This window comes from Halorubrum rutilum, assembly GCF_042665015.1.
In the GTDB taxonomy this organism is placed as follows: Archaea; Halobacteriota; Halobacteria; order Halobacteriales; family Haloferacaceae; genus Halorubrum; species Halorubrum rutilum.
Genome location: NZ_JBHTBL010000011.1, coordinates 271,609 through 378,264, shown reverse-complemented (window position 1 = coordinate 378,264; position 106,656 = coordinate 271,609). Strand labels below are relative to the sequence as shown.

Genomic DNA, 106,656 nt, shown 5'->3' with positions numbered 1-106,656 from the left:
TGCTTCACGACTTCGGCTACGTACTCGCGCACGGGCTCTTCCTCGGCGCGTCGTCGCCGAAGCGGGTCGTTCGGCGGCTCCGGCTGGCGTACCGGTCGGTGGGCGTCGACATCGACGAGACCGGGAGCGAGGCCGGTGCCGAGCGGACGGAGTTCACCTGTCCGTACCGCGGGGTGGGGGCCCGGATCTACGGCGAGAAGTGGGTGTGTCACGAGAAGCTTGACCGCGTCGACGACGGCTACGTGACGTACCTCGCGGAGCGGGGGATCGACTACCAGCGGCCGCGGGACTGCGACGGGAGCGAGCGGTGTTACTCCACCGTCGCGCGCGACGGCCCGGAGCTGTGGTGGCCGAAGACGCCCCCCGCCGCGGTCCGCGCCCGGTCGTGACCCGGGACCGTCGGCGCCCGCGGTCGCGGTCGGCGGCGTCGAGGTCGGCCGCGGGGACGGGCGAGGCGCGCCCGGGCGGCGATCCTCCCGCGGCGGCCGACGACGAGCGCGTCGCACGCCGGATCCAGCGCGGCTACGGCGCGTGGGCGCGGGTCTACGACTGGTTCGCGCGGGCGACCGCCTCGGTCGGGGGCGTGCGGGCGGGCTGCGTCCGCGCGCTCGACCTCGACCCGGGCGACACGGTCGTCGAGTTCGGCTGCGGGCCCGGCGTCAACGCCCCCGCCCTTCGAGAGGCCGTGGGCCCGACCGGGCGCGTCGTCGGCGTCGACATCACCGGCGCGATGCTCGACCGGGCGCGGGGGCTGGCGGAGCGTCGCGGGTGGGAGAACGTCGCGTTCGTGCGGGGCGACGCGACCGACCCGCCGGTCCGGTCGGCCGACGCGGTGCTCGCGACGTTCGTCACGTCGCTGTTCCCGGACCCGTACGCGGTCGTGAGCGACTGGTGCGACCTGGCCGACGGCGTCGTCGTCGCGGCGTTCGCGCCCCGAGGGAGCCGCCCCGCGAACGCCGCCCTCGCCGCGTTCGCCCGACTGAACGGGCGGCTGTTCGACCTGGACTCGGACGACCCGCTCGAACGGTTGGACGCGCGGACGGCGGCGGCGGGGCGGGCGCTCGCGGACCGGACGGGGACCGTGAGCGAGGAGCGGTACCTGTTCGGGACGATCACGGTGCGCGCCGGGCACGGGAGTTCGGGCGACCGCCGCGAGTGACTGAGCGCCGCCGACCGGGGCGGACGAGACGCGGGCGGAACGCAACGTTTAGCGCGCCCCCGAACGCAGTGGGCGGCATGCGCTTCTTCGAGACCCTCGCGGCCCGGATCGAGTCGACGGACAGCGTCGTCTCGGTCGGGCTCGACCCGGACCCGAGCCGGCTTCCCGAGTTCGTCGCCGACGCGGACCTGCCGCGCTGGGCGTTCAACCGCCGAATCATTGACGCGACCCACGAGCACGCGGCCTGCTACAAGCCGAACGCCGCCTTCTACGAGGACGCCGACGGCTGGCGCGCGCTCCGAGAGACGATCGCCTACGCCCACGGCAAGGACGTCCCGGTCCTCCTCGACGCGAAGCGCGCCGACATCGGCAACACGACGCGGCGCTACGCCGCGGCGCTCGACGACGCCGACGCGATCACCGTGAACCCCTACCTCGGCCGCGACTCCCTCCAGCCGTTCCTCGACCGCGCGGAGAAGGGCGTCTTCGTCCTCTGTCGCACCTCGAACCCGGGCGGCAGCGACCTCCAGGACCTCGAGCTCGCCTCCGGCGAACCCCTCTACGAGCGCGTCGCGGCGCTCGCGGACGTGTGGAACGGGAACGACAACGTCGGGCTCGTGGTCGGCGCGACCGCGCCCGAGGAGCTGGCCGAGGTCCGCGAGGTCGTCCCCGAAATTCCCTTCCTCGTCCCCGGCGTCGGCGCGCAGGGCGGCGACTCGGAGGCCGCGGTCGAGCACGGGCTCGCCGACCGCCCGGACGCCGCCGTCGACGTGGGGCTCGTCAACTCCTCGCGCGGGATCATCTTCGCCGGCGAGGAGTCGAGCCGCCCGGGCGACGAGGCGACCTACTTCGGCGCCGCCGGCGACGCGGCGAAGCGGCTCAAGAAGCGACTGAACCGGCACCGGTAGGGGCCCGCGGCGGTCGCGTCGGTCCCGGCGCTCACTGCTGCCGCCCCCGCGTACACGCCGCGCAGGCGCTCACGGTCCCGTTCCAGTGGTCGTCGCAGACGCCGCGCCCGCACCGCGGGCAGGCGTGGCGGGCCTGCGCCGCCTCGCACACCTGACAGAGTCCGGCGACGCTCATGAGTCGATCTCCGGTCGCGTGCCTTATGAGGGTCCGGGTCGACCCGACCGTATGCGCCAGTTCGTCGTCGTCGGCCACGAGGCGCCGACCGACCCGGACGCGATCTCGCTGTCGGACCTGCCGGGCGCGGGCCGGCTCGACCTGCTCTGTCGGTGCGTCGCGACCGGCGTCTTCCTCTCGCACGGGATCCGCGAGGCGGTGCGGGTCCACCTCGTCGTCGGCGACGCGCTCACGGTCACCTTCGACGCGGACAGCCTCCGGCACCTCCACCCGGACGAGCGCAACGTCGCCGCCCGGATCCGCGACGCGCTCGCCGCGAAGCCCGACGCGATCGGGCACATGCCCGCCGACGTCTCGCCCGGCGTCGAGCTCCGCCGGATGGGGCTGACGGCGACCCTCGACCGACTGCTCGACGCGGGCGGCACCGCCGGCACCGGCGGTGCGTCGACCGACCCGACGCTCGTCCAGCTCCACGAGGACGGCGACCCCCTCGTCGACGCCGCGCCGCCCGAGGACCCCGTGTTCGTCCTCTCGGACCACCGCGATTTCACCGACCGAGAGGAGACCGCGCTCGCCGAGCGCGCGGAGCGCCGGGTGCGCGTCGGGCCCAAACTGCTCCACGCCGACCACGCCGTTTCGGTCGTCCACAACTGGCTCGACACCGATGGGTACGAGTCCTACTGACCGGCGGACCACGACCGCGCCCGCGACCGACGACCGGTTCGCGGTCCCCCTGCGCGGGGTCGCCGTCGACCCCGAGACGCGCTGCGCTCACTGGGACGACCCCGTCGACGTGATCGCGCTCCGGTTCGGCTGCTGTGAGGCGTACTACCCCTGCGACGCCTGCCACGACGCGGCCGCCAACCACGAGGCCGAGCCGTGGCCCCGCGACCGCTTCGACGAGCCCGCCGTGCTCTGCGGGGTCTGCGGCGCGACACTCACCGTCCGCGAGTACCTCGACGGCGACGAAGAGGGGCAACGCGCCCCTGACAGCGAGAGGGGCGGTCCCTCGGGCGACGACGCCTGTCCGCGCTGTGACGCCGCGTTCAACCCCGGCTGCCGGAGGCACCGCGACCGGTACTTCGAGACGTCGACATCCGGCGGTGAAAGCGAGAACGACAGCTTATAAATGACAACGTAGCGCGGCGGCGCGTGCCGGTGAGCGCCCGGAGGGCGCGAACCGCACGCGCGAGGGACGCGGCGACCGGAGCGAAGCGGAGGGAGCCGCGAGGCTGGGGAGGCGTGAGGCTGCGGTGCCGTCGAGGGTGGGAGGACTCAAAAGGGCAGCCTCCCGGCTGGGGCTTTGGGGTAGTGGTAGTTCGCCGTCGGTCCGCGATCAGACGATTATGAGCGAGCGACTGGGACCTCAAGAGCCCGCAATGCCTACGAATTCACGGACGATCTGACCGACTGCCGCGCGGCCGAGTCCCCTCGGTCGTCCCCCGTTTCGGAAAGGTTAAAAGAGCGAACGGCCTTCTATCAAGTGCGGGCCGGTGGGGTAGCTTGGTATCCTTCGGCCTTCGGGTGGCCGTAACCACGATTCAAATTCGTGCCGGCCCACTTCTCCCGCATCCGTTTTTAAGACCGCACAGAGACATCCGACCGCATACCTGCGTGTCGCCCCCGATCGCTCTCTGTATCGATACGTATGAGACGGGTCCGCACGCCCCCGGATCCCATCCCTCCTTTAACAAGCTTCAAGTCCGCCGCTGGCCGGGTGTAACACGAATGAAGCTCTTCGCCTCTGCGTCGGACAGACGGCGGGGGATCCTCGCCGCCGTCGCCGTCGCGGTCGGCTTCGTCGCCCTCTACCTCTTCGTCCGCGAGTACGCCGCGTTCCTGATGGACGCCGAGGCGCTCCGCCTCTGGCTCCGGCAGTTCGGCGTGCTCGCCCCGCTCGTGTTCGTCGCCATCCAGGCGATCCAGGTGATCGTCGCGCCGGTCCCGGGACAGGTCGTCGCCCTCGTCGCGGGGTACCTCTTCGGGCCGCTCGCCGGCACCGTCTACAGCGTCACCGGGGTGCTCATCGGGAGCGCGATCGCGTTCTCGCTGTCGAAGCGCTACGGCCGGTCGTTCGTCGAGGACGTGCTCCACGAGGACGTCGTCGAGCGCTTCGACGGCTTCGTCGAGACGGTCGGGCTCCCGGGCCTGTTCGCGTTCGTGATCATCCCCGGGCTCCCGGACGACGCGATCTGCTTCCTGAGCGGCCTCACGAAGTGGCGGCTCCCCGCGTTCATGGGCGTCATCGCCGTCGGCCGGCTCCCCGCGTACGTGCTCACGGTGTACGCCGGCGGCGAGCTCGCGAGCGGGCGCTTCCTCTCCGGGATCGCGCTCATCCTCGTCGTCGTGCTCGCGTCGGTGATCGGCTACTACAAGCAGGAGGCGATCCGCGACGTCATCGCCCGGGTCGAGCCGCGGCTCCCGTTCTGACCGGGGGCTTGGCGTGCCCGTACCACCACCGTACCACCACCGTACCGCGGTCACCCCCACGTCCACTGCGAGTCGAGCGCGAAGCGGTAGAGCCCGCTGACGAAGATGGCCATCACGTTGGCGACGAGGTACATGATCCCGCCCCACTCCACGAGCCCGTAGAGGATCCCGAGCTGGATCGGGATCGCGGTCCCGCGCACGAGGTTCGTCTTGAGCATGCCGCGGAGGTACTGGCCGACGCCCGTGTGCTGGGTCGCCTCGAACGTCCATGCGTTGTTGAACACGTACGACAGGAGGATCGTGATCTCGATGGCGATCGTCGCGCCGATCAGGTAGTTGAGCCCGGCGGCGTCGACGAACGCCCACAGCAGGCCCTGCTGTATCCCGGCGGTGAACGCGCCCACAATGACGAACCGGCGCATCTGGACGGCGATCGGGCCGCTGCGGAGGTTGCGGAGGAACGCCCGGACCATCACCGGTAGCCGAGCGCCTCGAGCCGGGCTTCGAGGTCCTCGTCGACCTCGTCGTCCCCGGCGGCGTCGGCCTCCCGGTCGCGGAGCTCGGCGACGTGGTCGGCGGCGATTGGCGCGAACCGCTCGACGACGGCCAGCTCCTCGTCGGTCGGGTCCGCGGAGCGATCCATCTGCTGGGTCGGGTCGGAGGGGCAGTGGTACAGCTCCGTCTCGCCCGTGTCCGCGTTCTCGATGTAGGTCCACTCCGCGTCCCGGACGCTCACGAGGAGGTCGCCGTCGGCCATCGACCGCGGGATCGGCTGCTCGGTCACCTCCTCGCCGCGGACGGTGACGGAGACGACGGGGTCCTGGTCGGGCTCGGCGTCGCCACGGACCGCGGGCGCGACCGACTCCCCGCGCCACTCCGGCGGCGACTCGACGCCGAAGAGGTCGGCCACGGTCGGCGGGACCGCGTCGAGCCCGACGTGTTCTGACACGCGCCCGCCGTCCTCGCCGGGGACGTTCACGACGAGCGGGACGCGGACCAGCTCGTCGTACAGCTTCGGGTAGTGCGCGAGGTGGCCGTGCTCCTGGAACTCCTCGCCGTGGTCGCCAGCGACCACGATCGCCGTCTCGTCGGCGACGCCGGCCGCCTCCAGCGCGTCGAGCACGCGCCCAACGCTGTCGTCGACCTGCTTGACGGTCGCCTGATACAGCGTCCGGAGCTCGCGGAGGGTCCGCTCGCCGACCTCCAGCCCGAGGCTCGTCCGGGTGTGCGCGTGGAGCATCCGGTGGGTCCCGACGAGCCCGTCCGACACCTCGCGGATGTACCGCGGCGCCGGGACGTACGGCGTGTGGGTGTCCATGTAGTGGGTCCACAGGAAGAACGGGCCGTCCGTCTCGTCGATGAACTCGGTGGCGGCGTCCTCGACGTCGAACATCCGCGAGGCGTCGAGGAAGGGGCGCTCGTCGCTCTCCCCGCGGAGCTTGGAGCCGAGCCGGCGGAACGGCGAGGCGAACAGCTGGATCCACGCCTCGACCGTCGGGTGCGCGGCGAGGTACCGGCTGTACCGGCTCGACCCGACGCTGGTGACGAACGGCTCGAACTCGTCGAACCCCTCGGGATACCCCCAGTGAGACGTGAGGAAGCCGTTGGCGGCGTTGAACCCCCCGGTCGCGATACCCGCCTCGGAGAGCACGGAGGCGAGGGTCCGCGCGCCTTTCACGCCGATGTCGCCGTTCCGGGCGAACACCGGCTCCGACGCGAGGATGGAGGGAAACGAGAAGGGGGTCCAGTTCCCGGTCGCGAACGCTCGGTCGAAGACGGTCCCGTCGTCGGCGAGGTCGGCGAGCACCGGCGAGATCCGGTCCGCGTCGTACGGCGCGATCGCGTCGGCCCGCAGCGAGTCGATCGTGACGAGGACGACGTTCGAGACCGCTCGCTCCGCGTCGGCCGGGGGCGATCGGTTCGGGCCGGACGAGTCCGAAACGGTCTCGTCCGAGGGTGACGTGTCCGGTGCCATGGTATGCGACGGGTGTCCCCGGCGTCGCGGCGCCGCGGGACGGTCCGACCGGTCGCGCCGCGAGCACCCGGCGGTCCGATCGGGGCGGGGGTCGACATCGGGGCGCGAGCCGGCGGCCGGCCCGCGCCTCGTCGACCGCGCGTCGGCGACGCGAGTATATCCCAGAGAGCGCCTGCCAGCGGCTTGAGGATTTCGATCTCGGAGACGGCGGGAGCGTACCGGAGGCGGAGTGACCGTCCCGGAGACGACGGGGGCGTACCGGAGGCGGCGGGAGCGTAGCTATTTGCCGCGGGCGCGCGAAGCGGAACGCATGAGCGACGCGACGACCGAGGCGGTCCGCGGGGTCGACGCCCTCGACGCCGACGTCCCGGACGACGAGGTCCCCGAGTCGGTGCCGGGCGAGTCGCGGGCGGTCGAGACGAACGGCGTCCGGCTCCACGTCGTCGAGGCGGGCCCCGAGGACGGGAAGCTGCTCGTCCTGCTCCACGGGTTCCCCGAGTTCTGGTACGGCTGGCACGAGGCGATCGCGGCGCTCGCCGACGCGGGCTACCGCGTCGTGGTCCCCGACCAGCGCGGGTACAACTGCTCCGAGAGGCCGCCGCGCGTGAGCGACTACCGGATCGGCGAGCTCGCCCGCGATGTCGTCGGCGTGATCGACGCGTACGGCCGCGACATCGCCGCCGTCGCCGGTCACGACTGGGGCGCGGCGGTCGGGTGGTGGCTCGCGCTCCATCACGCCGACCGGATCTCCGAGTTCGTCGCGGTCAACGTCCCGCATCCGACCGTCTTCAGGGAGACGCTGCGGACCTCGTGGGACCAGCGGCTCAAGAGCTGGTATATGCTCGCGTTCCAGCTCCCGAAGCTCCCCGAGGCCGTCGCCGGCGCGGGGAACTGGCGGCTGGCCGTCCGCGGACTCCGCGACTCCAGCAATCCGGGGACGTTCAGCGACGAGGACATTCGACGCTACCGCCGCGCGTGGAACCGCGAAGGCGCCTTCGAGGCGATGGTGAACTGGTACCGAGCGATCGTCCGGGACCGCCCCGAGCCCGAACGCACCCGCGTCGAGGTCCCGACGCTGGTGATCTGGGGCGCGAAGGATCGGTTCCTCACCAAGCGGATGGCCGGCCGGAGCGTGGAGCGCTGCGCCGAGGGCCGACTGCTGACCCTCGACGCCGCGACGCACTGGGTCGTCCACGAGGAGCCGCACCGGGTCGCGGAGGCGATCGCCGACCACGCCGACCCCCTCCCGCCCGGCGCTCGCGAGTAGCGCCCGCCACGACGCTTTTGTATCGACGGGACCACGGTCGGCCATGACGCTCGACAGATACGCCGACGCCGTCGACGACCTCGACCCCGCGCCGGGCGAGGTGGAGACCGCCGAGCTCGTCGTCACCGACGACGTGCTCGTCAAGGCGTTCGCGCTCGGCCCGGACGCCGCCGTCGACCCGCACGAGCACGCCGACGCGACCAACGTCTTCCACGTGATCGAGGGGGAGCCGACCGTCGTCAGGGAGGGGACCGAGGCGGCGCTCGCGGCGCCCGCGGTGGTCCCGAACGAGCGCGGCGCGGTCCACGGCGCACGCAACGACACGGACGAGCGGGCCGTGCTCACGGCGAGCCTCTGTCCGCTCTCCTGATGGACGGCGAGATCGACCCCGAGGAGCTGGCGGCGCTCCTCGACGGCGAGGGCGAAGATCCCCCGGCCGACCTCCGGATCGTCGACATCCGCGACCGGCGGGCGTTCGATCGCGGCCACCTCCCCGGAAGTGAGCCCGTCCCGTTCCCGGAGCTGACGACCCGGATCGAGGAGCTGGCGGGCGCCTCCCGGATCGTGACCGTCTGCCCGCACGGAGTCGCCAGCCGACAGGCGGCCCAGCTGATCGGGAGCTACGCCGGCGTCGAGGACGCGCGCGTCGAGAGCCTCCGGGACGGGATCGAGGGGTGGGAGCGCGCCGGGGAGGAGCTGATCGCGACGCCGGACGGGGAATCCGATCGGGGAGGCGACGCCGACGATCCGACCGACGAGGGGCCCGAGGCGCCGTTCTGATCAGGGGTCGCGTCGGCCGAGCAGCCCGGCGGCGGCGACCACCGCGACGGCTGCGACGACAATGCCGAATCCGGGCGCGCCGTCGTCGGTCGCGCCGCCGCCGAGGCCCTCGCGCTCGACCGTGACGGTCGTCGACGCCTCGTCCTCGGGGCCGGCGACGCTCACGGTCACCTCGCGGTCGCCGCCGTCGGTTCCACCGGTTTCCCCCGGCTCTCCGAGCGTGACGTTCCGGGCGATCGTCGTCTCGTCGTTCGAATCGAGTCGTACGGGGACCGCGGCGACCGTCTCGCCGTCGACGCGGAACTCGACGTCGCCGCCGGCGGGGAGCCCCGCGTCGTTGGCGACGGTCGCGGTCACGCGAACCGAGTCGCCGGCGCTCGCGCGGTCCGGGTCGGCCGAGACGTCGCGGACCGACGGCGGCGCGGGCTCGGAGACGACGACGGACAGCCGCTCGCCGGCGATCCGGACGGCGTACTCGCCGGGCTCCGGGAAGGCGTGCTCGAAGCGCTCGGTCGTCTCCGCGCCGGCGTCGACCGAGCCCGTCCGGGTCGCGACCGCGTCGCCGTCGACCGTCAGCGCGAGGTCGTACTCGCCCGCGGCCCCGCCCGTGTTGGCGACGTCGACGTCGACCGCGAGCGCCTCTCCCGCGACGAGCTCGACCGGGTCGCGGACCACGGGCCGGTCGCGGTACTCGCCGGTCGCGCGGACGCCGTCGGCGGCGACCGCGTAGCCGACGCGCGCCGGCGTCTCGCCGAACGCCTCGGCGTGGGCCGCGCGGTCCCACGTCTCGGGGGCCTCCCGCGCGGTCGTCAGGCGCTCGGCCTCCGCGCGGACCGCGGCGGCGGTCTCGGCGTCGGCGCCGTCGGCCGCGGCCGCCTCGATCGCGTCAAGGACGTCGCCGTTGCCGACCGGCTCCCCCGCGGCGTTCAGCTCGCGGACGACCGTCGCGAGCGAGGCGCTCCCGTCTGTCGCGACGCGGAGCCGGCGGTCGATCTCGCCGACGACGAGCGCGCCCTTGGTGTAGTCCGGGTTCCGCTCCCACGTCCCGGGGTCGGCGAGCACCGCCGAGGCGTCGGGGTCGCGCTCGCCGCGGGCCAGGGTCGCCTCGAACTCGTCGAAGTCGGCGGCGCCGCGCTCCAAGGCGAACAGCGCGGCGTAGTACGTCGCGCTCGCCTCGGTGATCCAGCGGCCGCTCGCCTCGGTCCGGAACGCCTGCCGCGTGTGGACGTACTCGTGGGTCCAGACGTCGTCGGCCGTGCCCGCCGGCTCCGCGTCGCGGACCCACAGGTCGGCGTCGCCGAGCTGGAGCCCGCGGACGCCCCACGAGACGCCGTCCGTGGGGGCGGCGACCGCGAACACCGTCTCGTCCCTCGCGCCGACCTGCAGCGCGGTCGACGCCGACTCGAAGGCGTCGAAGACCTCGTCGGGGGTCGCCTCGGCGTCGGCCGCGGCGGGGACGATCAGCCGGTAGCGCTGTCCCCCGGCCTCGCGGACGCGCTCCTCGTGGGGGCCGAGGAACGCCATCGCCCCCGAGGCGGCCCCCTCGCCGTCGACGACGTTCTCGCGCGTCAGCCGGACCTGGCCCTCGTACCGTCCGGTGTACGACCAGACCGAGCTCGTCCGCGGCGTCCTGACCAGCGCCCACTCCCCGGTGTCGACGAATCGATAGGTGCCGCGGGCGCCGAGCGGTCCCGTCTCCTCGACGGTGTCGTTGGCGTCGATCGCGTAGCTGAGCGACGGGGTCGCCGTCTCGCCGTCCCACTCCCAGACGGACTCGCCGGGGGCGACGTCGCCGGCCCGCTCGAACCCGTCCGGCTCGACCGCGGCGCCGTTCGCGCTGAGCAGGGTCACCCGGAACTCCGTCACTCGGTCGGGGAGCGCCGCCCGCGTCGTCACCCCGATCGTCCCGGGCTCGGCGGTCAGGGACAGCTCGTTCCGCAGGCGGATCGCGTCGGCGTCGGCGACCTGACTCGCGGCGGCGTCGGCGACCCGCGTCGCGTCTTCGTCCCGGTCCCCGGCCGCGACCGAGACGCTCGTCTCCCCGTCGAGCGACTGGGGGCCGACCGACCCGTGAAAGGTGCGCTCCCCCGCGGCCTCCGCGCCCCCGACCGCGACGCCCCCGGTGAGGGGGAGCGCCGCGACGAGCAGGACGGCGGCGAGCGAGGCGACGACGACCGACCGAACCGCGGGGTCCGAACCCGACCGTGTCATGAATTCACTACCGCGCGTCGCGGTGATAGGCCTGTCCCCCGCGGCAGCGAGGTCGGGGCGGAGCGGAGCGTCGGATCGGGGGGCGTCGACCGGGGGCGTCAGACCGGTGCGAGCCGTCAGATCGCGTGGACCCGAGCGGTCCAGAAGTCGCGGAAGGCGTCTTCGAGGGCGGCCTTCGGCTTCCCCGTCGCGTCCGAGACGTCGGTGACGTCGGCGCGCTCGCGGACCTCGCCGAGGGCGCTCCGCTCGCCGACGGCGATCACGCGGTCGACGTCGTCCGCGTCGGCGACGGCCGCCAGCTCCCGGTTCGCCTTCTTCAGGTGGTCGTCGATCTGGCCCTCGCGGCGGCGCTCGAAGCGCCCCTGCGAGAACCCCCCCTTCGAGTGGGCCTCCTTCACGTCGGAGGTGAACCCCTCGAAGGCGACGCGCTCACGCCCCTCGTAGGTGCCGAGCGCGAACGTGTCCGAGCGGACCACCGCGAAGGCGAACCGGCCGGTCGGCCGGAACCACGCCGCCTCCAGGCGGAACGCGTCGGCCCACCGGTCGAAGGGCTCGGGCTCGATCGGGGGCGCGATCGCCGCGCTCACGGCGCCCGAGTCGTCGGCGAGGACGACCGCGGGCGCGGCCCGCCGAACCAACCGGGTGCGGTCGCCGAACCACTCGGAGACGCTCGTCGGCACCGCGTCGTCGCTCGGGACGAACGCCGTGAGCAGCCCCTCCGGGTCGTCGCTCTCCACGGCCCGAAACCGGTCGAGGATGTCCGACAGGCGCGGGCCGCGGGCGTCGCTCACGCGCCGGAACTCGACGGACGCCTCCTCGCCCTCCGCGCGGCTCAGGCGCTCCTCCAGCGACTCGATCCGGTGTTCGAGCTCGTTGACGCGCTCCTCGGCGCGCTGGCGGTCGGCGACCGCGTCCGAGCGGCGCTCCTCCTCGGCCTCCGCGCGGCGTTCGAGGTGGCGCTTCTCCTCCTCTAACTCCGCGATCCGCTCCTTCAGCTCGGCGCGCCCGAGCAGCCTGTCGATCATACCCGAACGGCGACCCCCGGCGACCTAAAAGGTGCGTCTGTGGCGGGAAGAATCTCGAAACAAGTTATAAACCGTCGCGGTGGCGCGCCCCGGTGAGCGGCCCGAAGGGCCGCGAGCCGACGGTGCGAGGGAGTCGGTCGCCCGGAGCAACGCGAAGGGCGACCGACGAGGCTGGGGAGGCGTGAGGTGCCGTGCGGTGCCGTGCGGGGCGGGTCTCAAAGGGGCAGCCACGAGGAGCGCGCAGGCGACGTAAGTACCGCAAGGAGCGAACGGAGTGAGCGACCGAGGAACGCAGCGAGCGTGCGCGCTCCTCGTGGCTGGGGCTTTGGAGGTGTCACCCGCCGATCCGCGGTCAACCGTTTATAAACAGACGGCTGGAGCTTTGGAGGGGTTTCCCACCGATCCGTGAACGACTAATTATAACCCACCAACCGGAGCGCAGATGCCACCGAAAACGAACTCAACGGAACCGGTCTCGTATCACGCGTTCACGTGCGGCTCCCAGCCCTCCCAGCGCAGCAGCGTCTCCGCCCGGTCCGCGTCCGCCAGCAGGACGTTCCGCCGGTCCGGAAGGCTCTCGTCCGCGATCTCGTGGGGGACCGCGAGCGTTCCGCTCGGCACGTCGTCGTCGCCGCCGACGGGGATGTGCCCGCCGCCGACCTTCATCACGAGGGGCGCGTCGAGCCGCTCGACCCCCTCGCCGTCCGCGTAGAGCTGCTCGTTGACGTGCTCGTGGTCGGCCCGCCGGATGACGGCGCGTTCGCCGTCGTGGGGCTCGACGTACAGTTCCCCCAGGTAGTACCCGCTCGAAAATCGCTCGAACATGCTGTGCGTGTCATCCTCTGCCACGATACTATATAAGCGTTGCCCGGAGGCCGATCGAAGTCGATAATCGGAAGAAAGCGGGGGTCGATCGAACGCGGAGCCCGCGACCCGCTACTCCCCGTCGGACCGCCGCGCGACCTCGTGACGGCCGAAGCCATATCGCAGTCGGTTCGCGAGCCGCCGGGAGAAGCGGCCCTCGTTCCGGGAGTCGAACCGCTCCGCGAGCGCCTGATAGATGAGCGGCACCGGGACCTCCTGTTCGAGCGCCTCCTCGACCGTCCACGTCCCGGTGGAGCCGCCGGCGACGTGATCGGCCACGTCGCCGAGGTCGTTGCCTTCCTCGCGGAACGCCTCCTCGCAGAGCTCCAGCAGCCACGACCGGATCACGGCGCCGTTGTTCCACGTGCGCGCCACCGACTCCGTGTCGAGGTCGTACCGGCCCTCGGCGAGCAGCTCGAACCCCTCGCCGTACGCCTGCATCAGCGCGTACTCCACGCCGTTGTGGACCATCTTCACGTAGTGGCCCGCCCCCGACTCGCCCATCCGGTCGTGGCCGGCCGGCCCGGTCGCGACCGCGTCGAAGACGGGGACCATCGCCTCGTACGCCCACGCCGGGCCGCCGACCATCAGCGAGAAGCCCGCCTCGGCGCTCGCCGGGCCGCCCGACGTGCCGCAGTCGAGGTAGGCCGCGTCCGTCCCCTGGGCGCGCCGGACCGACTCCTCGAAGTGGGAGTTCCCGCCGTCGACGACCACGTCGTCGGCGTCGAGGTGTGGCTCCAGGTCCGCGAGCGTGGCGTCGACCGCGTCGCCGGCGGGCACCATGAGCCAGATGCGCTTGCCGCCCTCGTCGCCGTCCGAGCCGTCCGAGCCGTCCAGCCGCTCGCAGAGGTCCGCGATCGAGTCGGCCGCCTCCGCGCCCGCCTCGGCCGCCGCGGCGGTCGCCTCCGCCGAGAGGTCGAACGCGACCACGTCGTGGCCCGCCGCCAGCGACCGGTCCGCGACGATCCGCCCCATCCGCCCGAGTCCGATGACGCCGAGTTCCATGCGCGAGGGGTGGCGACCGCCCGCCGTAGTGGTTCCGGTTCGGCGGCCGGCCGCGCCCCGGACCGCCGGTCGGTCCGCCGGCGGTCCGCGGCGACGCGGCTCGCGACCCCCGAACCGTTTTGCCCGCGGCCCGAGTGCCACGGCCATGCCACGCGTTAACGAGGACGAGCTCGACTGGGCGGAGACCGACCGCGGCGAGACGCGGTTCCGTCGGAAGCGGCTCGCGGAGGCGGCCGGCGGCGAGGGGATCGGCTGTAGCCTCTACGAGCTTCCGGCCGGCGCGAAGTCGTGGCCGTACCACTACCACACCGCCAACGAGGAGGCGCTCTACGTCCTCGCGGGCGAGGCGACCATCCGCCACGACGGCGAGACGCACGCGGTCGAGGCGGGCGACTACGTCGCGTTCGCGGCCGACGCGTCCGGCGCGCACCGCGTGGTCAACGAGGGCGACGAGCCGGTCCGCTACCTCGCGCTATCGACGATGACCGAGCCCGACGTGACCGTCTACCCCGACTCGGAGACGTTCGGCGTCTACGTCGGGTCGCCGCCGGGCGGCAGCGAGGAGCGCTCGCTGGAGGGGTATTACGAGGTCGACGGCGACGTCGACTACTGGGAGATGTGAGCGTCGGCTCGCGATCTCACAAGTCGATCTCGCCCTCGGCCGCGGCCTCCCGCTCCCCGAGGTGCGCCCGGAGCGCGTCGACGTCCTTGTTGCCCGCGCCGGTGTTCAGCAGGACGACGGTGTCGTCGGGACCGAACTCGCCCGACTCCGCGAGCGCGAACGCCCCCGAGACGGCGGCCGCGCAGGTCGCGCCGACCTCCAGCCCCTCCGACCGGGCGACCTCGATCGCGGCGTCGAGGATCGCGCGGTCGGTCGTCGCCACCGCCCCGCCGTCGGACTCCCGGACCGCGTCGAGGATCAGGTGGCTCGCGCCCGGGTCCGGGATCGCGATCCCGTTACAGGCCGTGTCGACTTCGTCGTTCGGAACCGGCTCGTGGCGGTCGGCGCCCGCCTCGTAGGCGTCGACGACCGGCGCACAGCCCGCCGCCTGCGCGGCGTACATCGGGACGAGCCCGTCGGTCCACCCCAGGTCGCGGACCTCGCGGGCCGCCTTGTGCATCCCGACGAGCCCGACGCCCCCGCCGGTCGGGTAGACGACCCCGTCGGGCGCCTCCCAGTCGAGCTGTTCGAGCAGCTCCAGCGCCATCGTCTTCTTCCCCTCGTGCCGGTACGGCGTGACGAACGTCTTCGCCGAGTACCAGTCGGGGTGGTCCTCCATCGCGTCGGCGTACGCCGCCCCGGCGTCGCCGATCTGCGAGCTCCCGTCCATCGGATCGGCCACCGTGAGGTCGGCGCCGTGGACCTCCGTCATCGCCTTCTGCGTGAACCCCGCCCGCGACGGGAGGAACACGTGCGCGTCGAGGTCGGCCCGCGCGGCGTACGCGGCCGCCGCCTGCCCCGCGTTGCCGGCGCTGTTCAGCGCGACCTCCTCGGCGCCGTGCTGGCGCGCGGCGGTCATCGCGAGGGACTGCCCGCGGTCCTTGAACGTCCCCGTCGGGTTCGCGCCCTCGTCCTTCAACAGGACCCGGCCGACGCCCATCGCGTCGGCGAGCGCGGGGCAGTCGACCAGCGGCGTCGCGCCCTCCCCGAGCGTCACCGCCGTCCCCGGCGCGAACGGGAGCAGCTCCGCGTACCGCCACATCGACTCGAACGGTCGCTCCGCGAGCGCCGCGGGCGTCAGGTCGACCCGGTCGTAGTCGTAGTCGGGGTCCAAGATCCCGCCGCAGTCGGGACAGCGGTGGGTCGCCGTCGCCGCGTCGAACGCCCCGGCGCAGTCGACGCACGAGAGCCCGGTGAACGCCTCCGTCGTCTCCATGGGGCCGGGGTCGAACGCGGCCCACTTCGGTCCACCGATCGCGGCGGGGGGTCGCCGACCGACCGGCGAGCGCCTTAATTCCGAAACGAATGAAGGGACAGCGGGAGGGAGGGGGACGCCGTAGCGTCGTGTGAATGCGCCGAGATCACCGCGGGACGGCGGTCGCGAGGTGGAACCGATGAGTCGGACGCGACTGCGTCTCGACCTCCCGGCCGACTCCTGGCTCGGGGCGGTCTCGCGGTCGTTCCCGGACGCGACGCTCCGGGTGACTGGAACCGCGGCCGCGGACGACGCGGACGTCACCGCGCTGGCGGTGACGGGCGTCGACCGCGCCGGCGTCGTCGAGGGGATCCGCGATCTCGACCGCGTCGACGACGTGGACGTCGTCGAGCGACGCGCGGCGGAGACCGTCGTCCGCGTCGCCGGACCGCCCCCGTCGTACGTCGCGGCCGCGCGGCGGGCCGGCGCTCCGGTCGAACCCCCCGTCGAGGTCGCGGACGGGCGGGCGACGCTCGCGGCGGTCGGCGACCGCGAGCGGCTCTCCGCGTTCGGCCGGCGGCTCGCGGCCGCGGGCGCCACGGTCGAGTCGGCGGGCGGCGACGGGCCGGAGCCGGTCCTCACCGAGGCCCAGCGCGACCTCGTCCGCGCCGCGATCGAGGCGGGGTACTACGACACGCCGCGGCGGTGCACGCTGACGGAGCTGGCCGCCGAGCGCGACATCGCCAAGTCGACCTGCAGCGAGACGCTCCACCGCGCCGAGGGACGCGTGTTACGGTGGTTCGTCGAGGAGGAGTTCGGCGCCGACGCGTCCGCCGCCGACCGCGGGGCCTCGGGCGCGCCGATCGACGGCCTCGACGACGGCTGCGAGGGCGACGCCGCCCGCGGCTCGGAGGCGACCGAGGTCCCGGCGACGGAACCGTAGCCGGCGACGGAAGCGCGACTCCGAGATCGGGTCTCGCCCGTGCTACTCCCCGTCCAGCGCCCGCCACGAGAGCCGCGGGTTCCGCGCGGCGGAGACCTGGTCGATCCGGCTCGCGGCGGTCCGGTTCGGCGCGGCGTCGAGCGCCTCGTCGGTGTCGGCGTACGCGAGGTCGAACGCCTCCGCGAGGTCGTCGAGCGACGACTTCCCCTCGATCTCGGTCGGCTCCGTCAGCATCGCCTCCGGCACCATCTCGGGCCACTTCGTCGTCGGCGGGTGGACGCCGAAGTCGAGCATGCGCTTGGCGACGTCGGCGGCGTCTCGCTCGCCCGCCGTCGCCGCGAACTCGTGGTGGAAGGGGCCGTGGGGCACGTCCAGGTCGATCCGCTCGGCGAGGTAGTTCGCGTTCAACACGGCCTTCGCGGCCGCGTCCGCGAGCCCCGCGTCCCCGAGCCGAGCGATGTACGCGTACGCCTTGATCAGCACGAGCCAGTTCCCGGCGAACCCGTGGACCTTCCCGATGGTGCGCTCCGGCTCGAAGCGCTCGTACCCGTTCGCGCCCTCGTTCTCGCGGACCTGCGGGGCCGGGAGGAACTCGGCCAGCTCGTCGACGACGCCGACCGGGCCCGCCCCGGGGCCGCCGCCGCCGTGGGGGGTCGCGAACGTCTTGTGGACGTTGTAGTGCATCACGTCGAACCCCATGTCCCCGGGGCGACCGCGGCCGAGCAGGGCGTTGAGGTTCGCACCGTCGTAGTAGAGCAGGCCGCCGGCGTCGTGGACGATCTCGGCGATCTCCGTGATGTCGCGCTCGAAGAGCCCGACCGTGTTCGGGTTCGTGAGCATGAGGGCGGCCGTGTCGTCGCCGACGGCCGCCTCCAGCGCCTCGACATCGACGCGGCCGTCGTCGCCGGAGGGGAGCTCGACCACGTCGTAGCCGGCGGTCGCGGCGGTCGCGAAGTTCGTCCCGTGCGCGGAGGCGGGGATCACGACCTCGGAGCGGTCGTCGCCGCGGTGCTCGTGGTACGCCTTCGCGACGAGGATCCCGGTGAGCTCGCCGGCCGCCCCCGCCGGCGGCTGGAGCGTCACGGCGTCCATCCCGCCGATCTCCGCGAGGAACTCCTGGAGCCGGTACCGGAGCTCCAAGTTCCCCTGCGTCGACCGCTCCGAGCGGTCCGGGTGGACCGCCGCGTTCGGGTCGGCGGCGACGTCCTCGGTGAACTTCGGGTTGTACTTCATCGTGCAGCTCCCGAGCGGGTACGGCCCGGCGTCGATCGCCCAGTTCATCTGCGAGAGCCGGGTGTAGTGGCGGGCGATCTCCGGCTCGGAGGGCGCGGGGAGCGTGAGCTCGTCCCGCGTCAGGTCGTCCGGGAGCGGGGAGTCCGCCCCGACGTCGACGGTCGCCTCGCCCTTCTCCGAGAGCAGCGGCTCCCGGACCGCCTCGGTCTCGCGCTCGTAGTTGGCCTGGTCGTGGATCACTCAGATCACCTCCTCGAACGCCGCGACGAGGTCGTCCGCCCGCCCGGCGTTCAGGTCGGTCACGCACACCTGGAGGAGGTGCTCGCCGACGACGTGGACCGCGAACCCCTCGGTCTCCAGGTCGGCGGCGATCGCCGCGGCCGGCTGGTCGACGCGCACGGCGAACTCCCGGACGTGGTGGCGGTCGTGGACCGGCGCCACCGCGCCCTTCAGCCCGTCGAGCCGGTCGGCGAGCGCGGCCGCCTCGCGGACGCAGTCGTTCGCGAGGTCGACGAGGCCGCCCGGGCCGAGCGCCGCCGCGTGGATCGCCGCGCGCAGCGCCACCCACGCCTGGTTCGTGCAGATGTTGGAGGTCGCCCGCTCCTTCCGGATGTGCTGCTCGCGGGTCTGGAGCGTGAGCGTGAACGCCCGGTCGCCGTCGGCGTCCTCGCTCGCGCCGACGAGCCGCCCCGGCACCTGCCGGAGGAACTCGTCGCTGCAGGCGAAGATCCCGAGCCCCATCCCGTCGGCGGTCGGGAGCCCGAGGGCGCTCGCCTCGCCGACGACGACGTCGGCGCCGACGCTCGCCGGCTCCTCCAGGACGGCGAGCGACACCGCGTCCGACCCGAGGACGAACAGCGCGTCGCCGTCGGCCGCGAGGTCGCCGATCGCCCCGAGGCGCTCCTCGACGCAGCCGCGGACCGTCGGGCTCTCGGCGTACACCATGACGACGTCGTCGCCGACGCGGTCGGCGAGGGCGTCGACGTCGGCGTTGCCGTCGGCCATCGGGTACGGCTCCACGGCGAGGTCGGCGCCGTCGCAGTAGTTCGCGAGCACCTCCCGTTTCCCCTCGCGGAGCTGCTCGGGCACGAGGACGGTGTCGCCCGCGGTCGACCGGACCCGGTCCGCGAGCGTCGCCGCCTCGCCGAGCGCGGTCGCGGCGTCGTACATCGAGCAGTTCGCGACCGGGAGCCCCGTCAGCTCCACGAGCATCGACTGGTACTCGAACAGCGCCTGGAGGAACCCCTGCGAGATCTCCGGCTGGTACTGCGTGTAGCTCGTGAGGAACTCCGCGCGGTCCGAGAGGTGGTCGACGACGCTCGGCACGTAGTGGCCGTAGTGGCCCCGGCCGAGGAACTCGGTCAGGTCGTCGTTCCGCGCGAAGATCCGCGAGCACTCCGCGCGGATCTCCCGCTCCGTGCGCGGCTCGATACCGAACTCGCCGTCGAAGGCGACGTCGTCCGGGATGTCGAACAGCGCCTCCTCGTCGTCGACGCCGATCGCTTCGAGCATCGCCGCGGTCTCCGCGTCGGTGTGTGGGGCGTACGGGGTCCCGCTCGTTCCGCTCATCGGTCCGCCCCCGCGTATCGGGGCGCTCGCGCGCGCCCGCCGTCGCTCAGTCGTCCGGTTCCGGGTCGTCCGTCGAAGGGTGGCGTGGTCATGGTCGTGTGTCCGGTGGTGGGTCCCGATCCGGCCCCCGGGTCGGAACCCGGTCCGCGGTCGCTACGCGATCTGCGCGTCGTACTCGTCGGCGTCGAGGAGGCCGTCGGCGTCCCCGCCGTCGACCGGCGCGACTTCGAGCATCCAGCCGTCGCCGTACGGGTCCTCGTTGACGAGCTCCGGGCGGTCGAACAGCTCCTCGTTGACGGCGACGACCTCGCCCGAGACGGGCGCGTAGAGGTCCGAGACCGCCTTGATCGACTCGACGACGCCGAACGGCTCGCCGGCGGTCACCTCGTCGCCGACCTCGGGGAGCTCGACGAAGACGACGTCGCCGAGCTCGTCCTGCGCGAAGTCGGAGACGCCGACCCGGACGGTGTCGCCGCCGGTCGTGGTCCACTCGTGCGATTCCAGGTACCGTAGCTCGTCGGGAACTTCGAAGCTCATTGGTGAAAGGGGTCGTCGTGGGGAGCTCGGACCGGCTGGCGCGGTCCGCCCGGCGCGCCCAGCCGGGTCGAACGGGTCCGTCGGGGGCGTCCGCGCGCGCCGACCGGCGGAATCCGCGGTCGAGAGGTGGTCCACGACACGTGTACTGCACCCTTTCCGCGACGGGAAATAAAAGGTATGTTCGCGGCCACCGCGTCGTTACCGCGCCGACCGCCTCCGCCCTCCGCCGCCGGTCACGACCACCGGTCGAGCCCGGTCTGGACCTGCGACTCCTCGATCCGCTCGAACCCGCGCTCGACCTCGTCGGCCGCGACGCCCCACTCGTCGACGACGTACGCGCGGGCGGCCGCGACGTCGGGGTTCACGTCGACGTCGACGTCGACGTCGGTCGCCGGCGGGTCCATGAACAGCTCGCGGATCTCGGCGGCGTTCGGGATCTCGGCGCCGCGCGCGTCGAGGACGCCCCAGAGGTCGCCGTGCTCTCTCACCGCCGTCACCGCGGTCTTGGGGCCGACGCCGTGAACGCCCTCGTTGAAGTCGGTGCCGCACAGCATGGCGACGTCGATCAGCCCCTGGCGGTCCAGGCCGAGCCCGTCGAGCGTCGCCGCGAGCTCCATCAGCTCCGGGTCGCCCTTGCTCGTGAGCTGGCGGAGGGTGGTCGGGGCGCCGAACAGCAGCGTGTCGTAGTCCTCGCTGCCGGCGTGGTCGACGGTCCCCGTCGCGGCCATGTGCGCGCACTGCGCCTCCCCCTCGGCGGGCGCCTCGACTATCGGTACGTCCAACAGCGAGAGCAGCTCGCGGGTCGTCTCCTGGATCGCGTCGGTGAGCCGCTGGGTGCGGGCCTCCAGCCGGGCGGCCTCGACCGCGTCCCCGCGCTCTTCGGCCGCGGCCCGTCGCTCCTCCGCCCGTTCGCGCTTCTCGCGGCGGTCCGCGACCTCGTCGGCCTTCAGGTCGGTGACGGCGCCGTCGAACACCATGACCGGGATCAGGTCGTGTTCGAAGAACTTCGGGAGCCCCTGTACGACGCCGATCAGGTTCGCGACCTCGACGCCGTCGGCGGTGGTGTACTTCCCCTCGGACGTCCACTTCACCGTCGTCGTGAGGTACCGGTACAGCCAGTTGTGCGCGTCGACGGCGACGACGCTCCCCTCGATCTCCTCGAAGGCGACGTCGCGGATGGCCGCGAGGTCGCGCAGGTCCGCGTTTCCCATTACGCATTCGCTGGGCGCCGCGGCTCTTAAACTATCGACTCGGGCGGCCGACCGGGCCCGGCGGCGACCCGCGCGACCGCCCCGATCCGGCTCCCGACCCTGCCGCATTGTGGGGCGTTTATGTGCGTCAGCCGACTACGATTCGGTAGCGAATGGTCTCGCCGTTCGAGGTGTTGGACGTCGACGAGGACGCCGACGAGGCCGCGATCGAGCGCGCCTACCGCGACCGGGTGAAGGAGGCCCACCCAGATCAGGGGGGGACCGTCGAGGAGTTCCAGCTCGTCAGGCGCGCCTACCGCGAGATCGACGAGCGGAGCCGAAACGGTGACGGCGCCGACGCCGCCGCGGTCGCCGACGTCGACCTGATCGACGACGAGGGCGACGCCGCCGAGGTGGACCCCGTGCGCGTCGAGTTCCTCGACTACGACGCGCTCGCCGACTACGGCTGGTCGCTCGACGACGACGACCTATTCCGGAAGGCGTCGCACGCCGACCTCGGCGCGGCCGAGCACGGGCGCCTGCTCGTCGAGCCCGACGAGAGCTTACTGGAGGCCGCGGAGAACCGCGGGTTCAGCTGGCCGTTCTCCTGTCGCGGCGGGGCCTGCGCGAACTGCGCGGTGTACCTCGTCGAGGGCGAGCTCTCGCAGCCGGCGAACCACATCATGCCGGAGGAGCTCGCGGAGCGGGGGTTCCGGCTCTCCTGTAACGGGTACCCGCTGAGCGACGAGCTGAAGGTCGTCTTCAACGTGAAACACCTCGCGGAACTCGACGACCTCATCCTCCCCCCCGGACCGTTCACGCGCCGGTGAGCGCCGTCGGCGGGCGCGGACGGGGCGGCGCGCCGCTCAGAACGCCTCGGCGACGGCGGCGACGACGGCGTCCTCGACCGCGTCGCGCTCGCCGGAGAGGAACTCGATCTTCCCCTCGCGGAGCCCGGCCGTCGCGACGTCGGCGGCGGGCGCGAGCTCGGCCGCGCGCTCGGCCACGTCGCGCACGGAGACCGCCTCGCTCGTCCGGATGTACAGCTCGTCGGTGCCGATGCCGACGGTCGCGTGCGCCTCGCCGTTCGCGCGCCGGCGGTGGAGGTCGTCGAGCAGGAGCGGCGTCGGCGGGAAGTCGTAGCGGTGGGTGTAGCCGTCCGTGTCGAGCACGTCGAACTCGACGCCGTCGACCGCCTCGGTGACGACGTTGGCGGTCGCGGTCTCGACCTCGGTCTCCAGCTTCTCGCGGAACTGCTCTGAGACGTGCGCGGCGAGGTTGCCGCCGTCCTCGAAGAGGAGGTCGGCGACGAGCTCCCGCTTGTCTTGGTACGACTGGTAGTACGCCTCCAGCGCGACCGCCTCGCGGAGCTCCGCGACGCGCTCGACGTCGTAGCCCGCCTCGCGGGCGAGGTCGACGTAGCGGTCGGGCGCCTCGTCCCAGTAGCTCACGGCCGGGAGGTGGCGCAGGTCGGCGCGGACCTCGTCGTTGACCGCGGAGGCCAGCGAGGCGACCAGCGCGCCCGTCGAGAGGTCGGCGTCGACCCCGTCGATCTCCGGGGAGACGAGCGTGTCGACCGCCTCGCGGGTCTCGGGGTCGGCGACCTCGGCGTCGACGACGACCGCGTCCACGCCGTAGACGGAGAGCAGGTCGATGCCGTCGGCCGACTCGACCGTCGAGCCGGTGCCGACGAGGAGGAACAGCGGGAGCTTCTCGTCGTGGCGGTCGCGGTCCTGCAGCATGCGGGTCGCGTCGTTCGTCGCCGCGTCCATCCCGTACACCGGGTCGTCGAGCGGGCGGCGGGTGAAGTAGTGGTACTCGGCGTCGCTCTTGGCGTGCTCGTCGCGGATCAGCGGGAGCACGGCGCGCTCGACCGCCGCGCCGGCGACGTAGCCGTCGGCGGTGGCGGGGTGGCGCACGACGATCGGGCGCGATTCGAGGACCGCGCGCCGGACCGCCTCCGCGGCGTCGAGCAGCCCGTCGGCGAGCTGCGCGACCGCCTCGTCGCCCGCGAGCGGCTGGAGCCCCTCGGGGCGCGCCTCGTCGGTCAGCGCCTCGGCGAGCCGGCGGCGGACCGCCTCGGCGGCCTCGCCGTCGAGGAGGACGAGCGCCTCGGACTCGACCTGCACGTCGCCACGGTGGCTCTCGACCTCGCCGTCGATCCGCACCGCGTCGCCGACCTCGACGTCCGGGTACGCGCGGACGCCCGGCTCGACGAACGCCGCCACGTCGACGACGCCGGTCTCGTCGCGCACCTCGAAGACGGTGGGGCCGCCGGTCTGCCGGACGCCGACGACCTCGCCGTCGATCCGCACCGCGTCGCCGACGGCCTCGGAGAGGGTGCCGATCTCGACGCGCTCGCGGTCGTCGTCGAGGTCGTCGGGCTCGTCGGTCCCCGTCTCGTCGTCTACGGTTTCGTCGTCCCCGGCCTCGTCGTCTACGGTTTCGTCGTCCCCGGCCTCGTCACCCGCGACCTCGGGCTCCGCTTCAGCCGCGTCGGCCGCGTCGGACTCGTCGACCTCGTCGGCCTCGTCGGCGAGTCCGTCCGGCGCTTCGCCGACGACCTCGGTCTCGTCCGCGTCGGCCTCGGCGGTCGGCCCGTCGCCTTCGGTCGCGTCAGCGCGGTCCGGTCCCTCGTCGGTCGCCTCCTCGTCGCCCTCGTCCGCCTCCGGCAGATGCTCGGTGTCGCCGTCCTGGACGAGCACGCCGCGGAACTCGCGGTCGGCCTGTCGGATCGACCACGCGAGGTCGATGTTCCCGTTGTCGCGGACGCCCTTCACCTGGACGAACACCTCGTCGCCCGGCTCCCAGTCGAGGCTGTCGAGCCGCCGGTCGAGCTCGGAGCGGTGGAGCAGCCCGGTCACGCCGGGGGCGAGGTCGACGAACACGCCGAACTCGGCGTAGCCGTCGACGACGCCGCGGTAGAACCGATCGGGCACGAGCTGATCGGGTGAGTCGCCGCGGAAGTCGAAGACGACGTCCTCCTGGTGCGGGTCGCAGATGCGCCCGCCGCCGTCGACGTCGACGCCACAGATGATACAGGATCCCATTTGAGTACACCGAGAGCCTCGGGCCTAAAACGGTTGTCGAAAGCCTCGCGGGAGCTACGCTTCGAAAACGGCCGGCGCGGGGTCACGCGAAGAGCGTCCGGGCCGACGCGATCACGCGGTAGCCGACGCCGTAGCCGAGCAGCGCCGGCGGGACCCCGGCGACGAGCGTGCGCGGCCACGAGGTCCCGTGAACGGTCCGGAAGCCGAGCAGCAGCAGGACGGCCGCGTACGCGCCGCAGGCGATCCGCAGCGCCGGGACCGGCGGCCCGGCGAGCGCCATCGGCGAGCTGGCGTACGCGACGACCTGCACGGTCTCGCTGACCCCGCCGCGGTCGCGCAGTCCGAGCCCGCCCCGCACCTCGACGCTGGCGACGACGACGCTCACCGTCGCGACCGCCGCGGTCAGGTGGAGCCCCACCGGGGCCGCGAGCGCGACCACGACGAGGAAGGCGACGAGCGCCGAGACGGGTACCGACGCGACGATCCCGGGGACTACGGAGGGGTCAGCGACCATCCAGCCGAGCGCGAACGCGGCGGCGACGGCGACGGCGAACGTCAGCGCGGGCGCCTGGTCGCCGCGCGCCACGCCGTTCGCGAAGAGGCGACGCGGTCGGACGAGGGCCTCGACCCAGGCGCGAGCGAGCCCGCGCGGCCCCCGGGCTCGTCCCCCCGCCGGGTCCTCGATCCACGATGTCACGTGCGCCCTTCGGGCGGACGGGATAACGGGGTTCCGGTTCGGGAGCGCGACCGCGCGTCGACCCGGTCCGAGCGACCGCGGGCGGCTCGTTCTCCCGTCTGATAAGCGGCGGGTAAACCCTTATACCGGGGCGCGCGGAGCGGTAGTCGAATGCGCGCCTTCCGGAGCGACGAGCGGGGGTTCACCCCGATAGCCGGCACGGGGATGCTCGTCGGCGTCGTCGTCCTCCTGCTGGCGGTCGTCGGGGCCGCGATGTTCGGGCTGATCGACGGGGTCGCGCCGCCGGACGCCGAGTTTCAGGTCGAGGCCGACGGCGGCGAGATCGTCGTCGTCGCCGCCGGCCCCGAGCCCGTCCCCGCCGAGGAGCTGTACGTCCGCGGCGAGGACCCCGACGGCGAGGTCGAGTTCGGCGCCTGGCCCGGCGACGGCGTCGTCGAGCCCGGCGACCGCGTGGTCGTCCCGAACGCGACCGGGAACGAGCAGTTCGACGTGGTCTGGGAGCCGGTGGCGTTCGACACGCGCGAGACCCTCGGCACCTACGACGGCGAGGAGTCGGCGGTCGACGAGTGGGCCGAGGAGGACGGACCGAGCGCGGACCCGCTCGCGGGCGGCGGGGGCGGGTTCTGAGAGCGGGACGAACCGGGCCGGGCCGCGCCGCTACTCGACGCTCACCCACTCGCCGCGCTCGTCGGAGCGCTCGATTGCGTCGAGGATCCCCTGGACCCGGTACCCCTCCGCGAACGACGGCGAGAACTCGCGGCCCTCGGCGACCGCGGTGAGGAACTCGTAGTTCTCGTGGACGAAGGTGTGCTCCCAGCCGATGACGTGACCGGGGGGCCACCACCGGTCGACGTACGGGTCCGTCTCGTCGGTGACGAGCACCGTCTGGAAGCCGCGGTCGCCCTCGCGGAGCACCTCCAGCTCGTTGAGCCGCTCCAAGGAGAACTTCAGGCTCCCCTTCGAGCCGTGGACCTCGACCGTGTGGTCGTTCTTGTGGCCGGTCGCGAACCGGGTCGCCTCGAAGGTCCCCGTCGCGCCCGACTCGTAGGCGACCTGCGCGGAGTAGGCGTCGTCGACGGTCACGTCGCGGTACTCCTCGACTTCGGCATCGTCGCCGTCGCCCTCCTCGTACACCGGGCGCTCGTCGACGAACGTCTGCAGGTGACCGGAGAGCCGGTCGATCCCGCCGACCTCGTCGCCGACGAGGAAGTCCACGAGGTCGATCGTGTGCGCGCCGAGGTCGCCGAGCGCGCCCGAGCCCGCCATGTCGGCGTCCATGCGCCACGCCCACGGCGCGTCGGGATCGGCCAGCCAGTCCTGAAGGTAGCGCCCGCGGACCTGGCTGATCTCGCCGAGCTCGCCGTCCGCGATCAGCCCCTTCGCGTAGCGGATCGCCGGGACGAACCGGTAGTTGAAGGCGGTGCCGGCGGGCACGTCGGCGTCGGCCGCGGCGTCGCGCATGGCCGCCGCCTCGTCGAGGGTCGGCGCGAGCGGCTTCTCGCAGAGGACCGGGACGCCCGCGTCGAGGGCCGCGATCGACGGCTCCGCGTGGACGTGGTTCGGCCCGAGGTTGTAGAAGACGTCCACCTCGTCGATCGCCTCCGCCCAGTCGGTCGCCGTGTGCGCGAAGCCGAACCGGTCCGCGGCGTCCGCGAGGGCTTCCTCGTCGCGCCCGACGAGCGTGTGCCGCTCGACCGCGGGCGCGTCCGGGAAGAACATCGGCAGCCGCGCCAGCGCGTTCGCGTGCGCCTTCCCCATGAATCGATACCCCAGCACGCCGATCTTGAGTGGCTCTCGTGTCATCGTGGTCTCGTCCTCCCGCTTACTCCGCCCAGTAGGCGTCGCCCGGTTCGGTCTCGAAGACGGCGCGGTCGAGCACGTCGACCGCCTTCTCCAACCCCTCGCGCGAGGAGGTGAGCGAGTCCTCGTGTTCGATCGAGAGCGCGCCCTCGTAGCCGACCATCCGGAGCGTCGAGACGACGTCCTTCCAGTGGGCCTCGTCGTGGCCGTAGCCGATCGAGCGGAACAGCCACGAGCGGTCGGCCTCCTCGGTGTAGTCGGCCGTGTCGAGCACGCCCTTCACGCGGGCGTTCGCGTCGTACACCTTCGTGTCCTTGGCGTGGACGTGGTGGATCGCGTCGCGTTCGCCGAGGAAGCGGATCGCCTCCGTCACGTCGATCCCCTGCCAGTAGAGGTGCGAGGGGTCGAAGTTGGCGCCGATCCGCTCGTTCGTCGCCTCGCGCAGCGCGAGCATCCCGGTCGGCTCGTAGACGAGCATGTTCGGGTGCATCTCGATGGCGACGTCGACGCCGTGACGGTCCGCGTGTTTCGCGAGGTCCTCCCAGTACGGGACCGCGACCTCGTCCCACTGGTAGTCGAGGGCGTCGGCGTGCTCGCTCGGCCACGGCGCCGTGACCCAGTTGGGCGTCGAGTCGCCGGGCGCCCCGGCGGGAAGCCCGGAGAAGCAGGTCACCGCGTCGACGCCGAGCCGGTCGGCCAGTTCGATCGCCTCCCGGAGCTCGCGGTCGGCCTCGGCCGCGCGCCCCTCGTCGGGGTGGAGCGGGTTGTTGTGGGTCGCCAGCGCGGAGATCCGCAGGCCGCGCTCGTCGAGCAGCCCGAGCAGGTCCTCGCGCGCGCCCTCGTCGGCGAGGAGGGCCTCGCGGTCGACGTGGTCCTCGCCCGGCCATCCGCCGACGCCGAGCTCGACTGCGTCGACGCCGATCGCGTCGAGATACGCGGTCGCGTCCTCGATCGATTCGCCGCCGAGCGGAACGGTCAGTACGCCGATGTCCATGCGTGCGGATTGCGCAACACTCCGAATAAATCTTCAGGATGAGCGATACCCGCCGGCGCGGGCTCTCGCGCGCGACCCCTCAAAACTGCGGTCGACCCCTCGAAACCGATGTTCGCGGGCGCGCCGACCCGTTTCGAGGAGCGCGAACCACATGAGGTTTTAACGGGTGGAACGCGTATGACGGGACATGGGAATCCTCTCGCGCGCCTCCTACGTCATCCGCTCGAAGGTGAACGCCCTCCTGAACCGGGCGGAGGATCCGACGGAGTCGCTCGACTACTCGTACGAACAGATGCGCGACGAGCTCCAGGACGTCAAGCAGGGGATCGCCGACCTGACGACCCAGAAGAAGCGCCTGGAGATCCAGAAGCGGAAGCTCGAAGAGAACGTCGAGAAGCACAACCGACAGGCCCGGGAGGCGGTCCAGCAGGACCGCGACGATCTCGCGCGGAAGGCCCTCGAAAAGAAGAAGTCGAAGATGAGCCAGATCGAGGAGCTGGAGGGCCAGATCGCGGAGCTGAACAACACTCAAGAGCAGCTCGTCGAGAAGAAGAACAAGCTCCAGAACCGCATCGAGGAGTTCCGGACGAAGAAGGAGACGATGAAGGCGCGATACGAGGCCGCAGAAGCGTCCTCGCGCGTCTCAGAGGCGATGACGGGCGTCGGCGACGAGATGGAGGACGTCTCCCGGTCCATCGAGCGCGCCGAGGAGCGCACGGAAGAGATGGAGGCGCGCGCGGAGGCGATGGACGAGCTGGAGGACTCCGGCGCGTTCGAGGACGCGCTCTCCGACAAGGACAGCATCGACCGCGAGCTGGAGAGCCTCTCGACGGACAGCGAGGTTGACGCCGAGCTGGAGACGCTCAAGGGCGAACTCGGCAAGGGCGGGTCGTCGAACGGCGGCGCCGACGCCGTCAGCGACGAGGACGTCGACGCCGAGCTCTCCGACATCGAGTCGGAGATCGACGCGGACGACCTCGAATCGGACCTCGATGGTGATTCGAGCGCCGACCTCGACGAGGAGCTCGACGTAGAGTTAGAGGAGTCGGAGTCCGAGGCCGACGAGCCGCGGAACTGATATCGTTCGCTAGCCCCCGTAGTCCCCCGCTCGCCCTCGCCCCCGAGCCGGCTCACTCCGACGCGAGGCGCGCGCCGGTCCCGGCGCGGTCCCGGTCGTCGAGTCGGATCTCGCCGCCCGTGAGGTCGATGCCCTCGTACGGGTCCTCGGCGAGCAGCAGCGAGCCGTCGAGGTCGGCGTAGTCCAGCAGCGGCGCGAGCCCCGCGGCCGCCGCGATCGACGCGTTCGACTCGATCATGCAGCCGCACATCACCTCCAGGCCGTGCGCCCGCGCCGCGGCGATCATCCGCCGCGCCTCCGACACCCCGCCGGTCTTCATCAGCTTCAGGTTCGCGATGTCGCAGCGGTCGGCGATCGCCGGGACGTCGGAGAGCGTCACGCACGACTCGTCGGCGGCGATCGGGAGCGCCGAGCGCTCGTAGACGAACCGGAGGCCCTCGGGGTCCCCGGCGGGGACCGGCTGCTCGACGAACTCCACGTCGCGGTCGGCGAGCCACGCGCTCTTCTCGACGGCCTCGCGGGGGGTCCACGCCTCGTTCGCGTCGACGCGGAGCCGGGCGTCGGGCGCGGCCTCCCGCACCGCGTCGATCAGCTCGCGGTCCCGGTCGGTCCCGAGCTTGACCTTGAGGATCGGGTAGCCCGCCTCGACCGCGGCCGCGGCCTTCTCCCGGACGCGCTCCGTCTCGTCGAGGCCGACGGTGTAGGAGGTCGCCGGCGCGGTCGACGGGTCGAGGCCCCAGAGGCGGTAGAGGGGGACGCCGAGCCGCTTCGCGGCGAGGTCGTGAACGGCGATCGAGACGGCGGCGCGGGCGGCCGGGTTGTCGCCGATCGCGCTCGCCATGCGGGACTCGACCTCGCGGATCGCGTGCGGGTCGTCGACCGCTTCGACGATCGAGAGGAGCTCCGGGAGCACCGCCTCGACCGTGGCCGCGGTCTCGCCGTAGTGGGCCGAGGGCGCGGCGCCGCCGACGCCGGTCATCCCGGCCTCGTCCGCGATCCGGACGATCACGTTCTCCGCCTCGGTCTGCGTGCCGCGAGCGATCGTGAACGGGTCCTGCAAGGGGAGCGAGACCCGCTCGAACTCGGTGTCGAGGGTCATCGCTCACCGAGCCCCGCGTCGACGATCCCGTCGACGATCGCGTCGGCGCCGTCCCTGACGGGGTCGGCGGCGGGCACGCCCGTCTCCGCCGCGAACTCGGCGACCGCGTCGGCGGCCGCGCCGTCGTCGGCGACGTCCTTCGTGTTGAGCGCGCCGGCGACGACGCTCGCCTCGCGGACGGGCGCGGCCAGGTCCTCGTAGAGGTCGACGTAGTCGGCGAGCGGCGGGAGGTCGAACGACTCGTAGCCGTGGACGGCCTCGCGGCCCGCGGCGTGACAGAGGACGAGGCCGTCCGCCATCGACCCGTGGAGGATGCCGCAGGTGACCGCCGAGTACGCCGGGTGGACGATGCTCCCCTGTCCCTCGACGACGAGGAGCTCGCGGTCGTCGCCGACCTCGACGAGCATGTCCTCGACCGCGCCGGCCGCGAAGTCGGAGACGACGCGGTCGATCGGATTCCCCCACCCGGCGATCATGATCCCGGTCTGGCCGGTCGGGACGAACGCCGCGTCGATCCCCCGCTCGCGGGCGGCGGCGACGATCTCCAGCGACGCCGTCATCTTCCCGACGGAGCAGTCGGTGCCGACCGTACACACCACGTCGGCGTCGACGTCGCCGGAGGCGCCCGTCGCCACCGTCAGGTCGTCGTCGGGCTCGCGCACGTCGACGAGGTCGACGCCGTGCTCGGCGGCCAGTCCGGCGAGTTCCTCGTCCTCGTTCAGGAAGTAGTGGAGGCCGCTCACCACGTCGCAGCCGGCCTCGATCGCGGCCTCGACGTCCTCCCGCCACGACTCGTCGAAGCCGCCGCCGATCGGCGCGATTCCGATATAGAGGGCGTCGAGGTCGCCGTCGGCGGCCGCGTGCGCGTCCGCGAACGACGCGACTATCGGCGCGTCCGAGACGTCCGGGACGTGGTCGCGCACCCGGTCGCCGGCGCGGTCGCGGTCGAGGACGGCCAAGACGTCCTGGTCGCCGTAGCGTAGCACGCCGAGCGCGGTCTTCGCGCGGTCGGGGAACTTCTCGTGGGCGAGGACGGCGATCCGCTCGTGATCCATGGTGGCTCGGTCGCCCCGCGAGTTCTTAAAAGAGTCGAGCGGCGGTCGGGAGAGACGAAAAGACCGCGGTGGCGCGCGCCTGCGAGCGGCCGTCCTCGGCGGCCGCGAGGAGCACGCGCGAGGGACGCGGTGAGTGAGGGCGACCGCAGGGAGGCCCGAACGAACCGCGAGGCTGGGGAGGCGTGAGGTGCTGTGCGGTCGGGTGGGACTTAAAGGGGCAGTCGCGAGGCCGCCGTAGGCGACGCAAGCACCGCGACGAGAGAGCGAACGGAGTGAGCGACCGAGTGAGGAGCGCAGCGAGCGTACGGCGGCCTCGCGACTGGGGCTTTGGAAGCGTTCGTCGCCGGGTCACAGTCACCGGCTTATAGATGAGCAGGAACCCCGTTTAAAAGAGCAACACCGGAATCAAAAGATCCGTAGTCAGGCGCTGCCGTCGACGAACTGCTCGGCGCCCTCGTAGAACCAGTAGCCGTTCTCGCGCATCGCGCGGCCGAGCTCCTGGTGGAACTCGACGAAGTCGGCGAACTCCTCCTTCTCGACGCCCTCGAAGATCTCCTCGACCGAGACGACCGTCTCGTAGTCGATCCGGATCGGGTGGTCGCCGTACTGCTCGACGTACTCCGCGGCCGTCAGCGGGAAGTCCTCCGCCTCGTCGATCTTCTTCGCGAGCACGGCGTGGCCGTACTGCCGCATGCCCTCGCTCCCCTGCTCGCCGTCGGGGTCGTGTGGCCAGTCCATACCGTGGAATTCGCCGGATCGGGGATAGTGGTTTCGGATGCGACGGCGGCGAAGGCGGCCGCGCTTCCGCCCGCGCGAGACGGTTCGCGCCGCTCAGTCGTCGGCGGACGCCGGCGCGTCGCCGCTCGCGGGCTCGATGTCGACCTCGATCTCGGCGGACGCGGCCTTGTACTCGGGGATCTTCGAGCGCTCGTCGAGCACGTCGTTGGTGAGGCGGTTCGCGGAGGCGGCCGCGAAGTGCGGCGTGGTCCAGACGACGCCCTCCTTGATGTCCTCGGTGACGTCGGCGCGGACGGTGATCTCGCCGCGGCGCGACTTCAGGACGACGTGGTCGCCGTCCTCGATCCCGTACCGCTCGGCGTCGTTCGGGTGGACGTCGACGAAGTTCTCCGGGTGCTGGTTCGAGAGCGTGGGCGACCGGCGGCTCATCGTCCCGGTGTTGTAGTGCTCTTCGAGCCGCGCGGTGGTCAACACGAGCGGGTACTCCTCGTCGGGGACCTCCTTCGGCTCCTGGTGGACGACCCCCTCGATGCGGCCGAGGCCGTCCTCGGTCTCGAACTCGTCCTCGTAGAGGAACGAGTCGCCCTCGTCGCCCTCCTCGTAGCAGGGCCAGTGGATCCCCGTCTCGCCGAGCGCGTCGTAGGTCATCCCGTGCATGATCGGGCACACCTCGCGCAGCTCCTCGAACACGTCCTCGGGCCCGTCGAAGTCGAACTCGTCGCCGTCGAACAGCCGCGTCCCGACCTCACAGAGGATGTCGAGGTCGTGACGCGTGTTCTCGTGGACCTTGTGGACCCCGCGCATGCGCTGGACGCGGCGGTCGGTGTTGGTGACGGTGCCGTCGCGCTCGGCCCACGTCGTCGCCGGGAGGACCACGTCCGCGAGCTCGGCGGTCTCGGTCATGAAGATGTCCTGGACCACCATGAAGTCGAGCTCCTCGCGGAACCGGCGCTCCGTCTCGTTGCCGTCGGGCTCGCTCATGATCGGGTTCTCGCCCATGACGTAGAGCCCGTGGACGGTGTCGCCGATCGCGTGGGAGATCTCGACGTTCGTCAGCCCGGGCTCGTCGGGGATCTCGAAGCCCCACACGTCCTCGACGGACTCGCGCGCCTCGTCGTCGTCGACGAGCTGGTACCCCGGGAGGACGTTCGGCATCGCGCCCACGTCGCAGGTGCCCTGGACGTTGTTCTGCCCGCGCAGGGGGTTGACGCCGGTCCCGGGTCGGCCGAGGTTCCCCGTGATCAGCGCGAGGTTGATCTCGTTCTGGACGTTGTCGACGCCGCAGGTGTGCTGGCTCATCCCCATCCCGGTGAAGATGGCGGCGTCGTTCGCCATCGCGTACTTCTCGGCGGCGAGCTCGATGTCTTCGAGCGGGACGCCGCACTCCTCGGCGGCGGCCTCCTTGTCGAAGTCCGCGAGCGTCTCCGTCAGGTGGTCGAACCCCTTGGTGCGCTCCTCGACGAACGACTCGTCGATCCAGCCCGCGTCGGGCTCTTCCTCGTGGCGCTCCAGGATCGTCTTCAGGACGACGTTCAACAGGGGGATGTCGGTGCCGGGCTTCAGCTGGAGGTGCATGTGCCGGTCGGTGTCGTCGATCTCGAACGACCGGGTGGTCTTGTTCGCGTGCGGGTCGACCTGGATGACGGTCGCGCCCTCCAGCACGGCCTGCCGGAAGTACTGGCTGTTGGCGATCGGGTGCTGCTCGCCCGGGTTCGCGCCCTGGATCCACAGCACGTCCGCCGAGTCCTCCAAGTCGGCCATGCTGTTCGTCATCGCGCCCATTCCGAGGCTGGTGCGCAGCGCCCAGACGGTGGAGGCGTGACACATCCGCGTGCAGTTGTCGACCTGGTTCGTCCCGTACCGCCGCGCGAGCTTCTGGATGAGGTAGTTCTCCTCGTTGAACGTCTTCGAGGAGCCGAAGAATCCCATCCCGTCCGGGCCGTGGTCCTCGCGGATGCCCTCCATCTCGTCGACGACGCGGCCGAGCGCCTCGTCCCACGTCGCCTCGCGGAACTCGCCGTCCTCCTTGATCAGCGGCTCGGTCAGCCGGTCCTCGTGGTCGACGACCTGCGTCGCCGCGCCGCCCTTGATGCAGACGCTCCCCTCGTTCACCGGCGCGTCGGCCCACGGCGTGAACCGCATCTCCCCGGGCTCGTCGCCTTCGAGCACGCGGATCCCGCAGCCCACGCCGCAGTACGGACAGATCGTCTTCGTCGCGTCGTCCGGCTCACTGGACATCGGTCTCACCCTCCCCGTGCGAACACATACCACACGATCGATCGTCCGGGTCTATGAGTGTGTCGGTGGACCCGGCCGGGAAGCGACGAGGCTCCACGGAAGGCGAGGCGACTGCCAACGCCTTGCGTTCCAGATCTGTTAAGCATAATTATAATGGAAAAACATTTAGTATGTATTGTTAACACGTTACAATTGGAACCATCATGAGAGCAGTTGTCTATCAAGGCCCGTACGAAGTGGCCGTCGAGGACGTGGACGAACCGGAGATCGAACACCCGAACGACGTCGTCGTCGACATCACGACGTCCTGTATCTGCGGCTCCGACCTCCACATGTACGAGGGACGGACCGCGGCCGAGGAGGGGATCGTCTTCGGCCACGAGAACATGGGGATCGTCAGCGAGGTCGGCGAGGCGGTATCGACGCTGGAGGAGGGGGACCGCGTCGTCATGCCGTTCAACGTCTCCTGCGGTTTCTGTCAGAACTGCGAGGAGGGGTACACCGGCTTCTGTACCAACGTCAACCCCGGCTTCGCGGGCGGCGCGTACGGCTACGTCGCCATGGGGCCGTACCCGGGCGGACAGGCCGAGAAGCTGCGCGTCCCGTACGCCGATCACAACGCGCTGAAGCTGCCGGAGGGGCGCGAACACGAGGACGCGTTCTCGCTGCTCGCGGACATCTTCCCGACGGGGTGGCACGGCACCGAGCTGGCGAACCTCCAGCCCGGCGAGTCGGTCGCCATCTTCGGCGCCGGTCCGGTCGGCCTGATGGCCGCCTACAGCGCGAAGATCAAGGGCGCGGCCGAGATCTACGTCGTCGACCAGGTCCCGAGCCGACTGGAGCTCGCGGAGGACCACTGCGACGCCCACGCGATCGACTTCTCCGAGGGCGACCCGGTCGACCAGATCATCGAGGAGCACGGGGGGATGGTCGACAAGGGCGTCGACGCGGTCGGCTACCAGGCGACCGACCCGGACGACGTCGACACCGACACCGAGGACTACTCCTACGACCCGGCCAAGGAGAACCCGGCGGTCGTGATCAACAACCTGATCCGCGTGGTCCGACCGACCGGCGAGCTCGGCATTCCGGGCCTCTACGTCCCCGAGGATCCCGGCGCGCCCGACGACATGGCCGCGCAGGGGCGGCTCGGCATCGACTTCGGGAAGTTCTTCGAGAAGGGGCTCAAGTGCGGCACCGGCCAGTGTAACGTCAAGGAGTACAACCGGTACCTCCGCGACATGATCATCGAGGGCCGGGCGGACCCGAGCTGGGTCGTCTCGCACCGGGTCGACCTCGAAGAGGCCCCCGAGATGTACGAGGCGTTCGACGCCCGCGAGGAGGGCGTCACGAAGGTCCTGTTAGAGCCCTGAGACCGCGTCGCGCCCGATCGACACCGCTTTTTTCGCCGCCCGCGCTCACGCCCGGAGCCACGCCTTCGGGTGGTCGCTCCGGAGGTGCGCCTGGTACTCGCGGACGAGCGCCGGGTACGAGTCGGCCACGCAGTACCAGTCGCACAGGTCGCACTCCCGCTCCACGCCCTCGTCGTCGCCGCGAACGTGTCCGCCGCGTCTGTAGGTTGGCATTGGTCGCTCCGTCGACGCGGGTCGCCCCGTGTCTGTCCCCTGTAACCGCCCGGCACGGTTGAGGGTGTCGACGGGACGAACCCCCTGAGGCGGCCTCCGGGGCCGCCGCGCCGAAACGGGTATGCCACTCCGGCGCGTGGTCCCGGTCATGTGTCAGTACTGTAACTGGGCCTTCCACGACGGGTGGGGGGAGCTGCTGAAGTACGACGAGACGTACCAGTCGGCGGTCGGCGCGGAGACGGAGTCGACCCACGGCTTCCACGAGGAGTGGGACGACCTCCGGAGCGAACTGGGGATCTAGATCGGGAACACCGCGTCCGGGTCCGCCGTCGGCTCGCCGCCCTCCGCGGCGAGTCCGGCCAGCTCCTCGCGAATCCGTGTCTCGTCGAGGTCCTCGCCGATGAACACGAGCCGCGTCCGGCGGTCGTCGTCCGGCCCCCACTCGCCGATCGGCCCGGCCTGGACCGACGGGCCGGCCTGGCTCACGCCGATCACGTCGTCGGTGCCCGCCACCCGGACCACGCCCTTCGCCCGGACGATCGACCCGTCCCAGTCGTCGAGCCACTCGCCGAACGCGCCCGGATCGAGGGGGTCGCTCGACCGGTAGACGAACGAGCCGACCCCGTGCGCGGCAGCCGCGCCCTCGGGGTGCGCGTGGTCGTGGCCTCCCTCTCCGCCGTCGTGGTCGTGGCCCTCGCCCTCCTCGTCGGCGATGGCGCGCTTCCACCCCGCCGACCCCTTCGCCGCCTCGAAGTCGAACCGCCCGGTGTCGAGCACCTCGCCGGGGTCGACCGCGGAGTAGGTGGTCCGGATCCGCTTCGCCCTCGGTCCCAGTCGCTCGGCGACCGCCTCGATCCGGTCGAGCACGTCGTCGGGCACCATGTCGGTCTTGTTCACGAGGAGCACGTCGCAGAACTCGATCCCCTCGACGAGCACGTCCGCGAGCGGGCGGTCCGTCTCCGGCTCCGCCCCGCCGGGGAGGCTCTCGCCCGCGTCGAACTCCTTCCAGAAGCCGTAGGCGTCGAGGACGGTGACCATCGTGTCCAACCGGAACCGCTCCCGCGGGTCGACGTCGCTGTCCTCGGTCCCTTCCGTGAACGCCCGGGCGATCGGCACCGGCTCCGAGATGCCCGACGACTCGACGAGGAGGTAGTCGAACTCCCGCGAGTCGGCGAGCGCGGCGGCCTCGGAGAGCAGGTCGTCCTGAAGCCGACAGCAGATACAGCCGTTCGAGAGGTCGACGACCCCCTCCTCGTCGTTCTCGCGGGCGATCTTCTCGGCGTCGACGTTCACCTCGCCCATGTCGTTCAGGATGACGGCGATCCGCCGGTCGCCGGGGTTCGAGAGCAGGTGGTTGACGAGCGTCGTCTTCCCGGCGCCGAGGTAGCCGCTGAGGACGGTGACCGGAACCCGGTCGTCTGTCATGTGCGGTACCAGTGACCACGCCGGTATGAAACGATCGATCGGAACGATCGGGACCAACGTTCATCCGTTCGACCCCCCTACCGCGAGGCGATGGACCTGAGCGAGTCGACCGTCCGGGACCGCGCCCGGGCGTACGCGGAGGCGGAACCGCTGTACGACGTGGAGCTGCAACACGTCGAGACGGTCCCGGAGACGTTCGCCGGCGACGAGTACGGTCGGCGGGACGCCCAGTGGGTCGTCCGGTGGTACTTCCGGCGGTACCTCGGCGACTACCCGGACCGAGAGCGGCGCGAGCGCGAGGAGGCGTTCCGCGACAACGACTTCGGCGACGTGGCGGACGCCGTCGAAACGGCCGCGGAAGCGGTCGGGACGCGGGGCGAAGGCGGGAGCGACGACGATGTCTCAGCCGACCGCGACGTCGACGCCGCCCTCGACGCGCTCGCCGCGCTCGACGGGGTCGACGTCGCGGTCGCGTCGGGGTTCTGCCAGTTCCTCGCCCCCGAGCGGTTCGTCGCGATCGACCGCCGGACGTGGGCGGTGTTGGCCGCGGCCGGCGAGTTCGACGACCCCTACCCGGACCCGCCGTCGATCGCCGACTACCGGCGGTTCGACGACGCCTGTCGGGCCGTGATGGAGCGGACCGGCGTCGACGCGTGGACGCTGTACCGGGCGCTCTGGCGGTCGTTCGAGGAGCTCTCTGACGCGCGATCGTAGACGGACCGGCCGGCCCGCTCGCCGGGTCCCTACTCGACGACCTCGACGACCGGATCGTCCGCGATCAGGCGCGTGAGGAGGACGCGCGGCACGTCGGCGCGATAGAGGGTCTCTCGGGCGACCGCCCGGGCCGCGGCCGCGTCCGACTCGTCGTCGACCTTGTTCACGACCGGGATCGCGGTCGCGCCGCCGGGGACGCCCTTCAGCCCGCCGGCCGGGCTCGCGAGGACGGTCGCGACGTCGGCGGGGCGGATCTCGTCGCCGATCTCGCGGCCCGTGATCGCGGCGACCGCGTCCGGCCGGTGGACGAGCTCCTCGGTGAGGGGCTCGCCGACGACGTGCGCGCTCGCGATCGGGACGACGACATCCGCGTTCGACGGGATCTGCGGCTCGCGGTCGCCCGGCGCCTTGAACTCCCGGAGCCGCGCGCCGTCCGCCTTCACGAGCGTCGCGCCCGGCGCGGCGTCGGCGATCCCGCCGACCGTGTCGGTGTCGTACCCGAGGTACCGGTCCGACCGGTCGCGCTCGGGGACCAGCCCGAGCGGCCAGTCGCCGGATTCCGCCGCCTCGATCGCGGCGATCGGGTCCTCGGTCACGCGCACCGCGGCGACGCGGTCGTCGAAGATCGGGATCCGGACGCTGGCGGTCACTACCGCCCGGTCGAGTCGGTCGGCGAGCGCGAACAGCGTCGACTTCTTGCCGCCCGCGCCGACGACGCAGACGGTCGCGTCGCGGGCGTCGAGCGCGGTCGTCAGGTCCATGGCCGGCCGTTCGGTCGCCGCGGGCCTCACTCTGGCGGTCCGGTCGGCGCGGCGGTCGGGACCGGCGGCCGGACGGTCCGGGCCGGGCGCCGAACGCGGTCCGAGCCGGCCGGCGAACAGATTGATACGTCTCCGCCGCGCAGGGCGTCTGAATGAGTCGGAGCCGAACCCGCGTCCTCCGCGTCGACCTCTCGGCCGGCGAGACCGCCCGCGAGCGCGTCCCGCGCGGCTGGCGGCGCGACTTCCTCGGGGGGAAGGGGCTCGGCGCGCGCTACCTCTACGAGGCGCTGTCGCCGGGGACGGACCCGACGGGGCCGGCGAACCTCCTCTGTTTCCTCGTCGGACCGCTCGCGGGCTACCTCCCCGGGGAGACGCGTTACGCCGCGGTGACGAAGTCCCCGCTCACCGGCGGCTTCCTCGACTCGTACGCCGGCGGCGACTTCGCCGACCGGCTCGCGGGCTCGCTCGACGACTGCCTCGGGCTGCTCGTGACCGGCGCCGCCGACCGCCCGGTCCGGATCGAGGTCGAGGAGGGGCGCGCCCGGATCGAGCCGAGCGACGCGTGGGGCGCCGACGCCGCCGAGACCGCGGAGCGCTTCCCGGACGCCGGGGTCGCCTGCGTCGGTCCCGCCGGCGAGCGCGAGGCGGCCTACGCGACGGTCGCGAGCGACGGCGGCGCCCACCACGCGGGCCGCGGCGGGGCCGGCGCGGTGATGGGATCGAAGCGCCTGAAGGCCGTCGTCGCCCGCGGTCCCCCGCCGGCCGTCCCGGACGACCTCGCGGCCCTCCGCGACCGCGACGCGGCGGCGTACGGCCGGGATCCGACCGGCGAGTGGCAGGCGGCCGGCGAGACGGTCGAGACGGTCGACTACGCGAACGAGGTCGGGATCCTCGCCGCCGAGGGGTGGACCGAGACCGGGTTCGAGGGGACCGACGACATCGGGGTCGAGGCCGCGCTGGAGCGCGCGACGGGGCGTGAGCGGGTCGGCGACCGGGGAGCCGGCGACGAGCCGGGACGCCCCGAGGGCGACGGGCCGGTCGTCCCCGGCGGCTTCCGGATCGACACGCCCGACGGCGAGGTGGTCCCGCGCGGCGCGGCGCCGATCACGCTCGGCGCGGGGCTGGGGATCGACGACTTCGACCGCGTCGTCGAGCTCTGCGGCGTCTGCGACCGGCTCGGCCTCGACGTGATCGGCGCGGGCAACGCGGTCGCGTGGGCGGTCCGCGCCGGGGAGGCGGGCGTCGTCGACTGTCCGGTCGGGTTCGGCGACGCCGACGGGGCCGAGCGACTGCTGGAGGCGATCGCGGCCCGCGAGGCGCCTCCCGACCTCGACATCGACCCCGACCTCCCGGACGCGCTCGCCGACGGGATCGACGTCGCCGCGGCGCGGTTCGGCGGCGAGGGGTTGGTGCCCACGGTGAAGTCGATGGCGCTGCCCGGCTTCGACCCCCGCGCCGCGGTCGGCGTCGCCCTCGCGTACGCGACGAGCGACCGCGGCGCGTGTCACCGCCGGGCGCGACCGCAGGACAGCGAGCCGTTCGCCGCCGGCGAGCGCTCGCCCGGCGACCTGGTGCGCGGCGTGGTCGGCGAACAGAACGCCCGGTCCGTGCTCTGGAGCCTCGTCGTCGACGACTTCGTCGGCGAGGCGGTCTGGACCGACCTCGGCGCGGAGTGGCTCGCGGCGGTCGACCACCCGGCCGCCGGCTCTGACGTCGCGCTCGCGACGACCGGCGAGCGGATCTGGACCCTCACGCGGCTGTTCAACGCCCGCGAGGGGTTCGACCGCACGGACGACGCGCTCCCCGCCCCGCTCGGCTCGGCCGCGGCCGACGGGACCCCTGGCGTCGACGGCGACGCGTTCGACCGCCTGCTGGACCGGTACTACGCCGCCCGCGGCTGGGGTCCGCGCGGCCTGCCGACGCCGGAGACCCTCGATCGGCTCGGCCTGGCTGACGTCGTCGACGAGGCGACGCCGCTGGACGAGCGGCCGATCGACTCCGCGTCGAGGGACGGTTCGGACGACTGAGCGGCGGCGGTCGAGGAAGCCGGCGACGCGTTCCGATCGCTCGGACGTCCGCCCGTCCCGCGCGCCTCAGCGACGGAGTCCGCCTTCCGCCTTGATCCGCATGATGTGCCGGACGTTCAGATAGATCTCCTCCGGCGAGGTCTGCTCGTCGGGGTCGTACAGGTCAGACACCCGGTAGAGGACCGCCGAGAGCTGCTTGCTCTCGGAGCTGTCGCCGCGCACGTCGGCCGCGACCTCACGGAGGAACGCGCGGATCTCGTCGTCGTCGGGGAACTCCTCGTCGGCCGCGTCGGCGACGGCGTCCGGGACGACCGGGTCCACGCCGGCGGCGTCGAGGGGGTCGGCGGGGTCGTCGCCCTTCGCCCCGCCTGCGGGTCGGTCGCCCGCGTCCCCGTCGCCCGCGGGCTCGCCGTCGTCGCGCTCCCCGCTCATCGCTCCTCGCTCACCCCGCGGCGGCGGACGACGCCGGCGTTGTTCGCGACGTTCTCCACGATCACCCGGAACGCGTCGGCGGTCTCCCCCTCGTCGAGCACGACCGGCTCGCCGTCGTCGCCGCCGGTCCGGACCGCCGGGTCGAGCGGGACGCCGCCCAGGAAGGGGAGGTCGTGCTCCCCCGCCAGCGCCTTCCCGCCGCCGGAGCCGAAGATCTCGTGGAAGCCGCCGCAGTCCGGGCACCGGAAGCCGGCCATGTTCTCCGCGATCCCGAGCACGTTCGTGTCGTGTTTGCCGAACATCCGGAGCCCCTTCACCGCGTCGTCGAGCGCGACCTCCTGCGGGGTCGTGACGATCACGGCGCCCGTCAGCGGGAGTGTCTGGAGGATGGTGAGCTGGGTGTCGCCGGTCCCCGGCGGGAGGTCCATGATCAGGTAGTCGAGCTCGCCCCACTCCACGTCCTCGACGAGCTGGGTGATGATCTTGTGGACCATCGGCCCGCGCCAGATGACCGGATCGTCCTCGCCGGTGAGGAAGTCCATGCTCATCAGCTTCACCCCGAACCGCTCGGGGGGGACGATCGTCTCGCCGTCGGTCTGCGGGCGCTCCTCGGCCGAGACCATCCGGGGGACGTTCGGCCCGTACACGTCGGCGTCGAACAGGCCGACGCGCGCGCCGAGCTCCGAGAGCCCCGCGGCGACGTTCACGGCCATCGTCGACTTGCCGACGCCGCCCTTCCCGGAGGCGACCGCGATCACGTTCTTCACGCCCGGCAGCACCTGCTCGTCCGCGTCCAGCTCGTCGGGGACCGACGCCGACAGCTCCACGTCGAGCCCGGTGTCGGCGAGCGCCGCCCGGACGTCCTCGGCGATCTCGGACTCGTGGGGCGAGAAGGGGGCGCCGAGCGCGAGCGACACGCGGACCGTCCCGCCGGCCCCGCTCTCGTCCCCCTCGACGGCGACGTCGTTCACCAGCCCGAGCGAGACGATGTCGTCCCCCAGATCGGGGTCCCGCACGTCCGCGAGCCGCTCTCGCACGTCCGCTTCGTTCATGCCCGGAGGGAGGGCGGTGGGCCGAATAAGGGTTCTGTACGGGGTCGGGGAGCCGCCGACGCCGGTCAGTCGATCCGGGTCCCCGCGTCCTCGCCGCGCAGGAACGGCGCCAGCCCCTCGGCGCCGAACACGTGGGCCGGGGCGTCGAGCGCCAGGAGCTCCCGCACCTTCGCGGCCATCCCGCCGGAGACGTCGGTCGCGTCGCTCGCGCCGAGCGCGTCCGCGACCGCCTCGAAGTCGTCGATCGCGGGGATCACGTCGCCGTCGCCGTCGAGGACGCCCGGGACGGTCGAGCAGACGCCGACGCGGCGCGCGCCGAGGCCGGCCGCGAGCTCGACGACCAGCTCGTCGCCCGAGACCACCGTCACCCCGGCGCCCGCGGTCGCGACGCCGTCGCCGTGGAGCACCGGGACGAACCCCTCGCCGAGCAGCGTCGCCGTCGACGAGAGCGGCAGGTCAAGGGCGCCGTCGACCCCCTCCGGGCGGGCCGCGAGCGACAGGGGATGGACGGGCGCCGCGGGCACGTCGCGGTCGTGGAGCCGGTCGAGCACCGCCCGGTTCAGCGCCGTCATCGCGCCGTGGACGTCCGTCACCGCCGCCGGGTCGCGGGTCCCCGCGCTCGTCGACACGCCGTGCTCGCTGGCGTGGTGGTGGCCGAAGCTCCCGCCGCCGTGGACGACGACGAGGCGCTCGACCGTCCCGTCGGCGAGGGCGTCGGCGACCGCGTCGCAGGCGGCCGCGAGGGCCGCCTCGTCGAGCGTCTCCGGCCGGTCCTTCTCCGTGATCAGGCTCCCGCCGAGCTTGAGCACGACGGGGGGGTCGCCGTCCGCCTCGCCCGCTCCGGCGTCCGCGCTCACGGCTCCACCACCCGGACGCCCTCCGTCGCCAGCTCGGCGCGGAACGCCTCCTCGCAGCCCTGCGTGAAGGAGAGCGCGGTCTCCGTCGCGTCGCTCGCGTCGAGGGCGACGATGCAGCCGCCGCCGCCCGCGCCGGTGAGCTTCGCGCCGTGCGCGCCCGCGTCGCGAGCGGCCCACACCATCGCGTCGAGCGAGCGCGCCGAGACGCCGAGCGCCGAGAGCAGGCCGTGGTTGAAGTCCATCAGCTCGCCGAGCTCCGCGAGCAGCGCCGCCGGGGGCTCCTCCCCGGGCGCGGCGTCCGCCAGCAGCGCCTCCCCGGTCCGGACGAGGTCGCCGATCGACTCGACGGCGTCGGCCGCGAACCCGTACTCCTCGCGGAGCGCGCCGACGCCGGCCACGAGCTCGCCGGTGTCGCCGGCGCCGCCGTCGAAGCCGACGACGAGCGGGAGGTTCGGCGCCTCGATCGGCTCGCAGTCGTCGCCCTCGACGCGGACCGCGCCGCCCGTCGCCGAGCAGAACGTGTCGGCGCGCGAGGCCTGCCCGTCCTGCACCTCGTACTCGGCGCGGTACGCGCGCTCGGCGAGTTCGCGTCGGTCCAGCGGCTCCCCGAGCGCCCGCGTCGCGGCGTCGATGCCGGCGACGACGACGGCCGCCGACGAGCCGAGGCCGGCCCCGAGCGGGATGTCGCTCTCGACGGCGATGTCGAAGCCGGCGTCGGGGGCGTCGGCCGCGTCGCGCGCCTGCTCGACCGCGGCGTCGACGTAGCCCATCGCGGCCTCGACCAGCGGCGTCGGCACGTCGACGTCGGGGCGGTCGCCGGTGCCGCCGGAGTACTCCACGGTGAAGCCGTCGAGCGAGAGGTCCTCGGCCTCGACGCGCACGTGGTCGTCGTCGCGCGGCTCGACGCTCACGGTCGCGCGTCGCTCGATCGCGGCCGGCACGGCGGGCTCGCCGTAGACGACGGCGTGTTCGCCGAAGAGGTACACCTTCCCCGGCGCCTCACAGACGGTCATACGAACTCCCTCTCTCCGGGGGCTTACAGGCGTTGCGCTTGGCGGGGCGTCCCCGCCGGCTCCGGAGCGGGACGGCGAGGCCGGCCGACCCCGCCACCTTTTCACCGCCGGCCGTCGTCGTGCGCGCCATGACGACGCTCCCGTCGCTGCTGACGCGGTCGGTCGCGAACTTCGTCGAGGGGTTGGCGGTCGCGATCCCGCGACTGCTCTCGGGGCTGATCTTCCTCGCGCTGGCGTACCTGACGGTGCGGGTCGTCCTCTCGCTGGTCCGGACCTCGATCGACCGGATCTACGTCGGCGACCGCGAGCTCGTGGGCGACCTCATCGCCACGCTCGTGGCAATCTTCCTGTGGTTCGGCGTCGCGCTGACGTTCCTGAAGGTCGTGGGTATGGGCGACATCGCGGCGAGCCTGGGCACCGCCGTCGGCTTCATCGCGCTCGGCGTCTCGTACGCGCTCTCCGAGATGATCGAAGACACGGTCGCGGGCGTCTACCTCCTCCGCGACCCCGACTTCAACGTCGGCTACCGCGTCGAGGCGAAGGGCGTGACCGGGACGGTCGCCGCGATCGAGCTCCGGAAGACCCGGATCGACACCGACGCCGGCGACCGGATCGTGATGGCGAACCGCGAGATCGAGCCCCGCTGGACCCACGACGTGCCGGCGGCCGAGGCCGAGGTCGGCGGGGACGACACCGGCGGGGACGAGCCGGCGGCGGCCGACTGAGCGGTGTGGGACCGCTCACCGCCGCCGATGTCTCCCAAAGCTTATGAATTAGCTCCGAAACCGACCGTTCGCTATGTCAACACCGGCCGCCGAGACCGACGACGAGACCGTCGAGGGCGACACGACGCTGGCGGCGCTGTCGCACGCGTCGGCGCTTTTCGCCTCGTTCCTCGGTCCGATCCTGTTCCTGGTCCTCGCGGACGACGGGGACGAACTCGTCGAGCGGAACGCGAAGAACTCGCTGAACTTCCAGATCGTCGTCTTCGTCGCGCTGCTGATCGCCGGCGTCCTGAGCTTCGTCTTCATCGGGCTCCTGCTCTTCCCGATCGTCGCGATCGCCGACGTGGTCCTGGTGCTCATCGCCACGGTGAGGGCCAACGACGGGAAGGTGTACTCGTACCCGTTCACTCCGGAGATCGTCTGAGCGCGTCGCTCCGCCGGTCGGTTCACCGGCGGCTCGCGGGCGGTGCGGGCGAACGGAAATCGAACTCGAAAAGCGACCGCGTTACAGCTCGTCCTCGAAGTCGTCGAGGGCGAACACGGTGTCGGCGCCGCGGCGGTCGAGCGTCTCGTTGGCGAGCAGCCAGTAGACGACCGACAGCGCGCGTCGACCCTTGTTGTTCGTCGGGATGACGAGGTCGACGTTCGACAGCTGGTTGTTGGAGTCGCACATCGCGATCACCGGGATGCCGACGGTGATGGCCTCCTTGACGGCCTGCGCGTCGCCGATCGGGTCGGTCACCACGACGACGTCCGGCTCGATGTAGCCGGCGTAGTCGGGGTTCGTCAGCGTGCCGGGGATGAAGCGCCCCGTGCGGGCGCGGGCGCCGATGGCGTCCGCGAACTTCTCGGCCGGGAACCGGCCGTACTGCCGCGAGGACGTGACGAGGATCTGCTCGGGGTCGTAGTTGGAGAGGAAGTCCGCCGCGGTGCGGATCCGCCGGTCCGTCGTGCTCACGTCGAGCACGTACAGGCCGTCGTCGCGGACGCGGTGGATGAACCGCTCCATGTCCTTCGTCTTCTGCTGCGTCCCGATGTGGACACCGGCGGAGAGGTAGTCCTCGACGGGGATCAGCAGGTCGACGTCGTCGTCGGGCATGACGTCGTCGTCGAACGGGGAGGCCTCCTCCTCGTCCGGGTCGTCGTCGCCTGCGGTCGCCTCGGCGTCGTCGTCGGTCTCGGCGTCGGCGGCCGCGTCCTCCGCGGCCGCGTCGGCGGTCGGTTCCTCGGTCGTGTCGGCCTCCTCCTCGACCGCCGCGTCGACCGCCTCGGTCTCCGCGTCGTCGTCGAGTTCGACCGCGTCGTTGTCTTCGCTCATGCGTGGTGTGGACCCGTCATACCGCGTCGTCCGCGATGCGGATCAGTTCGTTCAGCTTGGCGGTGCGCTCGCCGCCGACCGTGCCGGTCTTGATGAAGCCGGCGTCGGTCGCCACGGCGAGGTGTGCGATGGTCGTGTCCTCCGTCTCGCCCGAGCGGTGCGAGATGACCGTCTCGTACCCGTTTCGGGCGGCGAGCTCCACCGCGTCGAACGCGTCCGACAGCGTCCCGATCTGGTTCGGCTTGATCAGGATGCTGTTGGCCGCGCCCGCGTCGATCCCCTCCCGCAGGCGCTCGACGTTGGTGACGAACAGGTCGTCGCCGCAGATCAGCGTCCGATCGCCGACCCGGTCGGTCAGCGCCGCGAACGCCTCGTAGTCGTTCTCGTCGAGCGGGTCCTCGACGTACGCGAGGTCGTACTCGTCGACGAGGCCGGCGACGTACTCGATCTGCTCGTCGGTCGACTTCGCCTCGTCGCCGTAGACGTACGCCTCTCGGTCGTCGTCGTACAGCTCGGCGGCCGCCATGTCGAGGCCGAAGCGGATCTCGAAGCCCACTTCGTCCTCGACGCGGTCGACAGCCTCGTCGACGACCTCGAACGCGTCGGCGTCCGAGATCGGGGGCGCCCACGCGCCCTCGTCGCCCTTCGCCGCGGGCACGCCGCGCTCGTCGAGCACGTCCGCGACCGCCGCGTGGACCGCGGCGTTCGCGAAGACGGCCTCCGAGACGCTGGGCGCGCCGACGGGCGCCGCGAGGAACTCCTGGATGTGCGTCGCCTCCTTGGCGTGCTCCCCGCCGCCGACGACGTTGCCGAGCGGGACCGGGAAGTTCTCGCCGCGGAACGCGCCGCCGAGGTGCTGGTACAGCGGCGCGCCGAGCACGTCGGCGGCGGCCTTCGCGGCCGCCATCGAGATCGCGACCGCGCTGTTGGCGCCGATGTTCGAGAAGTCGTCCGTGCCGTCGGCCGCGCGGAGCGCGGCGTCGACGGCGCGCTGGTCGCCCGCGTACAGCCCTTCGAGACGGGGGACCGCGTGTTCGCGGGCCTTCGCGATCGACTCGCCCGCGGGCAGTTCGATCGCCTCGTACTCGCCGGTGGACGCCCCGCTGGGCGCCGCCCCGCGGCCGAAGCCGCCGGACTCGGTGAGCACGTCGGCCTCGACGGTCGGGTTCCCCCGCGAGTCGAGCACGCGACGCAGCGAGACGCCGGTGATGCGGGTCATCAGCTCTCCCTCCGGACCGTGAACGGGAGCGCGCCCGCGTCGTACTCCTCCGCGGCGACGAGGATGGGCTCCGTCTGGTCCGTGTCGATCAGCACGGGCGCCCCGTACGACACCTGCAGCGCTCGCGCGCCGAGGATGCGTGCCTTCTCGTATCGATTGTATCGCTGTGTTGACATTGTTACTGGTACGGCGAGACGACGTCGACGAGGTCGCGGTGGCTGACCATCATCCGGCGGCAGCAGTGCCGGTCGACCCCGAGGTCGTCGAGCACGTCGCCCGGGTCCTCGTCGCCCTCGCGGGCGCGCTCCTTGAACTCCTCCCAGTGTTCGCCGATGACGTTACCGCACGTGAAACACCGGACGGGGATCATCATGACTGGATCACCTCAGCGGTAGGACTTCTGGTAGCGGGCACGCGCGCCGGGTCCGCCCCACTTCTTGGGTTCGGACTGGCGCACGTCGTTGACCAGCAGCGTGCGGTCGAAGTTCATGTACGCGTCGCGCAGCTCGGCGTCGCCGAGGTGCTGGACGAGGCCGCGCGCGATGGCGGTCCGCGTCGCGTCGGCCTGGCCGCTGAAGCCGCCGCCCTCGACGTTGATGTCGATGTCGACGCCGTCGCGGAGCTCCTCGCCCGCGATGCGGAACGGCTCCAGCATCTTGAGCCGCGCCTGTTCCGGTTCGACCAGCTCGACTGGCTGGGAGTTGATGCGAACGCGGCCCTCGCCGTCGCGCACGGTGGCGCGGGCGACGGCCGTCTTCTTCTTGCCTGAGGTGTTAGTTACCATGTGACGTTGGCTCCCAGAGACTCGGAGATCTCCCCGAGCGTCGTGAACTTGATGTTCGAGAGGCGGTCGAGCGAGGTGCCGTCGAGGACGACGCTCTCGACGTCGTCGCGCTCGTAGGGATTGCCCACGTAGACGCGGACGTTCGAGAACGCCTCGCGGCCGTCCTCCGTCTTGTACGGCAGCATGCCGCGGATGGCGCGCTTGAAGATCCGGTCGGGGCGCTTGGGGTAGTACGGCCCGCTGTCGGAGCCGAGCTCCGCGCGGGTGTGGTACGTCTCCATCGTCGCCTCCTCGTTGCCGGTGATGACCGCGCGCTCGGCGTTGACGACGGCGACCGTCTCGCCGTCGAGGACGCGCTGCGCGACCTTCGACGAGACGCGACCGAGGATGCAGTCCCGCGCGTCGACGACGACGTCCGCGTCGATCTTCGCGAGACTCATCGGATCACCCGGACGTCGCTCCCTTCGGGGTTCTGTTCGATGAACTGTTCGAGCGACACCGCTTCGCCGGCCCGGTCGATCTTCGTGCGGGCGGTGCCCGAGAAGTCGACGGCGGCGACGGTGACGTTCTTTTCGAGCACACCGCTGCCCAGCACCTTGCCGGGGACGACGACCGTCTCGTCTTCCTGGGCGTACCGTTCGATACGGCCCAGGTTGACCTCAGCGTGCGTGCGCCGTGGCTTCTCCAGTCGGTCGGCGATATCCTGCCACACGTTGGCACCGGAATCTCGCGAGACCGACTTCAGATCGGCGATGAGGTTCTGTAGTTTCGGATTCGTCTTGCTACTCATAGCTGTCCCTCCTGAGTCGGAGAGTTCGTGAAAACGGAGTGCAGGGAGCAGGATTTGAACCTGCGGACCTCTACAGGACAGCGCCCTGAACGCTGCGCCGTTGGCCTGACTTGGCTATCCCTGCGTGCACTCCTGCGTAACCCGGCTCCCTTCAAACCACTTTCGGTCCCGGCGTCGGGGCGACCCGACGCGGGCTCGACGCGACCCGACGCGGCGTCGGATCGGGCGGCGCCGCGGCTCCGTGCAGGGGCGAGCGCCGGCCGCGTGGTTCGAAGGTCCGTCATTACGTTAGACCGCGACTTTCGTCTGTAGTTCGTCCGCGCGCTCCTCGATGGAGTCGATCGCGCGGAGCAGCAGTTCCTCGACGCTGAACGACCCGTCCGTCTCGATGTGGAAGACGAACGCGCCGGGGACGTCCTCGACCGCGACCTCCTTGCCGGGGAACCGCTCCGAGAGGTCGTTGTCGAACTCGTCGGTGAGCTCTATCGACCCGTCGGGCGCCTCGATGACGCCGCGGAGGATGTTCGGCTCGTCGTCGTCGAACTCGCCGCGGTCGCCCTCGACCGAGACGCGCTGGAGGTGGCGGTAGCCGACCGAGACGCCGCCCTGGTGTTTGGCGTGCTCCTTGCCGGTGTTCAGCACCGCGTCCGCCTCGAACTCCAGCCGCTGTCCCTCCTTCAGCTCGATGATCGGGACGTTCTCGTCGGCGACCTCGACGAGCGGGTCGGCGCTCTCGATGTCGCCGGAGTACGCCGTCGCCGGGCCCTCGACGTCGAGCGCGAGGGTGACCTCGTCGCCGACCTCGAAGTCGTCGAGCGGCGTCGTCAGGGGCACCAGCCCCAGCCGGAGGCCGATCATCTCGTCGAACATGACGGAGGAGTTCTCGACGAACCGGACGGTGTCGATCGAGAACGTCGGGACGTCGGCGATCATCGCGCGGCGGATGCCGTTCGCGAACGCCGGCGTGAGCCCGCGGATCAGCACCCGCGCGCTGCGATCGTCCCGTTCGACGTACTGGACGTCGAAGTCGTCTTCCGTCATGTCAGACTCGCTTGTTCTTCGGCGCCTTCGTCCCGTCGTGCGGGATCGGCGTGACGTCCTCGATCCGGCCGATCTCGACGCCCGCACGCGAGAGCGCGCGGATCGTCGCCTGCGCACCGGGACCGGTGGACTTGTTGAGGTTGCCGCCCGGGCCGCGCACGCGAACGTGCACGCCCTCTAGGCCGGCGTCCTTGACGCGCTCGGCGACGACCTCCGCCATCTGCATGGCGGCGTACGGCGACGCCTCGTCGCGGTTCTGCTTCACCACGGTGCCGCCGGACGACTTGGCGATCGTCTCGGCGCCCGTCTCGTCGGTGACCGTGATGAGCGTGTTGTTGAACGACGCGTACACGTGGGCGATGCCCCACTTTCCGTCCTCGGATTCACTCATGGTAGATTACTCCTGTGACTCCGCGCGCTCGGGGTGGAGATCGTCCGCGAGCGGGCTCGTCTCGTCGAAGGCGATGGCGCCCTCGTCGTCCACGTCGACCTTCACCGATGGGCGCGTGACGCGCGCGCCGTCGACGGTGATGTGGCCGTGGACGATGAACTGGCGGGCCTGCTGGGTCGAGGACGCGAACCCCTGCCGGTAGGCGACCGTCTGGAGGCGGCGTTCGAGCAGGTCGGTCACGTCCAGCGAGAGGACCGCGGAGATGTCGTCGTTGTCGCCGAGGATGCCGATGCGGCGGAGCCGCGCGACGAACTCCGAGCCGGCCTCCTGGGCGGCGTCGACGTCGCCCTGGGCCTCGCCGAGCAGGCGACGCGCCTCGCGTCGCATGCTGCGCAGCTCGGACTGGGCGCGCCAGAACTCCTCTTTGTTCTTCAGACCGTACCGCGAGAGGAGGTCTGACTCCTCGGCGATCCGCTCGCCCTGGTACGGGTGGTTCGGCGTCTCGTATCCCTTCGTGTTCTTGCCGGTGCTCATTCGTCGTCACCCGCCTCGTCTTCCGCCATCTCCTCGCGGATCTCCTCGACGTTGACCCCGATGGTCCCCTCCGAGCGACCCGTGGACTTCGTGCGCTGGCCGCGTACCTTCTGGCCGCGCTTGTGGCGAACGCCCTTGTACGATTCGATGACCTTCATCCGGTTGATGTCGTGGCGACGCTTCTCGCTGACGTCGGTGCCGACGAGGTGCGTCGTCTCCCCGGAGTAGAAGTCGTTCTGTCTGTTCGTCATCCACGACGGGACGTGGTCTTCGAGGTTCTCGGCGATGTCGACCACCGCGTCGATGTCCCCCTCGTCGAGGAGGCCGAACGTGGCGTTCTTGTCCACGTCGGCCTTCTCGGCGACCAGCCGCGCCGTGCGCGTGCCGATGCCGTCGAGTTCGGACAGGCTTCGCTCGACCGTCTTCGTCCCGTCGAGGTCCGCGCCCCCGATCCGGACGAAGTACTGGAGGTCTTCCTCCTCCTCCGGCGAGTCGTCCTGTGGTTCTTCCGTGCTCATGTGTTGGTTGTGGTGAGCCCTACCGGCGCGAATCCGGCGGTGCTCGGTCCGTTCGAGCGTTGCGGCGGGGATTCGAACCCCGGAGGCAGTGACGCCACAGAGTTAGCAACCCTGCGCCTTGGGCCAGGCTTGGCTACCGCAACTCGCGTCGTATCGTCGCCCTCGCGGACTCGGGACCCGGCGCCCCTGCAGTTCGTGCATCCGTACGGTCCCGCTTTCGCTACTTAAACATCACGGAAGGGCGGGGCGAGTGCGTCCGGTTCCCACGGGTGTGAGGCGTTGGCACGGGGGGACGGGGACCGCCGTCGGAGAGACGCGGACCGCGCAGGGAGGTTCCGTTTGGCGTACTGTTTAGTGGATGCCCCGGGTGGTCCGATCCATGAAGGCCGTCCAGTTCGGTTCCCACGGCGACCGCGACGTGATCGAGTACGGCGAGTTCCCCGACCCCGAGCCCGACCGCGGCGAGGTCCTCGTCGACGTCAAGGCGGGCGCGCTGAACCACCTCGACGTCTGGACGCGTCGCGGGATGCCCGGGATCGACCTGGAGATGCCGCATATCCCCGGCAGCGACGCGGCCGGCGTCGTCGAGACGGTCGGCGAAGGGGTGACGCGGTTCGAGCCCGGCGACCGCGTCGCCGTGAGCGCCGGCGTCTCCTGCGGCGAGTGCGAGTTCTGTCGCCACGGCGAGGAGTCGCTGTGTCCCTCGTTCCACATCATCGGCGAGCACGTCCGGGGCGTCCACGCCGAGCGGGCGGCCGTCCCCGCGGAGAACCTCGTCCCCGTCCCCGCGGGCGTCGACTGGGAGGTCGCCGGCTCCGCCTCGCTCGTCTTCCAGACCGCGTGGCGGATGCTCCAGACTCGCGCCGACATCGAGGCGGGCGAGACAGTCCTCGTGCTCGGCGCCTCCGGCGGCGTCGGCCACGCGGCGGTCCAGATCGCCGACCACGCGGGCTGTGAGGTGTTCGCGACCGCCTCCTCCGAGGCGAAGCTCTCGCACGCCGAGGAGTGCGGCGCCGACCACGTCATCGACTACGAGGCGAACGACTTCGCCGAGGAGATCGCCGAGCGGACCGGGCGCCGCGGCGTCGACGTCGTCGTCGACCACGTCGGCGAGGCGACCTACCCGAACTCGCTGAAGTCGCTGGCGAAGGGCGGCCGGCTCGTCACCTGCGGCGCGACCACCGGCCCGAACCCCGACGCGGGGCTCAACCGGATCTTCTGGAACCAGCTGTCGGTCATCGGCTCGACGATGGCGACGCCCGGCGAGGTCGACGATGTCCTCGAACTCGTCTGGGACGGCACCTTCGAGCCGCGCGTCCGCGACACCCTCCCGATGAGCGAGGCCGCGCGCGCCCACGAGATGATCGAGAACCGTGAGGGCTTTGGCAAGGTAGTGGTAAGGCCCGACAGTGAGCTCTGAGACCGACGCCGACGGGAGCGCGGACGGCGGCTACGTCCACGTCCCGGACGGCGAGAGCGGGGAGCGCCCGGCCGGCGAGGAGCCGGTCGCGTCGGGGTCGGACGCCGGCTCCGTCACCGCCGAGGGGCCGACCGCCGACGGCTTCGGCCGGAAGGGGTGGGCGCTGACGGCCGTCCTGTTCACTTGCGTCCTCGTCATCCCGGGGATCATCTACCTCTACCCGTACGCGGCGGGCTGGTTCGGGCTGCCGTTCTTCGCGACGTACCTCGCGCTCCCGCTCGTCCCCGCCGTCCTGCTCGGCCTCGTCGCCGTCTGGTCGATGACCGCGGCGACGCGGAACCGGTAGCGAGGGACGCCGCGACAGGAGCGACGTCGAATCCCGGTCGCCAGCGAGCACCGGGCGAACGTCGCCCACGGGAACTGAACGAACGTCGCCCGCGAGCGCCGAACGACAACCGTTTTGAACGACACCCGCGCAGTAGCGGTATGTTGATCACCGTCTCCGGCCCGCCGGGCAGCGGGAAGAGCACGAACGCCGCGGGGCTGGCCGACCGCCTCGGCGTGGAGCACGTCTCCGGCGGCGACATCTTCCGCGAGATGGCGGCCGAACGCGACATGACGCCGGTCGAGTTCAACGAGTTCGCGGAGGAGGACCCTCGGTTCGACCGCAAGCTCGACCGACGCCTCCGCGAGACCGCGGAGACCGGCGACGAGCTCGTCCTGGAGTCGCGGCTCGCCGGGTGGCTCGCGGCCGAGCACGCCGACTTCCGGTTCTGGTTCGACGCCCCCCTCTCGGTCCGCGCCGAGCGGATCGCGGAGCGGGAGGAGAAGCCCGTCGACCGGGCGCGCGCCGAGACGGAGCGCCGCGAGGCGTCCGAGCGCAAGCGGTACCGCGAGCTCTACGGTATCGACGTCGACGACCTGTCGATCTACGACGCCGCGTACAACACCGCCCGCTGGCCCCCCGACCGCTTCCTCGACGTGCTCGTCGCCACCGTCGAGGCGTACGACCCCGCGGCCGACGAGGGGAAGGCGCCCATCGAGGGCGTTCGCTACGACTTCTGAGTCCGCGACGAGACGGAGTCTACCAATGACCGACACAGCCGGCGACGACCCCGCATCCGCGAACGATCCGGGCGGGTCCGCCGACGACCCGCTCCGAGCCCCGCCCGGGGAGCGCTCGGTCCCCGAGCTGCTCCGCTTCGGCGTCGTCAACGTCGACAAGCCGGCCGGCCCCTCCTCCCACCAGCTCTCCGCGTGGGTGCGCGACGCGGTCAACGACGCCCTCGCCGCGCTCGATCCGGGAGGCGACCCGATCGACGGCGTCGCCCACGCCGGCACCCTCGATCCGAAGGTCACCGGCTGCCTGCCGACCCTCACCGGCGACGCGACCCGAGCGGCTCAGGTCTTCCTGGAGGGGAGCAAGGAGTACGTCTCGGTCCTCGAACTCCACGGGTCGCCACCGGACGACTTCCGCGAGATCGCCGCCGAGTTCGAGGCGGAGATCTACCAGAAGCCGCCGCGGAAGAGCGCCGTGACCCGACGGCTCCGGACGCGGACGATCCGCGCGCTCGACGTGCTGGAGGTCGAGGACTGGCGAGCGCTCCTCCGGATCCGATGCGAGTCGGGGACGTATATTCGGAAGCTGTGTCACGACATCGGTCTCGCGACGGGGGTCGGCGCGCACATGGGCCACCTCCGTCGGACCGCCACCGACCCGTTCGACGACCGCGATCTGCACCCCTTACAGGACCTCGTCGACGGCCTCGCGTGGGCGCGCGACGGCGACGAGTCGCTGCTGCGCGAGGTCGTCCGTCCCGCCGAGGAGGCGCTGGTGCACCTCCCGTCGGTCACGGTCGCGCCCTCGGCGGCGCGCAGCGTCGCCACCGGCGCGCCGGTGTACGCGCCCGGCGTCATCGGCGCGGACGCGGGGGCGGCGGCCGATCCGGACGCGAAGTCCGGAGACGGCGACCCGCCGCTCGTCGCCTGCCACACGCCCGACGGCGCCGCGGTCTGTCTCGGGCGGCTCGTCGGCGATCCGGACGCCGACTCCGGCGTCGTCGTCTCGCTGGAACGCGTCCTCCTGTGATCGCGTCGCCGCGGGTCCGGATGCGGACGGGAGCGGGGGCGACGGCGAGTGAAGCGAAGTCCTTAATTACCGTACCGCCGTTTTTCCGCGTGTAGCCAGGGACCGTGGGGTAGTGGTATCCTATGCGGATGGGGTCCGTATGACCTGAGTTCAACTCTCAGCGGTCCCACTTCGACTTTTCAAAACGGGAGCGGCGGCGGTGCCGTCGGCGAACGCTCTCAGACCCCCTCCACGAGCCGCTCTGCCTCGTCGAGTCCGACGGCGACGCCGTCGTCTCCGGCGACGGGACGTACGAGGGGGTCGCTCCCCTGCACGATCCGAGGAGGCCGTCCGGCGAGCGACCCTCCGGAACCACTAAACGCCGCAGCGACCTACCGCCGGTAATGGCCGATTGGACGGAGAAGTACCGCCCGAGCACGCTCTCGGAGGTCCGCGGCAACGACAAGGCCCGCGACGCGTTCGCGGAGTGGGCGCGCTCGTGGGACGACCACCGCGAGGCCGTGGTCCTCCACGGGAGCCCGGGCGTCGGGAAGACGAGCGCGGCCCACGCGCTCGCGAACGACATGGGGTGGGAGACGGTGGAGCTGAACGCCTCCGACCAGCGCACCGCCGACGTCATCGAGCGCTCGGCGGGCCGTGCGGCGCGCAACGCCACCCTCGGCGGGAGCGCGGCCGGCGGCGGCGCGAGCGGCGGCGACACCGCCTCCCGCCAACTGGTCATCGTCGACGAGGCCGACAATATCCACGGCAACTACGACCGGGGCGGCGCCTCGGCGATCACGGAGCTGGTCAAGGAGTCGGGGCAGCCGATCGTGCTCATCGCCAACGACTACTACGACATGTCGCGTGGGCTCCGGGACGCCACCCAAGAGATCGAGTTCCGCGACGTCTCCGCGCGCTCCATCGTCCCCGTCCTCCGGGACGTCTGCCGGAAGGAGGGGATCGAGTTCGAGTCCGACGCGCTCGAACGGATCGCGGAGCGCAACCGCGGGGACCTCCGCGGCGCGATCAACGACCTGCAGGCCGCCACGGAGGGCCGCGAGTCGATCGCGATCGGGGACGTGGTCACCGGCGACCGCGACAAGGCGCTCGGGCTGTTCCCGTTCCTCGACGCGGTCCTGAAAGAGGAGTCGGCGGAGGAGGCGCTGCAGTCGGCGTACGCCGTCGACGAGACGCCCGACGACCTCACGAAGTGGATCGAGAACAACGTCCTCGACGTGTACGACCCGGCGGAGTCGGTCCGGGCGTACGACTGCCTCGCGAACGCCGACGTGTGGCTGGGCCGCGTGCGCGCCACCCAGAACTACACCTACTGGCGCTACGCGACCGACAACGCGGCCGCCGGGGTCGCCGCCGCCCGCGACGGGGAGAAGGGGGGATGGACGCGCTACGGTCGCCCGCAGTTCTGGAGCTCCTCGGACGCGACCGCCGACGAGGTGGTCGGACGGATCGCGGCCAGAAGCGGCTGCAGCGTCGCGACCGCGCGCCGCGAGGTGCTCCCCTTCCTGGAGGCGGTCACGCACCACTGCAAGCCCCGCGAATTGACGGTCGCGATGGCGGCCGCCTACGACCTCGACGAGTCCGGCGTCGCCTTCGTCACCGGCTCCGGCGAGTCCACCAACAAGGTCGCGTCGATCGTCGAGGACGCGCAGGCGCTCCGCGAGGAGCGCGTGGAGGACCACGCCGAGGGCGCGTTCGCCGGCGGGGCGCGGGGGGCCGAGGGCGTCGACGCCGACGCGGAGGGGGCCGGCGCCGCGGGCGCGGACGGGGGTTCGAATCCCGACGGCGACGACGCGCCCGCGACGGACGACGCGGTCGGCGCGAACGGTACGGACGGCGAGGAGAGCGAGGACGACGGACAGGCGGGGCTCGGGGACTTCGTCTGAACGGCCGTCGCCGCGACCGCGGCGCTACTCCGTCGACGAGCCGCCGAAGCCGGTCGCGACGTCGCCCCCGTCCGCCTCCGTCGGGTCGGCGCTCCCGTCGACGACGTCGACCCCGTCGAACTCGAACCGAGCACCGCTCCGCCGGCTCTCGGTGGCGGACACCGACCAGCCGTGGGCCTCGGCGATGCGCTCGACGATCGCGAGCCCGAAGCCGGTGCCGTCGTCCGCGCTCGTCCGTCCGGGCTCGAACACCGACTCCCGCTCCGAGGGGTCGATCCCGGAGCCGTCGTCCGCGACGTAGAACCCGTCCGCGGTGACGCCGACCGAGACGCGGAGCGACGCGTCCGCCGACCCGTCGTCGCCGACGTCTCCCCCGACCGCACCGGACACCTCGCCCGGCGAGCAGTCGTCGGGCGCCCCGTGTTCGATCGCGTTTCGGAAGAGGTTCTCCAGCGCCTGTCGGAGCCGGCTGCGGTCGCACTCGACCCACGGGAGCGAGTCCTCGACGACGAGCGTCGCGTCCGATCCCGACCCCGCCGTCTGCCACGCCGCGTCGACGACGGAACGCAGGTCGACCGTTGCGGTCTCCTCGACGGAGCGGCCCTCGCGCGCGAGCGCCAGAAGATCGGAGATGAGGTCGTCCATCCAGTCGAGCGCGTCGTGGGCGCGGTCGAGCCGCTCGTCGGCCGCCTCGCCCCCGAACTCCTTCGCCAGCTCGACGTTGCCGACGGCGACCGAGAGCGGGTTGCGGAGGTCGTGCGAGACGACGCTGGCGAACTCCTCTAACCGCTCGCGCTGTCGCTCCAGCTGACGGCGGCGCTCGTCGCCCTCGCTCGCCGGGAGGAGGTAGCCGACGACGTCGCCGCTCCCGTCGGAGCGCCCGCGCTCGCGGACCCACGTGGGGTCGTCGTCGCCGAGCGCGAGGCGATAGGTGACGTCGACCGTCTCGCCGTCGAGCGCCGACCGGAGGCGCTCGCGGTCGGCCTCGGCCGTGGCCTCCAGCCAGCCGGTCCGAGGGAGGGCGTCGACGTCCAGTCGAGGCTCGCCGGCGGCCTCGACGACGAACCGGGTCGGGTCGCCGTCCGGCCGCCGGTAGGCGACGCCGGGCCGACGCTCCATCGATGGGCGCACGCATGAACGGCTATCTTGTAGAATAATAAACCTTACCTAAATATCAGTTTTCTGACGTTCAGTATCAACGGATATCTCTTCGGAATCAAGTCGAATAAGGACGAAAAGAGAGGTTTTCGGCCCGTTACGCGAAACCGTGACGTGTAGTGTCAGTACCTGTATGCGTGTCCGACGCGGGCCGACTCGGATTCGACCGGAATTCGGGAGGGTTTTACGCCGCTTCGCTCCCTCCCTCGGCCCATGCGCGCGGCGATCCTTCGCGAGTACGGCGAACCGCTTGCGGTCCGCGACGTCCCCGCTCCCCAGCCCGGACCGGACGAGGCCGTGGTCCGCGTGGCGGCGTGCGGCGTCTGCCGGAGCGACTGGCACGCCTGGATGGGCCACGGCGAGTGGGCCGACGACCGCGTCCCGCGGGGGCAGGTGCTCGGTCACGAACCCGCCGGCGAGGTGGTCGCCGTCGGCGGCGAGGTCGACCGGTTCGGGCCGGGCGACCGCGTCGTCGTCCCCTTCTCGCTCGGCGACGGCACCTGTCCGTACTGCCGCCGGGGCGCGGGCAACGTCTGCGCCGACGGGCGCGCGCTCGGCTTCGAGGCCGCCGCGCCCGGCGCCTTCGCGGAGCGGGTCGCCGTCCCGGCCGCCGACTACAACCTCGTCGAGCGCCCGCCGTGGCTCGACGCGACCGCCGCGGCCGCGCTCGGCTGCCGGTACATGACCGCCTACCACGCGCTCGCCGAGCGGGCGGGCCTGAGCGGGGGCGACCGGCTCGCCGTCCACGGCTGCGGCGGCGTCGGCCTCTCGGCGGTCCAGCTCGGCGACGCGCTCGGTGCGCGCGTCGTCGCCGTCGACGTCGACGACGACGCGCTGTCGCTCGCGGGCGACCTCGGCGCCGACCGCCTCGTGAACCCGGAGTCGCCGTCGGCGGAGCCCGTCCCCGAGCGGATCCGCGAGCACACCGACGGCGGCGCCGACGTCTCGATGGACGCGCTGGGGATCGCAGAGACGTGTCGAAACTCGGTCCGGTCGGTCCGCCCGCGCGGAACCCACGTGCAGGTCGGGCTCACCACCGACGCCGAGCGCGGCGAGGTGTCGCTGCCGACCGACTGGATGACGCGCTGGGAGGTCTCCTTCCTCGGCGCGCGCGGGATGCCGCCGACGAGCTACGGCGACCTCTTCGACCTGATCGAGGCGACCGATATCGACCCCGGCGCGCTCGTCGCCCGGGAACTGTCGCTGTCGGACGTCTCCGACCGGCTCGCGGCGATGGACGAGTACGGGGTGAAGGGCGTGGAGGTCGTCACCGACTTCGAGGGGTGACCGGTCACCGGTCCCGGTCCGCGCCCAATCCCGGGATCGCGACGCGGGCGTCGACGCGCTCCATGACCTTCGAGGCCGTGAGCACTAAGGCGAGGTACATGACGCCGAGCACGAGGAAGATGGCGGTGTACCGGAACGTGTCGGTGGCGACCTGGTCCGCCCGGTAGTAGAGCTCCGGGACGGTGATGAAGCCCGCGAGCGACGAGTACTTGATCAGGTAGACGAACTCGTTCGTCCACGAGGGGATCGCGTACCGGAGCGCCTGCGGGAGCACCACGTAGTAGATCGACTCCACCTTCGAGAGCCCGATCGCCCGCCCGGCGGTGATCTGGCCCTCGTCGACGCTCTCGACCGCGCCGCGGATGTACTCCGCCTGGTAGGCGGCCCCGTTGAGCGTGAACCCTAAGATCGCGACCCAGACCACGTCGCGCGCGAAGACGCCGGAGAGCGCGCCGGGCACGTACGCCGCGAGGTTCAGCCCGTAGTAGAGCACGAACAGCTGCGCGAGGAGCGGCGTGCCGCGCAACAGCTCGGTGTAGCCGAGCGAGAGCCACGCCGAGAACCGGCCGTACACCCGCGCGACCGCGAGCGGCACGGCGATGACGAAGCCGCAGACGAGGCTCACGCCGGTGATGACGACCGTGAGCCACGTCCCCTGCGCGAGGACGGGGGTGAGCCCGATCACGAACGCGGCGTCGGCCGCAACCGCGGCGAGGCCGGGGACCGCGCCGAGGGCGGCCTCGACGGCGGCCGGCGAGACGAGCGGGTCGCCGACGGGGACGAGCGGTCCGCCGAGCCACCGGTTGACCCAACTGACGGCGAGCCAGCCCCAGAACAGCGCGCCGGCCGCGACGAGGAGGACCCGGCCGGCGGACGCCTCCGCGTCGGCCGCGCGCTCGGCCACCGTCTGCGGCCTCGTCGCCCCCGCCATCAGTCGTGGCTCGCGATGCGTTCGAGGAAGCGGCCGGTCCGCTCCCGCTCGGGCCGTTCGAACAGCTGTTCCGGCGGGCCGCGCTCGACGACGCGGCCGTCGTCCAAGAAGACCACCTCGTCGGCGACCGCCCGCGCGAAGCTCATCTCGTGGGTGACGACGAGCATCGTCATCCCCTCCTCGACGAGCCCGCGCATCACCTCTAACACCTCGCCGATGAGCTCCGGGTCGAGCGCGCTCGTCGGCTCGTCGAACAGCATCAGCTTCGGCTCCATCGCCAGCGCGCGGGCGATCCCCACGCGCTGCTGTTGCCCGCCGGACAGCTCCGCCGGGTACGAGTCGAGCTGGTCGCCGAGGCCGACGCGCTCCAGCTGGGCCGCCGCGCGGTCGCGGGCCTCGTCCTCGGAGAGGCCGAGCACGCGCCGCGGACCGAGCGCGACGTTCCCGGTCGCGGTCAGGTGCGCGAACAGGTTGAAGCTCTGGAACACCATCCCGACCTCGCGGCGGAGCTCGTCGACGTCGGTGTCGGGCGCGAGCACCTCCTCGCCGTCGAGCGCGATCGACCCCTCCTGGGCCTCCGCGAGCCGGTTGACGCAGCGCAGCATCGTCGACTTCCCGGAGCCGGACGGGCCGATCAGCACGGTGACGTCGCCGCGGTCCATCTCGAAGGAGACCTCGTCGAGCACCTGCTCGTCGCCGTACCACTTCGAGACGTCGGTCACCCGGAGGAACGCGTCGCCGTCACTCATGTGGACTCGCCCTCCGGGATCGCGTAGTGGCTGCCGAGGCGGTCGAGCGCGCGGTTCGTCGTGAACGTGAGGACGAAGTAGATCGCACTGATGAACAGGATGACCTCCAACACCGCGGTCGTCCGCTGCGTGAAGAGGTCCGCCCCGCGGGTCAACAGCTCGGCGAGCCCGATCGCGAAGACGATGCTCGTGTCCTTCAACACGATCGTGAACTCGTTCTGGAACCCCGGGATCGACCGCCGGAGCGCCTGCGGGACGACGACGTAGCGGATCGCCTCGAACCGCGAGAGCCCGATCGACCGCCCGGCCTCCAGCTGGCCGTCGTCGACGCTCGCGAGCGACGCCCGGAAGATCTGCGACTGGTACGCCGCGCTGCGGAGTCCGAGCCCCAAGATCCCGGCCGAGACCGCCGGCGAGATCGACGCGACGCCGAGGTTCACCTGCGGGACGCCGATCACGAAGTACATCACGAGGAGGATGACGACGATGGGCGTCCCGCGGAGGACGACGCCGGCGCCGCTCACGAGCCGCTTCGGGAGCCCGCCGCCGTACACCTCGACCGCGCCCGCCGGGAAGCCGACGAGGAAGCCGAGGAGGATCGACGCCGCCGTGAGCCCGACCGTCAGCAGGGCGCCCCCGGCCAGGTAGTCGGCGTTCCGGAAGACGAACGCCCAGTCGGCCGCCTCGCCGACGAGCCAGACGGCGCTCGCGGCCGACGGCGCGCCGGGGGGAACGACGCCGAGGGCGCCGAGGCTACCGGACGCGGCGAGCGCGAGCGACCCCGCGGCCGACATCCTACTCCTGCCCGAACCAGGTGTTGGTTATCTCCTGGTACGTCCCGTCGTCGCGGACGGTCGCGAGCCCGTCGTTGAGCGCCGACTGCAGCTCCGACTCGCCCTGCCGGAGGCCGAAGCCGAACCGCTCGCCAGTCTCCTCGATGAACGCGATCGTCACAGCGCGCTCCGCCGCGAACGTCTCGGCGACCGGGTTGTCGACGACGACGGCGTCGATGTTCTCGTTCGCGAGGTCCTCGACCGCGAGGACGTAGCTGTCGTACGTGGAGAAGTCGTCCGCCGAGATGATCTCCTCGTCGACGAGGTTCGACTCCACCTGGTCGGCGCCGGTCGTCCCGGACTGCGCGCCGACGCGGACGCCCTCGAAGTCCGCCCAGCCCGACGGCTGGAAGTCGCCCCCCTCGCGTACGAGGATCGCCTGATCGGACTCCCAGTAGGGGTCCGAGAAGGCGATCGTCTCCTGGCGGTCCTCGGTGATCGTCATCGCGGCCGCGATCACGTCGATCTCCTCGTTCTGCGTGAGCGCGGGGATGAGCCCGTCGAAGTCGAAGGTCGCCCACTCGTCGATCTCGTACTCGGTCTCCTCGACGACGGCCTCCAGCAGGTCGATGTCGAAGCCGACCAGCTCGCCCTCCTGCTGCATCTCGAACGGCGGGAACCCCGGCGCGGTGCCGGGGGTGATCGTGGTATCGCCGCCGCCGCTCTCGCCGAGGCACCCGGCGACGCCGGAGAGCCCGACGGCGCCCGCGCCACCGGTCAGCTTCAGGTAAGTCCGACGACTCACGTCTGTTTCCGTACGGTATGACATATCGGTGGGAGAACGTGGACCGATTTCAACCTTTCCTCCGCGAACGGCCGACCGTCCGGTCAGTCGCCGCCGATCGGGGCCGAGCCGTCGCGCACCTCGTCGGCGTCGCGCGCGACCCACGCCGCGCCGGCCGCGAGCGCGACGGCGACGCCCAGCGCGACGAGGTTGATCCGCTCCCAGACCGCGGTGTACAACACCAGGTCGCGGCCGAGGAGCAGCGTCGCGACGAGCGCGGCCATCGCGCCCGCGGCGAGCAGGCGGACGGTGCCGGCCGCGTCGCGGCTCACGCCCGCGTAGCCCGACCGGACCGCCTCGGTGGCGAACGCGACCGTCGCGACGAGGCCGAGGTGGCCCGCGAGCCCGGCGGCGTAGAAGCCCGCCTGCGCGCCCGGCGAGTACGTGACGAACGGGACCGCCCGCGAGAAGACCGCGCTGGCGGCGATCCCGGCGACGCCGACGGTCGCCGCGATCCGGAGGAGGCGCGCCGACCCGCGGCCGCCGCCCCAGATGGTCGCCAGTCCGAGCAGCGTGAAGATCGTCAGCGCGACGATCAGGTGGGCCGCGTGCGTCGAGACGGTGTAGCCGCCGGGGACGAGGCCGCCGACCGTGACGGTGATCGCGCCGACGGTGATCTGCAGCGGGAGGATCGCGACCGCGAGCGTCGCGGCGAGCCGCGTCCGGCGGTCGAAGCTCCCGAGCCACGTCCAGCCCGCGGTCCCGATAATGAGGAAGCCGGTGACCATCGCCCACGCCCGGTGGAACCACTCGATGAAGTCCGGGTTGATCGTCAGCGCGGGGATGAGCCGGTCCGAGCAGAGCGGCCACTGCGCCTCGCACGCCAGTCCGGAGCCGGTCGCCGCGGTGTAGACGCCGAGCGCGAACAGCGTCAGCGTCATCGCCGTCGTCGCCGCCGCGTATCGCCTGAAGGTCAGCCACGCGGGCCGAAGACTCATTACCCGAGTTCGGGCGCGAGCGCACTTAGACCGTTCGGACGCTCCACGCGGACGGGAAGACGAATCGGCCGTGACCGACGTCATTGTTTATAAATGGAACCGCGGTGGCGCGTGCCGGTGAGCGGCCGCCGAGGGCGGCCGCGAGTCGCACGCGCGAGGGACGCCGCGAACGCCCGAAGGGCGTGAGCGGCGAGGTTGGGGAGGTGTGAGGTGCGGTTGTGGTGCCGTGCGGGAGGGACTCAAAGGGGCAGCCGGGAGGCGGGGGCTTTGGAGGTGTTCTCCGCCGATCCACAATCAGTCATTTATAAGCGAGGGGCTGGGGCTCTGTGGGCGTCCGTCGCGCAGTCGCTGGCGACGGGTTATAAATAATCGACGAGACCAGCAGAACCGCGGCAGCAATAAACGGCTTATCCCGATAGTTCGCGCTTCGCGCGTCGCGCTCGGTCGGACATCTCCTCGTTGCCCTCGACGTCGGCGAGGGTCTCGACGGCCTCCAGGTTCCGCACCGCGTCGTCGAGGAACGAGAGCACGTCGCCGGTGTACGCGTACACCATGTAGTCGTCCGTCATCACGTCCACGATCGCCTGCGGGCCGAGCCCCTCGGCCCGGAGCTCCAGCACGTACCGCATGAACTTCTCCTCCGGGCAGCCGCAGTAGGGGTTCGCCTGGCAGTCGCAGTCGAGGAAGTCCTCGGCGAAGTCGAGGATCCGGTCGCGGGTCGTGGAGTCGAGCTTCGAGAGGCCGTCGCCGGTGAACAGCATGTCGAGGGTCGCGCCGGCGAACGCCCCCTTCGGAATGTTCGTCTCCAGCTGAGAGGCGAGCTGCCGGTGGTTCTTCACGTAGATCTTGTCGGTGAACGCCACGGGTGCGCCGACGTACGCCGGCGGGCAGTAAAAACGGCGCGGTGCGTCGACCTCGTTCGCTCGGGGGACGAACCGAGACGACCCGAAGCGACTCTGCACGATCACCGGACGCCACCGCGTCACACGCCCGTCCGGGAGTCGTAACCGTTATTTATCGAAGCGAGGTAGGTATCGACGCGTGTCCGGGTTAGGGTAGTGGACTATCCTTCAGCCTTGTGGAGGCTGAGACGCGGGTTCGATTCTCGCACCCGGACCTACACGGCGGAGCCGTGTGGCGTTTTCACCGGTTCTCAACACAACGAGAACCATATGTCTCAAGTCAAAAAGGCGGGTATCCGGGTGGTCCCAAAACCGTCCGAAGCATACCTGTCACAACGTCAGTTGACCGACTACCGAGAACACCGAGAACGCCTCATCGGCTGGATGGTAAACATCGGAAAGGATCCCGACCACGGAGACGGATATGCCTACGACACCGCGAACGGACGAGCATACCGACTCGACGCCTTCTACCGGTTCGTGTGGGACGAAGAAGACCGCTATACTACCGAGATCACACACGATCACGCAGACGCCTACATGAGGAAGCTTGCCTACGGAGATACCTCTCAGGAGAACAAGGCAAGCCACCTGAAAGCGGTTAAAATGCTGTTCCGCTGGCGCGCGCACACGCTTGACGGAGAAGAGTGGGAACCAGAAATCACGTTCACCACGAACACCGGGAACACCAATCCCAAGGACTTCCTCACCCGCGAAGAGCGGAGTGCCGTCAGAGAGGCCGTACTGGAACACGGGAGCGTTCCGAGCTACAACAACCTCACACCTGAACAGCGCGACCGATGGAAGATACACCTCGCACAGCGCTTTGAGAAGCCCAAGAGAGACGTAGGTCCCGACGAGTTCAAACAGGCCAACTCGTGGAAGATCCCGAGCTTGTTCTGGACCGCGCTCGATACTGGCTTGCGTCCGGTAGAGGTCAAGCGGGCGAAAGTCGATTGGGTAGACGTTAGGAACTCTCTCTTGCGGATTCCCAAAGAGGACTCTTCCAAGAACACCGACAATTGGACCGTCTCCCTCACGGATCGTACTGCGAACGCACTCGATAGATGGCTCACCGAGAGACAACAGTACGACAAGTATCTGGATTCGGATTCCCTGTGGCTCAATCGGTCGGGGAATCCGTACCAGTACTACTCTCTGAACCGTCTGTTTCGACAAGTCTGCGAGACTGCGTGTATTCCCTCAGAGGGACGCACGTTCTATTCGATCCGCCACTCGACGGCGACCTACATGGCCCGGGAGGAAGACTTGGGAGCGGCACAGGCTCAACTAAGGCACAAGAGCGCTCAGACGACTATGCGATACGATCAGGCACCGGTAGAAGACCGACGCGACGCGCTGAACCGGATGGGATAACGATGACAGAGATCAATATTGACACCGAAGAGATCGAGGCACTCACCGAAGAATACGTTAGCTGTGGAACTCCCAAACGGCGTCGGGAGATAGAGATAGAGCTTCTTGAAGTGACCCTTTGGAAGGCACTTGAACGGGAGAACGGCCGCGCATTTGCGGAGTTCTCTGAGGAAGAAATGGAACTCATCTCTGACGCTATAGAGGGAGATGATCCTGACGTGAGTAGACTGGTTCGGAGACCATTCTTAGATAACCTGTAAATAACTAAGGGTAATATCTTAATCGGCCCAATTTTAATGGGAGAACGACGGCGGTTCGGCTCAGTCCAGCGAGGATAGCTCAGGAGAGGCTTCGGGGAGTACCGAGAGTGATGGGGTCGTCCAGCACCTCCGGCTCTTCTGACGGCCCTGTGGCGGAGTTCTACGAGACGTGTAAGGAGCTGTCCATCGACACGGAGTCAGTCGTGGCTGAACAGCTCAAGGACACAAGCGACAAAAATATTATGAGGGAACCGACAACAAATTGATATTGTATGGATCCGGATTTCCCCGCTTCGGTGCCAGTTTGTAATGACATGGATGAAAAGAATGAGCAATACCAGAGAGCGAAAAATGAACAGAGACCCTTCCTCGCCGTGGTTGATGACGATGATCTTCCCGGTTGGCAAGCAATCTACGTAATGGGTACTACTGGTGAAGATAGACGAAACTGGTACTATCTTACCGAAGAGGGTGTGGAAATTGCTGAAGAGCGGCGGAGTACTGCTGAGACACATCGCCAACACGATTCTTGGGTATCTACTTGTTCTAAAACTCGTGGAGAATTACACGGACTTTCAAAAGATGACGCCGAATACCTCGCAGATCGTTTCGCAGAGATTGTTTGGAATACAGAGTATTGGAAAGAGGTAACCCCACGTGAAATATTCCAAGGTGAATATTAAAACAGTCCTTATTTGAAATACTTCGATTTGGCGAATATCTACAATTGTGTCTCAATCAATTTGACAAAGCAAGATTAGTTCTTGTGCCAAGTCAGATCGGGAGGGAGCTTGTCAGCCATTCTACCCATGACCTCAGCTATCTTCTCTTCATCAAGGCCGATCTTTTCGACTAACTCGACGAACCGCTCGTCATTATTTTTCGCCGACCGAGTAGGGTGGTAGACCTTTCGAGAGCCGTCAGAGATACAATCAGGTCCCTCCGGATCCCATTTTGAATTTTCAGGTGTTCTACGCGCGTATGTGCCGTATCGACCGATGAAAACACAGAGACAGAACGCGGTGTACTCATCTTTACAACCCATATTTCTCAGAGGCTGAATGTTTCTTAGATTTCTACCAGTAGATTTCTGATAGTGTGTGAAGCCTAATTGAGACGCAATGGCGTCGAACCGGTTTTTTCGATCCATCATCTGCTTTAGTGATTCATCATCACCTCGCTTTCGACGATCTCCACGGCCCGCGTCAAGCCATTTGAGATCAGCATACTCATCTTGTCTCTTGTGGTAGTTTCTATTGGTGAGAAGGCCCTCTTTAGCCCATGATGTACTCGGTTCTGTACATTCGTTTGGGTGAAACATAGTTTCGTTCGATGTATCAAGCGAGGTGATCGGCTCGGGTTTGTTTTCGTCGAATGGCATATTGAGACGGGGAGATAGACTGAGTCGAGACTGTTCGCTCTCATGGCTGTAATTTGGAGCAGTACTCGATTAAGCTCCGATCTGACCGTAGGGTTGGCCTTTAAGTACATGTGTTCGCGAGAAGGCCCCCGTTCCAACCTATTCTGACTGATCGCGGGGATCCTAATAACGAGAATCCAGCTACCGCAAATTTGATCGGAAGCCCGTTCTCACGATTAGGTGTCCCGCAACGCATTCTGGTAAGTAGCTACGCCTAATCGGAAACAGCTGATCAGAGACAACCAATTAGAATGAACGCGTCACTCAACTCGTTCCCTCTTTTACAGACGCGGTCTGTAGGTTTAACCATAGCGGTTTGCCTTTTAAATAGAAATTATGCTGATTCGCGTTTTTGACTGAACCTTCCACCCTAAGTAATACACAACGGTATATATAGGGGGGAGGGCGGAGCGTGTCTCAAAGGCAAAACGATCGTCAAAATCATGAAAATTTCTGAGCTGGTACCTTCTTAAAATAAGATCAACGTACAATTGGTGTGACAACCCGCTTGGATTGACTGTATATCAGAATTCAAGTTCCACAAGTAGTTGAAGAACGGTCTCCAGTAGGGCCTTAGTGCCATTTGGCCCAACATCATAGATTCCCGGATGTGCCGCTTTGTTCCGTATGTCTTTTTATCTAACTAACATGTCTTTTAAACTCTTATCTATGATACCGATATATTCGGCAAGGATGAGTACATTTTCATCTTTTAATTTTTGAAAATCCCAAAAATCATCTATTGATGTGTCTGGTTTTGTATGGAACTTTTTCTCATAGGCTACATGTATCGGCTCACTATGTTCCTCAAGTTTACAATAGAGTCCATACATTGCCGCTTGCCATCCAAGAACTACCGCTCCACGATTTGCGCCAACTTGGATACATTGAATTGCTTCTTCAATGTATGTATGATACTTATCGTCCTCAATTTGATCTAATTCCGAAACAAGGCTATTGACAAATCCCGCTTCAATTTCGCGCATAGATATTTCGGGATATATCTCCTCAATATAGATGTTTTCAATAGATTCTAAATAATTAGCAGACTGACTAACTCTCGGGCTTGATCGGCGTGATTCACCTAAAAGGTCTGTGAATAGTGTATCTATTTCCTCGATCACCCTCTCGGATGTGTGAGGCTTCAGACTAACTTTTACAGCTTGCCAGTCTGCGTATAATTCGCGAACGGTATCTTCATATTCTTGAGTATGAATTGTCTTTGTATCCCTAATTTCCAAGTCATCATGGAAATCCTCAATATCTATGAAGAAATCCTCAATTGTTCTCATTCATTATCATTCAGCCAGTCAAGGAACGACTCACGACCATCACGGGTAAGCCGGAATGGTTTATTTCGAGACTGATCTGTATTTGGGTCGTCTCGAATATCACCACGCCTTCTGGCATTGTATATGAAATCTCCCCAACCATCGATCTCCACCCCTTCTCCGTTTATCAACTTTTCTTTCATCTCTGTGTTATCGAAAGTTGTGGTGTTCTTCCGCTCGTTCTCTATTGTACAGTAACCAAGTAACGCAAAGCGCGGGGGTATATTTAGTGGGTTCTCAACATGAATATTCCCATCCTCTATAAAAAAGTGCCTTCTTAATCGGCTCAATTCGACACCAAGTGATTCAGCAATTTCTGATAACTCGGACTTATTCGTGTCCGCTTCGTTTGTTGAATCTACTTCAGAGTTATCGTCAAAATCTTGTAATTCAGTTGACTCTGTCCCTCTTGAGGAGGGGTTCTGCTCCCCTTTTCGTAGATCAATAGTATCCAGAATTGTCTCCATCTCGTCGGAGACGAATGATTCTGAACCTTCAATCCGAATCTGATTTCGTCCGATAGCCAAATCAATAACTGCTTTTTCAGATTCTTCTTCTGTCATATGTTTGTATCAGCCATGGAGTAAGGCTATGAATAAATAACTACTCACCGTCAATAGATAAGAATGAGAGAAAAATATGGCACCTAAAGCTCGTCAAAATCAGGAAAATTTCTGAGTGGGTTACCTCCTCTTAGTGGAGTATTTGAATATCTTCAAGTCACAACTACCCCTTCAGTAGTATTGATAAACATATACAAGACTATTATCTATATTTAGGTTCGAATAATACCTTAGTATTTGATATATTTGAGAATATCTGCTGTAATATCGGTCCCATTTTGCGATGAATAGTATGCTATCATGTACCGTGGTAGTCTCATGACAATCCCTTACTGTATATATTACATAACTACAGATATGGATACCAGTACTGTACAAGTTAGTTGATCGAGAGAACCCCCGCAACCAACAACAGCAACGAACAGCGTCAGCAACAACAGCAACGAACAGCGTCAGCAACAACAGCAACGAACAGCGTCAGCAACAGCCGCCTTCTCTCGTTAAAATCTCTTGGACAAACAGGGTCTAAGAGCCGAATGAATGGCTTTATGACCGAATAGCACATCTCTATCTACCACCCACCACCGACGCTATCTGTACCCTATATCTGTATTGAGAAGAGTGATTTACAGTAGAAATAGATTTTAAAAGGGTTGGTAGGCCCGTCAGTAGATTTCTTATGCTTCTGAATGGTTTTGTACACCTTCGAACAAAAGACGCTTAGAAGCCATCCTCGCTAATCTAAGAAGTTTGAAAATATCAGAATAATTTGTAGAGTCTGAGAGCATATTCATCAGGCACCGTCCCATTCCTCCGCCTATTTAGTATTTATTCTGATATAACTGGGTCCACAGAGGTTCTTTACTCGATAGTAGTTCAACATACACACACTACAGATCTTGATGAGAGAAGGTCAACTGTGTTCCGTTTTCTTCTAACCAATAAGCGTGTTTTCGGTACTCTGGATCATATTCAGCAACCAAAGACCAAAACTCGTCTGTGTGACTTTGCCATTGGAGATGAGCCAGTTCGTGAACTACAATATAGTCAATTACCTCTGATGGAGCCATCATCAACCGCCAGTTCAAACCGAGAGTACCTGTGGTGGAACACGATCCCCATTTTGTCCGTTGATTTCTGACCTCGATCTTGTCGTACTCGACTCCCATCTCATCCGCGAAGTGGTTGGCCCGGTTCTCAAAGAGTTCGCGAGCTTTCCGGCGATAAAGGGTTTCCAAAGCCCGCTTGAGAGAGGTTTGTTCAACGTGGTGCTTTGCCAGCCGAAATTCGTTCTCGATTACCTGTGAAGCTGGCCTTTGTTCCACGACGATCTCGTACTGTTCCCCGAGATACGGAAATCGTTCTCCTTCTTCGAATTCCCGATCAGGGATTTGCTCACGATAGTTCTCGTACTTTCGTTTCTTTTCCAGAACCCACACGGCGTTCTCCTTGAGAAGCTCCTCGGGGTCCGTGGTGGAGTTTTCTGGAAGAACCACCCGAACCCCATGTATGTCCACGTCTATCCGTGGCTCGCTTGCCTCGTCGCTATATCGGACCTCATAGGCGACGTTCTCCCGTTGAAGTGTAACCTTTCGAGGTGCCGTTTCAGGCATTGTAATTGTTCACGAGGTAATTCCGGATCGCGTCTACGAGTGGGTCGTCAATAAGGTCGGGCCGGTTGTACTCAAGCGCAATCACATCGAGGATCAGCTCCTCTACATCTTGTTCGGTGGCCTTGTTCGTCTCCCACCCTGAATACGCACGATCCACGCGGTCCTCAAACTGATCAACGATGGAATCTGCTATGTCGGCGGCCTTCCCCCGTTCAAATTCCTCGTCAAGCTCCTCTGTTAGGTGATTCTCAATAGCGTATTTGGCACGTTCGTCGGCGTCATCACCAGCTTCCTCTTCAACCTCAATCACCTCCTCTTCAACGGACTTGAGAGCCTCTACAGCCTCCGGATCAGACACGTCTCCGCCTTGCCAGCGTTCAACGATTTCAGTCACGCGCTCACTCAAACGCTGATAGCGCGGGTTCTGACCCGTTTTGGGATGGAGGTGATCTTGTGTTGCGTGGGCGATTTGCGAGGCTTTCACGCCAGGATTGTCCAGCCCCTCTACGTCTTCGAGGAATTCCTCACCGAGTTTGTACGTAGGGAAATCGTCGCGGATCTCACCAACGTCCACGTTCTCGTTGATTATCTGGCGTGTCTTCTCCCGCATATCGTCTTCGGGGGCTTCCTTCCCCGAGGTCGTCCGTTCAAATGCTACCTGAATACGACTCAACCACTTGTACTGATCTTGAATCCCTTCCTTGATCAGCCGCCCATCGGGAGCAACGGATTCGTAGAGATTCTGGAGCCGACGGAAGCCCTGTTTGAATTCGCGGCGTTCCGGGTGCTTACTGATCCGTGAGACGGCGGCGTTAGTAGCCTCTTGGGAGTCGTCTTTCGGGATTCCGTCGAAAATGTCCATAACCGTCTCCAACTGGTCAACGAGATCGTCGAATAGCTCTTCCTCGTCACGGGCCGCGTATGCCTTCGTCTCGGCGTCGTAGTCGAGGGCCTCGTCAATATTCTCGAAAACACCTTGAAAGTCCACGATCTCCCCGTTCTGTTTCCCATCGGCTGGCCGATTTGTCCGGGCAATCGCTTGGAGGAGGTTGTGGTCTTTCAGGTTCCGATCGAGATACATCGTCTTCAGGATCGGGGCGTCGAAGCCCGTTAGGAGCATATTGTGAACGACGAGAAGGCTCGGATCCTCGTCGGGTTCTTTGAAGCTTTCAACAATACTGTCGCGTTCCTCGGGGTCCGTGTGGAACTTCCGAATGAGTTCGGGATCGTCGTTGGTGGATGTATAGAGGACTTCGACGGCGTCCTCTCCCCGACGCTCTCTCAATCGTTCCCCGTACATCGCCGCTGATCGCCGGCTCGGTGTAACAACCATTCCTTTCCAGCCGTTGGGGGCGACCTTCTCCTGATAATGGGCGTCTATTTCTTCGACGGCCCGATCAACCCGAGGTTCGAGTTCGGCCATAGTCCGGCTGGTGACGTTTTTACTGATGAACTCTCGCTTCTCTTCGGTCGTCATCCCACGGAACTCGTGTTCGAACTTCTCGTCAAGGGCGTCTTCGGATACCTTCCACTCCATCTCGTGGCGGAGGGTGAAGTAGACAGGGAGAATGAGACCGTCTTCGATCCCTTGTTTGACCGAGTACCGATGGAGATAGTCTTCGCCTTCGGGACTGAACTCGGTGAACGTGTTGCGGTCCTTCTCGCGTTCCCCTTCTCGTACAGGTGTCCCGGTGAAGCCGAAGTGCGAACTGTTGGGGAGTGCGGCGTCGAGACGGCTTCCGAGGTCGGCCTCCATGAATCGGTGGGCCTCGTCGGACATGACGATCACCTCGTCGTTCCCTTGGGTGTCCGGCTCGACGTCTTGAAATTTTTGGATGGTCGTAAGAACGAGTTGGCTACTCCCTTCCTCGATCAGTTCTTGGAGGTGGTCGATAGATTTGGCTTCCGTCCATTGGGCCAGCGAGAGGTTCGAAAGCTGGTCCCGCATTTGGCTGTTGAGCTTGTCCGTATCGACGATGATGAAGACTTGCGGGTTGCGGGCCACCTCGCTTCGAGAGAGAAGGTTCTCAGCCGCATAGAGCATAGTGAAGGACTTCCCCGAGCCTTGGGTGTGCCAGATGAGTCCCCGATCGTGGACCCCCTCACGGACTCTGTCGAGGATTCTGTTGACGGCGTAGTATTGGGTGTATCTCGGGATGATCTTGGCGTCGCCACCGGGCCGTTTCTCGAAGAAAACGAAGTTCTTGAGGACGTCTACAAGGGTCGCCGGATTACACAGAGCTTGGACAGCCTGTTTCATCGGATTGTCCTCGTCGGCGTATTGTTCGGGGGCCTCGTTCCACAGCTCGTAGAATTCGTCAGGGGCACCTACAGAGCCATACCGGAACTCCATGGTGTCGGCGGCGACGTTGAACAGTCCGGGAATGAACATCCGGGGAACGTCCTCCTCATACTGCTGAAGGTCGCTGATGGCGTCGTAGTAGTCGTTGTCCTGAGTAAGGCTCTTCAATTCCATCGTAATAAGGGGAATCCCGTTGACAAACAGAGTCACGTCCGGGCGAATGGTTGCTCCTCGGGGGACAGAAAACTGATTGACAGCGTGGAATCGGTTTGATTCTAAGAAGTCGTCCGGATCGAAGTCGATCAGGTCAACGTAGATCGTGTCGTTGCCGCCGCGGGCGTTCTCCACTCCAAAGCTCTTGCCTTTACTCAGTAGTTTGTGGAAGTTCTGATTGCCTTCCAGTAGGTTCTCGTAGTCAAGTTCACGACGGAGTGAGTTGAGGAATCGATCGGCGTTGTCCTCGTTGATTTCGTCGTTTATTTCGATTATTTGCTCTTTCAGGAGGTTCCAGTAGATGACCTCGTTACTCCGGCGGTCATACTTTGCGTCGAGAACGTTCGCACCCCGGCTTCCGTCTTGACCGTGTACTTCCCAACCGACGGCGTCGAGCCACGCGAGGAGGGAACGTTCGACGCCGCCCTCGTTGGGGACACTAACCATGTTGGGCGATTTCGTCGGGCACCTCTATGTTAGTGTCGGTTGTTCTGACTGTTCCAGAGAGAAGATCTTGTTGAAGTCCTTGTTTGAGACGTTGGAGCTTTGATTTGTATTCCTGTTCATATTGAATCCGGTCCTCAATTGTACTGAAAACCTCTACAATCTCTTCTTGTTCCTCTTTAGTTGGTATGGGGAATCTCATATTGAGAAGGTCTGAACCAGCGAGATTCTTTTGGACACCTCCCTTAGCACGGCGGTTAACCCTTTTCCGACCAATGGAACTATTCACATAGTATTTCAGAAAGTTTGGGTCTAATGTATCGTTGAGCCGGAAGCGTATGAGGAAAGCTCCCGGTATTGTGGGTTTATCGTACCCCTCCCAAACGGTACCTATGCCGGTCGTGCCACTTCGTGTTATAATAAAATCTCCCGGCTCCAGAAGGTGTTCTTCAATTTCGTTCTCCTCAAGATCAGCCACTGGCATTGTGTCAAAAGATATGTGGCCTTGATCATCAAGATCCGTAGTCCGAAGTGTTGCTATATTCCCGTTCTCATTATATTTTTCTGAACCAAATCTTGGGCCGAAAGCACTATCCATAGTATGTTCTGATAGTTGATCGAATTCCCATTCATCTGGCAATTTTACCAGACGCTTTTCTTTAATATCAGAATGGTTGAAGAGTCCTTTTTGGAAGAGATGTTGTTCCAATCCCTTTTGAACCCTTCTTGTTTGCTGAATAGTATCCTCTGTCTTCTCAATCGCCTGATCAACCGTGTAGAGTACGGTGGCGATCTTGCGCTGTTCAGGGAGTGGTGGGGTAGGTACCTGAACCTCCTTCAATTGATTCAGATTGATACGTTTTCGACCTGTCCCACGGGCGCGAGAATATGCTTGTTTCCATACTGGATATGAATTTAATGAATACATTATAAACATATTCGAAAAACCATTTCCAGTATCTAATTTTACTACGTCAGCGGCCGCTAATATATATTGGTTCTCAAAATCCGGGAGGATACAGGCCCGAGCAACTGGTTTAGCCATTTTGGCTATCGCAATCTCAGTTGGATATGCTGAATGTCGTTCCAATTCCTCGAATTTTTCTTCAGTTATATATTTTTTATTAGTATTAATGAAACGGCCGCTTCTGATGTTCTGTAGTTTGATTGTTCGCGCGAATCCCTCGTCATAATATTCTTCTGATAATAAATTCGCGCCAAAGGGTCCATCTACAAAACTATTCTCTCGATCATCGGCCACTTCAGCAAGAGGTGTTTTTTTCCATCCATCGAACACTCCTGTTAGAACCTTCGGATCAAGTTCACTGTTGTTGCTCTCCGCACTGGATTCTGACTCTTCGAGGAAACGATCAAGAGTCGAATCCTTATTCATAATTCAATGCCTCCATATGCTGATCCATTTGAGATTCGATCTCATCACGCTCTGATTGTAACTCCCGTAACTTCGCCAGTTCTTCCTTAACATCTATATTCTCTTCAGGCTCGGTCGTATCGACGTACAGAGCGATATTGAGGTTGTGTTCATTCTCTCGAATCTCATTCAACGACACCGTCCGACTTACCCGCTCCTCGGTTGTCCACCCACGGAAGTTCTCAACAATGTGGTCAAGCCCTCCCTCGGTCAATTCGTTCTGATTCGAGAGTTCCTTGTAGAAGCGCTCATCAGCGGCGTGAATAAACTGGACCTCGTTCTCCCGTTCATTTGGCTTATCCGTATTCAACACAAGAACGGCTGATGGGATCGAATTGTTCTGGAATAGATTCTCTGGAAGGCCGACGATCGCCTCCACCATATCGTTCTCCAACATTGCCTTCCGATACTTGCTCTCGTGTTTCCTGAATAGAACCCCATGAGGGATGACGATAGCCGCCTTCCCGCCGTTCCCATCCTTTTCAGGAATATTGAGTTGTTTCGCTATGTGCTGGATGAAAGCATAGTCGCCACGATCCGCTCGGGGAAGCTTCTCGTGCCAGTCGAACCGATTGTAGGGGTCGTCCTGTAGCTCGTCTTTCGCCCAATCAGCCGAGAAGGGGAAGTTAGCGAGAACCCGATCGAACCGAGTGAGTTCATTTTCGTCCTCATTGGTGAACGCTGGCTTCGAGAGGGAGTCTTCGCGTTCGATGGTCCCATTCAGTCCGTGAATGGAGAGGTTCATCTTCGCGATCGCGGCAATGTCCGGGTTGATCTCTTGCCCGGAGAACCGGAGCTTCTCGGGGTCGCCACCTTGCTCCTCACGGTAGTAGCGGGCCGCCTCGATGAGCATACCCCCGGATCCGACCGTTGGATCGTGGAAGGTTTGACCATCCTCAAAGTCGTCTACGAGCCGTACACAGAGGTTGACAATATGCGGCGGCGTGAAGAACTGGCCGCCCGATTTCCCTTCTTCTTCGGCAAACTGACGAACGAGGTCCATGTACGCCTCTCCGAGCATATCCGGAGGAATACTGTCCCGGTCAAGGTCATGTGTGGAGAGATGTTCGACCAGCTTCCCGAGGCGATCGTCGTCAAGGGCGTCGGCGTCGATGTAGTCGGCCCGGAAGACGCCTTGTAGCTCGGGATTCGCGTCGGTGACGGCGTCGAAAGCCTCGTTCAGCGCTTGGTCAACGTTGTCGCTAACGCTTCGGAGGTCTTCCCACAGGTAGCCTTCGGGAACAACGGGAACGTCGTAGAGCTTCGGTCGTCGGGCGAGATCTTCGTCACCGTACTTCTCAACGTTCTTTTTGTATTGCTTCTCGTACTCGTCGGAGATTGCCTTGTAGTAGACGAGCGGGAGAATGAACTCTTTGTAGTCCGTCGGATCGACGGCGTCTCTGATTATGTCGGCACATTTGAAGAGGTGAGAATCGAGGTCGGGGAGTGACAGCGACATAGAGGAGTAGTATATTCAGGGGGTCATATCTCCTGTGGTGTGAGTAATGGTCGGAGGAGATAGGGGTACAAAAGTAGACCTAAGAACTAATTGATGTACCTCAATCGACTAATTGTCTTCAGATATTTCCTCAAGTAAGGAGGACAAGCCCCCATCTTTATTCTGCTCATCAGATTCAGACGACAATTCTTGGTTATAGCTCTCCCCATCCTGTCCGTGATGAACCCTATAGTGACAGTTTGGACAAAGTGCTACTACATTCTCTGGTGCGTCAGAACCTCCGTCACTTAGTTCGTGGATATGGTGAACTTGGAGATATGGATCGCCGCTTTTGTCGGTGAATGGCGCTGGTTCATTACAACCCTCGCAGATACCATCAGCACGAGCTTTTACGTAATCCTTGATTTCTTGTGACCGTGAATAGCGAATTGTCGTAGAACTCGATTTACTTACCGTTACTGAAACGTTATCAGTAGCCGCTTCTTCAGCTTCTTTTCTTAGTTCATCAAGAGATTTCTGTGTCGTGGAATCTTCCGAGAACAAACTTGTATTTTCATCAGATGAATCGACCACTTTGGCCACTACGTAACCAGCCCGCCGAGATTGTATCTCCACATCAACTTCCGAACCAATATTTTGATCTCCTACAATCTTTATGCGCCTCTCCCTCTTCGCACAGAAATTATTCTCGGAGTCATATCCAACTGTCACTCCGTTAACTACCTCACCCGGATCCGGGACTTCAGCTATACTGAGGTCTATAGTTACCCCACTATCACCAGCGTCGTCAGATGGAAACGTACTACCACAAGTGCCACACTCCCATTTCTTCCCTGATTTTAGTGCGACTGAGCCACACTCCTCGCAGAACATCGCCGAGTCAATAGTATCTTTTCCAAATTTGTGGAACTGATGGCGATTTGCCCTCCAAAAGTTCGAAGTATAGTTCTCGGCTCGAACGCTTTCCGTTATACAGATTCCAGAAGCACCAGAATACATTTCCACCGCTACTTTTGTCCCGTCAGCATTCGATTTTACAGGACCAATATTGATATGTGATTCATTTGTATTGACAATTCCATTTCCAGAGTTGCTGATTCTATCTATTGTGGATACGAATCGATCTCCCTCCTGTAGCTGGTTTTTGTATAGATCAATACTCTCATCGTTCTCTTCTTCGCCTTCTGGTAATGAAGAGATTTCACCAGTTAGTGTGGAACTCTGCTTTTGATAATTGTCATGTGTAGCAATATATCGTCTAAGATCTTCTCGTTGGGACTCTGAAAGATCTTGAGCAAAGTCTTCATTTATTTCTCCAATATCATCCGTCTCTACTTCTCCCGTACTATTTGATTTGAAATGTAGATCACCTAATACGCGGAGTGGACGGCAAATGTCCCACGGAACATCTACCTCATCCCCTTGATTGGGAACACTAAATCCAAGTTCCGCAAGGAATGATACAGCACAACTTTTGACCTGATATGTACTTGGGCGATTGTGATCTGGATATGGCTTCCATCTAACAATCACACCCTTACTGGTAGTCTTATTGCGAAGCGTTGCCACGGCAAATCATTATAACAGGGACATATCCAGTTTTCGATCACTTACGAATTGGCTGTAAAGCTACAGATAGTGTGGCTGAACTTACTACCAACCACCGCCGAACTGAACAGAGCAGTCACACATTTCTACTAAACGACCAATTTCCCTCCGCTTCTGTCCAGAGCTTAGGTTGACTTCAAGATAATATCCTTCAGCAAGTTCCCGAGGTTGCTTCATCTGCTTTCCCTCAAAGCTGTTCTCGTTATGGATGATAGGGCGTGTCCGTCCCGGTATATATGGAAGTGGCTCAAGTTCCGAGATGAGGTTATGATTTCTAAGGAGGTAATCTACAGCCTCAATAAACACGTCGGCCTGTTGTGGCGCGCTGAAGTCGGCAAGCTCGTTCTCCCCATCAAAGAACGTAATCTGATAAGCTCCGTTAGAGTTCGTCTGATCTTTCTCAACTACAACTTGAGGAGATCCTTCTAAATCGTCTCGGTCAGGTAGATCTCCGTCACTATTGATTTCGTTCTCAATATCACCGATTAGACGGTCAATCATTTCCTTTGCTTGAGACTCCGTCTGAGGGGTGATTGTTCCCGAAACCCGTTCAGAGAATAGCTCCGCGACTTCCGTCGCTAAATCATCCTTCTCGCTCTCAAGTGTCGTCCGTGCTTCTCGGAGTTCCTTGATTCGGTTGAGTATCTTCTCCCACTCGTTGTTCTGGATCGCGTCTTTAGTGAATGCTCTCAGAGTGGTAACTCTCTCAGGAAGCCTTTGGAGATCCGTTCTCCCGAGTGTATTCACGTTGACTTTGGTGTCAATCACTTCCCGCCGATAGAACTCGTATTTCTGTCCATTCGTGAGGATACCCAAATTCACGTCTTCGTTCTTGAGATAGGCTTCTAACTGCTCTCTGTGCTTGTCCGTAAGCGACGTGTCTACGCCTTTGGCTTCGAGGAAGGCAACGGGAGTGCCGTCCAGTATCAGGGCGTAATCAACCTTGTAGGTCTTTCCGAAGGCTTTGACAGAGTATTCCAGTTGGGTGTTGTCGGGGATCGTCCAGTCGAGAAGGTCGAGAAAGTCACGTAGAACGGCGGCTTTCGTGTTGGCCTCATCCATTTGTGGGGCCGCCCCGATAGTCGCTTGAGCGTGATCGACGTAGTCTTTCACCGCGTCCTCATCCATAGATGGTTGAGGGTTCAGACGGTTATCATATCAAAGTATTCGATAGGAGGTGGAGAACTCTTTGAACCTTCGTTGACCCTTGCGGCACAAAGGCGCTGTTTTATATTGTGGGGTATCCTGTGTATTAGGTGAGAACCGGTATAGGTCCCATCCTTCAGTTCGCGCCCGAAGATCGCAATTGGGTCTGAGGGCGCTTGTGGAGGCTGAGACGCGGGTTCAATTCTCGCACCCGGACCTTCTGAGGAACGTAGTGATGAAGAAGGACGGAAGGCGGGATTGAATCACGCGAGACGAGCGGAGCGAGTCTCGCTTCGGGTTCGATTCTCGCACCCGGACCGTCTGCGGAACGCCGCTCCCAGACGGCCGTGCGACTAGAACTCGATCCGTTCGCCGTCCTCCGGAACGATCACGCCCTCCGTCTCCGACCGGAGCTCCTCGCGCGAGAGCAGGCAGTGATTGATCGCCTCCATGTGGACCGCGGCGACCGCGGCGTCGGTGGCCTCGCGGACCGCGGCGACGTCGTCGACGCCCATCGTGATCGGCTCCCCGTGGTTGAACCGCGCCGCGCCGGCGTTGAGCACGACCGCGTCGGGGTCGAACCGGTCCAGCGTCTCCGCGACCGGCTCGTACCAGACCGTGTCGCCGGCGACGTACAGCGTCTCGTCGCCCTCGAAGACGAAGCCGGAGACGGGGCCCATCTGCTCGGCCAACTCGCCGTATCCGTGGCGGCCCGGGGTCCGGTGGAGCGTGACGCCCGCGAACGACGCCGCGTCCTCGACGGGGCGCACGTCGGTGAACCCCTCGTCGCGGAACGCCGCCGCCTCCGCGGGCTGACAGAACAGCGGGACGTCCGAGTCCAGCGCCTCCCGCGCCGCGTCGTCGAAGTGGTCGGGGTGGCGGTGGGTGACGATCACCGCGTCGTGCGACGTGTCGACGTCGGGCATCGGGACGAGGGGGTTGCCCCGGTCGTTCGGCGTGTCGTCGATCGGCGGCAGCGTACCTTCCGACGCGAACAGCGGATCGACGAGGAACGTCGTCTCGCCCGCGGTTACGAGGAGCGTGGCGTTGCGGACGAGGGTGACGTCGACGCCTGCGTTCGTGGACATGGCCCCCCTTCGTCGGGCGGGGAGTTGGCGCTTGCGCTCCCGCTCGACGGACGCGCTACCTACCGCTCGAACCGGTCGAAGAGGGCGTTCATCACCGTCGACTCCGCCCGCGAGAGGTGCTCCCACACCGTCGTCGACCCGAGGCCGAGCTCGTCGGCGACGTCCTCGACGCCCACGCCGCCCTCGTGGTCGTAGTAGCCGACCGCGATCGCCGTCGCGAGGACCTCCCGCTGCCTCGGCGTGAGCCCGTCGAGGATGCCCGACGCGGGGAGTCCGGGGGGCCGCTCGATCGACGCCAGCTCGACGTTGCGCGCGAGCTCGACGTCGTTGCCGCCGCGCTCCAGCTCGCGGATCACCGCGGAGAGGTCGTCGTCGGCCTCGATGTACACCGTCCAGCGCTCGATCCCGCCGACGATGGTCGTCCCGGTCCGGTAGTGGATCCCCATCTCGGCGAGCCGCTCGCGGATCCCCTCCCACCCCTCGGTGTCGACGACCACCGCCACGTACGCGTGGTTGCCGGTGACCGGCGAGAGCGGCTCCGCCTCGACGACGTCGTCGGCCGCGCGGAACTCCCGGATGAACGACTCGATCTCCGCGGTCGGGCCGCGGAGCTCCACGATCCGCTTCCGCTCGCTCCCCCGACCGGTCATCGACGAGACGGACCGCATGGTCACCTCCGGGTGGCGGGCGCTCACCTCCGACTCCGGCCCGCCGCGGTGGCGGATCCGAAGGGTCACTTCGCGCATACCGGAGAGGTGACCGTCGAGGTTCAAACGGTTTCCGGGACGCGGACCGGCGAGCGACTCCGAGGCGCGCCGCGGCGCCCGCCCCGACGCTGCCACGGGCTTATCAGCGCGCGCCGCCAATCGCCGATCGAATGCCCGACGACCCCTCCGACGACGGGCACGAGACCGAGCCGCCGCCGGACGACGACGGCGAGCTGACGGCGTCGCTCGGCGACGAGCGCGAGCGGACGGATCCGATCGACCGGACCGCAGACGAGACGGGCGCCGTCGACGACGAGGTGCAGCGTCGCCTCCGGGAGGCGTACCTCAACGACGAGGAGAGCGTCCTCGTCGTGACCGGCGTGCGGTCGACGGAGCGTCACGTCGTCGTGGAGTTCCGGCCGCCGCACGGGGGATCGACCCACGTCGAGCGGTTCCGGGCCCCGCGGGACGGGTCGCTCGCGGAGTCCGAGGCGTTCCTCGCGTTCCTCGACGCCGCGGGCGTGTCGCCGCTCGACGTCGACGAGCTGGCCGGGACGCGGGTCCCCGCGACGTACGACCCCGACGAGGGGTGGCGGCTCGACGAGGCGTACGTCGGGGGACGCGGCGACGGAGACGAGGACGACGCCGCGGGGGCAGGGCTCTCGGCGCGGTGGAACCGGACCGCCGAGTGGCTCTGGACCTACCGCTACTGGCTGGTCGCGGTCCTGCTCGTCGGCGGCGAGCTGCTGTTCGTGGCCGTGATCATCCTGCTGTTCGCCTGAGACGCGGGCCGCGTCGCGGCCGCGAGCGGCGAGGACGATCGGGAGAGATGTGGGCACGCCCGCGGCAGACGTCCAGAAGGGCCGTGAGAAGCGTCGTGACCGCTCGAACGCGACTACTGAATGTGGCCTTCGCGCCGCAGCTGGTCGGCCTCGTCGTCCTCGTACCGCCACTCGACGTTCGCCTTCTCGTCCTGCCAGTCCCACGGCTCCGCGAGCACGACGTCGCCCTCGCTGATCCACGTGCGGTACTTCATGCGGCCGGGGATCCGGCCCAGTCGCGTCTCGCCGTCGACGCAGCGCAGGCGGACGTGATTCCCGCCGAGGTGCTCTGTCACCACGGCGAACACTTCGTCGTCCGAGGGCATTCGGAGGTTCCGACGCCCGGATTCTTCGCTCATACACTCCGTAGTGCGTTCGGCGGTATAAGTGGTAGGAGATACGTGTGCGCGTTTGTCGTGCGGATCGATGGCACGCACCGAAGCCGGCGACCGCGGCTCACGCGTCGCCGTCGATGTCGACTCCATCGTCGTCGCCGTCGGCACCATCGCTATCGCCGTCGACCCCACGGCCGAACGCGGCGTCGACCTGCGCGAACGTCGCCGCCTCGGTGCCCGAGTTGTCGACGACCACGTGCTCGGTCTCGATCCGGTCGAAGGCGTCCTTGAAGTGGAGGTAGACCTCGAAGTCGGCGTCGCTGATCCCGTCGCGGCGCCCGATCCGGCGCTCGACGACCGACTCGTCGCACTCGACCGCCACGAGGTCGAACGAGCCGGCCGCCCGCTCGCCCATCTCGCGGGCGTCCGCGCGGAAGCCCGCGTCGGCGAAGGTGGCGTCGAGGACGACGGCGTCCCCGTCGGCGACGCGCTCGCGGGCCCGGTCGATCAGCGCCGCGTACACCGCCTCCGTCTCGGCGTCGGTGTAGGCCGGATCGTCGAACAGCTCCTTGCGGATCACGTCCGTGCGGAGGACCTCGGCGTCGAGGTGGGCGGCCACGCGCTCGGCCACCGTCGTCTTGCCGACTCCGGGGAGCCCGCAGACGACCGCCAGTCGGCCGCGCGACGCGTCGCCGTCGGCGGTCGCGGCCGACGGCGTCCGCTCGCCCCCGCCCGCCGCCTCGCGGTTCCCGGTCGACGGTTCGGCTCGGTCCGGCGCTCGACCGCCTCGGTCGCTCATCTGTCGCTACGCACCGGTGTGAGCCAAAAGAAGCTTCCGCATCCGCGGGTCCGAGTCAGTCGTCCTCGGCCACCGGCGTGGTCAGCGTCGCCTCCCGAGCCCCGACCCGGTCGAACGACGGCGTCCATTCGAGGCCCTCGTCGTAGCGGAACGCGCGGTGGTCCCGCGTGGGGTCCACGACCGTGAGCGAGAGCCAGTCGTTGTCGAGCAGTCGGACGAGTTCCTCGTGGTCGGCCAGCACCTCGGCGACGCGGTCGACCGGGGCGTGGACGACCGTCGAGAGGCGGAGCGGCTGGTGGTACGGTTCGCCGTCGGCCGCCGCGAGCGACTGGAGCGGGAGCCCCGTCATCAGATCCCCGCCGTTGCCCTGGTAGACGCCGACGTTTCCGACCGGGTTGTGGGTCACCTTCGACCCGCTGCCGTACACGGCGTTATCGACCGTCGAGAAGTAGTACTGCGCGTTGATCCACTGCGTGACGACCATCGGTCCGGCGAGGATCGCTTCGAGCGCGTCGCCCTCGGGGTCGGTCGACCAGTCGTACGAGTGGAGGAACGCGCGCCCGTCGAGGTCGAGATCGCTCGTCAGGTCCCGGGGGCCGACGACGAACCCGGCGTTGCCGGCCAACCCCCACTCGGGGCGCGTCTCGGCCCAGTCGCCCGCGCGGCGCTCCGCCTCGCGCGCGCCGGCGGAACCGCCCGCGGCCGCCGAACCCGCTCCGCTCGTCGACCCGATCCGCTCGGCGGCGGCGTTCTCGCGGGCGGTGTCGAGGCCCGCGCGCAGCCGGTCGAGGTCGTCCGCGTGCGAGTCGGGCACCCCGCCGTCGTACAGCTCGATCTCGTCGGTCGTCGTGTTGTGCTCGGCGGCGAGGAAGACGGTGTCTTCGGGCACGTCAATTCCGCGGTCGCGCAGGCCCGCCCGGACTTCGTCGTCGTTGCAGACAGCCGCGAGCACGCGGGCGCTCGGGCCGCCGGGGTTGCCGGCGCAGGCGCCGCAGTCCAGGCTGGAGTCGTACGGGTTGTTCGCCGTTTCGGCGGCGTGACCGGTAAACACGACGAGGCGAGCGAACTCCTCCCACCCCATCAGCTCGAAGGCGGTCGCGGCGTACTCGACACGCTCCTCAAGAGTCAGCCCCGCCGGGAGTTCGCCCGCGGACGCGTCCCGACCGCGGATCCCCGGCGCGCAGAACTCGTGGTCGTCGGGCACCGCGTCGTCGGCGGCGTCGAGCAGGTCGGCGACCCGGTCGGGAACGAGCGTGCGGGCCGCGAGCGCCAGCCCGTAGCCGCCGCCGGCGCCCTCGACGAAGCTGAACGCGGTGGCCGGGTTCGATTTCAACGCCTCGATGACCTCGCCGGCCGCCTCGCGGAGGCCCGCCCGCCGGTCGCGTTCGGCCCGCGTCTCGCCGTCGGTCGGGACCTCGGAGATCCGGTGTTTCGCCTCGACGATCGGGGGACAGGTTTCGACCGTCACCTCGCTGTCGTAGCCCCGGTACTCCATCGGAACGCCGAAGAACCCGGCGTAGCCGTGGGTCTCGTACGCCCCGGCGGCCTCGACGTGACGGCGTATGACCTCGGAGCGCGTGTCGATACAGAACACCAGCTGCGCGTCCGGACGCCCGGGCTCGTCGCCGTCAATCTGGGCCTCGGCCTCGCTCTCCGCGGCCACTCGGTCGACGAGTTCGGCGCGGTAGCTCGCCTCCCACGCGCTCAGGAACGCGTCGGCGATCTCGTCGGTCGCGTCCGGTTCCGACCCGTCCGCGTCGGCGGGCGGCGAGAGGTCGACGTCGAAGGCGTCCGCCAGCGCGAGACGGGCCGCGAGGTAGCCTTCGAGGGTGATCGGGTAGGCGGACTGCCACGCGTCCCCGTCGGCGGCGCGGCGCTTGATCAGCCCGGTCCACCCGGGCAGGGCGGCGAACTCCCGCTCGAAGATCGCCCGCCACCGCTCCTCCGGGTACGGCCTCATCACGGACTCGACGGCCTCCACCGGCGACGCCGGGAGGTCGGCGACGACTCCCGTCTCCGGGATCCGGTCGTCGTGCGCCGCCACCGAGCGGAAGGCGTCGTAGAACCCCGCCTCGCGGTTCGGCATCGACCACCCCGCCCGTCCCTCGTCGAGGAAGGCGGACAGCCACTTCGTCAGCACCCGGTCGACGCGTTCGACGCCGCGGGGATTGCTCGCCGCGTCGGCGGCGCTCCCGCGCTCCGCCGCGTCGGCGGCCGCTTCCAACCGGTCCAGCAGGGCCTCCGGATCGCCGTCGAGCCCCCGGGCCGCCAGTTCCGCGTCGAGCGACTCCCGGTCGATCCGCCCGTCGGCGACGGCCGCCCGGAACGTCTCCGCCCGCGGGTAGCCGCGGCCGCCGAAGCGGTCCGCCGCCCGGGAGACGGCCTCGACGAACGGGACGTCCTCGAAGCCGGAGAGCGGGTTGGCGGTCACGAACGAGTGGATCGGCCAGACCGACCCGACGGTGCTCGCCGCGTCGTCGACGCGATCGCGGACGGCGCGTTCAGTACTCATCGTACTCCTCCCTGGCGGTTAACACGGTGTTCGGCGCGGGCTGTCCGGCGTTCAACAGCGCGACGTAGAGGCGCTCGCTCCGGCGGTAGACGCCGGTCTCGATCGCGACGTACGCGGCGAGGAACGCGACGGCGACCAGCGCGTGGAGGGCGCTTAGTTCGGTCGCGGCGGAGACCACCGGGAGCCCGGCGAGCGCGACGGAGACGGCCTCGTAGACGAGCGCGTAGCCGGCGATGGCGGGGAAGAACAACAGCGGGACCGCGGCGTACCGGGCCGCGGCCGACAGCCCGGTCTGCCGGGCTGCGCTCCGGGCCCCGTGCAGCGTGGTGAGCGTGACGACGGCGGCGAGGAGGAGCCCGCTGTCGAGGGCGGTCCCCTTCCCGGTGAGGACCGCGAACAGCGCGCCGCCGGCGAGGCCGGTCGCCAGCACGACGACCGCTCCCGCGGCGCTCGTCCCGGGCGTGCGGTCCGCCTCCGTCGGAACGGTGTGCTCGACCTCCTCGCCCGCGCTGAGGAAGTGGTACGCCTTGTAGAAGCCGTGGAGGATCAGGTGCGCGATCGCGGCGCCGAAGAAGCCGAGACCGGCCTGCATGATCATGAACCCCATCTGTCCGACCGTTGAGCAGCCCAGTTCGCCCTTGACGTCCGACTGGACCGTCTTGAGGAGCTTCCCGAACAGGGCGCTCGTCGCGCCGACGACCACGACGCCGAGCATGAGCGCGGCGTCGGCGGTCACGACGGGAGCGAAGCGGATCAGGAGGACGCCGCCGGCGTTGACGAACCCGGCGTGCATCAGCGCCGACGCCGGCGTCGGGGCGGTCATCGACGAGAGCAGCCAGCCGTGGAACGGGACGAGCGCGGACTGGATCATCGCCGCGAGCACGAGCGCGGCCGCGGCGACGAGCCACGCGACGCCGCCGACGCCGTCCGCGGTCGCGGCGACGCCCGACACCGTCGTCGCCCCCGTCGTCCGCCACAGGGTCGTCGCCGCGACGGCGAGGAGCGCGCCGCTCGCGAGGAAGTGTCTGCGGGCGACCGTCGCGGCCGCACGCGCCTGCCGCCACCCGTCGTCGAGACCGATCAGCTCGGCCATCGCGAGCCCCATCGCCAGCCACAGGGCGGTGAACAGAGCGAGGTGATCGGCGGCCACGAGCCCCATCACGACGACGGTGAAGCCGAACACCCCGACGAAGAAGCGCGTCTCGCGGGCGTTCCCCGCCATGTAGCGGCGCGAGTAGCTGTGAACGACGCCGCTGAAAAACGTCACCACCACCCACAGCAGGACGGTCAGGCCGTCCACGGCGACCAGACCGGGGACCTCCCACGCCCCGTCGAGTCGGAGGCGGGCGACGAGGGCGACGACGCTCGCGGCGAACAGCGACCACGCGAGCCGCGTCAGCGCGGCGGGTACGGGCGAAGAGGCGGTCGTCGCCTCCGGAAGCGGTCCGACCGTCGGCTTCTGGGTGCGTCCTGACATCGTTGAGTCGTCCGACGACCCGTCTCGGTGACCGAGGCGCGCTCGGGTCCGTTTCTGGTCGTTCTTCACCCGTATTGAGAACAGAACGTCTATTAAATCTATCTAACTTCACAAATCGTTCGAAAATTATGCATGATAGAACGTTATATTTTCGTCCGGTGGCGGGACGCTCGACCGCCGGGATCGGCCGAGAGCCGGTCGACGGCGCCCGTCGACGCGGTCGGCGCCGCTCGTCGATCGGTGACGGGAGGGGAGTCGCTCCGTCTCGGGACGGAGCCGGACGACCGGACCGCTCGACGCCCGGCCGTAGGAAAACATATCGTTCTCGGCCCCGCGGTCCCGGTATGGACGAACTCTCCGGAACCGTTCTCGCGGGGCGGTCGTTCGAGCCGATCCGCGGCCGCGTCGTCGTCGCGGACGGTCGGATCGAGGCCGTCGAGGAGGCGGACACGGCGTCGACGGACATCGTGCTGCCGGCGTTCGTCAACGCCCACACGCACATCGGCGACTCCGTGGCGAAGGAGGCGGCCGTGGGGCTGTCGCTCGACGACGCCGTCGCCCCGCCGGACAGCGTGAAACACCGGCGGCTGGCGGCCGCGGACCGGGCCGACCTCGTGTCGGCGATGCGCCGCACGCTGCGGTTCATGGAGCGGACCGGCACGCTCTCGTGTCTGGACTTTCGGGAGTTCGGGGTGGACGGGGCGCGCGCGCTCCGCGACGCGGCGGCGCCCGTGGACGTGGACGCGTTCGTCTTCGGCAGCGGTGGCCGGTCCGTCCTCGACGTCGCCGACGGCTACGGCGCCTCCGGAGCGAACGACGGCGACTTCACCGACCAGCGCGCCGCGTGCGAGGAGCGCGGCCTCCCGTTCGCCATCCACGCCGGCGAACCGGACGCGACCGACATCCACCCGGCGCTCGACCTCGACCCGGACCTCCTGATACACATGGTTCACGCGGAGCGAGACCACCTCGAACGGGTCGCCGAGCGGTCCGTTCCGGTCGCGGTCTGTCCGCGGGCGAACGCCGTCCTCGACGTCGGCGACCCGCCGATACGGGAACTGCTCGATCACACGACGGTCGCGCTCGGGACCGACAACGCGATGCTGAACCCCCCGTCGATGTTCCGGGAGATGTCGTTCGCGGCGAAGCGGTTCGACGCGACCGCGCGCGAGGTGTTGCGGATGGCGACCGCGGCCGGCGCCGAGGCCGTCGGGCTCGACCGCGGCGTCATCGCCCCCGGTCGGCCGGCCGCGCTGCTCGTGCTCGACGGGGACTCGGACAATCTGACGGGGACGGCCGACCCGGTGCGCGCGGTGGTTCGACGCGCGACCGCGCTGGACGTCAAACGAGTCATCGCTTAGGAAACGAGTCTTCGCTCAGGAGGCGAGTCATCGCTCGGGAAACGAGTCTTCGCTCAGGAAGCGAGTCCTCGCTCAGGAGTCGTCCGGCGCGCGGGTCCCCGAGTCGAACTTGCCGAACGGCGTCGTCTCGTGGGTCCGCACGAGCACCTCGTCGGCGACGGTGAGCCCCATGTCGAGGAGGGCCTGCGCGACCGGGGTGATGTCGCCGTCCGTCTTCCCGACCGCGGTCACGAGCAGGTTCTGCTCGCCGGTGACCAGCTCCTGAACCGAGACGACGCCGTCTATCTCCAAGATGTCGGCGACGATGTCCCCGCGCTCGGGGATCGAGGCGGTACAGTACAGCAGCATTCGGAGCGGGTACCCCGAGCGCTGGTAATCGACGCTGGCGCTGTACCCCTTGATCACGCCGTCGGACTCGAGTCGCCGGATGCGTTTGCGGACGGTGCTGTCCGAGGTCCCGGTCCGCTCCGCGATGTCCCCGGACGACGCGTTCCGGGCGTCCTCCTGAAGCGCGTACAGGATCGCCTCGTCGACGTCGTCGATCTCGGCGTCGGTCATGTCGGTCCATCCGTGGCACCGCCACTTTACTTTTTAACGTCTCTCGGGCGTTCGCCGCGAGTCATCGGAGGTCCGGGCGCCTCTCCCGGCGCGCTCGCGAGCGAAGCGTTCAAATCCCGTCGCGCCGACGCCGATCCCATGCGAAACATCGAACAGATGACGCTGGACGAGGACGAGGAGGTGCTCGCGCCCGCGGTGGTCGTGGCCACGATGGCGCTGCTCGCGGTCTTCGCCCTCGGGTTCGTCGTCTCGGCGATCGGACTCGTGCTCTGACCGGCGTCGGCGACGCGGGATCGGCCCGCATCCGACAGTCGTATGCCCGCGTCGACCGAACGGGTCGCCAATGGACCGACGCGTCCTCTTCGCGAGCCTGATCCTCCTCGCCGGCGGCGCGACCGGCGTCGGGGTCGCCCTCTTCGCGTTCGTCGGGGTCGACGGCGGCGCGGTCGACGCCGAGATCGTCTGGGAGACGGAGCCCGTCCCCGGCGACGACGGGAGCGGCGCGGTCGTCGCCGAGACGGCCGGCGACTCGGTCGTCGTCCAGTCGACGACCGCCGGCGGCGAGCGGGTCGTCCGGGCGACCGCGGTCGGCGGCGACGTCGCGTGGCGGACCCCCGTATCGGCGATCGCCGCCGGCGACCTCGCCGGCGAGGGCGGCGGTGCCGGAGCCGACGACGGCGGGTCCGAAACCGCTGACGGCGACCCGGCCGGGATCAGCGGCCTCGTCTCCGCGACCGTCGGCGGCGATCCGGTCGTCGCGTTCACGACGGACGCGGGCGAGCTCGTCGCGCTCGACGCGAGAGACGGCTCGGCTCGGTTCGCCGTCGACCTCAGGGGGCCGAGCGGGCTCCGCCCGTCGGTCGGCGACCTCGACGGCGACGGCGACGCGGAGGTCGCCGCGGCCGCGACCGACGGCACCGTCCTCGCCGTCGACGCGGCCGGCGACCCCGTCTTCGAGACGGACCTCGGCGTGACGGTCGACCGACGCCCGCTGATCGCCGACTTCGAGGCCAACGGGGGAACGGGAACCGGGGATCCCCGCGGCGTCGCGGTCGCGACCGTCGGCGAGAGCGAGACGACGGTCCGGCTGCTCGACGCGGACGGCGACGCGCGGTGGACCGAGACGCCCGCGGTCACGCCGCTGACGTGGACCGCGGTCGACACGCCGGACGGCCCGGCGCTCGCGCTCGGCGGGACGAACGGGAACCTCCAGACGATCGACCTCGCCGACGGCTCCGGGCGGTTCGAGGTCGGGCTCCAGGACCTCCCCGTGACGGTCGGCGACGCGAGTCCCGGTCGGATCTACGTCGGCGGGGCGGGCAGCGTCTGGGCGGTCGACCTCCGCGACGGTGAGGTGGCCTGGAAACAGCAGTACGGCGGTGAGACCCGCGTGAACGCCCCGCGCGTCGCGGCCGTCACCGAGACCGACGAACGCGGCCCCGTCGCGGTGAACCGCGCCGGCGACGTGCTCGCGCTGAACGCCAACGGCGAGGCGGTCGCGCAGGGCGACGCCGGCGACGCCGTGGTGTACGCGGGGCCGCTGTTCGCGGACGCGACGGGCGACGGGAGCGACGAGGTGCTCGTCGTCACCGCCGACGGCCGCGTGCTCGCGCTCGACGACTGAGCGGCGGTTTATCAACCGTGCTGACGGGAAACCGCCGGACGTCGTCGTATCGGCGACGGTCTTTCACCGGAAGCGCGGTGTGTCGGCGGCGCTGGCGCTCTCGGCGTCGAGAGCGGCGAAACGGCGGTCCGCGGCCTCAGTGCCGTTCGTCCTCGTACACCCACGCGGCGGTGTCGAGGTCGTAGTCGACGAGCTCGTCCTCGTCGAAGAAGAGGTCGATCTCGCGCTCGTTGGCGCCCTCGTCCTCGTGGTCCGACGCGTGGATCACGTTGTGGCCGAGGTCGAGGCCGTAGTCGCCGCGGATCGTGCCCGGGGCGGACTCGGCGGGATCGGTCTCGCCGACCATCGCGCGGACCTGTCGGGTCGCGTCCGCGCCCTCCCACACCATCGCGAAGACGGGGCCGGAGGTGATGAAGTCGACGAGGCCGTCGAAGAACGGCTTCCCCTCGTGTTCACCGTAGTGCTCGTGGGCGAGCTCCTCGTCGATCCGCACGAACTTGCCGCCGACGAGCTTCAGGCCGCGCTCCTCGAAGCGGGAGACGATCTCGCCGATGAGACCGCGCTGGACGCCGTCCGGCTTCACCATCACGAAGGTGCGCTCGTCGTGGTGGCTCATCTACTCGCCACCGTGGTCGCGGCCCTCCTCGGTCCATTCGAGGTCGCGCGCCTCGCGGCCGAGGAAGTAGTTCTTCTCCGCCTTCGAGTCGACGAAGTGGAGGATCTGTCCGTCCTTCTTGACGTACATCGTGCCCGTGCCGGGCTCGATCTCCTCGCCGGTGTAGTCGCAGGTGCGTGTCTCGACCATTGGTTATCGCCCTCCGATGGAGTCCGCGTCGCGCTGGGTCTCCCGGAGCTGGAGCACGTCGCCCATGCGGACGGGGCCCAGGACGTTCCGGGTGATGATCCGGCCCTGGTTCGATCCCTCCTGGATGCGGCATTTGACCTGCATGGCCTCGCCGTGCATCCCGGTCTTGCCGACGACCTCGATCACCTCGGCGGTGGTCGAGTCGCCGGTGCCCTCTTCTGCGCTCATGGGTGGTTATCGGAGCTCCGCGACCTTCTCGCCGATGTCCTCGACGTCGTCCTCGGCGTCGCCGGCGTCGACGACGGCGGCGGCGGCCGAGCCGACCTCGAGGCCGGCGGCGTGGCCGACGTCGTCCTGCGTGTCGACGAAGACGACCGGGATCCCCTTCTCGTCGGCGAGTTCGGGGAGGTGCATGACGATCTCCTCGGGGGAGACGTCCTCCGCGACGATGACGAGGTCGGCGTTGCCGCGCTCGACGGCCTTGGTGGTCTCGTTGGTTCCTTTCTTCACGGTGCCTGTGTCTCGGGCGACCTCGAGCGCTTCGAGCGATCGCTCGGCGAGGTCGGCCGGGGTTTCGTAGTCTACGTAAACGGGCATATGTTGTTCACCTATCCTCCGTGCAGGCTCGCGTGTCCGTCCCGTGGTCGGTCCCTAACGGAACGGCACATCATCGACCCCACAGAGGCTGTGACCCGAGGTAGTCCGGACATCCATAAAAGCGCTTTCAATGTCCCCCGGGTGTGCGATCGGGAGCCACGGGGGTCGGCGCCCCCCTCAGCCACGTCCTCCCCGACGGATCCCCCGTATTGACGCGCCAGGGCTCGCCGGACGGAACTCGCCCGAACTCCGCGCTTTTTAAGCGTCGCTCGCCCCTCGACTCGCGTATCGAATGGTCCGTCTCGTTCACTACTCAGACATCGAGAACGTCTTCGACGCCCCCGAGCGGGCGGCCCGCCTCGCCGGCCGGATCCGGGCGCTCTCCGGCCCCGACGCCGCGGTCGTCGCCACCGGCGACACGACCGCGCCGGGCGTCCTCTCGCTGGTCGCGAGCGGGCGTCAGGTCGTCGACTTCTACGAGGCCACCGACACCGCCCTCGACACGTTCGGGAACCACGAGTTCGACTACGGGCCGGACGCGCTCCGCGGGCTCGTCGCCGAGGCGCCCGCGACGTTCGTCTCCGCGAACGTCCGCGACGAGGCCGGCGACCCCTTCGGCCGCGACGAGGGCGTCGTCCCGTGGGCGACCCGCGAGGTCGACGGGGCCACGGTCGGGTTCGTCGGCGTCACCGACCCCGCCACCGACTCGCTGAATCCGATGGCCGCCGACCTCTCCTTCGACGACCCCCTCGACGCGGCGCGCGACGCGCTCGCCGCGATGCGGACCGCGGTCGCCGAGGAGGGTGAGAGCCTCGATCACGCCGTGGTCCTCTCGCACCTCGGCGCGGGCGACGACGACCTCGCACGGGGGCTCGACGTCGACGCGATCCTCGGCGGCCACGTCCACAGCCGGCGCAACGAGGTCGTCGCCGGGACGCGGCTCGTCCGCCCCGGCGTCAACGGCGAGGCGGTCGCCGAGGTCGACCTGGGTCCCGCGGTCCCCGAGGCGACCCTCCACGAGCCGGACGGCGCGACGCCCGCCCCCGGGCTGGCCGACGCGCTCGCGGAGCGCATGGCCGCGGCCGACCTCGACGAGACCGTCGACGTCGTCGACCGGCCGATCGAGCGCACGGGCGACGTGGTCCACGGCGGCGAGTGCCGGGTCGGGAACTTCGTCGCGGACGCGTTCCGCTGGGCCCACGACGCCGACGTGGGGCTGTCGAACGCCGGCGGGCTCCGACAGGGCGACCCGTGGACCGGCGAGGTGACGAAGGCCGACCTGATCAGCCTGATCCCGTTCGAGGAGCCCGTGGCGCTCGCGTCGGTCACCGGCGCGGAGCTCTTCGAGATATTCCGCGAGATGGCCGCGCCCGACGTCGACTTCGGCGAGGAGGACTGGTGGCACGGCCACGTCTCCAACGCCCGCGTCGTCTGGGACGCCGACGCCGAGCTGATCCTGGAGGCGACCGTCGGCGGCGAGCCGATCGACCCCGAGGCGCGCTACACCGTCGCGGTCTCCGAGTACCTGCTCCACTCCGAACACGAGTACCCGACGCTCGGACAGCGGCACCGGATCGACGAGGCCGACATCCAGTACGAGGTGCTCGCCGCCTACGCCCGCGAGCACGGGATCGACCCCGAGATCGAGGGTCGCATCGAGATCCGGAACCGCGCCGTCGCGAGCGACGACGACTGACGAGACCGCGAAGAGGACCGCCTGTTTACAAACGGACGCGGTGGCGCGTGCCTGCGAGGCCGCCTCGCGGCCGAGCAGCACGCGCGAGGGAGTCGGGCGGCCGGAGCGAAGCGGAGGCCGGCAGACGAGGCTGGGGAGGCGTGAGGTGCAGTCGCTGTGCGGTAGGGGTGGGACTCAAAGGGGCTGTCGCGAGGCGGGGGCAGGCGACACAAGCACCGAAACGAGGGAGCGTAAGCGACTGAGTGAGGAGCGCAGCGAGCGTGCGCCCGCCTCGCGACAGGGGCTTTGAAGATGTTCTCCGCCGACACACGACCAGCTATTAATCGACCAACAGGGACCTTGGAGGAGTTCTTAGCCAGTTCGTTATCGATCGTTCCAGGCCAGCCGTTCAAGCGATCGGGAGTACCGAACACAACGGAACCGACCGAGTCCGCAACGTTCCGAACTCAGTCCAGGTTCACGTCGACGTCGTACTGGAGTCCGGCCGCCTTCACCGTGTTGTACAACAGCATGGCGCGGGTCATCGGCCCCACCCCACCGGGAACCGGGGTGATGGCTCCCGCGACCCCCCTCGCGGACTCGTACTCGACGTCCCCCACGAGCTCGTACCCCTTCTCGGTGTCCGCGTCGACCCGATTTATGCCCACGTCGATGACCGTCGCGCCGTCCTTCAGCATCGAGCCGTCGACGAACTCCGGGATCCCCGCCGCGGCGACCACGACGTCCGCCTCCGCGAGCTTCCCCGCCAGGTCCTCGGTCCGGGAGTGGCAGACGGTCGTGGTGGCGTTGCCCGTCGGCGACTTCTGGATCAGGAGGTTCGCCATCGGCTTCCCGACGATGTCGGAGCGCCCGACGACGACCGCGTCCGCGCCCTCGGTCTCCACGTCGTACGCCGCGAGGAGCTTCTGGACGCCGTGGGGGGTGCAGGGCTTGAACCGGGCGTCGCCCGCGACGAGCCGACCGACGTTCTCCGGGTGGAAGCCGTCCACGTCCTTCTCCGGGTCGATCCGCCGGAGGACGCTCCGCTTGTCGACGTGGTCCGGAACGGGAAGCTGGACTAAGATGCCGTGGACATCGTCACGGTCGTTGAGGTCGTCGATGGCGTCGTACAGCTCGTCTGCGGGCGCGTCGGCGTCGATCTCGACGTGGACGCTCTCGATGCCGACCTCCTCGCAGTCGCGCTGTTTCATCGAGACGTACGTCTCGCTGGCCGGGTCGTCGCTCATCAGCACGGTGGCGAGTCCCGGAGTCACGCCGGCGTCCTCCAGCGTCTCGACGTGCGTGGTCACGTCGGCGCGCACGTCGGCCGCGACGGCCTCGCCGTCGATGACCGTCGTCGCGTCCGCGTCGTCCGCGCCACCCGGGTCTGCCGCGTCGCCCGCGTCGCCGGGGTCGTCGTCCGGCCCGTCGGTTGTCTCCGTCATACCGGGACCGAGAGCGAGCCGATACAAAAGCGGCGCGGGATCGTGTCGATCTCGGCGGACGGACGACCGTATCTATACACGAATTTGTGTGTTCCCGGAGTCGGCCGTTCACCTCGACGATTTAAGATGTTTGAGGGAGAACCGCCGACATCCCTCCATGTCGCTCCGCTCCGTCCCCCGCGAGCGCCGTCGAACCGCGATCACCCCGCGAACGCCGCCCGCGATGCCGCGTCGGTCGGAGGCCGCGGCCGGCTCGCTCGACCGATGAGCCGGTCGGGAACCTGGTCGTTCGCCACGGCCCGCGGGACCGTCCGCGTCGCGCCCGGCGAGCTCCGGATCCGGCGCAGCATCGCGCAAACCGTCACCGAGTCGGGCAGGGCCCTCGCCGACGGGCGCCTCCCCTCGGCGCTCCGGGACGTCGGCTGGGCCGGCATCGGCGCCGTCACGATGCTCGTGCCCCCGGCGGTCGAGTGGCTCCTGCGGGGCGGCGGCGCACGGACGACGGTCGGGCTGATCGGTCTGTTCACGGCGGTCGGCGGCGTCGCGACATCGGTGGCCAGCGAGCGGACGGCGACGATTCCCCTCCGCGACGTCGAGCACGTCGACTTCGACGAGGGCGAGATCGAGATCGTCCACCGAAGCGGGGACGACGACGAGCGCGAGACGGAGACGGTCCGTCCCCTGAACGACGAGGAGCGGTCTGACGCGGCGGTCGCGCTCCGCCTCCGAGGGGTCGACCTCCGGGGTGTAAAGGAGGACGAGGCGGTCTCCCGCACCGTCGTCGACGCGCCGAAGACCGAGCTGCTCGCGTGACGCCCCGGCCGTCGGTCGAACCGCTCGCGCGACGCGCCGGGTCGAGGGGCGACGCTAGACCCCGAACGAGACGTCGCGGTCGACGACCGCGTACCCCTGCGCCGCGAACGCGTCGACGTAGTACGCGTCCGCGACCAGCGCCTGCGGAACGCTGCGGAGTCCGAACCGTCGCCGGGGGAGCAGCTCGACGTCGACGACCGTCCCGCCCGGCTCCCCGTCGCCCGCTCCCCGAACCGCGACCGAGTACGCGGCCCACGGCTCACCGTCGAGCGTTCCCTCGATATGGACCCGTGCGAGCGGGCCGCCGGTGTCGCCCTCGCCGCCGTCACTGACGACGTCGGCGCCGCCGTCGCCGTCGCCGTCGTCGTCCGCGCCGGCGACCGCGTCGACTTCCCTCGTCCCCTCTGCTTCCGTCTCGACCGCCAGCGAGTAGGTCCGGAGCCCGAGGAGCGCCGAGTGCTCGTACGTCGCGTCCCCCCCGCCCGACGCCGGCCGGATCTCGTCTGCGGTGCCCCACTGGAACGCGAGCACCGGGGGGGTCGCCGAGGCGAACGCCTCGACCACGGCTTCCGGCGCCGCGTCGGTCCGGAGCCTCGTCGTCCCGCTCCGTCGCAGGATCGGAGCGCGGAACGCGACGACGAGGGCCGCGGCCACCGCCAGCGCCGGGACGAGGTCGGCGAGCGCGAAGGCGACGAGGAAGGTCACGGCGGCGGCCAGCGCGACGAGCCAGACGACGGCGCGTTCGACTCGGCGATACCGCTTCGCGATCGACCGCACGTCCGAGCGCCGGGCGTCGGCGTCCGGACTCGTGGAGGGCGAGTGCACGGGCGGTGGCTCGGCCACGAGTTCAATAGCGGTTACGGTTCGCGAGACCGGCGGTCCCGACGAATCGGCCGGCTCGGGGCGCCCCGACGCCGTCGACTCAACTCCCGCCGTCCGCGTCCGGGTCCACCGGCGCTCGCCCGCAGATGCTCACGAGGTCGTGGAGGTCGTCGATCTCGTACGTCGGCTGGCAGGAGAGCTCCGCGGAGCGGCGGTGCGGGCGCCGGACGAACGCGGAGTCGACGCCGGCGTTGTCGGCGGCGCGCACGTCGGACTCGTTGTCGCCGACGAACAGCGCCGTCTCGGCGCCGAGGTCCTCCAGGGCGCGTTCGAGGTAGTACGGCGAGGGCTTCTTGCGCGAGAGGCTGGCGATCGACGGCTCGCGCCCGTACGCGACCTCGAACCGCCCGGCGAGTCCGAAGTGGTCGAGGACGGCGTCGACGGTCGCCTGCTGGTTCGACGAGACCACGGCGAGCGGGGCGTCGAGGTACCGGAGCGCGTCCACGTCCTCGTACGGCGTCTTCCGGCCCTTCCTGGCGGCGTCGATCTGCGCGGTCGCGGCCATCTCGTCGCGGACGCGCCAGAACTCCGCCGGCTCCATCCCGTAGCGCTCGCAGATGTCGGTCAGCGTCGCGGGGTCGACGCCGACGGCGACGTCGTCGACGTGGGCGAGGTCGGGATCCTCGACGCCGAGGCTCACGAACGCGTCCCAGGCGGCCTCTCGGAGCGTGTCGAACGGCGTCCGCCCGACGAGCACCCCGTCCTTGTCGAGGACGACGGCGTCGTACACGGGGTTCCCTCGGTGGGTAACCGGCAAAAATGTTTCACCGACGCGGCGCGGCGGTCGGCGTCGCGGCTCCCCGGAGGCGATCCGCGCGGTCTCGCGGTCGCGGGGGCGGCCCGAACGACCTCACTCGCCGAGCAGTCTGAGCGCGACGCCGACGAGCAGGAGGATCCCCCCGACGAACAGCCCGACGAACGGGATTGGGAGGGGGAGGGGGATCACGACGAGCAGGAGGCCGATCGCGATGAGCGCCGTGGAGGTTCTCATACCTCCCTCTCGTCGTCCGGAGGGAAATGCGTTCAGGTGGCCGCCGGTTCGGAGGGCGCGATCTCACCCGCGAGCACGCCTCCCGCACTTTCAATACCCGGCGCGACGAACCCGCAGGTTGGACCATGAATATCGTTGATATCGCGGTGCCGGAGTACGTCGAGGTCGACGTCGATGAGCGACTGGCAAAGGTTCGGTCCATCTTCGAGCGCGAGAACCCGAAGGGGATCGTCGTCACCGACGACGGCGAGTACGTCGGCGTGGTCGGCGAGAAGCAGCTCATGCGCTCGCGCATGGAGGACGACACGAAGGTGTCCGCCGTCATGAAGCCCGCGCCCTCCGTCGACCGCCACGAGGACGTGCGGGAGACGGCCCGCCTCCTCGTCGAGGGCGACGTGAAGATCGCCCCGGTGTACGAGGGCGAGAAGCTCTACGGGATCGTCACGGTCGACCAGATCCTCGAAGCCGTCCTCGACAGCCTCGACGCGATCACCGTCGGGCAGATCGCGACCGAGGACGTCATCGGGGTCAGCGAGAAGGACAGCGTCGGCCGCGCGATCAACCGCCTCCGCGAGAACGGGATCTCCCGGCTCCCGGCCCTCGACGAGGACGGCCAGCTGGTCGGCGTCGTCACCACCAACGACATCGTCGAGTTCGTCGTCCGCGACCAGGAGCGGCAGGGCAGCGGCGACCGCGCCGGCGACATCGACCGGATGCTCGACATCCCCGTCTACGACATCATGTCGAGCCCCGTCGTCACCGCGACCGCCGACGAGACCGCGCAGGCCGTCGTGCAGCGCATGTTCGACAACGCGGTCTCCGGGCTCGTCGTCACGCCCGAGGGCGCCGACACCGTCGCCGGGATGGTGACGAAGACCGACGTGTTGCGCGCGCTCACGTTCACCGAGGAGGACTCGATGGACGTCCAGATCACCAACGTCGACCTGCTGGACACGACCTCCCGCGAGCACATCGTCGAGTCGATCGAGCAGGTCGCCGACAAGTACGCCGCGATGCACGTCATCCACGCGCACGTCCGGCTCCACGCGCACAAGGAGAAGCTCCGCGGCACGCCCCTCATCCAGTGTCAGATCCGCCTCCGGACGAACGAGGGCCAGGTCGGCGGCTCCGGCGAGGGGTACGGCGCCGAACACGCCTTCCACGTCGCGCTCGACAAGCTTGAGCGGAACGTCCTGGAGATCAAGGGCGTCAACGCCGACGAGGAGTACCGCGGTCAGCTCCTCCGCAAGCTCGGCGAGCTCTGAGCCGCGAGGAGAGGCGGACGGTCCTCGACGGTTCCGGCCGCTTTTTTTCCAGTTCGCCGCGCTACGTCTCCGCGCCCTCGGCGAGCCCGTCGGCGACGATCCGGAAGGTGGCGGAGTCGCCCGCGGGCTTCGAGCGGTGCTTCTCCAGCGTGGCCCGGCGGTTCCCGCCGCGGAAGCGGTCGACGCGAACGATCGCGCCGGTCCAGTGGTTGAGGGTGTTACCGCCGAGCGCGCGGTCGCGGTCGGAGTCGGGGTCGGTGAACACCTGATTGGTGATCACGACGGCGATGTCGTGGCGCCGGGCCAGAGAGAGGAGGTGCGTCACCTGCTTGGCGACCTTCCGGAGCGACTCGCCGCCCTCGGTGTCGCCGGCGCGCTCCAGCCGGTAGAAGCCGGTCGCGGAGTCCAACACGATCAGTTCGACCTCCTCGGCGAGCTCCTCGGCGTCGCGGACCGCCTCGCGCTGGTCGTCGAAGTCGTACGCCTCCGAGATCACCAGCCGCGACGCGATCTCCTCGACGGTGTCGCCGACGTCGGCGTCGTCGGCCCGCCCCTCGGCCAGCTGCTCGAACCGGTCGATCGAGAGCCCCTCGGTGTCGATGTAGAGGGCGCGGTCGCCGCCGGCGGCGACCTCGACCGCCGCGGCCAGCGCGAGGTTCGTCTTCCCGGCCGCGGGGGGGCCGTACAGCTGCGTGACGACCCCGCGCTCGAAGCCGCCGCCCAACAGGTCGTCGACCGGCCGACAGCCGGTCGGGATCGGATCGCTCACTGTGAGACGCGTTGCCCGCGCTCGTATTTAAACGGTCGATCGCTGTGACGACGGGCGTATCCGACCGACCGAGCGCGTCGTCGGCGCTGGCTCGTTGTCGACCGAGCGCGTCGCTCGTCGAGGCGGAATAAGCGTGAGAAGAACGGAACGGTCGCCGGTCGGGGTGACCGGCGACGGGGTCCGGTAGTGCGTGCGGACGCGGCGTCCGCGGTGGAGTCGTTAGTTGCGCGTCAGGTTCGTCGCGCGGGGTCCCTTGGGGGACGACTCGATGTCGAACTCGACCTCCTGGCCCTCCTCGAGGTCCGGGCCGCCGACGTCTTCCATGTGGAAGAACACGTCCTCGTCGTCGTCGAGATCGCCGTCGTCAGTCGAAATGAAACCGTAGCCGCCAGTGTCGTTGAAGAAGTCAACCTTACCGTTTGCCATTGCAATCAAACGTACGGGCGTTCAGGGGATAACGCTTGCGAGGGTCGTGGTACCACGACCGTCGCGGGGCCGTCGATCGGGTTCGCGCCGGGAGAGCGCCCCGAGAACGGGGGTTCCGGCGCGAACTCGACCGTCACCGCGCGGTGCGACCAGCCGCGGGGTTCATTTACGCGCGAGGACGTAGGTATCGACAACAGATGGACCGTCGCACCTACATGCGCTCGCTCGCGGCCGGAACCGGCGTCGGCGCGACCGTCGGCACCGCGGGCTGTCTCGGCGTCCTCGGTGCCGGGGGCGCCGAGGGGACCGTCCTCGGGCCGCCGGAGCGGGACCTGAGCGAGGCGTCTCACCCGAGCTACGGAGAGGCGATGCCCGACTTCACCGTCCCCGATCCGATCGCGGGCGAGGAGATCGCCGTCTCCGAGTTCGAGGGCGAGCGCGCGGTGCTGTGGACCTCGTTTTACACCAACTGCCCGGACGGGGTCTGTCCCGCGCTCATCCTCCGGCTGCGACGCGCGCAGGCCGTCGCCGCCGACCCGACCGGAACGAATCCGAAATACCCGTTCGTTCCGCCGGGGATCCGGGACGTCGTCGGCCCGGAGGCGTACGGCGACGAGGTCGCGTTCCTTCCCATCACGTTCGACCCCGAGCGCGACACCGCCGAGGCGCTCCGCGAGTACGCCGCGCGGCAGGGCGTCGACCTCGACGCGGGCAACTGGCACTTCCTCCGTCCGGAGAGCTACGTGCGGGCCCAGGAGATACACGAGGAGAAGTTCGGGCTCGTCATCGAGAAGCAGCCGGCCGACGACATCGAGAACCTGGAGTACCGATTCCCGCACTACGGGCTCATCATCCTCGCGAACAAGCGCGGGATCGTCGAGCGGGCGTACCCGCGGGGCCCGCGGACCGACGTCGAACGGCTCGTCGACGACGTCCAGCGGGTGGTCACGGCGTGAGGCGACGACACCTGCTGGCCGGGGTCGCGAGCGTCGGCGTCCTCGGCGGGGCGGGCGCCGTCGCGACGGGGAGCGTGCCGGACGGGCTGGGATTCGGCGACGGCTCGGAACCGGTCGAGCCGACGACGCTGCCGACGGTCGAGGCCCCCGGGAGCCGCGACGGGGAGGTGAGGATACCCGCCGACGGCCGGGCCACGTTCGTCGACTTCTTCGGGACGTGGTGCCCGCCCTGCGCCGAGCAGATGCCGGCGCTCGCCGAGGCGCACGACCGGCTCGGCGACGAGGTGCGGTTCGTCTCGGTGACGACCGAGGACGTCGGCGGCGCGGTCAGGGAGGAAGCGGTCGCGGACTGGTGGCGCGAGCACGACGGCGACTGGCTCGTCGCGGCCGACGTCACCGCCGAACTCTTCACGCGGCTGAGTATCAACGGATTCCCGAGCGCCCGCGCCATCGACGCGACCGGCCGCGTCCGCTGGGCGACCTCCGGGACCCACACCGCGGAGGAGTTCGTCGGGGGGATCCGGAGGGCGCTCGACGGATGAGGCGGCGAGCCGACCGGCCCGTGAACCGACGAGTCGACCGATCCGCGAAGCGGCGGGTCGACCGATGACCGGCGCCTCGCTCGCGACCAACGTCCCGTTCGCGGTGACCGCGGGGGTCGCGACGTTCTTCTCGCCGTGCGCGTACCCCCTGTTGCCGGGGTACGTCGGCTTCTACGTGAACTCCGTCGACGCCGACGAGGCCTCCGTGACCGGGGCGGGCGCCAGGGGACTCGCGGCCGCGATCGGGGTGCTGGCGACGTTCGCGCTGCTCGCGGGCGCGACGGTCCGGGTCGGTCAGGCGACGCTCTCGAACATCGCCGTCTTCGAGACGCTGGTCGGCGGGCTGCTCGTCGTCTTCGGGCTGCTCGTCGTCGCCGGGCGGGCGCCGTCGCTCTCGCTCTCGCTGCCGAAGCGGCGGTCGAGCGTCCTCGGGTTCGGGCTGTTCGGCGCGGGGTACGCGCTCGCCGGCGCGGGCTGCGTCGCGCCGGTCTTCCTCGCCGTGATCGCCCGCGCCATCGCGCTCCCCGGCGACGCCGCCCTCGTCGTCCTCTCGGTGTACGCCGGGGTCGTCGCCGTCCTGATGGCGGCGACGACCGTCGCCACGGGCGTCGGGCTGATCGGCAACGCCAACCGGGTGACGGCCCACGCCGGGACCCTCAAGCGGGTCGCCGGCGCGGTGATGGTCGTCGCCGGGATCGGTCAGCTGTACCTCTCGCTGGTCGTCTACTGACCCGCCCATCGACCGGGAGCGGGCGCTATCCGTCCCCGCGAGTCCGTCTCCGTCTGGACCGAGCCCGACAGACACGGCTATCTCCCTCCGGATCCTGAACGGACGCATGTCAGGAACGCGACGACGGTACCTCGGCGGCGTCGGCGGCGCCTCGGCCCTCCTGCTCGGCGCGGGCTGTATCGGCCGAGACGGCCCCGGAATCCCCGACGGCAACGGGGACGGCGGCGACGGCGACGGGAACGACGGCGGCGACGGCGGGCAGACCGGAACGCGCCCCGGGGGAACGGGCGGCCCCGGGGTCACGGTCGTCTCCGTCGACGGCCCGGACGACATCCCGGTCGCCGCCTCCGTCGAGGTCGTCCGCGAGGCGGCGACGGAGGAGTCGCCGCCGCGGCTCCGGACGAGCTTGGAGAACACGGGCGACGAATCGATCACGGTCGGCGAGGGGCGGGGGGTCCACCTCGAATACGTGTCCGACGACTCGGAGGCGCTCGTGTTCCTCCCGAGCGACGGGGAGTACCCGGCCGAACCCGGCTGCTGGCGGCTCACCGACGGTATCGCCGTCACCGAGGAGTACCGCACGTTCCAGATCGACGCCGGCGCGTCCAGCGGCCGGGAGATCGACCTCTACGCGACGCCCGGCGAGGACGCCTGTCTGCCGGTGGGCGAGTACCGGTTCGAGACGGCCGTCTCCGTCGGCGAGCCCGGGACCGATCCGGAGCGGTCCGGACGGTGGAGCCTCACGGTTCTGCTGGAGTGAGTCGTCCGCCGGGGCGCGGGCGGACCGCCGCGGTTTCCCGGCGGCGACCGCTAACGTTCATAAGCGATAGCGAGGTAGCCACAGGCACCGGACCCGAGCGGTTCGGTCCCCGCATCATGAACCTCGATCAGTTCGCGGCCGAGAACGCACCGACCGAGAGCGCGGAACCGTTCCAGCGCGAGAACAGCTACGCCCTCGACGTCGACGCGGTGCCGGAGGTGATATGACCGATCGCACCGACCGGACCGACTCCGCCCCGATCCTGATCGCGCACCGCGGATTCGCCGGGGAGAACCCCGAGAACACCGTCCCGGCCGTCGAGCGGGCCGCGGGGGTCGCGAGGGGAGAGGACCCGACGGCCGGGACGGAGCGCCGCGTTCCCGCCGCCGGGCGTCGAGCCGACTAGGTCGAGGTCGACGCGATGCCCACCGCCGACGGTGACCCGGTCGCGATCCACGACGCGGAGCTCTCGGGCCGCGGCGGACGCGGGCTCACCGACGCGAGCGGCGTCGTCTGGGAGACCGACACCGCGACCGTCACCGACGCCGAGGTGCTCGACAGCGGGGCGACCGTCCCGCTCCTCGCCGACGTCCTCGACGCGGTCCCCTCGGACGTCGGCGTGAACGTCGAACTCAAGAACCCGGGTCGGTGGGACCTCCGGCCCGACGAGAGGCTCGCGGGCGACGCGCTCGCGGAGCGGACGGCCGCCTGGCGGCCGTTCGTCGAGCGCGTCCTCGACGTCGCCGAGGGGTGCGAGAACGACCTCCTGTTCTCGTCGTTCTGCGAGGGGGCGCTCGCGGCGGTCCGCGCGCTGTCGTCGTCGAAGGTCGCCCCGCTGGTGTCAGAGTCGGTCGCGGACGGGATCGCGATCGCCCGCGAGCACGGCGCGGTCGCGGTTCACCCCCCGATCGACGCGGTTCGGGGCACGCTGTTCTTCGACGCCGAGCGCTTCGGCGGACCCGACGGCGACGCCGCGGGGACCGGCGGGGTCGACGTCCTCGCCGCGGCGCGCGACGCGGGGCTCGCGGTGAACGTCTGGACCGTCGAGACGTGGTACGAGGCCGACCGGCTCGCGGCGGCCGGCGTCGACGGGGTCATCGCGGACTACGCCGCGGTCCTCCGCGGCTGAGGGGTCGTCCGGTCCGGGACCGTGAATTTAATAGCCGGAGGGTGACCTCACGGGGTATGGAACGCGTAGACGTCGCTATCGTGGGAGGCGGCCCGGCCGGCGCCTCCGCAGCGCACGCGGCCGCGGTCGGCGGCGCCGACGCCCTCGTCCTGGAGAAGGGGGTGCCGCGGGCCGACCGCGACCGGCTCGGCCCCGACTCGACGGACGCCGCGGGGATCTTGGACTACTGGGTCGATATCATGGGGATCCACCCCGACGAGTTCGACGACGGCGTCGTCCAGCGGGAGCTGACCCGCGCGGAGTTCCGCGGCCCGGACGAGGCCGCGACGCTCACCTCCACCGGCATCGACTCCTCGTACGACAAGTTCGGCTACACCTTCCACCGCGCCCGCTTCGACGACTGGCTCCGCGACCGCGCCGAAGACGCCGGGGCGGAGTACCGCGCGGGCGAGTCGGTCCGCGGCGTCGACACCGCCTCGCCCGGCGGCGACGACCCCCGCCACGTCGTCGAGCTGGCCTCGGGCGAGTCGGTCGGGGCCGACTTCCTCGTGCTCGCCGACGGTCCCCAGCGCACGGTGACGAACAAGGTGCTCGACAAGTACCTCCCCGCTGACGCGGCCGCCTCCGAGCGGCTCGCGTCGCGCACGGCGAACCACATCGCGTACCAGGAGTACCGCCGGGTGCCCGAGCCGGTGTACGAGGCGGTCGAGGACGCGCTCGTCTTCTGGTGGGGCGTGATGCCCGGCGAGACGGCGTACCCGTGGATCTTCCCGAACGACGACCGCGTCTGCCGCGTCGGGCTGACGATGCCGATCGGCCTCGACGTCGACGAGTTCGACCGGGAGGCGTACGCGCTGTTAGAGCCCGGCGACGAGTCGATCCCGCAGGGCGGCGAGTATATCCGGCGCCTCCTGGAGTGGCAGTACGGCGACGAGTACGACGTCGAGGCGGACTTCCCGATCGTCGAGGACGCGGGCAAGCGCGGCGGGACGGAGACGTACCCGATCTCCTCGACGCGGCCGATCGACTCGCCGACCGGGGCCGGGATCGCGGTCGTCGGCGGCGCGATGGGGACGACGTCCGCCTTCCACGAGGGCGGCGACCACGTCGCGGTCCGCACCGGCGCCATCGCCGGCGAGCTGGCCGCCGCGGGCGACATGGCCCCCTACAACCGGCGCTGGAAGGAGGCGATCGGCGACGAGGTCGTCCGCAACGTGACGATGGCCGACATGGTCGCGGACTACGACCCGGCCGACTGGAACCGGATCATCGGCGCCGCCGACGCCATGCTCGCGGCCGAGGCCGGCGACGGCCTGCTCGCGCAGCCGTACCGCTCGGGGTGGGAGTCGGTGAAGCTCATGCTCGGCTACAAGTGGAACAAGCGCCGCGTCAAGAAGGACTACGTCGGCATCGACGAGAGCGAGTACGGCTACTGACGGCGGCCCCTCGGAGCGGGGCGCCTCAGCGGATGACGGGCGCCGACAGCTCCCGCGGCTCCGTCGATATCCCGCCGACGTCGACCGGCTCCACCTGGTGGGTCGGCCACCGGCCCGTCTTCGTCAGCCGCTCGGTGAAGTCGGGCGCGACGAGGTGCGTGTCCTCGCTCTTCGCCCCCTGCACCGTCGGATTCCACGCGTAGCCCATCGGCTGCCGGACCGGCTCGTCGCTCCCGGGCGCGGCGACCCACTCGCGGCCCGCGAACCCCGCGGCGCCGCCCTGGTGGTGTTCCCGCCACTCGTCGGCGAAGCCGACGGCGTCGTACGCCTCGCGGATCGCGTCGAAGACGTCGCCGGCGGCGTCGGGGGCGTTGGCGTCCGCGTCGTCGCCGCCGTCGGTCAGCTCTCCCGCGGCCGCGGCCTCCGTCGCCGCGAGCGCGGTCGCCTCGACCCGGGCCGCGGCGCGGTGGCGCTCCTCCAGGCCGTCGGGGGCGTCGAAGGCGACCGTGCGGGTCAGCGAGGCGTGGAGGCCTGCCCGCTCGGCGGTGACGGAGACGAGCGCGTAGTCGCCGAGCGCCGCCTCGCCCGGCGTGTAGTGGCGGAACCGCCGCGCGCGCTCCGCGCCGCCGACGAGCACCACGGGGGTGTCGACGTCCCGGGAGGCGAGCGAGATGTCGATCCCGGCGGCGACCTCGTACTCCGGGTCGTCCGGTTCGAGGTTGCGACAGACGGTCTCGACGGCGGCGGCGGCCTCGCGGCCCAGCTCCCGGTAGCGCTCGACGTCGTCGTCGGTGAGCGGCTGTCGCAGTCGGCTCCCGTCGACGCGCTCGAAGCCCGGCACGTCGAAGTCGGCGGCCGCGGGGGCCGGCGAGCGCTCCGCGACGGCCGCGGACAGCGACGACGCGTGCCACGGGAACGACTCGACCGCGAACGCGTCCGGAAGCT

General features: G+C 68.6%; 115 protein-coding genes, 5 tRNA genes and 2 pseudogenes (2 of these 122 cut by a window edge). 48 read left to right on the top strand and 74 right to left on the bottom strand.

The annotated features are described in order from the left end of the window. The 3 genes from ACFQMF_RS13415 to pyrF all read left to right on the top strand — a co-directional run. On the top strand, positions 1 to 389 hold the 3' portion of the coding sequence (locus tag ACFQMF_RS13415) for a hypothetical protein (RefSeq protein ID WP_256408295.1). Its footprint begins 409 nt before the window's first position; the window shows 389 of its 798 coding nt (coding positions 410-798); the start codon falls outside the window, past its left edge; the stop codon is at positions 387 to 389. Further along, complete coding sequence (locus ACFQMF_RS13410) at positions 386 to 1,159, top strand: class I SAM-dependent methyltransferase (RefSeq protein WP_256408294.1); 774 nt, start codon at positions 386 to 388, stop codon at positions 1,157 to 1,159. The genes ACFQMF_RS13415 and ACFQMF_RS13410 overlap by 4 nt, the downstream gene beginning before the upstream one ends. 77 nt (positions 1,160 to 1,236) lie before the next feature. Next, positions 1,237 to 2,067, top strand: a complete 831-nt coding sequence (gene pyrF / locus ACFQMF_RS13405) for an orotidine-5'-phosphate decarboxylase (RefSeq protein ID WP_256408293.1) — start codon at positions 1,237 to 1,239, stop codon at positions 2,065 to 2,067. Between the two features lie 31 nt (positions 2,068 to 2,098). On the opposite strand, the gene ACFQMF_RS13400 is transcribed toward pyrF, so the two are convergent. Beyond that, a complete protein-coding gene (locus ACFQMF_RS13400) occupies positions 2,099 to 2,242 on the bottom strand; it encodes a hypothetical protein (protein WP_256408292.1) in 144 nt (47 codons plus the stop codon). Between the two features lie 51 nt (positions 2,243 to 2,293). Here ACFQMF_RS13400 and trmY point away from each other — a divergent pair, with 51 nt between their 5' ends. The 4 genes from trmY to ACFQMF_RS13380 all read left to right on the top strand — a co-directional run bounded on the left by trmY (position 2,294) and on the right by ACFQMF_RS13380 (position 4,672). After that, entirely contained in the window at positions 2,294 to 2,926 is a 633-nt protein-coding gene (gene trmY / locus ACFQMF_RS13395; RefSeq protein ID WP_256408291.1) for a tRNA (pseudouridine(54)-N(1))-methyltransferase TrmY, read from the top strand. Next, positions 2,907 to 3,371, top strand: a complete 465-nt coding sequence (locus ACFQMF_RS13390) for a CHY zinc finger protein (protein WP_256408290.1) — start codon at positions 2,907 to 2,909, stop codon at positions 3,369 to 3,371. The genes trmY and ACFQMF_RS13390 overlap by 20 nt, the downstream gene beginning before the upstream one ends. A gap of 358 nt (positions 3,372 to 3,729) precedes the next feature. Next, positions 3,730 to 3,802, top strand: a tRNA-Pro gene (locus ACFQMF_RS13385). A gap of 168 nt (positions 3,803 to 3,970) precedes the next feature. Further along, positions 3,971 to 4,672 (top strand): TVP38/TMEM64 family protein, encoded by a 702-nt coding sequence (locus ACFQMF_RS13380; RefSeq protein WP_256408289.1) that lies wholly within the window; start codon positions 3,971 to 3,973, stop codon positions 4,670 to 4,672. A gap of 50 nt (positions 4,673 to 4,722) precedes the next feature. Here the strand turns inward: ACFQMF_RS13380 and ACFQMF_RS13375 are convergent, their stop codons facing one another. Both ACFQMF_RS13375 and ACFQMF_RS13370 read right to left on the bottom strand, forming a co-directional pair. Then, a complete protein-coding gene (locus tag ACFQMF_RS13375; protein ID WP_256408288.1) occupies positions 4,723 to 5,145 on the bottom strand; it encodes a GtrA family protein in 423 nt (140 codons plus the stop codon). After that, positions 5,145 to 6,647, bottom strand: a complete 1,503-nt coding sequence (locus tag ACFQMF_RS13370) for a sulfatase (RefSeq protein ID WP_256408287.1) — start codon at positions 6,645 to 6,647, stop codon at positions 5,145 to 5,147. The genes ACFQMF_RS13375 and ACFQMF_RS13370 overlap by 1 nt, the downstream gene beginning before the upstream one ends. Positions 6,648 to 6,957: 310 nt before the next feature. Between ACFQMF_RS13370 and ACFQMF_RS13365 the strand changes: the two genes are divergently transcribed. From ACFQMF_RS13365 to ACFQMF_RS13355, 3 genes are read left to right on the top strand one after another with little or no spacing between them, the layout of a single operon-like run. After that, positions 6,958 to 7,914, top strand: coding sequence for an alpha/beta fold hydrolase (locus ACFQMF_RS13365; protein WP_256408286.1), 957 nt, complete (start codon positions 6,958 to 6,960; stop codon positions 7,912 to 7,914). A 43-nt stretch (positions 7,915 to 7,957) separates the two neighbouring features. Next, a complete protein-coding gene (locus tag ACFQMF_RS13360; RefSeq protein ID WP_256408285.1) occupies positions 7,958 to 8,284 on the top strand; it encodes a cupin domain-containing protein in 327 nt (108 codons plus the stop codon). Then, positions 8,284 to 8,694: a rhodanese-like domain-containing protein gene (locus ACFQMF_RS13355; RefSeq protein WP_256408284.1), complete on the top strand. Its 411-nt coding sequence runs from the start codon at positions 8,284 to 8,286 to the stop codon at positions 8,692 to 8,694. The genes ACFQMF_RS13360 and ACFQMF_RS13355 overlap by 1 nt, the downstream gene beginning before the upstream one ends. Here the strand turns inward: ACFQMF_RS13355 and ACFQMF_RS13350 are convergent, their stop codons facing one another. The 4 genes from ACFQMF_RS13350 to ACFQMF_RS13335 all read right to left on the bottom strand — a co-directional run bounded on the left by ACFQMF_RS13350 (position 8,695) and on the right by ACFQMF_RS13335 (position 13,946). Then, entirely contained in the window at positions 8,695 to 10,905 is a 2,211-nt protein-coding gene (locus ACFQMF_RS13350) for a CARDB domain-containing protein (protein ID WP_256408283.1), read from the bottom strand. 116 nt (positions 10,906 to 11,021) lie between these two features. After that, complete coding sequence (locus tag ACFQMF_RS13345; RefSeq protein WP_256408282.1) at positions 11,022 to 11,930, bottom strand: Vms1/Ankzf1 family peptidyl-tRNA hydrolase; 909 nt, start codon at positions 11,928 to 11,930, stop codon at positions 11,022 to 11,024. 480 nt (positions 11,931 to 12,410) lie between these two features. Next, the gene (locus ACFQMF_RS13340) at positions 12,411 to 12,755 is read right to left on the bottom strand and encodes a DUF5802 family protein (protein ID WP_256408423.1); all 345 of its coding nucleotides are present in this window, start codon (positions 12,753 to 12,755) and stop codon (positions 12,411 to 12,413) included. Positions 12,756 to 12,866: 111 nt separating this feature from the next. After that, positions 12,867 to 13,946, bottom strand: a complete 1,080-nt coding sequence (locus ACFQMF_RS13335) for a decarboxylating 6-phosphogluconate dehydrogenase (RefSeq protein WP_303654683.1) — start codon at positions 13,944 to 13,946, stop codon at positions 12,867 to 12,869. Here ACFQMF_RS13335 and ACFQMF_RS13330 point away from each other — a divergent pair. After that, positions 13,945 to 14,421 carry a cupin domain-containing protein gene (locus ACFQMF_RS13330; RefSeq protein ID WP_256408280.1) on the top strand — a complete coding sequence of 159 codons (477 nt, stop codon included), beginning with the start codon at positions 13,945 to 13,947 and terminating at the stop codon, positions 14,419 to 14,421. The two genes, ACFQMF_RS13335 and ACFQMF_RS13330, sit on opposite strands and share 2 nt — an antisense overlap. Positions 14,422 to 14,437: 16 nt before the next feature. Here ACFQMF_RS13330 and ACFQMF_RS13325 read toward each other — a convergent pair whose 3' ends face one another. After that, positions 14,438 to 15,676 carry a threonine synthase gene (locus tag ACFQMF_RS13325; protein ID WP_256408279.1) on the bottom strand — a complete coding sequence of 413 codons (1,239 nt, stop codon included), beginning with the start codon at positions 15,674 to 15,676 and terminating at the stop codon, positions 14,438 to 14,440. Positions 15,677 to 15,854: 178 nt separating this feature from the next. On the opposite strand from ACFQMF_RS13325, the gene ACFQMF_RS13320 reads away from it, so the two are divergent. Beyond that, positions 15,855 to 16,598: a helix-turn-helix domain-containing protein gene (locus tag ACFQMF_RS13320; RefSeq protein WP_256408278.1), complete on the top strand. Its 744-nt coding sequence runs from the start codon at positions 15,855 to 15,857 to the stop codon at positions 16,596 to 16,598. Positions 16,599 to 16,640: 42 nt separating this feature from the next. On the opposite strand, the gene gcvPB is transcribed toward ACFQMF_RS13320, so the two are convergent. The 4 genes from gcvPB to fen all read right to left on the bottom strand — a co-directional run bounded on the left by gcvPB (position 16,641) and on the right by fen (position 21,148). Continuing rightward, positions 16,641 to 18,071: an aminomethyl-transferring glycine dehydrogenase subunit GcvPB gene (gene gcvPB, locus ACFQMF_RS13315; RefSeq protein WP_256408277.1), complete on the bottom strand. Its 1,431-nt coding sequence runs from the start codon at positions 18,069 to 18,071 to the stop codon at positions 16,641 to 16,643. Further along, entirely contained in the window at positions 18,072 to 19,400 is a 1,329-nt protein-coding gene (gene gcvPA / locus ACFQMF_RS13310) for an aminomethyl-transferring glycine dehydrogenase subunit GcvPA (protein WP_256408276.1), read from the bottom strand. A 153-nt stretch (positions 19,401 to 19,553) separates the two neighbouring features. Continuing rightward, on the bottom strand, positions 19,554 to 19,937 hold the full coding sequence (gene gcvH / locus ACFQMF_RS13305; RefSeq protein WP_256408275.1) for a glycine cleavage system protein GcvH: 384 nt from the start codon (positions 19,935 to 19,937) through the stop codon (positions 19,554 to 19,556). A gap of 233 nt (positions 19,938 to 20,170) precedes the next feature. Beyond that, a complete protein-coding gene (fen, locus tag ACFQMF_RS13300; protein ID WP_256408274.1) occupies positions 20,171 to 21,148 on the bottom strand; it encodes a flap endonuclease-1 in 978 nt (325 codons plus the stop codon). A 152-nt stretch (positions 21,149 to 21,300) separates the two neighbouring features. Between fen and fer the strand changes: the two genes are divergently transcribed. Continuing rightward, positions 21,301 to 21,957: a ferredoxin Fer gene (fer, locus tag ACFQMF_RS13295; RefSeq protein WP_256408273.1), complete on the top strand. Its 657-nt coding sequence runs from the start codon at positions 21,301 to 21,303 to the stop codon at positions 21,955 to 21,957. A 36-nt stretch (positions 21,958 to 21,993) separates the two neighbouring features. Here the strand turns inward: fer and ACFQMF_RS13290 are convergent, their stop codons facing one another. Next, entirely contained in the window at positions 21,994 to 24,177 is a 2,184-nt protein-coding gene (locus ACFQMF_RS13290) for a DHH family phosphoesterase (RefSeq protein WP_256408272.1), read from the bottom strand. 82 nt (positions 24,178 to 24,259) lie between these two features. Then, positions 24,260 to 24,874, bottom strand: a complete 615-nt coding sequence (locus tag ACFQMF_RS13285) for a YIP1 family protein (protein ID WP_256408271.1) — start codon at positions 24,872 to 24,874, stop codon at positions 24,260 to 24,262. Between the two features lie 150 nt (positions 24,875 to 25,024). Between ACFQMF_RS13285 and ACFQMF_RS13280 the strand changes: the two genes are divergently transcribed. Further along, a complete protein-coding gene (locus tag ACFQMF_RS13280) occupies positions 25,025 to 25,501 on the top strand; it encodes a type IV pilin domain-containing protein (protein ID WP_256408270.1) in 477 nt (158 codons plus the stop codon). Between the two features lie 30 nt (positions 25,502 to 25,531). Here ACFQMF_RS13280 and ACFQMF_RS13275 read toward each other — a convergent pair whose 3' ends face one another. Together ACFQMF_RS13275 and ACFQMF_RS13270 are read right to left on the bottom strand one after the other, a co-directional pair. Beyond that, a complete protein-coding gene (locus ACFQMF_RS13275) occupies positions 25,532 to 26,677 on the bottom strand; it encodes a Gfo/Idh/MocA family protein (protein WP_256408269.1) in 1,146 nt (381 codons plus the stop codon). Between the two features lie 19 nt (positions 26,678 to 26,696). Next, positions 26,697 to 27,668, bottom strand: coding sequence for a sugar phosphate isomerase/epimerase family protein (locus ACFQMF_RS13270; protein ID WP_256408268.1), 972 nt, complete (start codon positions 27,666 to 27,668; stop codon positions 26,697 to 26,699). A 187-nt stretch (positions 27,669 to 27,855) separates the two neighbouring features. Between ACFQMF_RS13270 and ACFQMF_RS13265 the strand changes: the two genes are divergently transcribed. After that, positions 27,856 to 28,746, top strand: coding sequence for a PspA/IM30 family protein (locus ACFQMF_RS13265; RefSeq protein ID WP_256408267.1), 891 nt, complete (start codon positions 27,856 to 27,858; stop codon positions 28,744 to 28,746). A 52-nt stretch (positions 28,747 to 28,798) separates the two neighbouring features. On the opposite strand, the gene ACFQMF_RS13260 is transcribed toward ACFQMF_RS13265, so the two are convergent. The 4 genes from ACFQMF_RS13260 to fdhF all read right to left on the bottom strand — a co-directional run bounded on the left by ACFQMF_RS13260 (position 28,799) and on the right by fdhF (position 33,876). Then, a complete protein-coding gene (locus ACFQMF_RS13260; protein ID WP_256408266.1) occupies positions 28,799 to 29,845 on the bottom strand; it encodes a dipeptide epimerase in 1,047 nt (348 codons plus the stop codon). Then, complete coding sequence (locus ACFQMF_RS13255; RefSeq protein ID WP_256408265.1) at positions 29,842 to 30,900, bottom strand: DUF1611 domain-containing protein; 1,059 nt, start codon at positions 30,898 to 30,900, stop codon at positions 29,842 to 29,844. Before ACFQMF_RS13255 ends, ACFQMF_RS13260 begins: the two co-directional genes overlap by 4 nt. A 420-nt stretch (positions 30,901 to 31,320) precedes the next feature. Continuing rightward, positions 31,321 to 31,638, bottom strand: a complete 318-nt coding sequence (locus tag ACFQMF_RS13250; protein ID WP_256408264.1) for a DUF5785 family protein — start codon at positions 31,636 to 31,638, stop codon at positions 31,321 to 31,323. A 93-nt stretch (positions 31,639 to 31,731) separates the two neighbouring features. Next, positions 31,732 to 33,876, bottom strand: a complete 2,145-nt coding sequence (fdhF, locus tag ACFQMF_RS13245; RefSeq protein WP_256408263.1) for a formate dehydrogenase subunit alpha — start codon at positions 33,874 to 33,876, stop codon at positions 31,732 to 31,734. A 203-nt stretch (positions 33,877 to 34,079) separates the two neighbouring features. Here fdhF and ACFQMF_RS13240 point away from each other — a divergent pair, with 203 nt between their 5' ends. Next, a complete protein-coding gene (locus ACFQMF_RS13240; protein ID WP_256408262.1) occupies positions 34,080 to 35,249 on the top strand; it encodes a glutathione-independent formaldehyde dehydrogenase in 1,170 nt (389 codons plus the stop codon). A gap of 45 nt (positions 35,250 to 35,294) precedes the next feature. On the opposite strand, the gene ACFQMF_RS13235 is transcribed toward ACFQMF_RS13240, so the two are convergent. Beyond that, a complete protein-coding gene (locus ACFQMF_RS13235; protein WP_256408261.1) occupies positions 35,295 to 35,462 on the bottom strand; it encodes a hypothetical protein in 168 nt (55 codons plus the stop codon). 148 nt (positions 35,463 to 35,610) lie between these two features. On the opposite strand from ACFQMF_RS13235, the gene ACFQMF_RS13230 reads away from it, so the two are divergent. Then, the gene (locus tag ACFQMF_RS13230; protein ID WP_256408260.1) at positions 35,611 to 35,763 is read left to right on the top strand and encodes a hypothetical protein; all 153 of its coding nucleotides are present in this window, start codon (positions 35,611 to 35,613) and stop codon (positions 35,761 to 35,763) included. On the opposite strand, the gene ACFQMF_RS13225 is transcribed toward ACFQMF_RS13230, so the two are convergent. Next, positions 35,760 to 36,887: a CobW family GTP-binding protein gene (locus ACFQMF_RS13225; protein WP_256408259.1), complete on the bottom strand. Its 1,128-nt coding sequence runs from the start codon at positions 36,885 to 36,887 to the stop codon at positions 35,760 to 35,762. The genes ACFQMF_RS13230 and ACFQMF_RS13225 overlap by 4 nt on opposite strands. Positions 36,888 to 36,977: 90 nt before the next feature. Here ACFQMF_RS13225 and ACFQMF_RS13220 point away from each other — a divergent pair, with 90 nt between their 5' ends. Beyond that, positions 36,978 to 37,601, top strand: a complete 624-nt coding sequence (locus ACFQMF_RS13220) for a hypothetical protein (RefSeq protein ID WP_256408258.1) — start codon at positions 36,978 to 36,980, stop codon at positions 37,599 to 37,601. A 29-nt stretch (positions 37,602 to 37,630) separates the two neighbouring features. Here ACFQMF_RS13220 and yqeC read toward each other — a convergent pair whose 3' ends face one another. Next, a complete protein-coding gene (gene yqeC, locus ACFQMF_RS13215) occupies positions 37,631 to 38,362 on the bottom strand; it encodes a selenium cofactor biosynthesis protein YqeC (RefSeq protein WP_256408257.1) in 732 nt (243 codons plus the stop codon). Between the two features lie 152 nt (positions 38,363 to 38,514). On the opposite strand from yqeC, the gene ACFQMF_RS13210 reads away from it, so the two are divergent. Next, complete coding sequence (locus ACFQMF_RS13210; protein ID WP_256408256.1) at positions 38,515 to 40,389, top strand: aldehyde ferredoxin oxidoreductase family protein; 1,875 nt, start codon at positions 38,515 to 38,517, stop codon at positions 40,387 to 40,389. Positions 40,390 to 40,455: 66 nt separating this feature from the next. Here the strand turns inward: ACFQMF_RS13210 and ACFQMF_RS13205 are convergent, their stop codons facing one another. The 4 genes from ACFQMF_RS13205 to mvk form a co-directional block, all read right to left on the bottom strand. Further along, the gene (locus tag ACFQMF_RS13205) at positions 40,456 to 40,821 is read right to left on the bottom strand and encodes a hypothetical protein (RefSeq protein WP_256408255.1); all 366 of its coding nucleotides are present in this window, start codon (positions 40,819 to 40,821) and stop codon (positions 40,456 to 40,458) included. After that, entirely contained in the window at positions 40,818 to 41,873 is a 1,056-nt protein-coding gene (locus ACFQMF_RS13200; RefSeq protein ID WP_256408254.1) for an Mrp/NBP35 family ATP-binding protein, read from the bottom strand. The genes ACFQMF_RS13205 and ACFQMF_RS13200 overlap by 4 nt, the downstream gene beginning before the upstream one ends. Positions 41,874 to 41,938: 65 nt before the next feature. Further along, on the bottom strand, positions 41,939 to 42,730 hold the full coding sequence (locus tag ACFQMF_RS13195) for an isopentenyl phosphate kinase (protein ID WP_256408253.1): 792 nt from the start codon (positions 42,728 to 42,730) through the stop codon (positions 41,939 to 41,941). Further along, positions 42,727 to 43,743: a mevalonate kinase gene (gene mvk / locus ACFQMF_RS13190; RefSeq protein WP_256408252.1), complete on the bottom strand. Its 1,017-nt coding sequence runs from the start codon at positions 43,741 to 43,743 to the stop codon at positions 42,727 to 42,729. The genes ACFQMF_RS13195 and mvk overlap by 4 nt, the downstream gene beginning before the upstream one ends. Before the next feature lie 128 nt (positions 43,744 to 43,871). On the opposite strand from mvk, the gene ACFQMF_RS13185 reads away from it, so the two are divergent. Further along, complete coding sequence (locus ACFQMF_RS13185) at positions 43,872 to 44,468, top strand: mechanosensitive ion channel domain-containing protein (RefSeq protein ID WP_256408251.1); 597 nt, start codon at positions 43,872 to 43,874, stop codon at positions 44,466 to 44,468. Positions 44,469 to 44,541: 73 nt separating this feature from the next. Beyond that, entirely contained in the window at positions 44,542 to 44,892 is a 351-nt protein-coding gene (locus ACFQMF_RS13180; RefSeq protein WP_256408250.1) for a DUF4870 domain-containing protein, read from the top strand. A gap of 81 nt (positions 44,893 to 44,973) precedes the next feature. On the opposite strand, the gene rpsB is transcribed toward ACFQMF_RS13180, so the two are convergent. From rpsB to ACFQMF_RS13115, 13 genes are all read right to left on the bottom strand, one after another. Beyond that, the gene (gene rpsB / locus ACFQMF_RS13175) at positions 44,974 to 45,786 is read right to left on the bottom strand and encodes a 30S ribosomal protein S2 (RefSeq protein ID WP_256408249.1); all 813 of its coding nucleotides are present in this window, start codon (positions 45,784 to 45,786) and stop codon (positions 44,974 to 44,976) included. 16 nt (positions 45,787 to 45,802) lie between these two features. Continuing rightward, a complete protein-coding gene (eno, locus tag ACFQMF_RS13170) occupies positions 45,803 to 47,005 on the bottom strand; it encodes a phosphopyruvate hydratase (RefSeq protein WP_256408248.1) in 1,203 nt (400 codons plus the stop codon). After that, positions 47,005 to 47,181 (bottom strand): DNA-directed RNA polymerase subunit K, encoded by a 177-nt coding sequence (locus tag ACFQMF_RS13165; RefSeq protein WP_256408247.1) that lies wholly within the window; start codon positions 47,179 to 47,181, stop codon positions 47,005 to 47,007. Before ACFQMF_RS13165 ends, eno begins: the two co-directional genes overlap by 1 nt. A 2-nt stretch (positions 47,182 to 47,183) precedes the next feature. Continuing rightward, positions 47,184 to 47,378, bottom strand: coding sequence for a DNA-directed RNA polymerase subunit N (locus tag ACFQMF_RS13160; RefSeq protein ID WP_092564719.1), 195 nt, complete (start codon positions 47,376 to 47,378; stop codon positions 47,184 to 47,186). Positions 47,379 to 47,390: 12 nt separating this feature from the next. Then, a complete protein-coding gene (locus tag ACFQMF_RS13155; protein ID WP_144796565.1) occupies positions 47,391 to 47,789 on the bottom strand; it encodes a 30S ribosomal protein S9 in 399 nt (132 codons plus the stop codon). Beyond that, positions 47,783 to 48,229: a 50S ribosomal protein L13 gene (locus ACFQMF_RS13150; protein WP_256408246.1), complete on the bottom strand. Its 447-nt coding sequence runs from the start codon at positions 48,227 to 48,229 to the stop codon at positions 47,783 to 47,785. Before ACFQMF_RS13150 ends, ACFQMF_RS13155 begins: the two co-directional genes overlap by 7 nt. Then, positions 48,226 to 48,579, bottom strand: a complete 354-nt coding sequence (locus ACFQMF_RS13145; protein WP_256408245.1) for a 50S ribosomal protein L18e — start codon at positions 48,577 to 48,579, stop codon at positions 48,226 to 48,228. Before ACFQMF_RS13145 ends, ACFQMF_RS13150 begins: the two co-directional genes overlap by 4 nt. A 39-nt stretch (positions 48,580 to 48,618) precedes the next feature. Continuing rightward, positions 48,619 to 48,703: transfer RNA gene (locus tag ACFQMF_RS13140), tRNA-Leu, on the bottom strand. Positions 48,704 to 48,867: 164 nt separating this feature from the next. Then, positions 48,868 to 49,620 (bottom strand): DNA-directed RNA polymerase subunit D, encoded by a 753-nt coding sequence (locus tag ACFQMF_RS13135; RefSeq protein ID WP_256408244.1) that lies wholly within the window; start codon positions 49,618 to 49,620, stop codon positions 48,868 to 48,870. Between the two features lies 1 nt (position 49,621). Beyond that, positions 49,622 to 50,011, bottom strand: a complete 390-nt coding sequence (locus tag ACFQMF_RS13130; protein WP_004046448.1) for a 30S ribosomal protein S11 — start codon at positions 50,009 to 50,011, stop codon at positions 49,622 to 49,624. A 6-nt stretch (positions 50,012 to 50,017) separates the two neighbouring features. Then, entirely contained in the window at positions 50,018 to 50,545 is a 528-nt protein-coding gene (locus ACFQMF_RS13125) for a 30S ribosomal protein S4 (RefSeq protein WP_256408243.1), read from the bottom strand. After that, entirely contained in the window at positions 50,542 to 51,063 is a 522-nt protein-coding gene (locus ACFQMF_RS13120) for a 30S ribosomal protein S13 (RefSeq protein ID WP_256408242.1), read from the bottom strand. Before ACFQMF_RS13120 ends, ACFQMF_RS13125 begins: the two co-directional genes overlap by 4 nt. Before the next feature lie 57 nt (positions 51,064 to 51,120). Further along, positions 51,121 to 51,206 (bottom strand) — tRNA-Ser (locus tag ACFQMF_RS13115). 236 nt (positions 51,207 to 51,442) lie between these two features. On the opposite strand from ACFQMF_RS13115, the gene ACFQMF_RS13110 reads away from it, so the two are divergent. The 6 genes from ACFQMF_RS13110 to ACFQMF_RS13085 all read left to right on the top strand — a co-directional run bounded on the left by ACFQMF_RS13110 (position 51,443) and on the right by ACFQMF_RS13085 (position 56,458). Continuing rightward, complete coding sequence (locus ACFQMF_RS13110; RefSeq protein WP_256408241.1) at positions 51,443 to 52,483, top strand: zinc-binding dehydrogenase; 1,041 nt, start codon at positions 51,443 to 51,445, stop codon at positions 52,481 to 52,483. Further along, positions 52,473 to 52,829, top strand: a complete 357-nt coding sequence (locus ACFQMF_RS13105) for a hypothetical protein (RefSeq protein ID WP_256408240.1) — start codon at positions 52,473 to 52,475, stop codon at positions 52,827 to 52,829. The genes ACFQMF_RS13110 and ACFQMF_RS13105 overlap by 11 nt, the downstream gene beginning before the upstream one ends. A 140-nt stretch (positions 52,830 to 52,969) precedes the next feature. Beyond that, the gene (gene cmk / locus ACFQMF_RS13100) at positions 52,970 to 53,548 is read left to right on the top strand and encodes a (d)CMP kinase (protein WP_256408239.1); all 579 of its coding nucleotides are present in this window, start codon (positions 52,970 to 52,972) and stop codon (positions 53,546 to 53,548) included. A gap of 25 nt (positions 53,549 to 53,573) precedes the next feature. After that, a complete protein-coding gene (locus ACFQMF_RS13095; protein ID WP_256408238.1) occupies positions 53,574 to 54,572 on the top strand; it encodes an RNA-guided pseudouridylation complex pseudouridine synthase subunit Cbf5 in 999 nt (332 codons plus the stop codon). 98 nt (positions 54,573 to 54,670) lie between these two features. Beyond that, positions 54,671 to 54,741: transfer RNA gene (locus tag ACFQMF_RS13090), tRNA-Pro, on the top strand. Between the two features lie 214 nt (positions 54,742 to 54,955). Then, positions 54,956 to 56,458, top strand: a complete 1,503-nt coding sequence (locus ACFQMF_RS13085) for a replication factor C large subunit (RefSeq protein WP_256408237.1) — start codon at positions 54,956 to 54,958, stop codon at positions 56,456 to 56,458. Positions 56,459 to 56,482: 24 nt separating this feature from the next. On the opposite strand, the gene ACFQMF_RS13080 is transcribed toward ACFQMF_RS13085, so the two are convergent. Further along, positions 56,483 to 57,577, bottom strand: coding sequence for a sensor histidine kinase (locus ACFQMF_RS13080; protein ID WP_256408422.1), 1,095 nt, complete (start codon positions 57,575 to 57,577; stop codon positions 56,483 to 56,485). A 252-nt stretch (positions 57,578 to 57,829) separates the two neighbouring features. Between ACFQMF_RS13080 and ACFQMF_RS13075 the strand changes: the two genes are divergently transcribed. After that, positions 57,830 to 58,903, top strand: a complete 1,074-nt coding sequence (locus ACFQMF_RS13075; RefSeq protein ID WP_256408236.1) for a zinc-dependent alcohol dehydrogenase family protein — start codon at positions 57,830 to 57,832, stop codon at positions 58,901 to 58,903. A gap of 4 nt (positions 58,904 to 58,907) precedes the next feature. Here ACFQMF_RS13075 and ACFQMF_RS13070 read toward each other — a convergent pair whose 3' ends face one another. The 6 genes from ACFQMF_RS13070 to ACFQMF_RS13045 all read right to left on the bottom strand — a co-directional run bounded on the left by ACFQMF_RS13070 (position 58,908) and on the right by ACFQMF_RS13045 (position 64,001). Next, a complete protein-coding gene (locus ACFQMF_RS13070; RefSeq protein ID WP_256408235.1) occupies positions 58,908 to 59,834 on the bottom strand; it encodes an amino acid ABC transporter permease in 927 nt (308 codons plus the stop codon). Beyond that, positions 59,834 to 60,583, bottom strand: coding sequence for an amino acid ABC transporter ATP-binding protein (locus ACFQMF_RS13065; protein ID WP_256408234.1), 750 nt, complete (start codon positions 60,581 to 60,583; stop codon positions 59,834 to 59,836). The genes ACFQMF_RS13070 and ACFQMF_RS13065 overlap by 1 nt, the downstream gene beginning before the upstream one ends. After that, on the bottom strand, positions 60,580 to 61,377 hold the full coding sequence (locus ACFQMF_RS13060; protein WP_256408233.1) for an amino acid ABC transporter permease: 798 nt from the start codon (positions 61,375 to 61,377) through the stop codon (positions 60,580 to 60,582). The genes ACFQMF_RS13065 and ACFQMF_RS13060 overlap by 4 nt, the downstream gene beginning before the upstream one ends. A 1-nt stretch (position 61,378) precedes the next feature. Beyond that, complete coding sequence (locus tag ACFQMF_RS13055) at positions 61,379 to 62,185, bottom strand: basic amino acid ABC transporter substrate-binding protein (protein ID WP_256408232.1); 807 nt, start codon at positions 62,183 to 62,185, stop codon at positions 61,379 to 61,381. A gap of 59 nt (positions 62,186 to 62,244) precedes the next feature. Then, entirely contained in the window at positions 62,245 to 63,081 is an 837-nt protein-coding gene (locus ACFQMF_RS13050; RefSeq protein ID WP_256408421.1) for a COX15/CtaA family protein, read from the bottom strand. A 464-nt stretch (positions 63,082 to 63,545) separates the two neighbouring features. Then, positions 63,546 to 64,001: a DUF5814 domain-containing protein gene (locus ACFQMF_RS13045; RefSeq protein ID WP_256408231.1), complete on the bottom strand. Its 456-nt coding sequence runs from the start codon at positions 63,999 to 64,001 to the stop codon at positions 63,546 to 63,548. Between the two features lie 181 nt (positions 64,002 to 64,182). On the opposite strand from ACFQMF_RS13045, the gene ACFQMF_RS13040 reads away from it, so the two are divergent. The 5 genes from ACFQMF_RS13040 to ACFQMF_RS13020 all read left to right on the top strand — a co-directional run bounded on the left by ACFQMF_RS13040 (position 64,183) and on the right by ACFQMF_RS13020 (position 66,360). Next, positions 64,183 to 64,255 (top strand) — tRNA-His (locus ACFQMF_RS13040). Positions 64,256 to 64,310: 55 nt separating this feature from the next. Next, positions 64,311 to 65,417, top strand: a complete 1,107-nt coding sequence (locus ACFQMF_RS13035; protein ID WP_256408230.1) for a tyrosine-type recombinase/integrase — start codon at positions 64,311 to 64,313, stop codon at positions 65,415 to 65,417. Between the two features lie 2 nt (positions 65,418 to 65,419). Then, positions 65,420 to 65,677, top strand: a complete 258-nt coding sequence (locus tag ACFQMF_RS13030) for a hypothetical protein (RefSeq protein ID WP_256408229.1) — start codon at positions 65,420 to 65,422, stop codon at positions 65,675 to 65,677. 110 nt (positions 65,678 to 65,787) lie between these two features. Further along, complete coding sequence (locus tag ACFQMF_RS13025) at positions 65,788 to 65,943, top strand: hypothetical protein (protein ID WP_256408228.1); 156 nt, start codon at positions 65,788 to 65,790, stop codon at positions 65,941 to 65,943. 6 nt (positions 65,944 to 65,949) lie between these two features. Beyond that, positions 65,950 to 66,360, top strand: a complete 411-nt coding sequence (locus ACFQMF_RS13020) for a hypothetical protein (RefSeq protein WP_256408227.1) — start codon at positions 65,950 to 65,952, stop codon at positions 66,358 to 66,360. A 74-nt stretch (positions 66,361 to 66,434) separates the two neighbouring features. On the opposite strand, the gene ACFQMF_RS13015 is transcribed toward ACFQMF_RS13020, so the two are convergent. From ACFQMF_RS13015 to ACFQMF_RS12965, 11 genes are all read right to left on the bottom strand, one after another. After that, positions 66,435 to 67,058: a hypothetical protein gene (locus ACFQMF_RS13015; RefSeq protein ID WP_256408226.1), complete on the bottom strand. Its 624-nt coding sequence runs from the start codon at positions 67,056 to 67,058 to the stop codon at positions 66,435 to 66,437. A gap of 674 nt (positions 67,059 to 67,732) precedes the next feature. Continuing rightward, a complete protein-coding gene (locus ACFQMF_RS13010) occupies positions 67,733 to 68,389 on the bottom strand; it encodes a hypothetical protein (RefSeq protein ID WP_256408225.1) in 657 nt (218 codons plus the stop codon). Then, the gene (locus ACFQMF_RS13005; protein WP_256408224.1) at positions 68,386 to 68,991 is read right to left on the bottom strand and encodes a hypothetical protein; all 606 of its coding nucleotides are present in this window, start codon (positions 68,989 to 68,991) and stop codon (positions 68,386 to 68,388) included. Before ACFQMF_RS13005 ends, ACFQMF_RS13010 begins: the two co-directional genes overlap by 4 nt. An 890-nt stretch (positions 68,992 to 69,881) precedes the next feature. Next, the gene (locus ACFQMF_RS13000) at positions 69,882 to 70,604 is read right to left on the bottom strand and encodes a M48 family metallopeptidase (protein WP_256408223.1); all 723 of its coding nucleotides are present in this window, start codon (positions 70,602 to 70,604) and stop codon (positions 69,882 to 69,884) included. Then, a complete protein-coding gene (locus tag ACFQMF_RS12995; RefSeq protein ID WP_256408222.1) occupies positions 70,597 to 73,566 on the bottom strand; it encodes a type I restriction endonuclease subunit R in 2,970 nt (989 codons plus the stop codon). Before ACFQMF_RS12995 ends, ACFQMF_RS13000 begins: the two co-directional genes overlap by 8 nt. After that, entirely contained in the window at positions 73,559 to 74,956 is a 1,398-nt protein-coding gene (locus tag ACFQMF_RS12990; RefSeq protein WP_256408221.1) for a restriction endonuclease subunit S, read from the bottom strand. Before ACFQMF_RS12990 ends, ACFQMF_RS12995 begins: the two co-directional genes overlap by 8 nt. Then, a complete protein-coding gene (locus ACFQMF_RS12985; RefSeq protein ID WP_256408220.1) occupies positions 74,949 to 76,454 on the bottom strand; it encodes a type I restriction-modification system subunit M in 1,506 nt (501 codons plus the stop codon). Before ACFQMF_RS12985 ends, ACFQMF_RS12990 begins: the two co-directional genes overlap by 8 nt. Before the next feature lie 108 nt (positions 76,455 to 76,562). After that, positions 76,563 to 78,023, bottom strand: a complete 1,461-nt coding sequence (locus ACFQMF_RS12980) for an HNH endonuclease (RefSeq protein WP_256408219.1) — start codon at positions 78,021 to 78,023, stop codon at positions 76,563 to 76,565. Between the two features lie 84 nt (positions 78,024 to 78,107). Further along, positions 78,108 to 79,190, bottom strand: coding sequence for a type I restriction enzyme HsdR N-terminal domain-containing protein (locus ACFQMF_RS12975; protein ID WP_256408218.1), 1,083 nt, complete (start codon positions 79,188 to 79,190; stop codon positions 78,108 to 78,110). Positions 79,191 to 79,561: 371 nt separating this feature from the next. Further along, positions 79,562 to 80,296, bottom strand: coding sequence for an MBL fold metallo-hydrolase (locus ACFQMF_RS12970; protein ID WP_256408217.1), 735 nt, complete (start codon positions 80,294 to 80,296; stop codon positions 79,562 to 79,564). A gap of 59 nt (positions 80,297 to 80,355) precedes the next feature. Beyond that, positions 80,356 to 81,042, bottom strand: a complete 687-nt coding sequence (locus ACFQMF_RS12965) for a helix-turn-helix domain-containing protein (RefSeq protein ID WP_256408216.1) — start codon at positions 81,040 to 81,042, stop codon at positions 80,356 to 80,358. Positions 81,043 to 81,173: 131 nt separating this feature from the next. Between ACFQMF_RS12965 and ACFQMF_RS12960 the strand changes: the two genes are divergently transcribed. Continuing rightward, entirely contained in the window at positions 81,174 to 81,785 is a 612-nt protein-coding gene (locus ACFQMF_RS12960) for a hypothetical protein (protein ID WP_256408215.1), read from the top strand. Positions 81,786 to 81,898: 113 nt separating this feature from the next. Here the strand turns inward: ACFQMF_RS12960 and eif1A are convergent, their stop codons facing one another. The 4 genes from eif1A to ACFQMF_RS12940 all read right to left on the bottom strand — a co-directional run bounded on the left by eif1A (position 81,899) and on the right by ACFQMF_RS12940 (position 86,947). Beyond that, complete coding sequence (gene eif1A, locus ACFQMF_RS12955; RefSeq protein ID WP_092565781.1) at positions 81,899 to 82,183, bottom strand: translation initiation factor eIF-1A; 285 nt, start codon at positions 82,181 to 82,183, stop codon at positions 81,899 to 81,901. Positions 82,184 to 82,280: 97 nt separating this feature from the next. Beyond that, entirely contained in the window at positions 82,281 to 82,958 is a 678-nt protein-coding gene (locus tag ACFQMF_RS12950) for a P-loop nucleotide/nucleoside kinase family protein (protein ID WP_256408214.1), read from the bottom strand. Positions 82,959 to 83,013: 55 nt separating this feature from the next. Beyond that, positions 83,014 to 85,470, bottom strand: a complete 2,457-nt coding sequence (locus ACFQMF_RS12945) for a DUF2309 domain-containing protein (RefSeq protein WP_256408213.1) — start codon at positions 85,468 to 85,470, stop codon at positions 83,014 to 83,016. Further along, positions 85,460 to 86,947 (bottom strand): proton-conducting transporter transmembrane domain-containing protein, encoded by a 1,488-nt coding sequence (locus ACFQMF_RS12940; RefSeq protein WP_256408212.1) that lies wholly within the window; start codon positions 86,945 to 86,947, stop codon positions 85,460 to 85,462. The genes ACFQMF_RS12945 and ACFQMF_RS12940 overlap by 11 nt, the downstream gene beginning before the upstream one ends. A 344-nt stretch (positions 86,948 to 87,291) precedes the next feature. Between ACFQMF_RS12940 and ACFQMF_RS12935 the strand changes: the two genes are divergently transcribed. Next, complete coding sequence (locus ACFQMF_RS12935; RefSeq protein ID WP_256408211.1) at positions 87,292 to 88,308, top strand: amidohydrolase family protein; 1,017 nt, start codon at positions 87,292 to 87,294, stop codon at positions 88,306 to 88,308. Positions 88,309 to 88,380: 72 nt separating this feature from the next. Here ACFQMF_RS12935 and ACFQMF_RS12930 read toward each other — a convergent pair whose 3' ends face one another. Beyond that, positions 88,381 to 88,866 carry an Lrp/AsnC family transcriptional regulator gene (locus ACFQMF_RS12930; protein ID WP_256408210.1) on the bottom strand — a complete coding sequence of 162 codons (486 nt, stop codon included), beginning with the start codon at positions 88,864 to 88,866 and terminating at the stop codon, positions 88,381 to 88,383. A gap of 138 nt (positions 88,867 to 89,004) precedes the next feature. On the opposite strand from ACFQMF_RS12930, the gene ACFQMF_RS12925 reads away from it, so the two are divergent. Together ACFQMF_RS12925 and ACFQMF_RS12920 are read left to right on the top strand one after the other, a co-directional pair. Beyond that, positions 89,005 to 89,139, top strand: coding sequence for a hypothetical protein (locus ACFQMF_RS12925; RefSeq protein ID WP_256408209.1), 135 nt, complete (start codon positions 89,005 to 89,007; stop codon positions 89,137 to 89,139). 70 nt (positions 89,140 to 89,209) lie between these two features. Beyond that, positions 89,210 to 90,490: an outer membrane protein assembly factor BamB family protein gene (locus ACFQMF_RS12920; RefSeq protein WP_256408208.1), complete on the top strand. Its 1,281-nt coding sequence runs from the start codon at positions 89,210 to 89,212 to the stop codon at positions 90,488 to 90,490. A 136-nt stretch (positions 90,491 to 90,626) separates the two neighbouring features. Here the strand turns inward: ACFQMF_RS12920 and ndk are convergent, their stop codons facing one another. From ndk to rpl7ae, 4 genes are read right to left on the bottom strand one after another with little or no spacing between them, the layout of a single operon-like run. Next, a complete protein-coding gene (gene ndk / locus ACFQMF_RS12915; RefSeq protein WP_256408207.1) occupies positions 90,627 to 91,106 on the bottom strand; it encodes a nucleoside-diphosphate kinase in 480 nt (159 codons plus the stop codon). Continuing rightward, positions 91,107 to 91,295, bottom strand: coding sequence for a 50S ribosomal protein L24e (locus ACFQMF_RS12910; RefSeq protein WP_092565766.1), 189 nt, complete (start codon positions 91,293 to 91,295; stop codon positions 91,107 to 91,109). Between the two features lie 3 nt (positions 91,296 to 91,298). Beyond that, a complete protein-coding gene (locus tag ACFQMF_RS12905; protein ID WP_004046478.1) occupies positions 91,299 to 91,523 on the bottom strand; it encodes a 30S ribosomal protein S28e in 225 nt (74 codons plus the stop codon). Positions 91,524 to 91,529: 6 nt separating this feature from the next. After that, the gene (rpl7ae, locus tag ACFQMF_RS12900; RefSeq protein ID WP_092565764.1) at positions 91,530 to 91,892 is read right to left on the bottom strand and encodes a 50S ribosomal protein L7Ae; all 363 of its coding nucleotides are present in this window, start codon (positions 91,890 to 91,892) and stop codon (positions 91,530 to 91,532) included. A gap of 292 nt (positions 91,893 to 92,184) precedes the next feature. Between rpl7ae and ACFQMF_RS12895 the strand changes: the two genes are divergently transcribed. Next, positions 92,185 to 93,588, top strand: a complete 1,404-nt coding sequence (locus ACFQMF_RS12895; RefSeq protein ID WP_256408206.1) for a bifunctional metallophosphatase/5'-nucleotidase — start codon at positions 92,185 to 92,187, stop codon at positions 93,586 to 93,588. Positions 93,589 to 94,034: 446 nt separating this feature from the next. On the opposite strand, the gene ACFQMF_RS12890 is transcribed toward ACFQMF_RS12895, so the two are convergent. After that, positions 94,035 to 95,012, bottom strand: coding sequence for a tetrahydrofolate dehydrogenase/cyclohydrolase catalytic domain-containing protein (locus ACFQMF_RS12890; RefSeq protein ID WP_256408205.1), 978 nt, complete (start codon positions 95,010 to 95,012; stop codon positions 94,035 to 94,037). 264 nt (positions 95,013 to 95,276) lie between these two features. Between ACFQMF_RS12890 and ACFQMF_RS12885 the strand changes: the two genes are divergently transcribed. Then, a complete protein-coding gene (locus ACFQMF_RS12885) occupies positions 95,277 to 95,825 on the top strand; it encodes a hypothetical protein (RefSeq protein ID WP_256408204.1) in 549 nt (182 codons plus the stop codon). A 54-nt stretch (positions 95,826 to 95,879) separates the two neighbouring features. Here the strand turns inward: ACFQMF_RS12885 and ACFQMF_RS12880 are convergent, their stop codons facing one another. The 3 genes from ACFQMF_RS12880 to ACFQMF_RS12870 all read right to left on the bottom strand — a co-directional run bounded on the left by ACFQMF_RS12880 (position 95,880) and on the right by ACFQMF_RS12870 (position 97,698). After that, positions 95,880 to 96,650, bottom strand: a complete 771-nt coding sequence (locus ACFQMF_RS12880) for a hypothetical protein (RefSeq protein WP_256408203.1) — start codon at positions 96,648 to 96,650, stop codon at positions 95,880 to 95,882. Positions 96,651 to 96,747: 97 nt separating this feature from the next. Next, positions 96,748 to 97,437 (bottom strand): HAD family hydrolase, encoded by a 690-nt coding sequence (locus tag ACFQMF_RS12875; protein ID WP_256408202.1) that lies wholly within the window; start codon positions 97,435 to 97,437, stop codon positions 96,748 to 96,750. Between the two features lie 120 nt (positions 97,438 to 97,557). After that, complete coding sequence (locus ACFQMF_RS12870) at positions 97,558 to 97,698, bottom strand: hypothetical protein (protein WP_256408201.1); 141 nt, start codon at positions 97,696 to 97,698, stop codon at positions 97,558 to 97,560. A 125-nt stretch (positions 97,699 to 97,823) separates the two neighbouring features. On the opposite strand from ACFQMF_RS12870, the gene ACFQMF_RS12865 reads away from it, so the two are divergent. Next, the gene (locus ACFQMF_RS12865) at positions 97,824 to 98,963 is read left to right on the top strand and encodes a CBS domain-containing protein (protein WP_256408200.1); all 1,140 of its coding nucleotides are present in this window, start codon (positions 97,824 to 97,826) and stop codon (positions 98,961 to 98,963) included. Between the two features lie 61 nt (positions 98,964 to 99,024). Here the strand turns inward: ACFQMF_RS12865 and radB are convergent, their stop codons facing one another. Together radB and ACFQMF_RS12855 are read right to left on the bottom strand one after the other, a co-directional pair. After that, a complete protein-coding gene (gene radB / locus ACFQMF_RS12860) occupies positions 99,025 to 99,732 on the bottom strand; it encodes a DNA repair and recombination protein RadB (RefSeq protein ID WP_256408199.1) in 708 nt (235 codons plus the stop codon). Positions 99,733 to 99,951: 219 nt separating this feature from the next. Continuing rightward, positions 99,952 to 100,158 (bottom strand): cold-shock protein, encoded by a 207-nt coding sequence (locus ACFQMF_RS12855; RefSeq protein WP_004046191.1) that lies wholly within the window; start codon positions 100,156 to 100,158, stop codon positions 99,952 to 99,954. 197 nt (positions 100,159 to 100,355) lie between these two features. Here ACFQMF_RS12855 and ACFQMF_RS12850 point away from each other — a divergent pair, with 197 nt between their 5' ends. The 8 genes and pseudogenes from ACFQMF_RS12850 (at position 100,356) to ACFQMF_RS12820 (ending at position 105,711) form a co-directional block, all read left to right on the top strand. Next, complete coding sequence (locus ACFQMF_RS12850; RefSeq protein WP_256408198.1) at positions 100,356 to 101,114, top strand: SCO family protein; 759 nt, start codon at positions 100,356 to 100,358, stop codon at positions 101,112 to 101,114. Further along, complete coding sequence (locus tag ACFQMF_RS12845) at positions 101,111 to 101,656, top strand: TlpA family protein disulfide reductase (protein ID WP_256408197.1); 546 nt, start codon at positions 101,111 to 101,113, stop codon at positions 101,654 to 101,656. The genes ACFQMF_RS12850 and ACFQMF_RS12845 overlap by 4 nt, the downstream gene beginning before the upstream one ends. A gap of 64 nt (positions 101,657 to 101,720) precedes the next feature. Then, positions 101,721 to 102,386: a cytochrome c biogenesis protein CcdA gene (locus tag ACFQMF_RS12840; protein WP_256408196.1), complete on the top strand. Its 666-nt coding sequence runs from the start codon at positions 101,721 to 101,723 to the stop codon at positions 102,384 to 102,386. Between the two features lie 106 nt (positions 102,387 to 102,492). Beyond that, positions 102,493 to 103,146 (top strand): hypothetical protein, encoded by a 654-nt coding sequence (locus ACFQMF_RS12835; protein WP_256408195.1) that lies wholly within the window; start codon positions 102,493 to 102,495, stop codon positions 103,144 to 103,146. A 116-nt stretch (positions 103,147 to 103,262) separates the two neighbouring features. Then, positions 103,263 to 103,349 (top strand): annotated as a pseudogene (locus ACFQMF_RS16310) (AIM24 family protein); the annotation flags it as partial. 20 nt (positions 103,350 to 103,369) lie between these two features. Continuing rightward, positions 103,370 to 103,552, top strand: coding sequence for a hypothetical protein (locus tag ACFQMF_RS12830; RefSeq protein WP_256408194.1), 183 nt, complete (start codon positions 103,370 to 103,372; stop codon positions 103,550 to 103,552). A gap of 12 nt (positions 103,553 to 103,564) precedes the next feature. After that, positions 103,565 to 104,275, top strand: a pseudogene (locus ACFQMF_RS12825) (glycerophosphodiester phosphodiesterase); the annotation flags it as partial. Between the two features lie 56 nt (positions 104,276 to 104,331). Next, the gene (locus ACFQMF_RS12820; protein WP_256408192.1) at positions 104,332 to 105,711 is read left to right on the top strand and encodes an NAD(P)/FAD-dependent oxidoreductase; all 1,380 of its coding nucleotides are present in this window, start codon (positions 104,332 to 104,334) and stop codon (positions 105,709 to 105,711) included. A gap of 25 nt (positions 105,712 to 105,736) precedes the next feature. Here the strand turns inward: ACFQMF_RS12820 and ACFQMF_RS12815 are convergent, their stop codons facing one another. Next, on the bottom strand, positions 105,737 to 106,656 hold the 3' portion of the coding sequence (locus ACFQMF_RS12815) for a M24 family metallopeptidase (RefSeq protein ID WP_256408191.1). Its footprint extends 220 nt past the window's final position; the window shows 920 of its 1,140 coding nt (coding positions 221-1,140); its start codon lies off the right edge, out of view — the gene reads right to left on this strand; it ends in the stop codon at positions 105,737 to 105,739.

Bases quoted from the DNA above. Each gene is read 5' to 3' on its own strand.
- pyrF (WP_256408293.1), top strand. From the start codon at position 1,237: ATGCGCTTCTTCGAGACCCTCGCGGCCCGGATCGAGTCGACGGACAGC.
- ACFQMF_RS13400 (WP_256408292.1), bottom strand. From the start codon at position 2,242: ATGAGCGTCGCCGGACTCTGTCAGGTGTGCGAGGCGGCGCAGGCCCGC.
- trmY (WP_256408291.1), top strand. From the start codon at position 2,294: ATGCGCCAGTTCGTCGTCGTCGGCCACGAGGCGCCGACCGACCCGGAC.
- ACFQMF_RS13390 (WP_256408290.1), top strand. From the start codon at position 2,907: ATGGGTACGAGTCCTACTGACCGGCGGACCACGACCGCGCCCGCGACC.
- ACFQMF_RS13380 (WP_256408289.1), top strand. From the start codon at position 3,971: ATGAAGCTCTTCGCCTCTGCGTCGGACAGACGGCGGGGGATCCTCGCC.
- ACFQMF_RS13375 (WP_256408288.1), bottom strand. From the start codon at position 5,145: ATGGTCCGGGCGTTCCTCCGCAACCTCCGCAGCGGCCCGATCGCCGTC.
- ACFQMF_RS13370 (WP_256408287.1), bottom strand. From the start codon at position 6,647: ATGGCACCGGACACGTCACCCTCGGACGAGACCGTTTCGGACTCGTCC.
- ACFQMF_RS13365 (WP_256408286.1), top strand. From the start codon at position 6,958: ATGAGCGACGCGACGACCGAGGCGGTCCGCGGGGTCGACGCCCTCGAC.
- ACFQMF_RS13360 (WP_256408285.1), top strand. From the start codon at position 7,958: ATGACGCTCGACAGATACGCCGACGCCGTCGACGACCTCGACCCCGCG.
- ACFQMF_RS13355 (WP_256408284.1), top strand. From the start codon at position 8,284: ATGGACGGCGAGATCGACCCCGAGGAGCTGGCGGCGCTCCTCGACGGC.
- ACFQMF_RS13350 (WP_256408283.1), bottom strand. From the start codon at position 10,905: ATGACACGGTCGGGTTCGGACCCCGCGGTTCGGTCGGTCGTCGTCGCC.
- ACFQMF_RS13345 (WP_256408282.1), bottom strand. From the start codon at position 11,930: ATGATCGACAGGCTGCTCGGGCGCGCCGAGCTGAAGGAGCGGATCGCG.
- ACFQMF_RS13340 (WP_256408423.1), bottom strand. From the start codon at position 12,755: ATGTTCGAGCGATTTTCGAGCGGGTACTACCTGGGGGAACTGTACGTC.
- ACFQMF_RS13330 (WP_256408280.1), top strand. From the start codon at position 13,945: ATGCCACGCGTTAACGAGGACGAGCTCGACTGGGCGGAGACCGACCGC.
- ACFQMF_RS13335 (WP_303654683.1), bottom strand. From the start codon at position 13,946: ATGGCCGTGGCACTCGGGCCGCGGGCAAAACGGTTCGGGGGTCGCGAG.
- ACFQMF_RS13325 (WP_256408279.1), bottom strand. From the start codon at position 15,676: ATGGAGACGACGGAGGCGTTCACCGGGCTCTCGTGCGTCGACTGCGCC.
- ACFQMF_RS13320 (WP_256408278.1), top strand. From the start codon at position 15,855: ATGAGTCGGACGCGACTGCGTCTCGACCTCCCGGCCGACTCCTGGCTC.
- gcvPA (WP_256408276.1), bottom strand. From the start codon at position 19,400: ATGAGCGGAACGAGCGGGACCCCGTACGCCCCACACACCGACGCGGAG.
- gcvH (WP_256408275.1), bottom strand. From the start codon at position 19,937: ATGAGCTTCGAAGTTCCCGACGAGCTACGGTACCTGGAATCGCACGAG.
- fen (WP_256408274.1), bottom strand. From the start codon at position 21,148: ATGGGAAACGCGGACCTGCGCGACCTCGCGGCCATCCGCGACGTCGCC.
- fer (WP_256408273.1), top strand. From the start codon at position 21,301: ATGGTCTCGCCGTTCGAGGTGTTGGACGTCGACGAGGACGCCGACGAG.
- ACFQMF_RS13290 (WP_256408272.1), bottom strand. From the start codon at position 24,177: ATGGGATCCTGTATCATCTGTGGCGTCGACGTCGACGGCGGCGGGCGC.
- ACFQMF_RS13280 (WP_256408270.1), top strand. From the start codon at position 25,025: ATGCGCGCCTTCCGGAGCGACGAGCGGGGGTTCACCCCGATAGCCGGC.
- ACFQMF_RS13275 (WP_256408269.1), bottom strand. From the start codon at position 26,677: ATGACACGAGAGCCACTCAAGATCGGCGTGCTGGGGTATCGATTCATG.
- ACFQMF_RS13270 (WP_256408268.1), bottom strand. From the start codon at position 27,668: ATGGACATCGGCGTACTGACCGTTCCGCTCGGCGGCGAATCGATCGAG.
- ACFQMF_RS13265 (WP_256408267.1), top strand. From the start codon at position 27,856: ATGGGAATCCTCTCGCGCGCCTCCTACGTCATCCGCTCGAAGGTGAAC.
- ACFQMF_RS13260 (WP_256408266.1), bottom strand. From the start codon at position 29,845: ATGACCCTCGACACCGAGTTCGAGCGGGTCTCGCTCCCCTTGCAGGAC.
- ACFQMF_RS13255 (WP_256408265.1), bottom strand. From the start codon at position 30,900: ATGGATCACGAGCGGATCGCCGTCCTCGCCCACGAGAAGTTCCCCGAC.
- ACFQMF_RS13250 (WP_256408264.1), bottom strand. From the start codon at position 31,638: ATGGACTGGCCACACGACCCCGACGGCGAGCAGGGGAGCGAGGGCATG.
- fdhF (WP_256408263.1), bottom strand. From the start codon at position 33,876: ATGTCCAGTGAGCCGGACGACGCGACGAAGACGATCTGTCCGTACTGC.
- ACFQMF_RS13240 (WP_256408262.1), top strand. From the start codon at position 34,080: ATGAGAGCAGTTGTCTATCAAGGCCCGTACGAAGTGGCCGTCGAGGAC.
- ACFQMF_RS13235 (WP_256408261.1), bottom strand. From the start codon at position 35,462: ATGCCAACCTACAGACGCGGCGGACACGTTCGCGGCGACGACGAGGGC.
- ACFQMF_RS13230 (WP_256408260.1), top strand. From the start codon at position 35,611: ATGTGTCAGTACTGTAACTGGGCCTTCCACGACGGGTGGGGGGAGCTG.
- ACFQMF_RS13225 (WP_256408259.1), bottom strand. From the start codon at position 36,887: ATGACAGACGACCGGGTTCCGGTCACCGTCCTCAGCGGCTACCTCGGC.
- ACFQMF_RS13220 (WP_256408258.1), top strand. From the start codon at position 36,978: ATGGACCTGAGCGAGTCGACCGTCCGGGACCGCGCCCGGGCGTACGCG.
- yqeC (WP_256408257.1), bottom strand. From the start codon at position 38,362: ATGGACCTGACGACCGCGCTCGACGCCCGCGACGCGACCGTCTGCGTC.
- ACFQMF_RS13210 (WP_256408256.1), top strand. From the start codon at position 38,515: ATGAGTCGGAGCCGAACCCGCGTCCTCCGCGTCGACCTCTCGGCCGGC.
- ACFQMF_RS13205 (WP_256408255.1), bottom strand. From the start codon at position 40,821: ATGAGCGGGGAGCGCGACGACGGCGAGCCCGCGGGCGACGGGGACGCG.
- ACFQMF_RS13200 (WP_256408254.1), bottom strand. From the start codon at position 41,873: ATGAACGAAGCGGACGTGCGAGAGCGGCTCGCGGACGTGCGGGACCCC.
- mvk (WP_256408252.1), bottom strand. From the start codon at position 43,743: ATGACCGTCTGTGAGGCGCCGGGGAAGGTGTACCTCTTCGGCGAACAC.
- ACFQMF_RS13185 (WP_256408251.1), top strand. From the start codon at position 43,872: ATGACGACGCTCCCGTCGCTGCTGACGCGGTCGGTCGCGAACTTCGTC.
- ACFQMF_RS13180 (WP_256408250.1), top strand. From the start codon at position 44,542: ATGTCAACACCGGCCGCCGAGACCGACGACGAGACCGTCGAGGGCGAC.
- rpsB (WP_256408249.1), bottom strand. From the start codon at position 45,786: ATGAGCGAAGACAACGACGCGGTCGAACTCGACGACGACGCGGAGACC.
- eno (WP_256408248.1), bottom strand. From the start codon at position 47,005: ATGACCCGCATCACCGGCGTCTCGCTGCGTCGCGTGCTCGACTCGCGG.
- ACFQMF_RS13165 (WP_256408247.1), bottom strand. From the start codon at position 47,181: ATGTCAACACAGCGATACAATCGATACGAGAAGGCACGCATCCTCGGC.
- ACFQMF_RS13160 (WP_092564719.1), bottom strand. From the start codon at position 47,378: ATGATGATCCCCGTCCGGTGTTTCACGTGCGGTAACGTCATCGGCGAA.
- ACFQMF_RS13155 (WP_144796565.1), bottom strand. From the start codon at position 47,789: ATGGTAACTAACACCTCAGGCAAGAAGAAGACGGCCGTCGCCCGCGCC.
- ACFQMF_RS13150 (WP_256408246.1), bottom strand. From the start codon at position 48,229: ATGAGTCTCGCGAAGATCGACGCGGACGTCGTCGTCGACGCGCGGGAC.
- ACFQMF_RS13145 (WP_256408245.1), bottom strand. From the start codon at position 48,579: ATGAGTAGCAAGACGAATCCGAAACTACAGAACCTCATCGCCGATCTG.
- ACFQMF_RS13135 (WP_256408244.1), bottom strand. From the start codon at position 49,620: ATGACGGAAGACGACTTCGACGTCCAGTACGTCGAACGGGACGATCGC.
- ACFQMF_RS13130 (WP_004046448.1), bottom strand. From the start codon at position 50,011: ATGAGTGAATCCGAGGACGGAAAGTGGGGCATCGCCCACGTGTACGCG.
- ACFQMF_RS13125 (WP_256408243.1), bottom strand. From the start codon at position 50,545: ATGAGCACCGGCAAGAACACGAAGGGATACGAGACGCCGAACCACCCG.
- ACFQMF_RS13120 (WP_256408242.1), bottom strand. From the start codon at position 51,063: ATGAGCACGGAAGAACCACAGGACGACTCGCCGGAGGAGGAGGAAGAC.
- ACFQMF_RS13110 (WP_256408241.1), top strand. From the start codon at position 51,443: ATGAAGGCCGTCCAGTTCGGTTCCCACGGCGACCGCGACGTGATCGAG.
- cmk (WP_256408239.1), top strand. From the start codon at position 52,970: ATGTTGATCACCGTCTCCGGCCCGCCGGGCAGCGGGAAGAGCACGAAC.
- ACFQMF_RS13095 (WP_256408238.1), top strand. From the start codon at position 53,574: ATGACCGACACAGCCGGCGACGACCCCGCATCCGCGAACGATCCGGGC.
- ACFQMF_RS13085 (WP_256408237.1), top strand. From the start codon at position 54,956: ATGGCCGATTGGACGGAGAAGTACCGCCCGAGCACGCTCTCGGAGGTC.
- ACFQMF_RS13080 (WP_256408422.1), bottom strand. From the start codon at position 57,577: ATGGAGCGTCGGCCCGGCGTCGCCTACCGGCGGCCGGACGGCGACCCG.
- ACFQMF_RS13075 (WP_256408236.1), top strand. From the start codon at position 57,830: ATGCGCGCGGCGATCCTTCGCGAGTACGGCGAACCGCTTGCGGTCCGC.
- ACFQMF_RS13070 (WP_256408235.1), bottom strand. From the start codon at position 59,834: ATGGCGGGGGCGACGAGGCCGCAGACGGTGGCCGAGCGCGCGGCCGAC.
- ACFQMF_RS13065 (WP_256408234.1), bottom strand. From the start codon at position 60,583: ATGAGTGACGGCGACGCGTTCCTCCGGGTGACCGACGTCTCGAAGTGG.
- ACFQMF_RS13060 (WP_256408233.1), bottom strand. From the start codon at position 61,377: ATGTCGGCCGCGGGGTCGCTCGCGCTCGCCGCGTCCGGTAGCCTCGGC.
- ACFQMF_RS13055 (WP_256408232.1), bottom strand. From the start codon at position 62,185: ATGTCATACCGTACGGAAACAGACGTGAGTCGTCGGACTTACCTGAAG.
- ACFQMF_RS13050 (WP_256408421.1), bottom strand. From the start codon at position 63,081: ATGACGCTGACGCTGTTCGCGCTCGGCGTCTACACCGCGGCGACCGGC.
- ACFQMF_RS13035 (WP_256408230.1), top strand. From the start codon at position 64,311: ATGTCTCAAGTCAAAAAGGCGGGTATCCGGGTGGTCCCAAAACCGTCC.
- ACFQMF_RS13030 (WP_256408229.1), top strand. From the start codon at position 65,420: ATGACAGAGATCAATATTGACACCGAAGAGATCGAGGCACTCACCGAA.
- ACFQMF_RS13025 (WP_256408228.1), top strand. From the start codon at position 65,788: ATGGGGTCGTCCAGCACCTCCGGCTCTTCTGACGGCCCTGTGGCGGAG.
- ACFQMF_RS13020 (WP_256408227.1), top strand. From the start codon at position 65,950: ATGGATCCGGATTTCCCCGCTTCGGTGCCAGTTTGTAATGACATGGAT.
- ACFQMF_RS13015 (WP_256408226.1), bottom strand. From the start codon at position 67,058: ATGCCATTCGACGAAAACAAACCCGAGCCGATCACCTCGCTTGATACA.
- ACFQMF_RS13010 (WP_256408225.1), bottom strand. From the start codon at position 68,389: ATGAGAACAATTGAGGATTTCTTCATAGATATTGAGGATTTCCATGAT.
- ACFQMF_RS13005 (WP_256408224.1), bottom strand. From the start codon at position 68,991: ATGACAGAAGAAGAATCTGAAAAAGCAGTTATTGATTTGGCTATCGGA.
- ACFQMF_RS13000 (WP_256408223.1), bottom strand. From the start codon at position 70,604: ATGCCTGAAACGGCACCTCGAAAGGTTACACTTCAACGGGAGAACGTC.
- ACFQMF_RS12995 (WP_256408222.1), bottom strand. From the start codon at position 73,566: ATGGTTAGTGTCCCCAACGAGGGCGGCGTCGAACGTTCCCTCCTCGCG.
- ACFQMF_RS12990 (WP_256408221.1), bottom strand. From the start codon at position 74,956: ATGAATAAGGATTCGACTCTTGATCGTTTCCTCGAAGAGTCAGAATCC.
- ACFQMF_RS12985 (WP_256408220.1), bottom strand. From the start codon at position 76,454: ATGTCGCTGTCACTCCCCGACCTCGATTCTCACCTCTTCAAATGTGCC.
- ACFQMF_RS12975 (WP_256408218.1), bottom strand. From the start codon at position 79,190: ATGGATGAGGACGCGGTGAAAGACTACGTCGATCACGCTCAAGCGACT.
- ACFQMF_RS12970 (WP_256408217.1), bottom strand. From the start codon at position 80,296: ATGTCCACGAACGCAGGCGTCGACGTCACCCTCGTCCGCAACGCCACG.
- ACFQMF_RS12965 (WP_256408216.1), bottom strand. From the start codon at position 81,042: ATGCGCGAAGTGACCCTTCGGATCCGCCACCGCGGCGGGCCGGAGTCG.
- ACFQMF_RS12960 (WP_256408215.1), top strand. From the start codon at position 81,174: ATGCCCGACGACCCCTCCGACGACGGGCACGAGACCGAGCCGCCGCCG.
- eif1A (WP_092565781.1), bottom strand. From the start codon at position 82,183: ATGAGCGAAGAATCCGGGCGTCGGAACCTCCGAATGCCCTCGGACGAC.
- ACFQMF_RS12950 (WP_256408214.1), bottom strand. From the start codon at position 82,958: ATGAGCGACCGAGGCGGTCGAGCGCCGGACCGAGCCGAACCGTCGACC.
- ACFQMF_RS12945 (WP_256408213.1), bottom strand. From the start codon at position 85,470: ATGAGTACTGAACGCGCCGTCCGCGATCGCGTCGACGACGCGGCGAGC.
- ACFQMF_RS12940 (WP_256408212.1), bottom strand. From the start codon at position 86,947: ATGTCAGGACGCACCCAGAAGCCGACGGTCGGACCGCTTCCGGAGGCG.
- ACFQMF_RS12935 (WP_256408211.1), top strand. From the start codon at position 87,292: ATGGACGAACTCTCCGGAACCGTTCTCGCGGGGCGGTCGTTCGAGCCG.
- ACFQMF_RS12930 (WP_256408210.1), bottom strand. From the start codon at position 88,866: ATGACCGACGCCGAGATCGACGACGTCGACGAGGCGATCCTGTACGCG.
- ACFQMF_RS12925 (WP_256408209.1), top strand. From the start codon at position 89,005: ATGCGAAACATCGAACAGATGACGCTGGACGAGGACGAGGAGGTGCTC.
- ACFQMF_RS12920 (WP_256408208.1), top strand. From the start codon at position 89,210: ATGGACCGACGCGTCCTCTTCGCGAGCCTGATCCTCCTCGCCGGCGGC.
- ndk (WP_256408207.1), bottom strand. From the start codon at position 91,106: ATGAGCCACCACGACGAGCGCACCTTCGTGATGGTGAAGCCGGACGGC.
- ACFQMF_RS12910 (WP_092565766.1), bottom strand. From the start codon at position 91,295: ATGGTCGAGACACGCACCTGCGACTACACCGGCGAGGAGATCGAGCCC.
- ACFQMF_RS12905 (WP_004046478.1), bottom strand. From the start codon at position 91,523: ATGAGCGCAGAAGAGGGCACCGGCGACTCGACCACCGCCGAGGTGATC.
- rpl7ae (WP_092565764.1), bottom strand. From the start codon at position 91,892: ATGCCCGTTTACGTAGACTACGAAACCCCGGCCGACCTCGCCGAGCGA.
- ACFQMF_RS12895 (WP_256408206.1), top strand. From the start codon at position 92,185: ATGGTCCGTCTCGTTCACTACTCAGACATCGAGAACGTCTTCGACGCC.
- ACFQMF_RS12890 (WP_256408205.1), bottom strand. From the start codon at position 95,012: ATGACGGAGACAACCGACGGGCCGGACGACGACCCCGGCGACGCGGGC.
- ACFQMF_RS12885 (WP_256408204.1), top strand. From the start codon at position 95,277: ATGAGCCGGTCGGGAACCTGGTCGTTCGCCACGGCCCGCGGGACCGTC.
- ACFQMF_RS12870 (WP_256408201.1), bottom strand. From the start codon at position 97,698: ATGAGAACCTCCACGGCGCTCATCGCGATCGGCCTCCTGCTCGTCGTG.
- ACFQMF_RS12865 (WP_256408200.1), top strand. From the start codon at position 97,824: ATGAATATCGTTGATATCGCGGTGCCGGAGTACGTCGAGGTCGACGTC.
- ACFQMF_RS12855 (WP_004046191.1), bottom strand. From the start codon at position 100,158: ATGGCAAACGGTAAGGTTGACTTCTTCAACGACACTGGCGGCTACGGT.
- ACFQMF_RS12850 (WP_256408198.1), top strand. From the start codon at position 100,356: ATGGACCGTCGCACCTACATGCGCTCGCTCGCGGCCGGAACCGGCGTC.
- ACFQMF_RS12840 (WP_256408196.1), top strand. From the start codon at position 101,721: ATGACCGGCGCCTCGCTCGCGACCAACGTCCCGTTCGCGGTGACCGCG.
- ACFQMF_RS12835 (WP_256408195.1), top strand. From the start codon at position 102,493: ATGTCAGGAACGCGACGACGGTACCTCGGCGGCGTCGGCGGCGCCTCG.
- ACFQMF_RS12830 (WP_256408194.1), top strand. From the start codon at position 103,370: ATGACCGATCGCACCGACCGGACCGACTCCGCCCCGATCCTGATCGCG.
- ACFQMF_RS12820 (WP_256408192.1), top strand. From the start codon at position 104,332: ATGGAACGCGTAGACGTCGCTATCGTGGGAGGCGGCCCGGCCGGCGCC.